The sequence below is a fragment of the Trichocoleus desertorum AS-A10 genome (genome assembly GCF_039962155.1).
Taxonomy (GTDB): Bacteria; Cyanobacteriota; Cyanobacteriia; order FACHB-46; family FACHB-46; genus Trichocoleus.
The window spans coordinates 1-115,343 of record NZ_JAMPKN010000009.1 but is presented as its reverse complement, the minus strand read 5'-3'; the positions used below and the strand labels follow the sequence as shown (position 1 = coordinate 115,343).

Here is a 115,343-nt window from a genome sequence, read left to right as displayed (position 1 = left end):
TTACCGTCAACCCGAAAGATCCGCTGTCTCATGTGCTGTACTTGCTCAACAGCTACAAAATCAGCCGTTTGCCTGTGACGGAAGGCCGCAAGCTGGTGGGCATTATTACGCGAGCCGATATCATTCGGGCACAATCGGATCAACTGAGTGGTAAGACGGAGCAGTTGGGGCCGCAACCGGAAGCGTCCTATGTGGTGTACCAAACGCGATCGCCCGCTTTGGGTCGGGGTCGCTTATTGTTACCCTTGAGCAATCCTCAAACCGCAGCTTCTTTGATTCGCCTGGCTACTGCCATTGCCCGCGATCGCAACTTAGAAATTGAATGCCTGCAAGTAGTACTCATTCCACGCAGTAATTCTCCGGCAGAAACTGCTGTCAGCACTGCTAAGAGTCGGCGATTGTTACGGCAGGCAGAAAACTTGGGCCGAGCTTGGCAGATTCCAGTCCATACGCAAATTCGTGTGGCCCATGATGTATCGCAAGCAATTCTGGAAACTATTAAAGACCGTCATATTGACCTAATCTTAATGGGCTGGAAAGGCACAACTGCGACTCCGGGGAGAGTGTTTGGGGGAGCTGTCGATACCGTAATCCGCCAAGCCTCTTGCGATGTCGTCCTAGCCAGACTGCGTGGCACCGAAACTTTTAATCGCTGGCTCGTGCCGATCGCGGGTGGACCGAATGCTCAATATGCGGTGCAACTGCTACCCGCTCTTACGTCTCTTGGAGAAACACCGCTGGTCAAACTTTGTCAGGTGTTTGAGCCAAACCAGCAAGAACCAAATACCGCCATCCTCGACCAAGCGGCGCGATCGCTGGATCGTCGCCTGGCGACTCCCGTTATCGTGACCCCGGTTTGGGGCGCTTCGGTGTCCGAGGCGGTGGTGAAGTTGGCCCAGAAAGAACGCTGCGATGTCATTGCCTTAGGAGCTAGTCGGGAAGGGATGCTGCAACAAGCAATTAAAGGTAACATTCCCGAAGCGATCGCCCGCAATAGTCAATGCACCGTGATCCTGGTGCGCCGTGCGATCGCCTAAATTTAGCCCAGCAGGCTCATGCTCATAGGTGAAGCGGCATGGTTAAAAAATTGACTTACTTAAGTAGATGAAGTCTTTTGCCGATTAAGCCATTGGGGCATGGTTGTTTCAGCGGACTCTGGGTTTACTAAACTATCAGAGTCAGCAGCTCGGGGATGGGTGCAGGTTGTAGCTTGTAGTGTATCAATACCAATGAGTTGACTTGATTAACTAGCTGAGAACTTCTGTGATCCTCAAATTTCCTCCTGCGCTTCGGATTGAGTGGTCAGATTTAACGGGTGTGCCAGTCGTGGCGATCGCCAGTCTTGTCGTGACTGGATTAGTGCTGAGTGTGCGCCCTATGAGAGGGTTGCAATCTCTAGAACTCGTGGCGTTCGATCGCATGGTACAGCTTCGTCCCCAAGCTACCCCTGATCATCGATTTCTAGTGGTTGCCATTACCGAAACAGACTTAAAGAAGCAGCAGAGATGGCCGATCTCCGATCAAGTGCTGGCGCAGGCTTTAGCGAATTTGCAAAAAGCCAAACCCCGAGTCATTGGCTTAGATCTGTACCGCAATTTTCCGCAAGAACCTGGTTGGAAATTGCTGACTCAGCAGTTTAAAGCGCCCAATCTGATTGCGATCACCAATATTGGTGATACAGAGAGTGGCGGTACGCCGCCTCCGATGGTGGTACCGAGCGATCGCGTGGGCTTCAACGATGTAGTGACTGATGCTGATGGCGTCATTCGCCGCAACTTCATGTTTGGCAATACAGAAACCACAGAGCTATACTCCTTTTCCCTCCGGGTGGCTCAGCATTACTTGGCATCCCAAAAACAGTGGCCCCAAGCAGGTTGGAAAGACTATGGCGAGGTTCGCTGGGGCCAAGCTATATTCACACCTTTGCAAACGAATGCAGGCGGTTATCAAAATGTGGATGCAGATGCGTATCAAATTCTGTTGAATTATCGTGCTGCTCGTGATGTATCACCACAGGTAACGTTGACGCAGATCCTCGACCAGCAAGTTGATCCCGCCTTAATTAAAGACAAGATTGTTCTAATTGGCACCACCGCGCCTAGCCTTAAAGACGAATTTTTCACGCCTTATAGTTCAGCGGCTTGGGTAAATAATCCCAACATGCCAGGGGTACTAATTCACGCGCAAATGGTAAGCCAGATTTTGGATGCTGTCTCCGGCGATCGCCCGCTGTTTTGGTTTTGGCCAGAGTGGGCAGAGATTTTGTGGATTGCCAGTTGGTCGGTAATCGGCGGTGCGGTTGCTTGGATTATGCGCCAACCGTTTACTTTAGCTCTGAGCGGCATTCTGCTGCTGGGCGTGCTGGCTGGCAGCACCTTTGGCATCTTCCTCCACCAAGGCTGGGTGCCTGTGATGACCCCAGCGATCGCAGCTGTCATGACGGTGGGCCTGGTAGTCAGTTACCGCGCGCAGCAAGCCCAACGCCAACAGAAAACAGTGATGACCTTGCTCGGCCAGAACACTTCCCCAGAGATTGCCGCAGCGTTGTGGAGTAGCCGCGATCGCCTGCTTAAGTCGGGCAAACTCCCTGGACAACGGCTGACCGCGACCGTATTGTTCACTGATATCAAAGACTTCAGCACCGTCTCTGAGCAGATGTCTCCTGAGGCTTTGTTGAACTGGTTGAACGAATATCTATCTGTGATGACCCAGGAGGTGCAAACCCACCACGGCATTATTAATAAGTTCACTGGGGATGGGCTGATGGCAGTCTTTGGCGTTCCGGTACCGCGTACTAGCGCAGTCGAAATTGCGGAAGATGCCAAGCAAGCAGTGGCTTGTGCTTTGGCTTTTGGCGATCGCCTACGAGAACTAAATCCGGGTTGGCAAGCGCGCGGTTTACCCGTTGTGCAGATGCGAGCAGGCATCTTTACAGGTCCGGTGGTCGTCGGCAGCTTAGGTGGCAAGAACCGTCTAGAGTACGGCGTGATTGGCGATAGTGTCAATATTGCATCCCGCTTAGAAAGCTGTGAAAAAGATCGCCATGTGGATTTTTGCCGTGTCTTGATTGCCCAGGAAACTTTAGAACATTTGAATCAGCAATTTGCGGTTGAAGCTTGGGGACCACTGGCTCTCAAAGGTAAACAACAAATGGTCGATGTCTATCGAGTCATTGGTTGGCAGACTCCAGATGCTGAGGCGATCGCCCCTGCTTTGAACAGCCCTACCTTGGCCACTATTGAGATGCCTCAGGAACCCTTTGTCGCCAAAGTAGACATAGAAACCAAAACGGTAGATTCTCATTGAGGTAGCGGATTAGGGCAGACGAACTTGCGGATGCCGTATCTTTGCTGGTGAATCTTAAGTTATGCGACCTACGGGTGATCAGTATGCGTCAAAAACAATCTCGGACAACTTTGCTAAAAAATTGCCTAGCTTTCTCTCTAGGGTTATTTGTTTGCAGCTGGCCCACCCTCACTCTGGCCCAGAGCCAGCAGCCATCTACTACTGTCAAGCGTCGTCTGCCAGGTCGTCGGGTCGGTGCGGGTACTCGTGGGCCTTGCACGAATCCGAAGCAGCCTTTAGTCGCCTTGATCCCCGATACTAATCTGGGGCTAACTGCTGAGAAATATCCCACTTTCTTCTGGTTCATTCCGCCCACACCAGCTCGCACGGCTGAATTTGTGTTGAACAATGAGAAGAAACAGGAGATCTACAAGACAACTTTTGCGATTACTGGGTCGCCAGGAGTCATCAACGTCACCCTGCCCGCAAATGCGACCTTACCGCCGCTAGAAGTGAACAAGAATTACTCTTGGACGTTTTCTTTAATCTGCAATCCGTCTGATCCTTCAGCCGTTGATTTTGTCCAAGGATGGGTGCAACGGGTTGGCCTCAGCCGCGATCTAGGAAATCAACTAACCAAAGCTGCTCCACGCGATCGCCCTGCCATTTATGCCAAAGAGGGCATCTGGAACGATACGCTCAAGAGCCTGAGCGAGTTACGCCGTGCTAACCCTCGCGATCGCGCCTTGACGACAGATTGGGAAACTTTGTTGAAGTCGGTGGGGTTAGACACTGTCGCCAAGGCTCCTTTGGTGCAGTGTTGCTCTCAAAACAATTCTCCAGCAACCGATTCTCGTTCTACCAGTCCCACTCCTCGTTCCCGAACTTCTAACTCTCCCAGCGGCACGCGCTAGGATTCTAGTTGCCCAATCCCCCACTTAGGTATGAAGCTGGTTGTAGATATTGTTGGTGCGTAGATACCCAGCGCCTCGATCAGCTTCTTTATTATTTTTGATACAAACTTAACTATCAATACATAGAAGCGCGATAATTTAGTTCTGTGTAAGTTATCCGCTACAACCAAAACAATCAGGGGATCTCAGCGACACCTGGGCAGTATTCATCGTGACTTGATGGCGCTGAATTTTAGATTTATCTCTTCGACTTGTTCTTTATTACAAATTGGTAGGACGCTGATGCTTCAGTCAGCTCTAAAAAGCGGTCATTGGCCGCTGCTAGCTGCTCTTTTGCTAAATTTGCTGCTCCCTGATGCGGTTCCAGCCCAATTGTTGCCTGCGACCGATGGCACCAATACCCAGGTAATACAGAACGGCAATCAGTTGAATATTACGGGTGGACAGCTATCTGGCGATCGCAGCAATCTCTTCCATAGCTTTACCCAGTTCAACCTGGATGCCAATCAGATTGCGAACTTTCTGTCTAGTCCCAATCTTCAAAATATTCTGGCTCGGATTAATGGCGGTGATGCTTCAGCAATTAATGGAGTGTTGCAGGTCAGTGGAGGCAACTCTAACCTGTTTCTGCTCAATCCCTCTGGCATTATTTTTGGCCCGAATGCTAGCTTAAATTTGCCTGCCTCTTTTACCGCAACTACAGCCAGTGGCATTGGTTTCGGTAACGATTGGTTGAATGCAGTTGGGACTAACGACTATGCTGCGCTCAACAGTAGCCCTAACACGTTTGCCTTTACGCAGAGCCAGCCAGGAGCGATCGCCAATGCTGGCAACTTAGCAGTGACTTCAGGCAGCAATCTCACACTTCTTGGTGGAACGGTGCTCAGTATGGGGCAACTAGCAGCTCCAAATGGGCAGATTGCGATCGCTACTGTACCCGGTCAGAACTTAGTACGGCTCAGCCAGACAGGGAGTCCTCTAAGCTTAGAAATCCAGCCTCTCACGCCTAGCACCTCCGCTTCTAGCGACACTCAACCAACGACCCCAAACTTACCAACTACGATTTCGCTACCAGACCTCCTAACCGGAGGCGAATGGAGTAGCGCGACTGGAGTCAGCGTGAACGAGCAAGGTCAAGTGGCGCTAATAGGCTCAGGACTGGGAGTCGAGCTAGGAGATGTCGTGGTTCAAGGTGGTGTCACAGCCCAAGCAACGTCCTTATCTGCTACGAACAATCTCACCCTCGTAGAAAGCGAACTACGAACTACGGCAGACTTGCACCTACTAGCCCAAAATACAGTCCGGGGGCGGGATAGTGCGACTACACCGTTTTTGGCTCAAGCGGGTGGCAACCTATTGATTCGTGGCAATCAAGGGATTGATATTTTGGTCTTGCAGCATCCAGGCGCACCGTTCCAAAGTGGTCAAGATTTGACTTTAGCCAGTAACGGTGTAATTTCAGCAGATGCTCGCTTTGCTAGTCAGGGCCAGTTCTCGATCTTGACTTTAGACAATACCCCAGGAAACTTTATCAGCTTATACGACCCCATTATTAGTGCTGATGGTGATGTGGTTTTAGGGGACTATACAGGAGCTGCGCTCAAGATTGAGGCAACTGGCAGTATTACAGCAGGTAATATCACCATTACGTCACCCGACTTTACCTTTGGTTTGGCCCCTGCCAATGCAGACCAAGCTTTGCTAGCATCCTCTTTAGCCTTAATTCTGCGGGCTGGCGTCACAACTCTGAAAGAAACAACCTCTGCTACACCCCCTCCCTTTGCCCTGACTGCTGCTTCATCTCCAGCAACGATTACGGTTGGTAACATTGCAACCTTTAGTCCGCCTATTGCAACCTTTTTCCAGGATAGTGGGCCTGTAGTTCTAAGTGCTCCAGGAGATATTACGACGGGTAATATCGACACCTACTCACTTAACTCGACACAGGTAGGCAATGGGGGTGATGTGCAAATCACTTCGACGGCTGGTAGTGTGACCACCGAGCTGATTAATACTTTCGTGCAGAAGTTGGGTGGAGGAGGTTTTGTTGGTACAGCAGGAGATGTCAACATCAGTGCTGCAACTGGTATTAACACAAATGCCATCAATGCCTCGGCGAGTGCAACGGAGGTCGATGGATCGGCGATCGCAACGGGAGGGCAAGTAACCCTCCAAACCCTAAACCCTGACAGCAATGTCAGCTTTACCAACATTGATACACAAGGGATCACAGATGCCTTTGATAGCAATCTGGGTCAAGGGGGAGAGGTGCAGGTATTAGCGAAAGGAGTCGTGCAAGGAATTGGCACCTTAGCGAGTACAGGAGATACGATTAATAGCCAAGGTAGTACGGGTGCTGGTTTGATTACAATTCAGCACAATGGTGGGCCAGATAATGTGCCCTTTGTGGTGGGCGATCCAGGACTCAACGGTACCGCTGGAGCGATCAGTGCTGGAGCCATTACAGAAATTCCGCTCGGTACTAGCTTGCCTGTGCTACCTGGAGATGGGGTCGCTAGTGGAACCCCTAGTGAGATTCAAATCATTTCTATTAACACTGCACCAACGATCGCAGTTGCTCCAATGCTGTCGGGAGCGCAACAAGATCAGCCTTTTGAGTTCATTTTCAATCCAACCATGGAAGACGTGAACAGCGACGGGACCAGCGACAATACAACCGTTTTGCTTGATTCAGTTTTGGTTGGGACGCTGCAAAGAGGTGAAACAGTTTTGAACCCTGGGGATCTCTTGGTACCTGGGGAAACTTTGGTTTATACTCCTCCCGCTGGTTCTAGCGGCTCATTGGATGCACTGAGGGTTAGAAGTAGCGATCGCGTCTCCTCTTCACCCCTAGCTGCGATCTCAATTGATATTCAAGCACCATTGCCGCCCCCACCGGAGCCAATCCCAGATCCAGAGCCAATCCCAGATCCAGAGCCAGAACCGGAACCAACGCCCGAAGACCCAACTTGCGCTTTGCAATGTCAGCCTACTGCTGGTGTTCCAACGAATCAGGTGGCTGCGGGAAGTATTTTGATCAACACCCCAGAAGCTGGCTTTACTCGGCAGTTTCAGGAATATTTTGGCTGGTCAGTCATTACCTTGCGCACTGTTAACGAACAACAAGAATTAGCGCGTGAAATTGAACGGGCGACGGGGGCAAAACCTGCTTTTATCTATGTCAGCTTTGTGCCCGCACAACTAGGACAGAGCGAGCAACTGGGAAATGAAGCGCAAGACGGAGATCAACTGGAATTACTAGTCATTACGGCTCAAGGTAACCCAATTCGGCACCGCATTCCCACCGCTACGCGATCGCAAGTTCTGGCAGTTGCTAATGCCTTTCGGGGTGCGGTGGGTGATCCACGACAAACGGATAACACCAACTACCTAGAGCCTGCTCAGCAACTGTATCGCTGGATTATGGCACCTCTTGAAACAGAGCTGAAAGCGAGAGGCATTAATAATTTGGTGTTTCTGATGGATACAGGGCTGCGATCGCTGCCAGTGGCCGCATTGCATGACGGTCAACAGTTCCTGGTGGAGCAATATAGTGTGGGTTTAATGCCGAGCTTGAGCTTAATGGATACTCGTTATACCAACATCCGAGATTCCCAAGTTTTAGCGATGGGAGTGTCGGAAAGTACCCAAGATCAATCTCCATTACCTGCGGTACCAGTTGAGCTAACGACGCTGGTGCTGAAATTGTGGCCGGGAAGGTTGCTCCTTAACACCCAAGCCACGCTCAATAATCTCAAAGTGAGCGAACAGCAACCTTTTGGCATTGTGCATCTGGCGACCCATGCGAGCTTTAACTCGGGGGCTCCCAGCAATTCCTACATTCAGTTGTGGAATGACAAGCTGCGGCTGGATCAAATGCGGCAACTAGGTTTTAATGCGCCACAGGTGGAAATGTTGGTACTGAGTGCTTGCCAAACTGCTTTGGGTGATGCAGAAGCAGAACTGGGCTTTGCTGGATTGGCTGTGCAGGCGGGTGTGAAAACTTCGCTAGCTAGCCTCTGGTATGTCAGTGATGCCGCGACCACGGGGTTAATGACCGAGTTTTATCAAGCTTTGCGAACTGCACCCATTAAGGCAGAAGCTCTACGGCAAGCTCAGGTGGCAATGGCTAAAGGCCAAATCTACCTAGAAGACGACCAGCTTAGAGGATTGAGCGGTGTGAATAGCTTGGTGCTACCACCCGAAAGTGCAGGTCTGGGCGATCGCGAACTCTCCCATCCTTACTATTGGGCTGCCTTCACGATGGTCGGCAACCCTTGGTGAAGCGGATCAGTTAGGGACGAATCACCACACTGAAGTAAAACGCTTCATCTTGGGCGTTCTGGCCGCGATCGCTCAAGTCTACTAGGGGAAAGGCATAATCTAGGCGAATGTTCAGACCTGCGACAGGTCGCCACAATAGTCCTACCCCTGCGCCCGCTAGAAATCGCTCATCGTTGATTTCGTTGGGATTTCTGGAATCGTTCCACACCGCTCCTAAGTCAAAGAAAGGTGCTAGCTGGAGAATCGGCAATCCTGCTTCATTCCGTTGCAAAGCAATCCGATCTTCGAGGGAGAAGCGCACCCCGTTATCTCCAGAGCGGGCATTCTGGCGGAACCCTCGCACCGACTGCCCGCCGCCAATTACAAACTGTTGTGAGGGCAAGAGACTATCGGGTGTGAGTTGCAAATCTAGTTGAGCAATCAGCAAATTATCCGTGCCGAGAGCTTGAACCCGCTGAGCCTGACCTAACCAGCTAAAGAACCGCCCATCAGGAATCGGATCGGGATTGGTGGTGGCGTCAAACACATCTACCCCCACATTAAACTGCGATCGCAAGGCCCAAGCACCCGTTGGATCACGTTTGACGTAATCTTGACCAAACTTGATCACACTGGTACGGCTAACACCATTAGGGCCAGTCCCGATCACAAACGGATTAGGAATGTCGTTGAACAGAAAAGTTTGCCCGTCTTGAAAGGTAAAGCCCAAAGAGAGGGCCAATTCTTCGCGGGGCGATCGCACTAAAGGTTGACGATAGCTAATCTCGTACAACTCCGAGCTGCCGCGAATGCCCAGTTCCGAAAACTCTGGATCGGTAATCTTGTAGTCATTGGGAGCAGCCCGCAACTGAATTGTGCCGTTCATGGCATTAATCGGGACTCGGTAACTGAAGTCATACAACTCAGCACCCCCCGTGGTAGACACATAGTAAGCCCCCGCGAGTTGATCGCCGAGTCCAGTTAAGTTGCGATGCACGGCACTCACGCCTAGACGCTCAGACCCCACACTCGGTGGGGAATAGTTGTCGGCGCTGAGGTAAAAATCAAACGGGTTTGCTTCCGTAACCCGAACGGTCAAAATGCTTTGGCCGAGCTGTTCACCCGCCCGTAAACTCGCTTCTACATTTTTAAACAGAGGATCAGTTTTGAGCAGGCGCAATTGGTCTTCTAAATCGTCTTTCTTCAGCGGCGTTTTGGCTCCCAACTGAATGCGATCGCGAATGTAACCTGTATTAACTCGGCGATTGCCTTCGACTTCAATCCGCTCCAAGCTACCTTCAATCACACGAATCCTAACGACGCCATCTGTAATTGTTTGATCGACCAGGATGGCACGAGAGGTGATGTAGCCTCGGTTGAGATAAAGCTGCGTAATGGCATCCGCTACTGTCCGCAGTTCCTCCAGCGTTAAAGAGCGCCCTTCGTAAGGCTGCACGATCGAGTCCAGTTCCCGTGGCCCGAAAATCGTACTGCCAATCACTTCAATCTCTTTAACTGGAATGGTGACATCAGGCTGGGCGGGAGGCGTTTCTGGGGTAGGCGTGGGTAGGATTGGCTGTTCTTCTTCCGTAGGAGCAGGAGCTGGCAGGGTTGGTTGGGGTTGCAGGAAGCGGTCCTGATTTGGGTCAGGCTGCGGATTACTAGGCGGCGTAGGCACAGCTTGAGCAACTTGATGATTCAGCCCTGGATCAACAGGGAGTGTAGTGACACTAGCCCAAGCTGAATTGGGGTTGAGCTGAATCGGTACTGCCAAGGCCGAGACTAACAGCCCTAAAATCTGGGTTTTAGAGGCGATCGCTTGTCCCTGCTCAAAAAACTGCCAAAAAATTTTTCTCACACTCTACCCCAATCGTTGCTGCTGCCGCACAATTTGCTGCCCTCTATTCTACGGTCCAAATTTTATTGATCAGTATCATTAAGGCCAGCGAAAAGATTGTATGTCAGCTGCGTTTAATCTTGAATCTTGAGCGAGAGACTTACAATTGGGGCAACCCTCGTCATCAATGAGTGGCAGTTTTGCCGTGTCTCTCGGTGTGGCTTTAAGCCTGCGGGATGCTACTGCTGAATCGATCCACAAGAGTTTTTCTATGCTTCAAGTTAATATTTCCAAAACTTTTATCGCTGCTGGCCTAATGATCGGTTTGTTTGGCTGGATGGAAAGCAGCTTCCAGTCAGCCTCAGCACTGCAATTTAGAGCCACTGGTCGCAAACTACCAGGTCGGCGAGTGGGAGCGGGGACCAGAGCATTTGTGTCACCCCGGTTGGAAGCTCCTAGAACGCGTGGAACTTTACCCGCGCCTAGGCTACCAGGCCGACGGCAGGGTGCAGGTTCTAGAGGCCCAAGTTCAACAGAATGCTTGCCAGCGAATTCCGGCCCGTTAGTGGCTTTACTACCCGCTACCAACTTGGGCTTGACGACCGCAGCTTATCCCCAATTTTTCTGGTCTCTGCCAGCAAGCAATGCGTTTTTAGTAGAGTTTGCTCTTTATGACGTAGATGCCAAACAAGTGAACCGCAACCTGATATACAAAACCACCTTTAGCATTACGGGCGAAGCAGGAATTGCCAGCCTCAACTTACCAACAGATGTAAATCTGCCTCCCTTAAAGTCGGGTCAAGACTATCGTTGGTCTGTGTCTCTCATTTGCAATCCGGGCGATCGCACCCAAGATGTAACAGTGAATGGCTGGGTGCAGCGTGTGACTCTTAGCTCAACTGTGAACCAACAATTAAAGCAGGCCGACCCACGCGATCGCCCTGCTGTCTATGCCCAAAATGGCATTTGGTTTAATACAATTGAAACCCTGCTAGACCAACGCTGTGATCGTCCCAGAGATGCTGCTTTAGCTGCTAGTTGGAGCGAGCTAATGAAGTCAGTGGAACTGGAGGCCATCGCTAATCGACCACTCATCTGTGTAAAGGATAAGGGATGAACGCGCTCCTAATTGGGTTAGAGAGGGCGATCGCTCCCTAGTAATCTGAGTTTAGCCTTTGACGCAAACCACTTGTTTCAGCGTGGCTACCACTTCAACCAAGTCTGACTGGTTAGCCATGATTTGCTCGATAGATTTGTAAGCGGCGGGAATTTCATCTAGCACGCCTGCGTCTTTGCGGCACTCGACGCCATCCGTTTGCTGGATTAGGTCATCCAAGGAAAACTGCAACTTAGCTTTATTGCGAGACATGGTTCGTCCTGCACCGTGGCTGCAAGAGCAGTAGCTTTCGGCATTGCCTTTGCCTTTGACAATGAAGGACTTGGCTCCCATAGAACCTGGGATAATGCCGTAGTCCTCACTCCGGGCGCGCACGGCTCCCTTGCGAGTGACGTAGACTTCTTCGCCGAAGTGCACTTCTTTCTCGGCATAGTTGTGGTGGCAATTCACGGATAGCAGCGCCTTAGTGGGTTTGCCCCCAGCCAAATGCTTTTCCACCACTCGCTTGAACCGTGCCATCATTACATCTCGGTTGAAGCGGGCGTAACCTTGAGCCCACTGCAAATCGTGCCAATAAGCCGCAAACTCAGGTGTACCAGCGACAAAGTAGGCCAAATCAGGATCAGGCAAGCGATTGTCTGCTAGTTTGGCAAGTTCTTTCGCAGTACCAATGTGGTTTTGGGCCAGCATGTTGCCGATGTTGCGAGAGCCAGAGTGTAGCATCAGCCATACTTGCTCCTCAGCATCCACACAAACTTCCAGAAAGTGATTACCGCCACCAAGAGAACCCATTTGTTTCATGGCTTTGGTTTCTAGGCGTTGCACCCCAGCATGCAAGTCTTTGAACTCACGCCAGCCTTGCCAATTGAGCACGGATTTATCAGTTTCTTTGTTTTCATGAAAGCCAACCGGAATTGCAGCTTCAATGTCTAGCCGAATTTGCTTCAGCTTGCCTTCTAGCTGGCTGGCAGTAAAGGGAGTTTTGATGGCACACATACCACAGCCGACATCTACGCCCACTGCCGCTGGAACAATCGCCTCTTTAGTTGCAACCACAGACCCCACTAAGGCTCCTTTGCCCAAATGCACATCAGGCATCAGAGCAACATGCTTGAACACAAATGGCAAAGACGCAACGTTCTTGGCCATTTTGGTTTCATCGGCTCCTAAGGAATGGTTAGCCCAAGACAAAACAGGCTTAGGGGTAGAAATTTCTAATTTTTCGTAAGGCATAAACGTTTGCCTCCTGAAGCAAATAGGGCTAACTCCCAAAGCAAAGCCGGAGTATCTGTATTATTTATACTACAAGCGTAATACAAGATGTCAAGTGTTAGTGACTGGCACTTTGCAAATCCTGAATCTTCTCGCTCTAAAGATGGGTGACTAGAGATGAGCGGCGATCGCGCTGTTTCAACGACGGCGGGCTTTACTCACCATCTTGCGAGATAAGCGCAGATTCAATTCTTCCTTTTCTGCCCAGTCTTGGAAAATTCGGTAAAACGTATGGCGATCTTCTGCTTGTAGTACAGCGGTTTGGTCAGCAGTTTCAATCACATAAGGGTAGCCGTTGCCAATGACGACTTCACCCCGTACCCAGTCCAAAACGCGATCGACAATGCCTGCTTCGTACATCCAAACGGGCATTTCTAAGCGAGCGGGATAGCCATCGTGAGTGGTTTTGAGGTAGGTGAAAGCAATCTTGTCAGCATGGGCTTGATATTGACCCAAAATCCCCGATCGCTGACAGAGAAACAGGGGAGTGCGATCGCCCCAACTCATGAACTTGCTGAGCAACTGGGCATCGTGAATTGCATTCGCTTCCGGTAACTTAAAGCCCTGCTGCAACATCACCGTCAAGTCGCGAGCGTAGGAAGTGTCGATGTAAGCGACCAGCGGCACTCGATAATCTTCGCTAGTTTGCAGCAGTTCCAGAAGGCAATCCACATAGAAGGCGCGGGTGTCTGGGTCGAAGGCTTCGGCGAACGTCGCAATTAGAGAACCGTCAAAAAAGACTAAACAGTCATTGCAGTTTTTGTGTTCCTGCATGTACTGGATCAGTCGCTGCGTCTCCATCTCAAACCGTCGCATATTCACGCGGCGATCGACAGGCTCTCCACTATGGTTCACCTTGAGTTCAGCCGGAGTCATTACATCCAGAGCTACATCCTTCTCGTAGGTGCCGCTGGGCAGATGTAAATTCTCGAACCAACCAATCTGCACAAGAGCAACTGGAATCGAAAAATCCTTAGTGGGAAAAATTTGGGAACCATCCACAGCAAAGGTGGCAATCCCAATCAAGCGATCGCGCACCCAACTCAAACTTTGCTCGCGGTTCTGCCAGACTAAATTTGAGGGAATCACCCAATTCAGGAAATTCCCTACAGGTTCGAGTGGTCTAGCTCCTACTGCGCGAGCAGCACCTAACATCTGCTCAAGTTCCACTGCTGTTTTCTGAGATGCCTCTGCTAGAGCAGCACGATACTTTTGTAAGGCATGCAAGGCTGTTTGGTCGAAGGTTTTGAAGTCAGCTTGCTTGGCTTGCAGAAGGGCAAGGACTTGAGCAGATTTGAGAGCCATGATTGTCAGTCAGTAGTATCAGAGACAGGCCACAGAAAGAGTAGGAAGTTGGGTTACCGAGTGATCAATTCGCTTAATTCACTTAGGTTGCGAATCGCTCGTGGTTGGGGGACAGGCGTAAGCATGGCAGGTGAAGGGGAGGGATAACTACGAATTGGAACTGACTTGTCAGTACGGTTTAGCCAAATGCCTTGCAGCCCAACGGCTTGCGCTGCTTCATAGTCTTCTTGATAGCTGTCGCCAATATGCCAAGCGGCGATCGCTTTACAGTGATGTTTTTCCAAACCCGCCGCAAAAATAGCGGGGCTAGGTTTAGCAGCACCCACCTCCGTAGAGATGGTAATTGAGGTAAAAAATTTTGCTAGATCGAGTGCGCCTAATACAGAATACAACCGAGAGTCAAAATTAGACAGTATCCCCAACTCAATCTCTTGCGATCGCCATCCTTCTAGAACCAGCGGCACTTCTGGATACACAAACCACGGGCTAGGCGTCTCAAAGTAGGCATAAAGTTCCTTAAAAAAGGTGGCAAAATCTGAGAATTGTTGCAGAACGCCAGCTTGGGCAAAGGTTTCTTGGGCGATCGCCTGCCACCATTCAAACTCTAGAACTGGAATTTCACTCGGCTCGGCATTCGGAAAAGCCGCTGGCTCACTCCGTCGAAAACTCTGACCAAAGGCGAGATTCAAATCAGCCTCAGATACTTCCACACCAAATTGCCGGGCGAGTTGGCTGTAAATAGTTCCAACGCTCCCCTGGATGCCAAATAAAGTCCCCACGGCATCCAAAAAAATTACTCTAGGTCGCTCCATCACAGACAAATTAGGGTGTTAGTAACCAATACGCTGCTGAAGACCTTAACGCATTGGTTTTACATTCATCAACTATGAATGGTGTTGTTGGGCATGATCGCGCCCCGTAAATCCGTACCCATCAGGTTAGCGGTACTCAAATCTGTTTCACTGAGGTTTGTGCCGCGTAGGTTAGCGCCACTGAGTACTGCTCCCGTCAAGTTGGTTTTAATCAGCTTGGCCATGGCAAGATCGGCTTTGCTGAGATTCACCTCAGTTAGATCCGCATGTCCTAAATCAGCCCTGCCTAAGTCTGCACCCCGCAGCTTAGCTCCTCTCAAATTCGCTCCCCACAGGTTAGCACTGCTCAAAATGGCTTCGCTTAAAATTGCATCTGCTAAGTTAGCACCCGACAGCACTGCTCCGTTTAAGTTAGCGCCACTCAAGTTAGCGCAACTCAAATCACCACTGACGGTAGCACCACAAAGATAGGCACCTCTGAGGTTGGCACCGCTGAGGTCAATTTCCTGCAAGAGTGCTTCACACAAGTTGGCCCCCCAAAGATTCGCCTCATTGAGGTTCGCCCCATTCAAATTGACACCATTTAAGTTGGCTTTACTCAAAATTGCCTTGCTCAGGTTGCAGCCGCTCAGGTTAGCTCGATTGAGTAAGGCCCAGCGGAGATTAGCGCTACTGAGGTTAGCGCGACTTAAATTAATTCCTTGCAGGTTGGCACCGCTTAAGTCAACCTCATCTAAATTCGCCCCGCTCAGATCTGACTGGGTCAGGTTAAGCCCTTGCAGATTGGCCCCACTCAAATCTGATTTGCTAAAGTTAATGCCGCTAAGGCTGGCCTTGCTTAAATTAATACCCCACAGGTCGGTTTTGCTAAAATCCCGTTCCCCTGCCGCATAACGCCTCAGAAGCTCAGCAGCATTCATATTCGTCTACCTCTCGATACCGTTAGCCATTAAATTCAGCTGGGGCGCTTCAGCAAAAGACCCTGTGTGGGTCAGGGAAACAATTCCTGATTCTGATATTGGCCAGGGAGCACGCCTGATACTAGTCCTAATGTTCCCAAGCTCTAGGACAATTTGCTATCCGTGCGATCTCGCAATAACAGGCACCTTGGGTTGAACTACCTATGAGGATGGGGTTAACCACTCCAAAATTGGACTCGCGATCCAGTTCATACCCACTTTCAACTGGTGCTCTAGGGTGGGTAAACGGTAGAGGTAAGCTAAGCGACGAGCTAGATGAGCGAAACTTCCTTCTAGTTTAAGGCCCATGCCGGTGAAGGTGGCGTTGTCAGTTCCTAGGGTCATCACTTCGCCCAACTGCTGGTACCGGAAGGGTAGAAGCGGTCGTCCGGTAATCGAGGCCCAAAGATTCCAACTAGTATAATCAGCTTGCTGAAAAGCAGCTTGAGCCGTGGCAGGAACTTGCTTGCCCTCGGCATCTCGGCAATCGGCTAAATCACCCAGAGCAAAAATGTTGGCATGATCAACCACTTGCAGCGTCGGAGTTGTGACAAGCTGGCCCCGCTGATTTTGCTTCAGAGGTAGAGAGCGCACCACAGGATTAATGCGAGTGCCGACCGTCCACAACACCAACTCGACGGGAAGGGTATCAACTTGCCCTTTGTACTCCAGCGAAATTGTTTCTGGTCCCAATGACTCGACTTTGGTATCTAAATCTAACCAAACGCCTCGTTCTTCCAAAGCTTTCTGAGCAGCTTCTCGGTTGAACTCTGGCGAAGTTCGGAGAATTTGGTCAGCTTGTTCTACAAGGCGCAACCGACCGCGATCGCCTAAGCGATCAGCCAATTTGCAAGCCAATTCCACACCGCTATAGCCTGCGCCAACGATCGCGATCCGAATCCTATCGGCTTCTGAGGCTTCTAAGAGGCGTAATCTTTCTTCGAGTGTGTAAGCATCTGCGAGGGCGCGAAATGGCAAGGCATACTCACCGGCACCAGGTACTAGATCCAACGGAGTTTCACCCCCTAAGGCTACAACTAGATAGTCGTAGCTAAGGGTTGGGCCGTCTTGTAGTTGCACCCGCTGCGCTTGTGTATCGATCTCAGCGATCGCGTTTTGGCAGAAGCGAATGTCTGTGTTAGCGAGCAGTTCGGTAAAGGGGGGGGCAATTTCCCAGGTTTGTAGTTCCCCTGTCACGAGTTCGTAGAGGAGGGGAGAAAACAAGAAGCGATCGCGCTGGTCTACCAGAACAATTTCAGGCTTCTCCAGCTTCGTCCAAGGCAACTGACTGAGCTTGAGGGCGGTGTAAAGCCCCCCAAAGCCGCCACCGAGAATACAAATACGGGTTGGTTGTTGGGTCATAGCTGGGAGCGCAGACGATTCTAGCAGAGCAACTGTCTACAGGATAGCAAGCCCAGCCTCTCAAGTAAGTCTGACGCGAGAGAGAGTGATTTGCCCACGGGAGTTTTTACAGTGTGATTGGTTTGCCCCTATTCACCTCAGGAGAATAACGCTGTGCCTTATCCCTCTGCGCCTTGGACACTGCGAGGCCACGCTTTGCAGACATTACATTTAGTAGATAGTGCTTCTGTGCGATCGCTGCTGCCGTCGGGTTTGGAAGTGCTGGAGCCGTGGCCTGGCAAAGCAGTCGCCAGTGTGTATCTCAGTGCTTATCAGGCGGGGTCAGTCTTGGAGTACAACGAATTGATTGTGGCGACGCTGATCCGTCAGGCTGGCAATATTGGCGGTTGGGTGACTCATATCTATGTCGATCACCCAGATTCGGTCGCAGGAGGGCGAGAAATTTGGGGATTGCCTAAAGAACTAGCAGAGTTTACTTGGGAGGCGGGGCAAACTCAGCAAGTCACGGTGCGCCAAGGCGATCGCCTGCTTTGCTCATTACGTTATGAACCACCGTTCTCTCTCTGGCGGCAACCTTTTTCGGCTACTAGTTTTAGCCTGTTGGACTCAGCTTTACTCTCTTTTGCAGCCCATTTAGACACACGTTTGGGTGTGGTTAAAGGACATTTGGAAGTGCCTGTAAACAGCCCGCTGGCCCAGATTTATTTCGGGCAACCTTGGCTCACAGTGAGTCATGCAGAAATGGAGTTGCGAGTGGATGCGCCCCAAAAACGGGTGGCTAACTTTACCAAGTGACGTAAGGCTCTAAGCGATCGAGGAGTTTGGGGCCAACACCAGACACGCGATCGAGATCGGTAAGCGAAGTAAAGGGTTTTTGCTGACGAGCTTGAATAATGCGCTGGGCTAGCGCAGGACCGACACCGGGCAACGTCTCCAGGTCTTGCAGACTAGCAGTATTGAGGTTCACCACTGAGTTAGGTGGGGTCTGGGGCTGCGAGGTTGTAGGGGTTGATGGAGCGGGCGATCGCTGGCTTTTGAGCTTTGAGGTTGGCTTAGGCTGAGTCTGACTTGACTGGCACTGTTTCGCTTGGGCAGCCATTTTGCGTTGTACTGCTGGAGGCACCCCCAAGATGGCATTGCTATATAGCCGCTCAAATTCTCGCTCGTAGTGAGCCGCAACTATTGGGCTTTCAACCACGACTAATGTTTCGTCATTGCCTGTATTGGCAGCATCAGTCCAGTTATGAGACCCCGTAATCACAGTGGCTTGATCAACAACGCCAAACTTGTTGTGCAATAAATCTCCAGGTGGCAGGCGTGGTGCCCCCACTGTACTAATAGGGTTTTGCCAGGGATGGTTGTTGGGTTCGGTTCGGCACTTGTCTTTAAGTTCAACGCCCAGCATGTCTAAGGCTTCGCTATAGGAACGGTAGGCAAAACTAGGATCGATGACAGCCTGTACCTGTACGCCTCGTTCATGATTAGTTTCTAAGACATTCGCTAAACGCTGCTCGGAAAATACAAACAACGCCAAATTCACCGATCGCTGAGCTGTACTCAAGGTTTTGCCAATTAGTCCGCTCCCACTTTGACTCCAGGGACGGGAGGGACTGGTAGGCGAGAACTGCACTGTAATTGAAGTGCTGCCAAGCACAACTGTTTGGGGAGAACGATAGGGTTTTTGTAGGCCAAACTTGCTATCGGACTTGCCTCCAGGGCCATCGCCCCACATAGTGTTGAACTCTTGGGTGAATAAGCTAGCTAATTCGGCGCTGGGAATCCGCAACATGTTGTTAGCGTTGCCTTGACTGGCAGGGCGAGAGAAATCGCCATGAATATCACTAGTAGTGAAATTGGCCGAAGTGATGATTAGGCGTTGTCCATCCACCACGACAAATTTATGGTGCATCAAGTCACTGCCAGCAGAGCCGTTGGCGGTATCATCAATCCAAGGGACCTGCGCTTGCCGCAGCATGACTAAAGTGTCGCCTTGGTTGATTTCCTCTGGGGTAAGTTTGCTGTCCTGGTCGAGGTCTGCGAGTTTCTGGTATTCCTCATAGCGGCTGCGCTCTCGTTCGGGTAGCTTCTCTAATTCAGCCTCGGTGATCGCGCTCCAAGGTTGGCTATAGGTGTTTTCTAAAATTACCCGTACTTTTACGCCTGCTTTTTGGCGATCGATCAAGGCTTGAGCAATCTTGGGCAACCGCAGTTCTTGAACAGCAACATCTACGGTAGATTGCGCTGAGGCGATCGCGTCAATAATTTGCTGCTCTAGATTATCGCCAGGGCGAGTTTGTTGGCGGTAAGGCTCAGTGTATTTGGTAGCAGGTTCGTGATTGAAGTAAGCCTGAACTAACGGATCTTGGGGCAGTGGTGCAGGTGCAGATTGCTGTGGCTGAGATTGCACTTGTTGGCAAGCAGTTAGGCTCAAAATCAGCAGTAGACTGAGGCAAAAACGCGATCGAAGGGAAACCGGAAAAAGCAAAATAACGCTCCTAACGGCAATGAGGGATGCATGTCTAGAGGTTGCCCTAGCCCATAGCATCATTACCATTAGCCGCTAATGAGGTTTCTTCGCGGCTTCCTGTAACGTCATAATGGCGTCTTCCAGCTCGCTGGCGACTCGTTCGTGATTGCCTGCGTTCAGCCAGCGCACTGCTTCGTAAAGCTGAAAAATTGCTTTGACGGTAGAGTCTTGCCTCCGCTCCATGTCTTCCAGTTTCAGGAGCAAATTCTGTACACGGATTTCTAGGATCGCGTCGGTTTCCATTATCTCGGCTCCACCTGCAACTTGAGTGGTAATGTCTCGAAATCAATCGTCTTAGTCTCAGACAAGAATCAAAAATAACCCCAACACTTTTTGTGAGGGGTTAAGGTAAGCTGGGATGAGTTTAACTACGCTTTTTGTAGTCACTCCAGAGCCGCAATTGCCACACTTTTTAGTTACCGCTGACGACCGTTGACTTGTATCTGTGTTCGTCCTCGGGCTTGCGCTGCCACTTACCGTCGCTGCCTTGAACGTAATCATGCTTGACTGTGGTCCAAGCGACATTCATCGCTCCCTCTTGAGACAGACCATCAGACTGAGCACTTCGCATTGCAGCTTGGAAGATCTTTTGGGCTGATTCGGGGAGTTGCTGAGCTTCTTGAGGTAGGTTTTGCTCTTGCTGTTGTTCTGGTGCCATTTGCTTAATAAGCTCCGTTTTCATACTGAGACTTGCGATCATCCTATGCAGCAATAGTTGGAAGTTCCTCAGCCTAGAAGCGAATTAGATACGCTGGTTCGTTCTACCCCAAGAGGCAGCTAACTTTAATTCTTTCTGTCGTTAGGGATACAATTAATTGCTTCAAAGGGCTCCCAATCCTAAACCAAAAGCGGGACATCTTGACTGAATCGGTACGTTTGGGATTGAAAGGTATGCTGGAAGAAAGCAACGCCTTGATTTAAAGCTTTAGAACGCGACTACTCATGCAAATCTATCTGGATTACAGTGCGACAACTCCCCCTCGTGCCGAAGCGATCGCTGCCATGCAGCAGGCTTTGGCGGCGCAGTGGGGTAATCCTTCCAGCTTGCATGAGTGGGGCAGTCGGGCCGCAACGTTGGTAGAACGGGCTCGCATTCAGGTGGCTAGCTTGCTCAACGCTCCACCTGAAGCGATCGCGTTTACGTCCGGTGGCACCGAATCGGATAACTTGGCGATTTTGGGAGTAGCGCGGCAGTACACCACACCTCAACATGTGATTATTTCTAGCGTGGAGCACTCGGCGATCGCAGAGCCTGTGCGCTTGTTGGAGCAGTGGGGATGGGAAGTAACTCGCTTACCTGTGGATGCTCAGGGGCGGGTGAATCCTCAGGATTTACGCCATGCCTTGCAAAGTAATACGGTTTTAGTTTCAGTGATCTACGGGCAGAGCGAAATTGGTACCTTGCAGCCCATCCAGGTGCTCGGTGAAATTGCTCGTAATCATGGCGCATTGTTTCATACTGATGCCGTGCAGGTCGCAGGCCGTTTGCAGCTAGATGTGCAGCAGCTTCCGGTAGATTTGCTCTCGTTGTCTAGCCACAAGTTGTATGGACCGCAAGGATCTGGGGCTTTGTATGTGCGACCTGGAGTGGCGTTGGTGCCGCTGATCGGTGGTGGTGGGCAAGAGTTTAAGCTGCGTTCTGGGACTCAGGCCGTACCTGCGATCGCAGGGTTTGGCATAGCGGCAGAACTGGCGATCGCGGAACTAGCCACCGAAACGCCCCGCTTAATTCGGCTGCGCGATCGCTTGTTTGATCAATTACTAGCGATTCCAGGCGTAACTGTCACGGGCGATCGCTGGAACCGCTTACCGCACCATGTCAGCGTTTGTCTCCAGGCTACCGATAGCGAAACCCTAAATGGCAAAACCTTGGTGCGCCAAATGAATCTGGCGGGGATTGCGATTAGTGCAGGTTCTGCCTGTCATAGTGGCAAAACAACTCCCAGTCCGATTTTGCTGGCAATGGGATATAGCGATCGCTTGGCGAAAGGCGGCATTCGCTTCACCTTAGGCCGAGATACTACAATCGCAGATATTGATTGGACAGCCACCGTATTCCAGCAGGTTCTAGAGCGACTCATGCCCGTACAATTAGTAGGGAGCCGCTCATAGCAGGCTAGTGATCTTCCTCGGCACCCATAAGCCCTCAAGAACCTGACTGAACAATGGCTGAACTTCCCAAAAACCTTGAAGACGCGATCGAGCAAGCCAAAACTGCAACCCAGGCAGCCCTAGAAGCTGGTGTTTGCCGGATCCAGGTGGAACTCAATTTCCCCGAACTCAAACCTATGCCGATCGCTGAGCAGTTTTTGAGTATTTTTGAAGATGTGGGAGCCAACTTCAAAGTTTTTTTTCCTGATGCTGGTGCGGCGGCTCTGGCGCGGCGGGACTGGGGAGAGAAACCTTTTGAGATTCGAGGGATTGGTGAGCTGAAAGGCAAGATGCTACCAGAAGACCAAGCCTTTCTCATGGTTGCCCCGACTTCAGTAGAAGTGGCTGAGGTGCAAAAAATGGCTGATGAAGCCGGAGAACGCCCCTTTATTCTCTTAAATCCGGTTCTGGAAGACATTGCCACCGTTGGCTTAGGCTATGCGGGGCGGCAGCTACGCACTCGGTTCCTTAGCACTTTCGAGGTTTGTTATTATCTCCGCCCTCTCGAAAATGGAGCCTTGCTGCGTTGCTATCCCGGCCCTTGGCAGGTTTGGCTAGAATTAGAGGACGACTACAAACTAATTGCCGAAGTTGACACCAAGCCCGCTGGTGACGAAATCGACCGAATTTTAGCCCAATCTACTGGAAATCCTGAAGATCCTACCCCAGCTCCTAAAACAGGCTTTATGACAGAACTTCAGCGTTTTCTCAGAGCCTTAACCCAGTAACGCTGGCTTTAGGAGAGGTACCATTGGATACAATTACGGTGCGATCGCCAAGGTGAGTCAGGGCATACTATAAGAAGAGTTCAGTGCTTCCCATAGCTCCTCTTTTGCAATCTCAATTTATTGCAAGTTGCAGCTATTTAGGCTAGCTCTGAAGCCTTGCTCAAGTTTTTGCATGAGAGGACCGGATGAGCGAATCTACCCGCCGTCGCATTTTCATCGGGGATGTGCATGGTCATTATGATGGCTTGATGATTTTGCTGGAGGCGATCGCTCCTGATGGGGACGACCAAGTTTATTTCCTGGGCGACCTGATTGACCGAGGCCCTCGCAGCGCCCAAGTAGTTGACTTTGTTCAGAAAAGTAACTTTCATTGCTTGCTCGGAAATCATGAGCAACTGATGATTGATGCCTTTCCCAAGGGCCGAGCTTTTGGCCCAGGCTTGCAAGCTTGGCTGTATAGCGGTGGCCAAGCGACGGTAGCCAGCTATAAGAATATGGACTTGCTGGCCGAGCACTTGGAATGGATCAAGACGCTACCAATGTATATGGACTTGGGAGATGTTTGGTTGGTGCATGCGGGCGTGCATCCAGAGATGCCCATTGAAGACCAAAGCTCTCATGAATTTTGCTGGATTCGAGAAGAATTTCACAGCATTGCCAAGCCTTATTTCCCAAACAAATTGATTGTGACGGGACATACGATCACCTTTACGTTGCCAGGGGTGTCTCCTGGGGAAGTGGCTCAAGGCAAGGGATGGCTGGATATTGATACGGGAGCCTATCACCAAAAGAGCGGCTGGCTTACCGGAGTAGATATTACCAATCGTCGGGTTTATCAGGTCAATGTTTGGCACCAAGAAGTCCGAACCTTACCTTTAGATGAAGCGATCGCCCAAGTGGAGCCTTCCCAAATTATTGCTCGCCACCAAATGCTTCGTTCTTAGGCATTGCGTTGAGACGCAACCCTAGCCCCTTCCTTGCTAGGGAAGGGGAGACAAATTCAAGAACGACTTAGCAAAGGCTGAATCTTGGCTTTGTATGCCGCACTATCTAAGCCATTTCCAGGGTTAGTATTGCTGCCACTAGTGCTGGTGGAGTTGATACTGCGCTTGAGCGCCTCGATGCGGTCTTTGGTGTTAGGGTGAGTGCTCAGGAATGTAGGAAGTGAGCCGCCTTTAAGCAGCTTCTCCATAAAAGCAACCATTGCTGATGGAGCATAACCTGCCCTGCTTAAAATTCGTAGGCCTCTTTCGTCAGCCTCAAATTCATCCTGGCGACTATTGGGGCGTCTGAGGGCCAGTTCTACACCGATCCCCGCTAAGGTACTGCGATCGAGCCCTGCTGCTGTAGCCACACCACGGGCGATCGCCGTTTGGCGCATTTGCTGCAAGAGATGACGGCCTTCCACATGACCCGTTTCATGGCCTAAGACGCTCGCCAGTTGAGCTTCATTATCGGCAATTTTCATCAAACCTGTGGTGACATAGACGTAACCACCTGCTGTGGCAAAGGCGTTGACACGGTTATCTTCTACCACTTGAAATGTATAGGGGATCCGGGGGCGATCGCTTTTAGCCGCCAGTTGCTGACCAATTTGATCAACATACTCATTGATGGAGCGGTTACGGTATAGCCGAAACTCACTGTTTATAAGTTGCTGATTGATTTGACGACCGATCGCTACTTCTTCGCGATCAGATACTTTCGAGAGTTGAATAATTTGTACTCCCCGGAAGATCAAATCAGCCCAAGGTAAAGCTGGGCTAGGGCTGGGAGACCCTACTACCAGTCCAATGGCGATCGCCAAAGAGATAAAAGGATAGAGCCAACGGCGGACGGAACGGCGAGACAAAGTAGAAAAGCGGTTAAGCATGATCACTGATGTGCGAGGAGAACGCAAAAAAGCTGAACTTTAAGGGAACTAGAAGTGGCGGACCTAGTCTGAGAGGTTTGTAAGTGCTAGAACCTCATCTGTCCTCATAGATGATTCTAGACGTACAGCCCAGACTCAAAGTTGCCACAGCGAAAGCAACAAATTTCATTGCGAGAGTTACAGGGAACGGTTGAAACAGTTGCCCGTTGTTCCCTAAAAATTGCACCTTGCCCAGTGCACTTAACACTGCCAGCCGTCTAAATCTTTGGCGTGCAAGTTATGGTAATCTGACCAGAGTTGCGGCAGCTTTCTGAGGGATTGTCAGAGCCAATTCCCAATCATTTCTTTTATTCGTTTCTTAAGATATCAGCAAGGTAAGCTTGTATGGCTATTTTGGACTCTCAAGGTCGTCTATTCGGCAAAGTTAGCATTCTCGACGTGGGAGCCGCCCTCGTGATCTTGCTGGTGATCATTGGCGTCTTTTTGGTACCTGGGACAGGAACGGTGGCTCAGATCAACAACGCAACCAAACCAATCGAGGTTGACTTAATTGCCAAGGGCTTGAGTGTCAGCAATCCCCAAAGATTTATCCAAGACTTTCAAAGTGCCAAGAAGACCAGCCTTGTGATCCGCAATCAGCCATACGGTGAGGTGGATCTCAAGTCGGTTCAAGTGCTACCTCGCAATGTTCTGATTACCCAACCGGACGGCTCTGTTAAAGTGATCCCGGACCCTCGCTCAGAGCTGTCTTACAGCACCGATTTGCTGATTACGGTTGGTGGTAGAGCCCAAGTTAACAAGGATGGTCCTGTTTTGGGAAATAGCAAGATCAAGATTGGCAGTGTTGTGCAGCTACAAGGTACTTTGTACGACTTCAATGCCAGTGTGGTTGACATCAGACTGAATGACAAGTAGCTATTTAAGGTCAGGATTCTGAAGAAATTGCCGAATTAACCCCACCGTAACGGCGGGTAGCTCTAGTTGTGGCGTTAATCCCACCTCATCTAACTGCTGGAACACCCGAATGGCTTGAGGATTCAAGTCTGCTAAGCGCCGACCAATTTCTGGTCCGGTAAATTGTGACTGGCGACCCCAAATAATTGCGGTGGGCACAGTCAGTTGGGTGATGTATTGGGATAGATCGAAACATAAGTCGCCGCGCACGAAAGCCAGTGCTGCATATTCAGCGTTCGCTTGGCCTGCGGATTCTAAGTAGGCTGCGACAATTTCTGGGTAAACTCGCTCTGGGCGAGCAAATTGGCGTTGCTCCAGAAAGCTGCGAATCCCCCCACTAGTAGCAACTCCAGCGTTGTAAATTAAGCGATCGATGATGGGAGTGGTGACCAGTTGGGCAAAAAAGCTGCGGGTATAGTCTTCGCCAAAATCGGAAAGCCCCGCAGGGGTTGTTAGAATCAGCGACTTGAATAGTTCTGGGCGAGCGATCGCTACCCGAATCGTAAAAGCTGCCGTGAGTGACGAAGCAATGACAGTCGTAGGGCCAGAACAAGTTTGCTCCAAAAACTCAGTGATGGTGCTGAGATAGTCCTCAATTCGGTAGTTTCGGGCTGGATGCTCTGAACGACCCCAGCCAATCAGGTCTGGAGCCAAAATTTGGTAGTCGCTGGCAAAGGCTGGATAGACTTTGGACCACTCATAGGCGGAAGAACCACCGCCGAAACCATGCAGGAATACTAAGGTGTCGCGATCGCTAGATAGTTCTGCCGCGGCAGTGACCCAAGGTTTTGCTGCCGCAGTGTAGTAAACCATACGGCCTAGCTTGGTCAGAATGGATTGTTGGCGAAAGCCAGGGGGTAGAAACATAACTCAATTAACCTCGTCTTAGAGATGATGTAAATATGAAGATTTTGTCAAGTTCCGACAAAGTTTGTTTATATTTGAGCAAATCTCGGCTCAGACTGCTACGAACCAGCGAAATAGTAGAAACGTACTTTGGGAAACAGCAGATTGGTTAAAGATGAGAGAAATTAAAAGGCGTAAACGTCCTTTACTCCTTGAATTTCTCGCTTTTCTGAGAAGGTTGCGTTACATTTCTTAATAAGGGTGCTTCTAAGTTTCAGATCAGGGTGTGTGGCGTTTTCAGAAGACTGAATAAGTTGATTGGTCTGAACGCAAAAATCAAATAGGGTGCATTGTAAGAATTCGAGTTAGGGTCCAGCTACCAGAAACTGTAAATGTAAGCTGAGCCATCCTAATATCACTGGAACTTGAGTAGGCTAGGAGCTGCTTTAGGGGCGGATTTCCCAAGAACCTGAAAAAGTCTTCTAAGTATCTCTCAAGGTTTACCCAGTCGAGTGACGTCGAAATAAGTATTTTTTGGGAACTTGATACCAGTGCGTCTGCTATCGTCCCGTGAACTTCGTCTTCTCGCTCTTAATCGGAGTGGCAGCTTGAGGCAGGTCTTGTTTTGACTTGTGTAGCATGCATCGCATCGTCCGATACATCAGGCAAGCCAAGAGGTGTTATGGCAGAATCATTGAGTCTTCGAACTGAAAAAAGTAATTCTGGTAGAAATTACCAACGGTTTAATTCTGATCTAGAGGCGACGCCCTTGGTGTCGGAGTTGCTGGATCGCCCCCCCGTGGCAGCGTCCCTGCCGATTCAGCCTTGGTCCGAATCAAGTTTGGCAGTGGCTCGCCCCTGGCAGGTACAGCTTGATTTGGGAAATTTAGCTTGCTTTGAAGTGGTCAACCACCAATTTCAGCATCAGGGAGTGATTTTTGACAACGCGATCGCCCTATGGCCTTCCAATCCCGCCTTTCCTCCCCGCTCTGGCACCACTGTTTTAATGGGAGCGCCCAAGACTGGTCTGATAGAAGCTAAATTTCTCCATCCGGTATCTTCTGTAAGTGGGTTTGTCACGAGTCCTCGCTGCACGGTCTTGTCAGCCTACGACCACAATGATCAACTGATTGCTGTGGCGGAACTAACAGAAGGTAATTTAGCGAATTCTAACTCTAGTCTTCCGGCAAACGCTGAACTATTTTTGACTGCTAGTAATATTTATCGGGTTGTTTTCTCTACATTCGGCAGTCACCTGACTTTAGATGACATTAGTTTTAGCCGCTGAATGGTAACGAAAGGCGTAGTTATCCGAAATAGCACCAACGAACATCAGAAAAAATTTAAGTTTTGTAAAAGAACTGACAGACATCTTATTCAATTGATAACGGTTTTAACTTTAACTTTGTGATTTCAATTCACATTCTGTGTGATTCAGATCCTTGACTAAAGACTACGCAGGAAAAACTCTCTGGTCTCAGCTTGATAGACTGCGATCGCTACAGTTTCTATTTTCAGTATTTCTACGGGAGCCGTTTTTGGGTGAGGTTTTTCTCTCCACGAAGCCACCAGTTTGCCTCCGTAGTTTCACTCTAATAACCAAAACTACCTATCTTTTCTAGGCACAATTCAAACTGTAAGAAATTAGCGATTTCAGAGGATTGTGCTCTCTCATTTTTGGCTGCCAGCTTTTTTGAGTCAGGCTTCCTTCTTAACTTCAAGTAGTCTGAACTAGGGGTTATCACCCCCTTTTACAAGAACTGTATATTCCGATATTTTGACAGTATTGAAATTTAATAAACGTCTCAAGCTAGTTTTAAGATGAATGAAAAACTGGAAATCTTAACTAGAGAACTCTTCAGTTTTGACTAGTTGGTAGTGTTGGTTTTTTAACTGTAAGCCCTGTTGGAAAAACAACATTTCATTCTCTCTATTCAGTCAGCAATGCGCAAGCTTGCAAAAAATTCAACTGAATTTTAGTTGCTTTTAGTTTGTTTTAGTAGTTAAAAACTCGACATTAAATTTACAGATTTCCTGCGAATTTATATTTCAATTTTGGTAAGAAACTTTCCATTAAGTTGGGAGAGTTAAGCCAGTTTCTTACCTTTGTATCAAGGTGTTGCCAGGAATAGTAGATCATGTCACGGGATGCCTTAGTTGTTGGAATTAATGCGTATCAATCCTTGCCCAGCCTTAATGCTCCAGCCCGAGATGCTGAGGCGATCGCTCAACAATTGCAAACCTATGGTGAATTCCGAGTTACCCGCTTACCAGAGATCGTGGCGACTGATAATGCGGCTGGTACAGTACAGACCAGAGTGGGTCTCAAAACTCAAGTAACCCTGCGAGAGCTAGAAGCAGCCTTGATTCGGCTCTTTAAGCCCAAAGGAAACAATATCCCCCATACGGCGCTGTTCTACTTTTCTGGACATGGACTACAAAAAGATGCAGGGATTCAGGAAGGTTACTTAGCTCTAAGTGACTCCAAGCCAGACGTAGGATTCTACGGTTTGTCTCTCTTTTGGCTGCGGCGACTACTTCAAGAAAGCCCCGTGCGCCAGCGCATCATTTGGTTAGACTGCTGTCACAGTGGTGAACTGTTCAATATGCTGGAAGCTGATCCCGGTGCCCATGCGGGTACCGATCGCTTGTTTATGGCAGCTTCGAGAGAATATGAAACAGCCTATGAGTCGTTAGATAGTGCCTACAGTGTATTTACACAAGCTGTTCTAAATGGCCTTGATCCTAAAAGCAATGAAAACGGGGTTGTTACCAATTATTCGCTAACTCATTGGGTAAGTAGTGCGCTAAAAACAGAAGTTCAACAGCCGCTGTTTGAAAACTCTGGCAGCGAAATTATTCTGACTCGTTGCACCCAGCCCCCCTCAACTGTGCTGAGTGTCAAATCTCAGACAATCTGCCCCTACCGAGGACTGGAATTTTTTGATGAATCCCATGCAGAGTATTTCTTTGGTCGGGAAGATTTAACCGATCAACTGATTGACAAGCTACGGCATGGCAAGTTTGTCGCCGTAGTGGGGGCATCAGGTAGTGGTAAATCATCTTTGCTACGAGCGGGCTTAATTCATGAACTCCGCAAGGGCAATAAGTTTTCAGGTAGCGATCGCTGGCAAATTAAGCTGATTACCCCTGGGGATCATCCGCTCCGTAGCCTGGCTCACGCATTTATCGATCCGCAAGCGACAGGCCTAGAGCGGGCCGAACAGTTGCGCCGCGCTGAAGCATTTCTCAAAGATGGTGGTTCTGGTTTAGCTCAATTAGCTCAAGCAAGTGCGATCGCCAGTCAAAAGACCACAGATGGGCAGAGCACTGCGGGATCGCGCTTAGTGCTGGTGATTGACCAATTTGAGGAAGTCTTTACCCTCTGTCAGGGACAGCAATCCGAACAAGAACGTTACCGATTTTTCAACTGTCTAGTCGGGGCATTACAGGAAGCGGGCCACTACCTCAGCATTGTGATCGGCTTAAGGGCCGACTTTTTTGGCAAATGCTCGCTCTACAACCAACTCGCTCAAAAGATTGAACAAAATTTAGTGACCGTCACACCACTGACCTACGAGCAAATCAAGGCTACGATTGTGCGTCCAGCCCAGAGAGTAGGGCTAGTTTGCGAACCTAACTTGATTTACACCATGTTGTTGGATGTGGTAGGCGCGCCGGGGGAGTTGCCGCTGCTTCAATATACGCTGCTAGAACTTTGGGAGCGGCGGCAGGAAAGCGAAAACGGAGAGCCACCTCGCTTGACCCTGAACGCCTACACCGAGTTAGGGGGCGTGCGAGGCACCTTACAAAAGCGAGCGACAGAAATCTTCTACAGTTTGGCTTCGGAAGAGCAGCGGGTAGCTCAGCGGATTTTTCTGGCTCTGACGCAATTGGGAGAAGGCACAGAAGATACCCGCCGCCGCATTCTAAAAGCAGAATTGGTCAGTCGCCGCTTTCCAGCTGCTTTAGTGGAAAAGGTTTTAGAGAAGTTAGTAGTTGCCAAGCTGGTCGTGACGAATCAAGTCCCTGCTAGTAGCTCTCGCGCTGATGAAACTGACACACCCGTAACGACGCTTCAGCCACCTATCTCGACTGCTCTACACTTTGCCCAAGCGAATCAAGACTTGTCTGGTTCGGTTTGGACTTGGAACTCAAGCACGTCGGCTAGTTCTATCAAGTCATCCTATGGCTTAGGAACTGGGAGAACGAATTTACCTTTGGATCTGGATTTGACCTCAGCTAACGCTTGGTCATCACCCGGTAGCTTGCTCCCCGCTCTCTATTATGAGACGGTCGATGTGGCTCACGAGGCGTTGATTCGTAATTGGTCTTTGTTGCGGAGCTGGCTCGACGAAAACCGCGAAATGCTGCGGCGACAGCGACGCATTGAACAGGCAACACGAGAATGGCAACGTGCTGAACAACCTCTAGAAGCAGAATATCTCCTTCGAGGCGGTCGTTTAGTTGATGCGGAAGACTTTTTACAGAATTATCCAGATGAGCTTTCAGCTTTGGCTCAGCAGTATGTAGCAGTCAGCCAAGAGGAGAGCCGCAAGGCCCACAAGGAGTCCAGGGTGCTGCAAATTGCCGTTCCCTGTGCATTGTTGGTAGCGTTAACGGTTTCGTTTAACCAATACCGCACTGCTGTGAGTAATCAAGCGGAGAAAGACTACCAAATCCAGGTGGCAACATCGCGGCAGCGAGCCGCGATCGCCCAAACTGTTTTGCAAGAATCAGGCGGAGATCCGACTACGGCACTGCTGATTAGCCGCTTAGCTGCGGAAGCAGGAAAACCCACCTATGAGGCGGAAGCAAGCTTAAGAGCAGCTTTGCAAAAACTGCAATTGCAGGTTGAACTAAGAGGCCATCAAGGTGCTGTGCATCAAGTTGCCTTTAGCCCTAGCCAAAACCGACTTGCCACGGCAGGCGCAGACGGAACAATTCGCATTTGGTCCTTGCAATCTCAAACCACCGAACGAGTGCTGCAATGGGATGCCCCAACTCCTGCTCGTTCCAAACAAGCTAAGCAGACTGAAGCTGCACCAGCTTCTCCCCCGTCAGCGATTACAGCGCTCGCTTTTAGTCCAGATGGCAAACAATTAGCAGCGATCGCTAAGGGAACTCGACAAGTCAAGATTTGGGCTGTTGAGTCTGGGGCTCCGGTTTTTCAGCTAGCGGGCTTTACGGGAGAAGCAGTCCAAATTGCCTTTAGCCCTCAAGGGCAATGGTTTGCGGCAGCGAGCGCTGATCACACGGTGCGAATTTGGCAACTAAAAACTGGGCAACTACAAGCCCAAGCAAGCCATCAAGGCCCGATTAACAGCATCCAGTTTAGTCTGAATGGGCGATCGCTCTTGACGGCCAGTACCGATGGTAAAGCTCGAATCTGGCAAGTTGCAACTGGGCGGATTCAGCAGGTGCTACAGCATCCAGGATCGGTGAACCAAGCTACCTTTAGTCGCAGTGGTCAATGGATTGCCACTGCCTGTGATGATGGTCAAGCTCGCCTGTGGAATGCCCAAACTGGACAACTTCAACAACTTTTTTCTCATGCAGGTGAAATTGCACGAAGCTTAGATCACGAAAATCCATCGCTAGGAAACCCTTTGGTTAACTCGACTTCGGGTGCTACAGGTCAAAGCGATCGCTTGCTATATCACCGCTCCAAATTGCCCCATCAAACTAAGTCGGCTCCCATCATTCAGGTGATTTTCAGTCCAGACGAGAAGTTGATTGCTACGGCTGATCCCAGCCAGCGAGTCCGACTGTGGAATCTGCGCTCTGGACAATTGTGGACGCAACTGAGTGCTCCCAGAGATGTACCTACCATGATTCGCTACGCAGGACCAGAACCCATTGCCTTTAGTCCTGATGGAGATTACATCCTCACGACTACCCGCAATCAGGTTGGCGATCGCAGCACTGCCTACACTGCTCACCTATGGGAGGTCTATACCGGACGCGAAGTCAGTGTGTTACGGGGGCATCAAGGCGCGATCGAGGCGGCTCAGTTTAGCCCTGACGGTGCTTATATTGCGACTGCGAGTGATGATAGCGTGGTGCGCTTGTGGGCCACGCAACCCGGTGGTGAACTCCCAACCTTGGCTATGGCAAAAGCACCGATTCAATGGGCTACATTTTTGCAACCTACTGGGTCGCGATCGCTCAAGAACAGCGCTTTGACAGCTCAAGTAGCCCCAAAGGGGTTGGAAGTACTACTATCCCTGCCTTCACGCTTAAATTCTCGCTTCACAAAGGCGGCTTTTTCAGCTAATTCCTCGTCTCCCTCGGATAGTATGGCTTCCAGTCCCGAATCGGTCGCTTCCAATCTACTGAGCCGCATGGTGACTGCTACTACCGCTGGCAATCTGCAAGCTTGGCATCTCTCCGGCAACCCAGTCACGGAGAATTTTTCTCAATCAAAGGCTGGTGGGCGGTTTGGGGTGTCAATCACTCAACAAACAACTGAGGTAGATCTACAGTCGGCTGAGGCTATGTTAAGCCGCTCATCCAGTGGCAATCTCAGTGGTGTTGCTCTTAGCCCAGATGGTGCAACGCTAGCAATCGCTAAGACTGATGGCTCGATGGAGATTTTGCAACTACAGAATGAGCAGAAGCCGAAATTGTTGCGACGATTGCAAAATATACGCGACGTTAAGGCGAAAGCGCTGACCAAGCCCGCGATCGCTACGCCGGTTGTTGTCCGCCAACTGAGTTTTAGCCCGGATGGCCAGAAACTACTAGGGCTAGGGGACGACTTGACAGTGCGGCTTTGGCATGTAGCTTCAGGGCAACTATTACAGAGTTTGCATGGTCATCATGCCACAATCGAGCAGGCGCACTTTAGCCCCAACAATCAGCAGGTGATCACAGCCAGTTGGGATCGAACCGCTCGGATTTGGGATGTGGCATCCGGGAAGTTAGTCCGCTTACTAGCGCATCAGGATGTCGTGAGTAGCGCCTTTTTTAGCCCAGACAGTCAACTTGTAGTAACCGCAAGCTGGGATGGTGCCGCTAGAGTATTTGACCCAACGACCGGGGGTTTGCGGGTGGTCTTGGCTGGTCATCGGGGGCCTGTGTTAGATGCTGAGTTTAGTCCAAATGGGCGATCGCTGGTGACGGCTAGCGCAGATGGTACAGCTCGTCTCTGGGATGCTCAAACAGGCACCGAACAAGCGCAATTGCGGCCTTCTAGTCCTAGTAATGCATCGAATCGGGTACGGCGAGCTTTCTTTAGCCCCGATGGTCAATACATCGCTACTCTGGGTGACGATGGCAAAGTGCGTCTTTGGGCTGCCACTTGGGAGGTTCTGCTCAAGTTGGCTCGCGATCGCACCTTACGACAATTGACGACCGAAGAATGCATCCGCTACCTGCGCCTTGCACCTAATGATTGCCCAGCGCTACCCACTCAAGGGGCCGAGGCTCAAGATGCTAAGGAGTCCTCTGTAATGGAGGCGATCGCAGTTCAGCAACCTACAAATTAAATTAGGTGTTTCACTTACTATTAAGGCTCGGGCATTCCAGTAGCAAATTGAGTATCCTAGTAGTAAAAATTAGGATCACAATAGATCTGAATTTTTGATTTAATTTGAAGTTTGAATGCCTCAATCGTGGATTGATCAAACTTCATGCTTCAATTTTGCGTATGGCGGGTAGATAGGTAGGGAACGTGGCACAGGCTTCATCTCGGCGGCGGCAACTCATCAACGAAGTGCAGGCATCTCTGCCAGAGTTTCCAGTTGCAGCATTGAAGCAACTGTTCTGGCTAAGTTCTGGAGATCAAGGGTCTAGAACTTGGTTCTGGGGCATGGCAGTCATGGCAGTGCTGCTAATTTGGCACTGGAAGCTACTGTTTGCTCTAGGGATCGGTGTTCTGATTTTGTTGCTGACTCATTCATTGCAGACAGGAACCTGGCAGATTCCTTGGGCAGACTTGCGCCGCCACTTAAGAGGAACTAAGCAGCGCTTTGGCCTAGCAGTGGTCAGTGGAGCGATCGCAGCCCTTAGCACCTATATTTCCCTGGTAATTTGGAGTGAGACTGAGAGCTTTTGGAGCGCTACAGGAGCTATCCTTCAGGGTTTTGGCACATTAGCTGTCCTGGTCCTATTCATTGGGCATCTTTTGGAGCATCAGGATGAACAGCCGACCGCCCGTTTTGATCAACTCGTGCGCGATTTAACCCATGCAGATGCCTTAAAGCGCCTGATTGCCGTCCATCAGCTCACTCAAGCCGTGACTGTCCCAACTGCCGATCGTGGTCAGCGGCGCTCAGTGGTGGATTATCTTCGGTTGCTGCTGAGCCAAGAGTCAGAACCCGTAGTTCGTAACGCTGTGCTTCAAAGTCTACAATCTTTAGAAAAGGCCCATCGAATCACCCAAGCTCAACTGCCTCCGGCTTCTGCGCCAGTGGTGAAGTATACAGCAACGCGAGTGCGGCGGCCTGTGGCTACAGTACCCCTGACTAAAGTAAAGTTGTAGTGAGTTTGTGTTAGCTCAGATTTAACTTATAATAGAGAAGGAAAATAGTAAGCCAATCTCAGTACTGGCTATTCACCCATCCCTTGGCTCACAGATTTGACGATCGCGATCGCCAATTTTGATTTGGGGTGCTAGATTCGAATAGAATTACTCCGCCTCTTGACAGCGATTGCACATTGAGTACTTGAGGTCGTGAGTAAGCTCAACGAGGGATAGCTGAGTGAGCATCAGATAGGTTAAGGGCATTAAGTATGCAAAATGAAGTGACAGTCTCGAAACCCATCCGCTCCCTAGACGATGCCTTAAACCGTTGCCAGGTTTTGGGGATGCGTCTGAGTCGTCAGCGTCGCTTCATTTTGGAGTTGCTGTGGCAAGCTCATGAGCACTTGTCAGCTAGAGAAATTTATGACCGCCTGAATCGTCAGGGTAAGGCGATCGGACATACCTCGGTGTACCAAAATCTAGAAGCCCTCTCCGCGCAAGGCATTATTGAATGTATTGAGCGATCGGACGGTCGTCTCTACGGCAATATCAGCGACTCTCACAGCCATGTAAATTGCCTTGACACGAACCAGATTTTAGATATTCATATCGAATTGCCGGAAGACATTATTCGGCAGATTGAAGCGCAAGTCGGAGTCAAAATCACCGATTATCGGATTGACTTTTTTGGCTACCGGGGCGCTGAAGTGGCAGCAACGCAAGCGTCGTAAGCCTAGTAGTCTTTTAGAAGGGCTGCAATTCAGCCCTTTGTCCCATCCAGGTCGTTTCATCACTGGATGAGTCATTAAACTTTGGTAGGTTTGGCTCTATTTGCATGTAGATATGCGATGGCCAAATTATTGAGTGGCTGCGGTAGAAAATTTTTGAACTGGAAAAAGCTTGTTCTATTTGGGGATCGCTCAGGCATTCAGTTCAGTAGGTTACAACAGGGTAGTTAGCGATCGCTCAGCCGCAACTGTGACCCTACGACCGCAGGAAGCTGGATCGTCCTAGCTAAGCTTGTCTTAGCCACTGTTGAGTCATCAGTACGCCTCTCACAACCTTACTCGGATGGCTATAGATAAATTAATGATTCGATTTTGGTCACTGTGAGTTTGCAGTGCTTAAAGTTAGAGTTGATAAAGCCTGTTGGATGACCTTCCTACAGCTCGCTCACCTTCAGGGCAGGAAAGCGCTAAAGTTCGTGTATCGTAATATTTCTATGGCTTGTTAGAGTTTTGACTGCAATGATCCGGATACCTGCTATACAACTAGGGTATTGGATTAGGCCAGTCTTGACGTCATTCTTCGCTCCCCACCAGCACTCTATCCTCGCCCCAGGCACCAATTGCACCTCTAGCAATCGTTAATGCTTGCTTTGCAAACGTTAACTCTCCAATTTCGGTCGGGCTAACTAAGCTGTACCTGTGAGTAGGGCTGCAAGTCTCTCTGACAGACACAACTCCCTTAAATTTTGGGAGAGGTCGATGGGTGCCATATGGGTTTCTCTAGGTAATCGCAACAGCCGCAATTATGGCGAGAAGACAATTCTACCGATTTCGTATTCATGCTGGGAACCAGTTTCGACCTTGGCAACTGGGGCGGCAATCTAACCCACCGCCAAAAACTGAGTTGGCAGAAATTTTGACTGAGCCGACTGAGGAGCTAGGGAATGGCACAGTCTCAAACAATGCTGAACAGGAAGCGATCGCTCAGTCGGCTGCTTTTGCCGATAGACCCAATGGCACCCGAAAGGTAGCCAAGGATGAGGTAGTTCAGCCAGCCGCTAATCTAGCTGATCCCCAAGGACCAGAGGCTATACCTACAGATTCACCAGTGCTAGAACCGCGCCGTAAGCGTGGCTGGAGCTGGTCACTAGTTTGGCTGAGCGTGGTGCTGGTCTGTGGTGGTACCGGAGCAATGGCGTTGGTTTGGCTGACCATGCTGCCACCGCCGCCCAACTGCCAGCAAATTTCGCCTTTAGCCGCTGATGCAGAACGGCTGTACTGTGCTCAACAAGCAGCTCAGTCCGGTGAACTCAAGCAACTGATTGCCAGCGTGGAGTTGGTGAAGCATTGGTCTACTGAGCACCCCTTGTATAGCAGTGCTCAAAGTTCTTTAGCTGAGTGGTCGCGGGGGCTGTTGGCGATTGCCAATCAAAAGATTGGGCAGAATCAGTTAGAAGCTGCTGTAGAGATCGCCCAAAAAATTCCACCCAGTAGTCCTCTCTATCAGGACGCACAAGCAGAGATCTCCGCTTGGCAGCAAGATTGGAATCAAGGTGAAAAGATCTATGGCCAAGCCCAAGCCGCGATCAAAGCTCAGAAATGGCAAGAAGCTTGGAAGCAATCTCAAGCATTGGCAGGGCTAACCAACGAGCATTGGCGGCAACGGGTGACAGCCCTCCGGCAGCAAATTGCGGTAGAGCGGTTGGCGTGGCAGCAATTGCAACGGGCTGAGAACTTGGCCCAAGCCAATACGCCAGAAGATTTAGCAGCGGCGATCGCTTTATTGCCAAAGATCACGCCTAAAACTCATGCCAAGACAATTGCAGAGACGAAAAAAGTCACCTGGAGCAAGGATTTACTGAAATTAGCGGCGGCTCAACTGAAACAACAACAGTGGGAGTCGGCGATCGCGATCGCTGAGAAAGTGCCCGCTGGAGTTTCGGTCCTGGCTGAAGCTCAAGACCTAATTCGCTTAAGTCGGGCTTACCAAGCGGCGGCGCTCGGCAAAGTTCCAGGCAAACCTTTACATGAGCAGCTTTGGAGCTTAGTCACAGCGTTAGAAGTCTTACGCCAAATCGAGCCAGGCCGACCCTTATATAAAACGGCGCAAGCCCAGAGAGAGCGTTGGGAAATGCAGCGCCAAGACTTAGTCAATTTGCAATTTGCTCATACCTTAGCCAACTTGGGACAAGTTCCGGCTTTACGCTTAGCGATTGACCAAGCGAAGTTGGTTGTGCCAGGTCGTCCTCAGCGACTGCAAGCGCAGACCTGGATTGCTCACTGGCAAAAAGAAATTCAGCGGGTGGAAGATCGGCCTTATCTAGCCCAGGCTCAACAGTTAGCTAAGGTAGGGACGGTGAGCAGCTTACGGCAGGCGATCGCGGCGGCTAGTCAAGTTGCTCAAGGTCGGGCTCTCCGGATTGACGCCCAAACCGCGATCGCGACTTGGAAGCGCCAGATTCAGGTAGTCGAAGACCAACCACTCTTAGACCAAGCGCGGACCTTGGCAAATCAAGGTAACTTAGGCAAAGCGATTGAAGTGGCAGGACAAATTCGCTCAGGTCGGGCTTTGTATCAGGAGGCTCAGGACGCAATTTATGATTGGGCGGCACAAATTCAAATTGCAGAAGATCGCCCTATTCTAAACGAAGCATATAGTTTGGCGAGCCAAGGGAACTTGAGTCAAGCCATTAATGTGGCAGCCCAAATTAGTTATGGTCGAGCACTCTATGGAGAAGCTCAAGGCGCGATCGCGAATTGGTCTGCCGAGCGGGATGCAATTTTAGCGGCCCGTGAAGCCGAAGCTCGACAAGCTGCCCAAGACCAGCAAGCCGCCCCCGCAGAAACCCCTGCAGAAACGCCCGCAGAAGCTCCAGCGACCGATGACTCTGAGCCTGATTTTGATCCCTCAGGTGCAGCAGAACCAACGGATTCAGGAGAGCCAGAACCGCCAACGGACTCAGAGCCTAGTGAATGAAGCTAGGTGATTAAGCGAATTAGAAGGCTTAAGTATGCTAGCGTCAATCTTGGATTCAACCTGAGCTGCAAGCTGAAGCAGTTAGCAACCTGAATCATTGCTAGGCTCAGGGAAACTTGATTGCCAGTTATGGAACATTGGGCATTCGAAGCGCAATGACAGAACCGCTAGTAAAGCTGCTATTAATTGATGATGACTTGGTGTTCCGGCTAGGATTGCGAACTTGGCTGGAGCAGTTTCCTGACTTACAAGTCATTGGGGAAGCCGAGACAGAAGCCACTGTGCTACAGATTTTGGCAGCTTCTCCCGCAACGCTGATCATTCTGAATTTAGATTTGGGCAGGGCAGTTTCAACCTGGACAAGCCGGGATCAGGAAGCGGGGCTACAACTGTGTCAGTTACTGAAGCGGCAATATCCCCAAATTCCGATTTTGCTCTTGAGTGCATCCCCACTTCCAGAGGCGATCGCGGCTGCCCGTCAAGCAGGAGCGGAGGGATATTGCGCCAAAGGCACCAGAGCTGCAGAGCTATTGACAGCCATTCGGCAGGTGGCTACAGGGCAAAGTTATTGGCCTGCAAACGCTCCTGCGACGATCGCTCCATCGACTCAGCTAGGTGCAGCTTTGCCAGTCAGCGATCGCCCCCTTGCCGTCTCCCAGCGCCACCCATTGCTTGCTTTGTGGCAAAAGCAACGACTCTCAGGCTTACAGCAAATTGATGCTGCTTTGGCAGCGATTACGGCTCAACTACGACAACCAGGGTTGCCAGTCCTCGATCGCGCTGTGTTGGCGGGTCGGTGGCGAGAACTGCGGGCAGCTCGCTGGGTGGTGAATCAATTGTTAGCTCCGCCTGAGCCTGATGCAGAAGCACTGCGCGATCGCTCGTCCACCCTTTCAGACATCAGTCGATGGGAAGAAAGCGGCTGGGAAGAGAGTGCATGGGAAGAGAGCGATCGCCGCATCCCAGCTTCAGAGTCTAGCTTGCGCACATCTATAGGCTCAGAACTGGCGGCTAGCGTCCCTATAACTACGCCAGAGCTAGCAGGGCGGCCTTTGCAATCTCGCTTATTTGACCGGACAGTGAGTAAGCTGCAATCTCCCCTGCAGAATCTCACCAACACCCCTCTAGAAATCGATATTCTGCGCGAAGAAAAAAAGCGAGAATTACTCTATATTATTTTGCGTAAGTTAGAAGAAACGCTGGATGAGTTGCGATTTGCACAAGTCCAACCTGCTCAGTTGTCGGAAAAACAACCTGCTGTGATTCGAGATTTGTGGGTCGCAACTACCACAGATTTTTTTGGTAAATACTACACGTTGCAGTTGGGAGCGATGAACTTAGAAGTCGTGAAAGTTTTGCTGCAAGATACCCCAACTGTAGAGAGCGAAATTCTCAATAAAACTCCCCTTAGCTGGGATCTGTTTGCTTACCTCTTATTTCAAATCCCCCTCGTTGTAGACAATGTACCTTATGCTGCTCATACCCCAGAGGCGATCGAGCGAGCAGAATGTTTATTGCAAAACTTACTGCTGCAAGTGGCCAACGCTGTTATCCAACCTCTACTTAATCACTTTGCTGATGTGGAAGTGATTAAGCAAACTTTTTACGATCGCCGTCTGATCTCTACTCGTGAAATTGAGCGATTTAGAAATAGTTTGTCTTGGAAATATCGGCTTGAACGTTATGTGGGTGAGCCCAAAGCGATTTTTGAAAGTCAATATGAATTATTGGTTTTAGATAGTCGAGGCATCGCCAAAACCTCAATTTATTCTCCTCGCAACCAAGAACTGAGAGAATTAGCGGGTCTGCAACTCGCCGTTACTTTGGTATTAGAAACTAGGGATGCGATCGCACCTCGGTTTCGCTCAGCGATCGCGTTTTTGGGCAGTGGTTTCGTTTATGTCTTAACTGAAGTGCTGGGGCGAGGCATTGGCTTAATCGGGCGCGGCATTTTACAGGGGATTGGCAGTGCTTGGCAAGACACCAAGATTGGTAAAAACGGTGAGCGTCCTAAACAGTAACTTTAGGATTTCAGCGGCGTTTAGCGTAGCGAGCCACTAATTCTGCTGCCGCTAAGATATGTCCGTTCATTGCTGCTTCCAATTGCGCTTTGGTCGCACCTGATTGCAAAGATAAGGCGCGATCGAGTGCGTAGAGCTTGAAGACATAGTGGTGGGTGCCATTGGGAGGACAAGGACCACCGTACCCTAGATTTCCGAAGTCATTTTTACCGTGGGTGCCACCTTTAAGGAGCGTGGCTTGGGGAGCGATGCCTTCAGGTAGGTGGAGCGTTTCCGGCGGCAAGTCGTAAACCACCCAATGTACAAAAATGCCGACCGGGGCATCTGGGTCATCTACAATCAGCGCCAAGCTTTCCGTTTCGGCTGGGGGTGCGTCCCAACTTAAAGGTGGCGAAATATTGGCCCCATCACAGGTGTACTGAGATGGAATTAAACTGTCAGCTTCAAACGCAGAGCTTTCAAGTTTCATGGTTTTCACCCAGTGCCTTTTTCCTGGATGATAAGTCGCGATCGCTAAAGCGGCTGATAGAAGATAAAAAGCTTAGCGATCGCGTTTGCTGGTGCCGACCTAGACGCTGAGTTTAAGCACTAAAGTATTTTGCTTCTGGGTGATAGGCAATCATGGCCGTGGTGGATTGCTCTGGGTAGAGTTGTTCGCTTTCGTCCATGTGTAAGTGGATGCGATCGCTGCCTAACAAGTCCAGCAATTTGTATTGGTCCTGCATGTTGGGGCAGGCGGGGTAGCCGAAGCTGTACCGAGAACCGCGATAGCGCTGCGCCAAGATATCCCGGATGTTTTCGGGGTCTTCATTGCCAAAGCCCAGTTCACGACGAATCCGGGCATGAAGCCACTCGGCCAGAGCTTCCGCCATCTGCACCGCTAACCCGTGGAAGTAGAGGTAGTCGGTGTAGTTGTGGGCATCAAACAGCTTTTTGGCATATTCCGTGGCAATCTCGCCCATTGTTACCGCTTGCATCGGGAACACATCGACCTGGCCTGACTCCTTGGGAGCAAAAAAGTCAGCAATACAGAAGCGACGGAGCGATCGCTGACGCGGGAACTTAAAGGTCGCGATCGGATCTCCCAAAGATGAACCATTCGTGGCTACAGCAGGATTATAGAGATAAAGAGAATTTCCTTCTGCCTGACAAGGGAAATATCCGTAGATCGCTTGAGGATGTAACAGCTTCTCCTCAACAATCTTCTGTTTCCACTGCTCCAGAACTGGATATACCTTCTCTTGCAAGAAGGCATCATACTCTTCCCGCGATTGCTCTCTGGGCTTACGGAACTGCCACTGTCCCGCGATCAATGCTTGCAGATCGAGATATCCAAATAGCTCCTCCACAGGGATATCCTCGGACTGCAAAACTTGTGTACCCCAGAAAGGAGGGATGGGTCGAGGAATATCAATGGCGATCGCTTCTGAGCGCTGGGTGTTTTCGGTGAGGGGTGAGGAGTCAGGGGTGAGGAGTGATCCGGATTCATTACTGGCGATCGCGTTATCTCCTTGAGAGCTAAATTCTTGTTCCGGCTCCTCTCTTTTCTCTTCTCTCCCCTCACCTAAAAATCCCACGCGATCGTCCCATTCACCCGCAGTCTTAGCAGGCATGAGTTTGTCCATGAAGTGCAGATCGGAGAAGGCATCTTTGCCGTAGATTACCTGGCCTTTGTAAGCACGACGGCAATCTTCGTTAACGAATTTGGGTGTTAGAGCTGCACCACCAAGAATCACGGGTACTGTAATTCCTCGCTCGTTAAATATCTCCAAGTTCTCTTTCATGAACGCAGTAGACTTCACCAGCAGACCGCTCATGGCAATACAGTCTGCTTGGTGTTTCTCGTAAGCTTCAATGATGTTGTCTACAGGCTGCTTAATACCGATGTTGACAACTTTGTAGCCGTTGTTGGTGAGGATAATATCTACTAGGTTTTTGCCGATGTCATGCACATCTCCTTTTACCGTGGCAATCACCACCGTTCCCTTGGCCTGCCCGGATTCCTCCTTTTCCATGAATGGTTCTAAATGGGCAACGGCGGCTTTCATAGTTTCTGCTGATTGCAACACGAAAGGAAGTTGCATTTGCCCTGAGCCAAATAGTTCCCCTACGACTTTCATGCCGTCGAGCAAGAAGGTGTTGACGATTTCTAAGGGAGGATACTTCTCTAGAGCTTTGGTGAGTTGTTCTTCTAATCCAATCCGCTCACCGTCGATGATGTGCCGCTTCAGGCGTTCTTCAACAGGGAGCTTGTCATCTTCCGAGCGATCGCGTTTGGTAGTCTTGCCTTCAAACAGGGTAGTGAGTTCGCCGAGCGGATCATAAACACAGACATCTCCCTCAAATTGCCGCTCATCGTAAATCAGCTTGCGACAGACTTCTTGGTGTTCTGGCTCGATCTTCGCCAACGGCAAAATCTTGTTGGGGCTGACGATCGCCGCATCCATCCCTGCCTCCATCGCCTCATGCAAGAACATGGAGTTCAGCACAACGCGAGCTGCAGGATTGAGGCCAAAGGAGACGTTGGAGACACCGAGGATCATGTGACAACCAGGCAACTCAGCCCGAATCCGGCGAATCGCTTCAATCGTGGCTTTGCCGTTGGCGCGGTCTTCCTCAATCCCGGTCGAGATCGGTAGCGCTAGCGGGTCAAAAAAGATTTCGTGAGCGGGGATGCCGTATTCCACAGCGGCTCGGTAGGCGCGTTGGGCGATCGCGAATTTCCTCTCAGCGGTGCGGGCCATCCCCTCTTCATCGATGGTGCCGACAACCACACCAGCCCCATATTCTTTCGCTAGCTCTAGCACTTTGTAGAATCGATCTTCACCGTCTTCGTAGTTAGTGGAGTTTAGCAAGCACTTTCCGCCCGCAACTTTCAGCCCTGCCTCCATTTTTTCCCACTCAGTAGAGTCGAGCATCAGCGGCAGCGTCACGTTGGTTACGAGGCGCGACACCAGTTCCCGCATATCCCGCACGCCGTCGCGTCCCACATAATCGACGTTGACATCGAGGATATGAGCACCTTCCCGCACCTGAGCTTTGGCTAGCGACACCAACCCGTCCCAATCTTCGGCATTGAGCAAGTCGCGGCACTTTTTAGAACCGCTGGCGTTGAGGCGTTCTCCGACAATCAAGAAAGAATTGTCTTGCTCGTAGGGTTGAGCGCTGTAAATCGAGGACGCTGAAGGCACGTAATGGATCGGTGCCCGACCCGTAGCCTCAGTGGAAGGCCGCACCTCGCGAGTCTTAGGCGTGAGGGTTTGGGCGACCTCGGCCAACTGCTGAATATGGTCAGGCCGAGTCCCGCAACAACCACCAATTACTTGCACACCCCAATCTTCGATAAACCGCAGCAGCGACATCCGCAGTTCCATCGGGGTTAGCTTGTAGTGAGCATGACCACCAATGTTTTCGGGCAGACCTGCGTTGGGGATACAGGAGACCACAAACGGTGAATATTCGCACAAATACTTGATGTGTTCGGCCATGCGATCAGGGCCAGTGGCGCAGTTGAGGCCCAGAATATCGATCGGGTATGGCTCCAGGATCGACAATACGGCACTAATATCAGAACCAACCAGCATCGTGCCCTGGACTTCCATCGTCACCGATACCATCAACGCGCGGCGATCGCCCTTCTTCTGGAACACCGACTCTACCGCATTCAGCGCTGCCTTAATTTGCAGCACATCTTGGCAAGTTTCGATAATGAACAAATCCACCCCACCATCAAACAACCCTTCGGCTTGCTCAGCAAACGCAGCTTTGAGGGTATCGTAGTCGATGTTGCCCAGCGTTGGTAGCTTGGTGCCTGGTCCCATTGAACCCGCCACGAATCGGGGTTTTTCGGGGGTAGAAAACTCAGCCGCCACCCCTTTCGCCAGCTCAGCCGCAGCTTTGTTGAGGTAATAAGCCTTGTCTGCCAAGTCGTACTCGGCCAACACGAACGAGCTAGCGCCAAACGTATCAGTTTCAATCACATCGGCTCCTGCAATTAGGAAGTCGCGATGCACCTTGGCGACGGCTTCTGGCTTGGTATGGATTAGATACTCGTTACACCCTTCGTACTGCGGGCCACCAAAGTCTTCAGCAGTTAGGTTCTGGGTTTGCAGCGAGGTACCCATTGCCCCATCAAACACAAGAACAGGGCGAGCGGGACTGTGAAGACGCGCGAGGAAGGGGCTAGTCATAGCGATACTGAGCGAAGTTCTTAAATAATCATGATCCAGTAAGCTCTAGATTACCAATCCTGCTCGGTATCTGGGGACTTTTTATAAATTGAGGGGTGCGATCGCATTCTTCAATCTCAATTGCTACGTGAAGACAGTAAGCACATCTAGCTAAATTTTGTTAGTTATAGCTCGCTGTATCTAGCCACATAACTCTAGAATAAACGCACTGCCTAAAGGGGTATAGGGGTGTATATGCTGCGTTTCCCCCGTCGCTGAAGCAGCCGTAAGACGTTAGTTATATTCAGCAGTTCTTTAAACTTTTTATCAATTCATCGATATCGGTTTTATCTTCAACACTTCGGTAGTAAGTCGGAAGAAAACCTTTCGGTGGGTTGGAACAGTGTTCTTGGAAATCAAGCAGCTCTAATAAATCTTGATCTTCACGAGTATAAGCAAGAGCTAGAAATTTAAACAAACCTGTACTAGAAACTATTTGTGCCCAATTATGCAAAGCTTGGGCAATTAATAAATGAAAATTCTGTTCAGGCGTATTCAGCATTATTCCAGATATATACCAGGTTTTACATTTGAAGGCCTCGGCTTGCGAAAAGATATCATGAGCACGAATATTTTTTTCTTTCTTCCGAAATTCCTTGATTTCTTCAAAGCACTCTTCAGTAAGCGGCCATATTCCTATCGAGCCCAAGATTTTTGATCCACGTGTCATGAGTAGAATTCCGGGTGGGTATTGTGTCCACCATTCCATAAAAACTTCAATATCAATGTTGTAGTCCCCATAGGCTTGTTGATCAAGCCTCCATAAACGTTTTAATGTCTCTTTATCTGAAATAGTTCTAAACCTTAGCTCCTTATCTTGCCTCATCATTGACTGAATTTTTCTTATATGGCTTCTTGTTGGTTTTGGTGGTTTGAATGTGAGATAGCAGTATAAAACGTAAAACCATATCAGTAGATTAGGTATTCCAACTAATCCCTTTATTAGCCAAGATTCGATAGAAACTACTTGGCCCAAAGTAGTTGATATTGAGAATACAGATCCAGCAAGAATAAGAGCTTTAGTACGCTTGTCGCACATCATTGAGTACCATTAAGTAAATGAATGTTCGAGTGTCTACAAAAGCTTGCAGAAGCGATCGCTAATCTGAAAAAGTATTGGAGCGATCGCGCTTGACCAAAACTTAGGAGGAGCGATCGCTGCTAGATACTAACGATAGAGCTAACCAATAGAGTTACATCTGGAAAGGCGACAGGGGCGATTGTTCCTTGGGTGAGAGTTGATTTTGATGTGTACTCCCCATCTTGAGGATCGCGGAATACAACCAGTTGTCTCTTTTTAAGGTTGGCTACCCAATACTCTGGGATTACAGCTTCAGCATAGACCTTGCTTTTGAACTCCAGATCTTTTTCTAAAGTGGAGTCTGAGTATTCAATCAACCAAAAAACGTTTTCTGGGTAAGGGTGATGCTGTAAGTACTCTCGCCCTAACCGTTGCACAACTGCAATATCTGGTTCTGGCTCGGAGTTGTTGGGTAATGTAATAGGTTTAGCTGCACGAATAAGAGCGCGATCGCCCAGTAACCGACTGAGATAGTCTCCTGCTTCACTGCTGAAATAAGCATGAGCTTCTCCCTCCGGTGCCATCTCAACAATTTCTCCCTTCAGCAATTCCACCCGGCGATGATCCAAAATACCTGCTGCGATTATGCGATGGTATTCATCTATCGTCCACTTAGCAACAGTGACGCTCATAGGCGATCGCTTGATTCTCAACTTATCTCACATCGTAGCTCAGCCAGAAACGTGTATCCGAAATAGTATGATCGCGCTTGACCAAAGTTTGAAGGGGCGATCGCTTTATGTTTTGTCGTCTTTTACCCATTCATAAGGCTGGAGTTTAAAGTCCAACACTTTTTTGAAGTCATGAATAATCGATCGCATACTCTCAATACTGGTGATGAGGGTCTGTTGTCCTTTTTTCCAGTCTGTGCGATCGACGGTGCCAATGACGAGGTAATCATTACCAATCAAATTTGGTTTGCCCTGGTGCATACACATTGCTGCTAATAGTTCCTCCAATTCATCTTGATGAAGAATTAGTAGCTCGCAGGAAGGGCAATAACGACAGGTCTTATTGAGTATGAGAGGTTGTATTGGTTCTAAGAACACGAAGAGGGGAAACTTCCGTAGTTTGGTTTTAGCCTCGCATTTGGGGCAGGAAGTAAACCGTACATCTTTGTAAGGATTTAAAAAAATTTGTGGCGGGGTGTTTGCTTGCCGAAATGTTTCATTTTCCTCTCCTGTTCAGCATTTTAACGTTAGGCTAGCCGATCGCGATCGCCTGATGCCGTTTTTGATGTTTTTTAACTGAACTTACTGATTACTCCGGTTTAAGCTGACGTTATAGGGAGTTATGTCACGAGAGAGTGCCTTATGTCTGACACAAAAACTCTACCTCGCCTCAGCGAAGCGCAGGTTCGTCAACTTGCGACCAAGCAGAGTTTTGAACGGGGCGATCGCTATTACCGCGATGGTGCAATGATCAATCCAACACTTCAAGGATTGGAATTGCGGGCGGATTGTCAAGGTTCAGGGCTCTATGTTCTCTGGGTGCACGTAGATAACATAGCCAAAGCTACTGCCAAAGGCACCTAATACCAATATTGAACTAGATAGTCCAGAGCGATCGCCCTTGTATTCCAATTGCAAAGGCGATCGCTTTTTGTAGTTTTATGGCCTGAACATCATTATCTAGTTAGGCAGACATCACCCAACTCTGGAGATTAGAACTGAATTGAGTGAGGTCTACGTTTTTCACAATGGCAACAGTTTGGGCAGAACTAGTCTGGAACAGAATATCTGCGCCTTGAGGAATCGCTACACTAATGCTGCTACCAGAAGTCACAATCGAGTCGGTGCCAATCTGGAAATCTGTAATGACGTGAGGAGTGCCAGGGATGACGGACTCGTTAATCCAGAACTGGTCTCGACCTGCTCCTCCTGTCATGGTGCTGCCTCTGCTGCCACCAAATAACAAGTCATCACCATCACCACCTAACAGTTGGTCTGCGCCACCGAGTGCGCCTACTCTGCCCTCTGACTTGCCATACTGCATATAGTGAGAAAATCCACTGGTGAAAACTCCCTGAACTACTGCTGTTGCGACATCTGAGTTGCTTCCTAGATAGTAGCTTTCGCTGTAGAAACTACTGGGATTACGACCTTCTTTGTGACCGTGCTGACTGAAGTGGTCAAATCCACTGGCGAAGGCTCCTTGAGCTACCGCTGCCGCGACATCTGAGTTGGTAGAGAGGTAGTATCTCTCATTAAACAGTAAGTCATCGCTACGACCTTCAAATTGTCCGTGACTTAGGAAGTGTTCTAATCCGCTGCTGATGACACCTTGGGCCACAGCAACAGCTACATCTGGATTCTCACCCAGATAGATTGTTTCATCGAAGGAGTGACTAGCGACTCGACCTTCATACAGACCGTGGTTCACAAAGTGAACAAGACCACTGCTGAAGGCACCCTGATCAACAGCAGCAGCCACATCTGGATTCTGCTCTAAGTAGAGAGCTTCATCATAGAACTCGCTGGGGTTACGGCCCTCATAGAGACCATGTTGGGTAAAATGGTCAAAGCCGTTGCGAAATCTGCCCAGAGCTACTGCCATTGCGACATCTGAATTCTGCTCTAGATAGAAGGATTCATCAAACAGCCGAGTCAGGATGCCTCCATCAGGTGCTCCAGTGAAACGAGCTTGCTGAGCGAGGGTGAGAATACCTTCAGAGGTAGACTCAGCGATGAGGGTATCATTCCCTGCTCCTCCAGAGAGGATGTTGCTGCCGCGATTGCCAATGATGATGTTATCGAGGGTATTCCCTGTACCATTCGTGTTTTGATGGCCTGTGAGAGTCAAGTTTTCTAAGTCAGGACCCAAAGTCCAAGCAACACTCGATCGCACAGTAGACACACTTGGTATTTGATTGTTGTAGTCCCACTCTCGAACACCATCGCCAACGCTATCGACGATGTAGATATGATTGCCTACACCACCATACATAAAGTCGTCTCCAACCCCACCGTTGAGGACGAAGCTGATACCACTCGTATCCGTTACTGATGGAGCATCAGCCAGAATAAAGTCGTCGCCTGCGCCACCAAACAGAAAACCGCTCCCGCCATAAATTTCTATGTTGTCATTTCCTTCACCTCCATCTACGATATTGAAACCGTCAGAGGGATATATGAGATCGTTGCCTGCGCCGCCGAAGATGAGGTTATCGCCAGCTGTATATATCTCATCATTTCCACCTTGTCCATCCAAAATATCAAAGGAATCTTCACTTCCGGAATCATTCAAATAGTTGTCCTGCTCGTCGCCAGCAATGTAAGCCATGTGAGATATCCCTAGAATTCGTGAAATTTGTGAGTGTTGAATCTTGTTAGCAAGGCAATTCCCACTGTCTGCGATCGCGGTAGGAAGCCTCGGATTTAAATCTGGTATTTTTGGGGTGTAGATACCAGATGCTATCTGAATGCAGAATGTAGAAGATTTGGAAAGCGCTTGAGAGACGATCGCTTCCGTAAGAGAATCTAAGAGACTAGAAAAACATGGATTACATTACTACCGCAGCTGCTATCTGGAGCGTTGTCTACCGTTAACCGAATAGCCGTCGTCGCTCTTACCAAAAATGATGTCATGCTTGATTCCTCCTAGATGCAGCGGGTGTCTATGTATCACCTTGTAGAATTAATGGTAAATTTTGTAACCTTATTTCAGCTTCCTCCAGTAGATTCACCCAGAAGCAGGATTTGGTGGATTTACGGAGGATTTTTCCCCAGGTTCCTCAAACCCAGTGATTGTCCTATATTGAGCTGCCCTTTAGGTGGCTGAAACCCAACTTTACTGGGTAGGGCGATCGCACCCAGACGCGCAACATTAGGCTCTAAACGACATTAGACAAGCGGCAAACTGGAGGCTGGAGGCGTTAAGTTCAGCGGATTTTTCATCTTCCATCGTCATTAATTCACGCTCTTTAGATGATCACAGTACGATCAAGCTGAGGGGTATTAAAGGCTTGGGTTTTGAAACTTGGTGGATAAAAGCTAAGCTACCTCTCTGGATCAGCTTGCAACTTCTTTGGGTTCTATGTTTTTCCCTTCTGCACTCTGGCTTAGTTCAGCGATCGCTCATGATCACTTGAGTGTTTCGCCTGACCTACCTATGACTGAAGTTGTGAAGCTGATGAGCCAGGCTCATAAAAGCTATGTGTTAGTCGTAGATGCAGATCAGCTAGTTGGCATTTTTACTGAACGAGATGTGGTGAGGCTGACAGCAGCCAAAACTTCCTGGTTAGAGGAGGCGATCGCTACGGTGATGACAACTCCCGTTATCACATTGCAGGAATCTGAAGCTACGGATGTTTTGGTTTTGTTATCGCGCTTATGGAGACATCGGATTCGTCATTTGCCGATTTTAGATCAGCGAGAACGCATTATCGGTGTCGTGACTCGCCAAAGTATCCGCGAAGCCCTCAAGCCCGCAGCGCTACTCAAGGCGCGGCAGATTCATGAAGTCATGGTTAGCCCCGTGGTGGCTGCCCCCATCACGACCTCTGTGCTGCAACTCAGCCAACTCATGCACCAGCACCAGATTAGTTGCGTGGTTCTGGTACAGCCTGAGGCGACAAATCCAGCGATCGCAAAGCCAATTGGTATCTTGACGGAGCGGGATGTAGTGCGGTTACAGGCGCAAAATTTAGACTTGGCCCAAACCTCCGTAGTGGCAGTAATAAATCGGCCATTGCATGCCATCCAACCGCAAGCTTCTCTTTGGAGCGCCCACGAGCAGATGCAACAACATCAAATCCGGCGACTAGTGGTGGTGGGAGAAACGGGGGAGCTGCTAGGTTTGGTAACTCAAAGTAGCATCCTGCAATCGCTTGATCCGTTGGAGTTACATCCAACATTAGATGCGCTGCAACAGGAGGTAGAGGCTCGGACGCAAGAAATGCAGCAGACCAATGAGCAATTGCAGCGAGAAATTGTGGAACGGGTGAAAGTAGAGCAAACGCTGCAAAGTCAAATTGCCAAAGAGCAATTGATGAGTGCGATCGCCAATCACATGCGGCAGTCGTTGCATCTAGACACCATCTTGAACACAACCGTGGAGGAAGTGAGGCAGTTTCTGCAAGTCGATCGGGTGCTGATTTACCGCTTTGAATCGAATGGGAACAGTACCGTTGCTGTAGAGTCGGTAGCAACCGATCGGATGTCGATCGTGGGGAAGGTGATGGAGGCTGCTTATTTTACCAAGCGTTGCCGACAGTCTTATCAGATGGGGCAGATGCAAGCGATCGCCGACGTGACTCAAGCCAATTTGCCATCGCGTTACCTGCATTTACTGGCTCTGCTTCAAGCTCGTGCGGCTTTAACTGTGCCCATTCTTCGAGGCGACGAACTTTGGGGGCTACTCAGTGCCTATCAATGTGCCCAACCGCGACAGTGGCAACCCATAGAAATTGAACTGCTGCAACAGTTATCGACTCAGGTCGGCATTGCGATTCAACAAGCCCAGCTTTACCAGCAACTAGAAGTAGCGAACCAAGAACTACGGCGGTTAGCAAATTCGGACGGGCTAACCCAGTTAGCCAACCGTCGCTCTTTTGACGAATATTTAGATAAAGAGTGGCGACGTGCCTTGCGACACCGGACGCCCCTAGCGCTGATCATGGGCGATGTCGATTTCTTTAAACGCTATAACGATTGTTATGGGCATCTTAGGGGCGATCGCTGTTTGCAACAAGTGGCGGCGGTGCTGCGTCAAACAGCAAAGCGACCAGCAGACCTAGCGGCTCGCTATGGGGGTGAGGAGTTCGCCATTCTACTACCCAATACAGAAGATCGAGGTGCGACGTTGGTGGCCACAGAAATTCAAACCCGGATTCAGACTTTGCGAATTCCTCATGCTCAGTCCTCGATTGCGGATTATGTCACCTTAAGCTTAGGGATTGCTTGCTTAGTTCCTCGAACTGGCATTGCTCCCACGTTCTTAATTGCGGCGGCTGACAAAGCTTTATATCAAGCAAAAATGGCAGGACGCGATCGCTACTTGATCTATCAGGAGTCAACTCAAGGCTGAAGTTTCTAATTTATTGGCATTTCTGCACCGAATCTGTCAAAGTAATTCTCAAAGTGCTGTTGCCCCAAGCCCATGCTATCAGCTCGTTTTTTCCGCTTTTTTCAGCACCTAAACTGGACAACGATTAAAGAGGTCATTGACTCTGCTGGTAAGCAGCGGCTACCAGGGCTCTCCGCAGAAATGGCTTACAACGCCATGTTGGGGCTGTTTCCGGCAATTCTGGCTGTTTTGACGGCGATCGGGCTATTTGAATCCCTGCAAGGAACGCTGCAAAGGCTAGCGTCTCAACTCAGTCAAGTCGCCCCTGAGGAAGTGCAGATTCTCATTCAAAACTTTGTCAGAGGCATCAGCCAAACTCGGAACCGTAGTTTGTTCTCCCTCAGTTTCATTGCAGCAATTTGGGCATCTTCCGGCGCGTTGAGTGCGGCAATGACGGCTTTTGACCACATCCAGCAAGTTCCACCAGAGCAAACCCGTCCGTTTTGGAAAGCTAAATTGGTTTCTGTCGCACTTACGGTCGGCACGATTTTGCTGTTACTGATGGCATCGTTTCTGATGTTTATTAGTGACTTGATCGTCAAACATGTAGCCAGCCAAAGCGGTTTTTTAGGATCAGGGTTGCTGTCAACTTGGCGGCTACTGAGTTGGCCTTTGGCTCTGGGAATTGTCTCAGCAGCGTTTGCCTTTATTTATCGCTATGGTCCTAGCCAATGGAAGATTGGCACGCCCATCATGCCGGGAGCAGTACTAGCAGCAGTATTTTGGGCGATTCTCTCAAGTTTGTTTCGATACTATGTCTCCCATTTTGGCGACTTTAACCGAGCTTATGGTGCCATTGGTGCGGTGATTGTCTTGTTGCTCTGGCTTTACCTCAGCTCCTTGGTGCTCCTGATTGGCAATCAGTTGAATGTCACGGTGGGTGCAGCGATGCGGCAACAACACCGACAAAACGTGATTCAGGCAATCAAGCTATCGCGCTCGTTGCAGCCCAGCGACAATCCCACTACCGATAGTCAGAAATAAGAGAAACCAGAGGATGGCGCTGGAAAGAAACGATAAAACACCAAACCCCCTCAAAATCCAAATCACCACGGTAATGCCCAAGCAGATGAAAAAAAACTTGGTAGTAGGGTGAGAAAATTTCCGAGAGAAGTTATGCATTGCTCTTTACGTCCTCAACTCAGCAAAACGCTGTCAGCGATCGCCCTCATTGTGGCATGAGAAATAGAGCGAGTTAAAGCAGTAGGGGCGGCTGAGAAATGTTTAATTAAGTAGGAATTGGTTTACAGATTCTTACAAAATTTTGCGGAATCTTTATTTAGAATCAACCCCTTTTCCTGGAGATCTAGGTAAGGTGGTGAATAAATCAAGTAGAACCTCGGTAGCCAAAATTTCCTAATGCCTGAAAGGGCGAGGTTTTAATCCAGGCTGACTGAGGGTTCTATTGGCTTATCAGGAGTTCCTGAGTCTACATGACTGCTGACCTATTTAATGACGATTGTCTGGCATCGATCCCCAACCGCAGTCAGAGCGAACACGAAGCTCTGCTACGAGGCGAGATTTTACTTAGTACAAGAGCCTATTCTGCTTGGGGAGGGGCGGTTACAGCTTCGATGTATTTGCCCCTGTCGCGATCGCTGACTTGGCAGCAGCTAACCGACTACCCCCGTTGGGTACAGTACTTTCCTGATCTGGTGCGCAGTGAGGTGCTGCAACGAGGCGATAGTCTAGGGTCAGGGGGAAAACGGCTCTATCAGGTGGCAAACAAGGCATTTCTCTTTTTTACTGCTCAAGTTGAGGTTTACCTGCGGGTGGTAGAGACTGTGCATCAAAAAATTCAGTTTCGCCAAGAGCAAGGCAGCTTTACTGATTTTGCCGCTGAATTGACTCTGCAAGATTACCGCACAGGAACGCTTCTGGCCTACTCGGTGCAAGCAACTCCTGCGATTCCGGTTCCGACGCTGTTTGTGCAGCAAGCAATCCAGCTAGACTTGCCAACTAACATGCGGCAGATGCGCCAAGTGCTTTGTGTTAAGTAGATTGAAACTTGGCTTGAGCTAGATTGTGATTGATTGTCCACCCTCATTGACTGAGGTTTTTATGACTGCTTGCTTCCAGCTTCAACCGCGCCCTCAAGATGATGCTTTAGCTCCAAAATATGCTCCTTTGGCTCGTCGGAGCAAAATTGGTTGGACAAAAGTGGCGATCGCGGCTTTGAGTTCGGTGATATCGGTCGGTTTGATGGATGCTGCGACAGCGGCAACACCTGCTTCTTTGGCTGACTCTCCCGCAGCCCAGAAACTCAATAAGATGTTTTCCCCCAAGATCCAGCAAGTCCTCAACTCTTGCGCTCAGCAGGGTAGCGTTAACTTGAGCGCGGGCGCTGACAAAGATGGCTCGGTCATTTGCGCTAACGGGACTCGGAACTCCCCGGTGCAATTTAATGAATATGTCAGTACAGTGTCCGATTTTCTCTCAGCTAGTTTCTTAGTCGGGGTGCGTGCCGCTCTACAGTCTTATCCAGGGGCACAAATGGATATGGTAACCAGTTACCTAGCCACCCCAGATGGCAAAGCTTCCTTGCAAGATGCGCTGACCAATGCCATTACCACCAGTGGCCTAGTGCCGCAAAGTTCTCAGAAGTCTGTCAGTTTTCTAGTGAATCGGGTGATGCAGCGATCGCTACCGATTTTACAAAACACAAATAAATTCAGTAACTTGTTGGGCAGTACAGAGCAGTACCGCAAGGTGGCGAATAACTTCTGCAAACCCCCTGGCATGACGGTAGAGAAAGCTAGAACCTTAGTTCCGCAACTAGATGCGGTGCAAATCTACGCCATCTGTGTGCAGGAATCCGGCTTATCTGATGAAGTCCAAAAGGAGATCCAACAGCCAAACAAGTAGCCATGCAGGAAGAACGACGGCGTAATTGCCCAGCTTTGATTCAGTCTGTTAAGAGATGTTAGGAGATGTTAGGAGGGCGATCGCGCTGTTGTTGGCTCTACAGGAGTTTCCGGTGCGATCGCCTCTACGTCTGCTTGCACAATGCGTAAGATGCGAGCAATGTATGCCGCTCGCTGTTGCTCCCGTTCTACGGCAGCTTGAGGATCTGGCTGGTAAGCGTCAATTTCTGCGTGGGATAGTAAGCCTTTCGCTTGGGCGAGGCGTTCTACTGTGTCAAGGCGATCGCGTAATACAGAAACCTCTTCGGCGAGGGCAAGAACCATTGCCAGCAATTTATCGGTTTCTGGATTCTCGAAGTAAAGGGGTCGTTTGCCTTTGGCGATGGCCATCACTGCTCCTAGGCGATTGCGCCTTGGTTGTACTTGAGAGATCTATAGCAATCCAGAGCAACCCTCAACCTTGTGAATCATTCTGGACAGAACTGCTATCTTTATGGGCAGCTAAAAGAAACCAGTTGCCCCGACTGCCAAAGCCTCCATCTTTTAACTGGCCTGTTTTTAATTCCATTGCTGCCAGCGTTTGAGTGATGTTTTCGGCAGCAAAGCCAGCTTGTAGAGTGAGTGCTTCTAAGTCTAGCTGGCGCATCGCTCCCCACCAAGGTTCATTGTTATTTTGAGTTTCCCAGTCAAACATAAAGGCGCTGAAGGGGTCCATGTTGCGGTAGAGCGGCGCTTCTGCATGTACCATTAATCCACCTGGCTTGAGCAGGCGATTGCATTCACGCAGGATATTGGCGATCGCGTGGGGCGGAGCTTCGTGTAAAAGGATATGAGAAACGATGAGATCAAAGGAGGCATCAGGAAAATCTGTATGTTCAGCGTTCTGTTGGGAAAAATGCACCTGCTTCCCTAATGCTTCAGCCCGGACATGAGCATAGCGCAGCGTAGGAGCAGCGACATCAATGGCATGTACTTCTGCATCTGGATAGGCATCTACATAAGGTAGGGTGCTATGACCGACCGAACATCCTAGGTCTAAAATCTTCTCCGGTTGCCAATCAGGATATTGCAGCTTGAGATAGTTTTGAATGACTGCTTGGCCTATTGCATCATTCAACGGGCCAAGCCGACCCATCGCATAGAGATAGACACCGCGATCGTAGGTGACTCCTGCTGCAATATCCTCGTCGCGATATTCGCTGTGATACCCCCCTGGCATACAGTGGATATCCACCGCTGTATGATAAGCCGGAACTTCTAATGTGGGATTCAGAGTTAACGAACCGATCGCCTGAGTCTGGAGTTGTTGCGATCGCGCCATCAGTTCTGGAAGTTGTCGCTCAACACTGAGGTTGACGGATTCCCACAGCATCTCCTGAGCGTTACGCCGTAATGCTCCCCACATACAGTAGTAGGATTCTTGCTGCATTAATTGGCGAATTTCATGCTGCGTTTCGGGCGATCGCTGTTGTTCTTGCTCAAATTTCGGTTTGAGTCGTTTCTCGTAAATGGTGCGGTTATTTGGTGAGATCTGTGTCGCAATATGTTGTTTTAGACTATGAACAAATTGCTGGCGGGCCAACTCATCATGGCTGGGTTGCGGTAACATCGCATGTTGTACTTGCTCATCCATGACGGCACCTCCTAGCTCTAAAACTTTTGATTCATGAGCCTACGTGGTGTAGATCCAATCACCTTCGAGGCAGAGACTCACCCACTAATCTATCGGCTGGAGCTGCATCTGCCGCGATCGCGTTGTAAAAATTTGTACGCTGGGGAGCCAGATGGTTTGAGTTTCAATGGAGTGCTAGACACGCTTTTGGGCGTGGCCGATATTTAGTGCAGTAATTACTAAAACAAAGCCCTCTGAAAGTTTACTTTCAGAGGGCTTTTAGTTTCATCTGGTATGCCAGGAACGAGACTTGAACTCGTGACACGAGGATTTTCAGTCCTCTGCTCTACCAACTGAGCTATCCCGGCGAGGGGCGCTTTGTTTTCGGCGCTTTATTAAATTAACAAATCTATCTAACTGTGGCAAGAGGTAAAGTCAAAAATTTTCGGATAAGCTCCTCAAGGGATTTGTTGAGCGGGTGAGCGAGTCACTTGGAGTTGGAAAGAGCCGCCTGTAGTTTGCCCAAAATTTTGTACTCGGATTGTATAGCGATCGCTCTGGGGAATCGTAACTGCAAGAGCAGCGTTGGTCGTGCCATCTTCAGCATCATCGTTCTCAGCCAGTGTAAAGCCATCGGGTGAAATCACAGCCAGCATGGGGTCGAAGGTGGTTGAAGTTACGGTGATGGTAATTTGCTCTCCCGCTTTACAGGTGATCACATAATCTCTGGCAAAACCCCCTTGCCCTGTAGGAATATCCCGGTTGGAGAGTTGATCCGAGATCGAGCGATTGAACTGCAAGGCTGGCGGTTTATAGAGCTGACTCCGGGCCTCAACGGCAATGGGAGCGAAAGTACTAGCGAGGACTGCCGAGGTTAGGGATAGGATAAATTTAGGCCAGCAAGCAGCAGGACGATTCAACACAAAGAAGTCTAGCGATCGCATGAGACAGGGATGAGAGTAAAGAAAAAGCAACCGAGTTAACCTAAGTAAGCTTGCTTGACGCGATCATCTTGCAGCAGGTCTTGAGCAGGTCCGGTGAGAGTGATTTGGCCTGCCTCTAAGACATAGCCGCGATCGGCAGCTTGCAGGGCGAGGTGAGCGTTTTGCTCCACGAGCAGAATTGTGACACCAGTATTACGCAGATTCTTGATGATATTGAAGATTTCCCGCACGATCGCAGGGGCTAAGCCTAAACTAGGTTCGTCTAACAGTAACAACTTGGGGCGGCTCATCAACGCGCGGGCGATCGCTAGCATTTGTTGCTCCCCACCACTGAGGGTGCCTGCGAGTTGGTAGCGCCGTTCTGCCAAGCGGGGAAACAGTTGAAATTGCTGCTCGATGTCTTGCTTGACGGCAGCGGCATGGGAGCGGACATAAGCACCTAGCTCTAAATTGTCCAGAATAGTTTGCTTGGCTAAAACTCGGCGGCCTTCCGGGGAGTGAGCCATGCCTAGGGCCACTACTTCATGCGCTTTGCGACGGGTAATGTCACGTCCAGCGTAGACAATTTGGCCGTGGCGCGGATTCAAAATGCGAGAGATGGTGCGGAGTGTGGTAGTTTTGCCCGCACCGTTCGCGCCGATCAGCGTCACCACTTCGCCCTGATTCACCACTAAGTTGATTTCTTGCAGGGCTTGAATGCCGCCATAGTTGACACTGAGACCGCGCACTTCTAGCAGGGCTAAGTCAGTTGCAGGATGCCTTTGCGGTTCCATTTGCTCTTGGGTTGTACTCATACATCGCCCCCTAAGTAAGCTTCGATCACGGCAGGGTTGGCTTTCACCTCAGCAGGCTGACCAAGGGCAATCAGTTTGCCAAAATTGAGTACTGCAATGCGATCGCACAGCCCCATCACCAAGGGCACATGATGTTCGATCAGCAGTACCGTCAGATTAAATTGGGTGCGAATATCGCGGATAAACTCACTCAGTTGTTGTTTTTCGTTGGGGTTCATGCCTGCCGCAGGTTCATCCAGGAGCAGAACTTGCGGTTCCAAGGCTAAAGCACGGGCAATTTCCAGACGGCGTTGGTCTCCGTAGGGAAAGTTGCAAGCTTTTTCCGTAGCGCGATCGCTCAACCCTACCAGTTTGAGCAGTTCTAAAGCTTTTGCTTGGGTTTGGCGTTCCTCTTGGGGAGCAGGCGGCAAGCCAAACACACCTGTAAACAGGCCACTTTTAGTATGAATATGCTGCGCGATCATGACGTTTTCTAGCGCCGACAAGTCAGCAAACAGACGAATATTCTGGAATGTTCGAGCAATGCCCTTGGCCGCAATTCGGTGCGGTCGTTGCCGCGAGATGTCGGTACCTTGATGGAGCAACTGGCCGCTAGAGGGGGGAATCAGCCCCGTGATCAAGTTGAATAAGGTGGTTTTGCCTGCGCCATTTGGACCAATCAAGCCAAAAATCTCACCCGGATGAACGGTAAAAGAAACTGTATCCACCGCACACAGCCCCCCAAAGCTACGAGTTAACGCCTTGGCTTCCAAGAGAGGCTGACGCGGTACAGCAGAGCTACTTTCCAGAACAGGCGATTCAGTCATGGGTGCAGAGCTAAGATTGGAGAAACTGGCATAGACGCACTCTAAATCATTTATAGTGGTGCTGAAAATGGGAGGCTGAACAGGGCCGCGATCGCTCTAGCACCTGCATACAATCACTTCCGCACTCCCGTTGGCATCATCTTTTTAGTGCGATCGCGCCGTTTGAACAAATCGGGTGTGACTAAACCCTGAGGAAAAAAGATCGTGCCGATGACGATCAGCAAGCCGAAGATAATCAAGCGACCATCCCGCAAGAAGCTAGCCAACCAGAGCGGCAGATTAGGCGTATCCGCGATCGCCCGCAGCACTTCCGGTAAAGCGGTGAAGACCATGCCCCCCAAGACAGGTCCAGCCACGGTTCTAGAACCACCAATCAAGACAAACGTGAGATAGATAATGCTGGCATCAAAGGTGCCTTGCCGAGCATTCCAGGTGTTGATGAAGTGGGCACTCACCGCGCCGACGACCCCTGCGAGAATGGCTCCCAGCGTAAAGGCTAAGACTTTGTAGTATGTGGGATTAATCCCCATCGCATCGGCTGCGAGTTCATCTTCCCGGATGGCAATTAGAGCGCGACCAATGCGGATGTTCTCCAGACGGTAGACAAAGAACATACTCAGGAGCAGCAGCGGCACCACAATCCACAGATATCCCAGTGGGGTCTGAAACGGTTGCGGGATGCCAAAGATCCCGACTGCACCTCCGGTAATTTCCAGGTTGAGGGCAAGGACACGCAGAATTTCTACGAAGGCAATGGTAGCGATCGCCAGATAGATGCCGCGTAACCGTAGAGCTGGCACACCAACCAAGACTCCGAGCGCTCCAGACACCGCTCCCGCAATCACCATTTCTAGTAACAACAGCGGGATAGAAAAGGTAGCACCCGTAGAAGGGAACACCTTGGTAGACAAGATTGCCGCAATATATCCCCCTAAAGCGTAGAACCCAGGGCTGGCAAGAGATAGCTGCCCTGCCATTAGCGGCAAATAGAGAGACAGCCCCAACATCGCCCCCAGCAACATAGAGACAATTAGAAAGCCGTAGGTCGCTAGGAAGTCAAAACCATAATCAGACATGATTAAACCTTTTGCACGAAGGTACGACCTAACAAACCTTGCGGTCGCACCAATAGCATCAGAAATAGAATGCCAAAGGCGGCTGCATCTTTGTAAGCCGAGTAGTCAGAGGGGACAAACGCTTCCACTAAGCCAATAACTACCCCCCCTAACACAGCTCCAGGGATACTGCCTAATCCACCCAGCACAATCACTGCTAATCCTTTGAGGCCAAAGCCAATACCAAAGTAAGGCCCCGCAATACCAACGCTAGAGCCAACTAACGTTCCTGCCAAACCACCTAGAAAGCTACTGACGAAAAAGGTCAAGACAATAAAGCGATCGGTATTGATGCCGAGCAGACTGGCAGTTGTGGGGTCTTCTGCCACAGCTTTCATCGCTTTGCCGAACTTAGTGCGGTTAATCAAAAAGGTTAAAATCCCCAAGATCACCACAGAAACAGCAAAAATGATCACCTGTACGGTGCGAATCATGATCGGTTGGGTGGCAGTGCCAAAGTTGATGGCTGCTGGCAAATCGCCATAGGTATTGTTGGGGAAGGTATAAATCTCTGCCCCAACGAGATACTGAATCAAGTTCACAATCACCACTGCCACACCCAAGCTGGAAACGACGGTGAGTAGCGGATCAGCGCGGCGTTGGCGCAACGGTTGAAAGGCAATTCGCTCGACCGCTACACCGACCAAACCTGCTAAACCACTGCCCAATACCAAGGCTAAAGCAAACGGCAGTTGCACCGGGAGAGAGGCATTCGCCAGCAAGCCGTTAAAGCCAAATGCTCCGCCCATGAGCGTGTACGTGAAGTAAGCTCCGAGGGTGAAAATAGCGCCGTGGGCAAAGTTGATAATGCCTAAGATCGAGAAGACCAGGGTATAGCCCAAAGCAAAAATGGCATAAACACTGCCGATCGATAAGCCATTCAAGAACTGCTGAAAAAACAGAGTAAAACTCATCAATTTCTCTGCGAGCTAAGCCTACTTGAGAAACACAAACTTGCCACTATCACGATCGCCTTCCATTTTGATCTGGGCGACATAGAACTCCTTCTGCACCACTTCACCTTCTGGGGTGAACGCAATCTCGCCTAAGGGAGTCGCATATTGCCCCCGCAAAATCTCCTGATTTAACGCTGTCCGCAGCTCAGCGATCGCCCCTGGATTGGGTTTAGCTTTGTCTCCCATTTTTTGTAAGGCTTCGACAAAAACCTGCACTCCCGCAAAAGCTTGAGCGCTGAATTGAGGTGGCTCCTTCTTGTATTGAGCTTGATAAGCCTTGCGGAAAGCCGCATTCACTTCACCAGGATGCTCTGGGCTATACGCTTGAGCAATTAAAATGCCATCACAGAGCGCCTTGCAAACCGGAAAGATATTAGAGGTGTTCAGGCCATTGCCGCCAATAATTGCGCCTTTGTAACCCAGCTCCCGCAACTGCCGCACCAAGTTGCCACCATCGGCAGCCAACCCAGAAATAATTACCAATTCCGGTTTGAGATTGAGCGTATTCGTGACTTGGGTTTGAAAGTCGGTATCTGTGGTTTGAAACTTCTGGACTGTAATCAGATCGAGGTTTTGGTCTTTTACCGTCTGCTGAAAGGTTTCAGTTTCCGATTTACTAAAGGCATCGTTTTGAGCATAAAAAACCGCTACCTTCTTGATGCCAGGATTCAGTTTTAGCGCCGCTTTGACTGCGTTTGGAGCTACCACCGCCACCGGAGCGGAAACTCTGGCAACGTACTCTCCAATCTGCGGCACACCTTTCGCAGTATTAGAAGGGCCAAGGACAGGAACTTTCGCTCGGTCTGCGACTGGATCGGCTCCAAAGGCTTGCTGAGACAAAGTTGGCCCAACAATGCCGACTACTTTGTCTCTAGTAATCAAAGTTTGAAACGCATTAATCGCCCCTGCTTCATCTCCAGCGGTGTCCTGAAACACGAGTTTGATTGGGGTACCGTTGATACCACCTTTTTCATTGAAATATTTCTCGGCAATCTTAGCTCCTGCCACTTGCTCTTGCCCTAACAAAGCCACGTTGCTAGTTTGGGCTACGGCAATGCCAATGGAAATCGGTGTACCTGTACTGGATGTGGTGGTATTAGTTGTATTGTTGGTGGCTGTGTTGTTGGAATTGGGACTACAAGCTCCCAGAAATAAAGCCCCAGTAACTAATAAAGAAGATGTATAAGCGGAAAACTTTTTCATGGCTGACGGCGTGGGAATTTAGCGCTGATTCAAGAGCCAGTTGGGTGAATTGCTTAACTGCAGGCTCGGTATGGACCCAAAGGGTTGGTCATTTCTTTATCATCCCATGAGCGTGTGATCAAGCGGTATCGACCTAGATGCTCGGCGAAAACCTCACCACATCTTGCTCTGCCAACCGAAACTTGCTTGACTCTGCATTCGCGATCGCCCAGGTGCAGCCGCTTAAATTAATCTGAAAAGAATTAGAATTATTTTTATAAATTAAACCGTGCTTGGTAAAATCTTTGAAATTATCAATTACTTATTAGTTAAGGATTAATTTTAGACAGTGATTCAGAAGAATTTCAACGCTAAAGTCTAGCTGAGGTCTAGATGAATATTTCGGAACAACTCAGCCATCAACGAGTTAAGCATATCGTCAATAGTTATCAATTGCATTTTGAGCCAAGCGACTTGATTGATGACTTTGAAGATTACTTAGCGGATCTCCTAAGAGTTTATCCAGCACCTCTGATTGAATTAGCGCTGGTGGAGACGTTAGTAGACAGTTGGTTAACTGTCCCTCTCGTTAGAGGATTTCAATTCCTATTGCAGGCGCATCAGAAGCTTAAGACTTGGGAACAGCAGCCCATTGTGAGCACGATTACACCAGAGCAATTTCAACAAATTGCTGGCCTAGATCCTAGCCCGATCTTTGGGCCCACTCGGCCCACACGGATGCAACCTACTGTATATCCTTCTTAAAGCGCTTTAGATTCGCAATCTCATCAAACTTAATTTCCTCAAACGCGCCTTAGTATTGCGCCTGAGCGATCGCGATGATGCCACAAACCTTAATCCCTTGCGATCGCAGGATTTGGGCGGCTGACTGTACTGTTGCTCCAGTCGTGTAAATGTCATCGAGTAGCAACACAGGGCGATCGCGAGGGCCTCGCCATACAGACTGATTCAGCGCAAAAGCCGCTGCCAAGTTCTGCTCTCTAGCGATTTGCGACAAACCAAATTGAGCTTCTGTGGCTCGAATTCGCACTAAACCTTGCCGCTGCAAGGGCAAACCTGTTTGCTCACAAAAGCTCTGGGCTAAGAGTTCGGCTTGGTTATACCCACGTTGTTTTAGTTTGGCGGTGTGGAGTGGAATGGGCACCACGACGGGTAAGGGTGCTGCCGAAGTGGGATGAATGAGATGTTTTGGCCCTTGCTTGAGCCAAGCTTGCCCTAACCATTGCCCTAGAGGCTGCGCGACTTGGGGTTGGTAGTCGTACTTCAAGCCCGCTAGCACCCGTTTGAGCGTGCCGCCATATTTGCCCCAAGCAAACACCGGGAGTTGCCCCTGCCACTGCGCCGCTGGAGCTGGCAAAGCACAGCGTTGGAGTTGGCGATCGCAGTCGAGGCAAAAGGTGGCGGCAGTCGATCGCTGACATAACGCGCAAGGAGACTCCAGGATTACATTCAGCCAAGCTTTCAACGGATGAGTCCAGTGGCGCATCAACAAACCCAGTGCGGTTATGGAGTAGATCAGTTTGTTCAGTTCTCTCTAGCCAGTTTGCTCTATTCAATTTGTAGAGAAACCTTGCTTCCTTAGACTACACAGCTCGCCTCAAGATCTATCTGTAGACAGAGCGGGATCAAGTGGAAAAGGTTCTTGGAGTCGTTGCTGAATTTAGCTCAATCAGTCTTGATAGAAAGGCTATGTCCTTGAACCCAGAATTGGGTTTTGGGCACCCTGCTCTGTGCTGGGTATGCAGGTCTGTTGACGCTGATCTATTTGATTGATCTATTTAGAGTGAAGGCTGGTTGATGACGGTGAGGTACACGGCTCTACAACATTACGGTATCGCTGCATTTACGGTGGCGATCGCCTTGGTCCTCACCTGCTTACTGCAACCCTTACTGAGTCATACCCCAGCCCTACTATTTTTTATTGCGATTGTTGTCAACACTTGGTACAGCGGGGTAGGCCCAGGGTTTGCGGCTGGTTTTCTATCGGCATTGGCCTTTGAGTTTTTCATCAATCTCCCCTTGTTCCAGTTCAACTTTACTGAAACAGATCTGCTGCGCCTTGGTGCTGGGATTGCCGCAGTGGTGGTGACAAACTTGCTCCACCACAGGCTTTGGGTGGCAAAGCGACAAGCTCATTTGCGAGGTCTGAAGCTCTGGGAAAGCCGAGAACAACTCAGTTTGGCGATCGAAGCCGCCCAAATGGGCAACTGGGATTGGGACATCCGTACCGGTAAAGTTAGCTGGTCACGCCAACAAGAGCGGTTATTTGGCCTGCCCGAGGACTCTTTTTCGGGTACCGTGAGCGCCTTTTTAGCTTGTGTGCACCCAGACGATCGCGATCGCCTCGCCCAATCTTTTAAAGTAGCGCAAGCCTCTAGAGCCGACTATAGCGAAGAGTTTCGGATTATTTGGCCCGATGGCACGCTGCATTGGATCGTCAGTCGGGGGCGGTTTCTGCAAAATGAGATTAGTCAACCGATCCGAATGTTCGGGACCGTTCTAGATATTACGGAACGTAAGCAAGCAGAGGAGGTGCTACGCCAATCTCACGACGAATTGGAACGGTTGGTGGAAGAACGCACTTTAGCGCTCACCCAAGCCAATGTGATTTTGCAGCAGGAGATTGCAGAACGCCAGCAGGCGCAGGAAGCTTTGTATCGGCGGGAGCAAGAATCTAAGGCACTCTTGGATAACACCCCGGATGTAATTATTCGCTGCGATCGCGCCTTTCGCTATGTCTATGTCAATCCAGCCGTAGAGCGCATCACCGGATTCCCTGCCGCTTTCTTCTTGGGCCACACGAGTCAAGAACATGGTTTGCCAGAGTCATTCTGTCAAGCTTGGGACAGCAGCATGGAGCAAATGTTTGCCACGGGAAAAGAGCAGACGGTGGAATTCAAAGCTCCTAGCCTGCAAGGATGGCGCACTTATCAATCACGGGTGGTACCCGAGTTGGATGCTGAAGGAAACGTGCAATATGCCTTGATCGTCAGCCGCGACATCACCGCCCTCAAGCAAGCGGAAGCCGAACGGGTGCAGTTGATCCAGGCCCAAGCTGCACGGGCGGAAGCGGAAGCCGCCCAACAACGCGCCGCTTTTTTAGCTCAAGTGAGTGCTCAACTCGCGACTTCCTTGGAGTCTGAGGTGGCCTTGCAAGCGCTCGCTCAGGTTATCGTGCCCAACTTGGCAGACTACTGCCTGATTTATGTCCGAGATGAAAGTTCAGACCTAATTCGTCGCGTGGCTGCGGCTCATGTTGATCCGACGCAGACCGAGCAATTACTAGCCTTCAATCAAAACTATCCTCTGCATCTGCAAGCCCAGGTGCCCGTGGCTGAGGCGATCCGGACCGGAAAAGCGTTTTGTCAGGCGGAGATCGCGGAGACATTTTTCCGAGAATTTCCCACCAGTTCCGGGCATATCACTGCCATCGAAAATTTAGCCACGCGGTCTTTTACGATTCAGCCGCTCCGGGGTAGCGATCGCATTTTGGGCGCTATTTTACTGGCTACAACTGTCTCGGATCGGCGATATGGACCCGACGAAAGAGTGTTGGTGGAAGAAGTCGCGCACCGAGCCGCGATCGCGCTGGACAACGTGCGCTTATACCAGAAAGCGCAGCAAGCCAGAGCCGCCAGTGAAGCTGCCCGTCGCACCGCCGAAGCCGCCAATCGCATGAAAGATGAGTTTTTGGCTACCCTGTCCCACGAGCTTCGCACTCCCCTCAATTCGATTTTGGGCTGGTCCCGCTTGCTCACACAGCGTCAGATGGATGCCGCTACCACCACACGCGCCTTAGAAACCATTGAGCGCAACGCTAAGTTGCAAGCCCAACTCATAGAAGACATTTTGGATGTTTCGCGGATTATTCGGGGCCAGTTGCGGCTCAATCTCTGCCCTACCGATTTAGTGACCGTGATTCAAGCGGCGATCGATGCAGCGCGCCCGGCGGCTGAAGCTAAGTCACTCCAAGTCACCTGTGCTTGTACTTCTCCCCGGTATCGAGTCACGGTTGATCCAGACCGGATTCAGCAAGTGGTATGGAATTTGCTCTCCAATGCCGTCAAGTTTACGCCGTCTGGAGGGCGAGTCGAGGTGCAGATGGAGCAGGTCCAGGCTTTGGGCAACTCCAACCTAGATTGCAATGGATCCCTGGGTGAGGCTCAAGTAGAAATTCGGGTCAGTGATACGGGCTTAGGCGTGGCACCGGAATTTCTGCCCCATGTCTTTGAGCGCTTCCGCCAAGCCGACAGCACCACGACGCGATCGCAAGGCGGGTTAGGGCTTGGTTTGGCGATCGTGCGTCACTTGGTTGAGTTGCATGGAGGTACAGTCCAAGCTACAAGTCCGGGGGAAGGCCAAGGCGCTACTTTTAGTGTGCGGCTCCCGCTCGTTACTAGGGCAGAACCCACTCAAGTACACAGTGTTGCGGAGTTGGGTGCCGTGGCTACAGACCCAGGGCCAACCCTAGAGGGGATGCAGATTTTGTTGGTGGATGATGAAGTAGATATTAGAGAGTTATTCACGGTTGTTTTAGAAGCCCAAGGCGCTAAAGTCACTGCCGTGGCTGCGGTCGCAGAAGCCCTGGCTGTACTGCAACATTGCCAACCCGATGTGCTCGTCAGTGATATTGCGATGCCAGAGCGTGACGGCCATGAGTTGATTCAACAGGTGCGGGCCGATGACAGGATTTGTCATATTCCGGCGATCGCCTTAACAGCCTACGCTGGTGAAGCAGAACAACAACGCTCTCTCACGGCTGGATTTCAGGTGCATTTGTCCAAGCCTGTAGAACCGATAGCCCTGACTCACGCGATCGCAACCTTAGTGAAATCTAGCCCTAAGGTCAGCCTCTGACAGTAACCTATGTCCAAGATTTTGCATCGTCGCCTCACGGTCTACTTCGTCTTTGGCCTTGCTGTTTTGGCGATCAATGTGGGAGTGTCATACTACCATATCCTGCAACTGATCCGAAACAATGCCTCGGTCACTCATTCCCAAGAAGTGATTATCACCTTGGAGAGAATGCTTTCGACCTTGAAAGATGCCGAAACTGGACAACGAGGCTATCTCTTAACCGGGGCAACCCGCTATTTGCAGCCTTATAACAGTGCGATCGCTCAAATAAATCAGCGAGTGGAGCAGTTGCAAGCCTTGACTAGGGACAACGCGAACCAGCAAGGTCGCCTCGCCTTCTTAAAACCCGTAATCAACCAGAAGTTAAGCGAACTCGACCAAACGATTCAATTGGGCCAGCAGAACAAGCTGGAAGCGGCTCGGCGCATTGTGTTGTCCAATCGAGGCAAACAACTGATGGATCAAATCCGCCTCACGGTTGCTGATATGCAGCAAGAGGAAGCAGACCTGTTAGCGCTGCGATCGCAGCAGTCCCGCGACAGCATCCGCCAGACCACGCTCGCCCTATCGCTAATTGCCATTCTGACCTTGCTGCTACTGGTGGGGTTTTATGCACTCATCACTCGTGACCTAACACGGCGCAAACGCGCAGAAGCCGCTCTGCAACGCTCGGCTCAACGCTTAGCCATCCTGCATGATATTGATCGCGCCATTCTAGAAGCACACTCATCGCTAGAAATTGCTCAATCGGCGATCGCTCGTCTGTGCTACCTAGTACCTTGCCGACAAGCCTTGCTGTTGCGCTACGACTTTGAAGCGGGCGAAGCGCAGATTTTAGGGAATAGCAGCAACGGAAAAGTTTCTCGGTTGGCAGTTGGCACCCGCCTACCCCTGGCATCCGTTTTACCTAATATCGAGCCATCTTCACCCTTGACTTTATCTAATCAGCCTCATGCCGCTGAGGCGCTAGAAGCAACTTGCCCTACCAATCTCTTGCCTGAGCCTACGGACGAACATGAAACCTGTTTGACGTTGCGGCTCAAAAGCGAAAGCACCTTGGTGGGAGAGCTGAGGTTGCTGGGCGCTCATGTGGCCACACTAACCCCTGAGCAGCGAGAAATCAGTCAGGAAGTCGCCAATCAACTGGCGATCGCGCTGGAGCAAGCCCAATTGCGAGAACAACTCCAGCAAAATGCCACCGAGTTAGAGAATCGGGTTTTAGAGCGCACCGCCCAACTCCAAGCAGCCAACACCGAGTTAGAGGCGTTTGGGTACTCGGTTTCTCATGACCTACGGGCACCCCTGAGAGCCATGCAAGGTTTTACCCAAGCCTTGCTGGAAGATTATCAGGAAGCTCTAGATGAAGTTGGCCAGGACTACGCGCATCGCATCAGCAAAGCCGCTCAACGCATGGACACGTTGATTGAAGATTTGCTGGCGTACAGTCGCTTGAGCCGCGCTGAGTTGCAGCTACAACCGATCGATTTAACTGCTTTAGTCAGTGAGATTTTGGCGCAGCTAGACTTAGAAATTCGGCAACGCCACGCCCAAATTACGGTTGTGCCCCCGCTCCTCAGCGTCATGGGTCATCGCGTTACCCTGGTGCAAGTCCTGACCAACTTGCTGATGAATGCATTGAAGTTTGTGGGGGCGGGAGTGCAACCCCAAATTAAAATTTGGGCAGAGACGCAACCCAATGGCGTACGGCTGTGGGTGCAAGATAACGGCATTAGCATCGCTCCGCAACATCAAGAACGCATTTTTCGGGTCTTTGAGCGTTTGCACGGCACCGAAGCATATCCTGGCACTGGCATTGGTTTAGCGATCGTGCGTAAGGGGGTAGAACGCATGGGTGGTCGAGTCGGAGTTGAGTCTTGCCCTACCCAAGGCAGTCAGTTTTGGCTAGAGTTACCACAAGCCCAGAGCTAGACCAAGCTAGAGTTACAAGAGACAGAGACGGAGAGAGCGCTATGATTTCAAGCACGTCAGGATCAGTTTTATTGGTGGAAGATGATCCAAATGACGTTTTACTCATTCAACGAGCCTTTACTAAAGCGAACCTCCCGGCTCCGATGCAGGTGCTAGACAATGGCGAAGCCGCTGTACTGTATTTGTCTGGCCAAGACCCTTATCGCGATCGCCATCAGCATCCCTTACCCAGTCTCGTGTTGCTCGACTTAAAACTTCCCTGCCGTTCTGGGCATGAAGTGCTAGCGTGGTTACGACAACAGCCTGAGCTAAAGCGTCTCCCCGTAATCGTGCTGACTTCCTCTCAAGAAATGGGTGATGTGAATCGGGCCTACGATTTGGGCGCAAATTCTTACTTGGTCAAGCCAGTGGCCTTCAACGCTTTATTAGACATTGTGAAAATGCTCGATCTCTATTGGATGAATCTCAATCAAGCTCCCACGCTGGCCCACGATTGAGCCTTGATGCCATCCCAGATGCGGTTTAGGATGCAAGTTAAAGCGATCGCGGCAATTGTATCCAGACCCGACTTGCAGTAACTTTTCTCTGGCGCAGCTTAAAGTGGATATTCAGTTGGCAATCCTATGGCAAGGATTTTGATTATCGATGACAACCCTGATGATCGCCTCCTAGTAAAGCGGGAGTTACACCGGGAGTTCCAAGACGTAGAGTTTCAGGAAGTTGCTACTGCGGCACAATTGAGCCAAGCTCTGGCTACAGATACGTTTGACTTAGTCGTCACTGACTATCAGCTAGGTTGGAACAATGGGGTGGCGATCGCCCAAGCTATTAAAGCCCGTTATCCTGACTGTCCGGTGATTATGTTCACCAACAGCGGTAACGAAGAAGTGGCGGTGGCAGCGATGAAGGCTGGGGTAGAAGACTACATTCTCAAGTCTCCCAAACACACCTTTCGCTTAGCGATCGCCGTCCGCTCTGCCCTAGAACATGCGATCGAGCGCCGCAAATCGGCCCAGCTACAACAACAACTCCAATCTTTGCTGGTGCGGCTGAATGTAGGTGTGTTTCGAGCGAGTGCAGATGGGCATTTGCTGGAAAGCAATAGCGCCTTTCAAAAGATCCTGAAATTACCGCACACTACCGCTGCCCTAACGCTGAATTGGGAAGAACTGTTTTGCCACCATGCTGACTACTTAGAATTTCAACAGTGGTTACAAGCCAGTAGCCGCTACTACGAGCGCGAAGTCCAGCTCTGTAGCCAGGGTAGTCGCATTTGGGCTTTGCTCAGCGCCACCTTGAGCCAATCAGCCGATGGTAAAACTTTTATTGATGGCTTGTTAGAAGACATTACTCCCTACAAACAAGCCGCGATCGTTTTAGAAGAAACGAATCAAACCTTACAAGCGCTGATCCAAGCCTCTCCGCTCGGCATCACCATGCTGGACCCCGAAGGCCGAGTCCAGCTTTGGAACCCTGCCGCTGAAAAGATTTTTGGTTGGTCTGCGTCAGAAGTACTGGGTCAACCTCTCCCTAGTATTCCTGTCGATAAACAGGCAGAATTTTTGCAAAATTTGCAGACGACTTTAGCGGGCCAACTGCTCAGCGGATTTGAAACTTATCGCCAGCGCAAAGATGGAACGTCGATCTTTATTGACTTATGGACGGCGGTGCTACGAGACGACAAGGGGCAGCCCAACAGCGTTGTGTCGCTGATGTCAGATGTATCCGAGCGTAAGCGTGCCGAGGTGGAGCGGCTGAAGCTGCTAGAGCGAGAACAAACGGCTCGAGCGGCGGCGGAAGCTGCGGAACAGCGATTTCGCGATTTGGTGAATGGACTCGACGCGATCGTGTGGGAAGCCGAAGCTAAAACTTGGCAGTTTACCTTTGTCAGCCAGCAAGCAGAAACGATGCTGGGCTACCCCATCGATCGCTGGCTGGAAGACGCAACTTTCTGGCCCAGCTTAATTCACCCAGACGATCGCGATCGCGTCCGCCAGATCTGCCAAACAGCAACGACCACCCGCCAAAACCAAGATTTTGAGTATCGGGCGATCGCAGCGGATGGCCGAGTTATTTGGTTACGGGACATTGTTTACGTCGTCACCGATGCTTCCGGTCAAGCTCAGCAACTCCGAGGTGTGATGGTAGAAACCACTGAGCGCAGGCGGGCGGTGAGCGCTTTGCAGTTTTTGGCCGAAGCCAGCACTGTATTAGTGTCTTCGCTCGACTACGAAGCCACGCTGACCAGTATGGCGCAGCTCACCATCCCTACCCTGGCCGACTTCTGTACCATTGATATGGTGGAGGAGGGAGAAACGCTGCGGCGCTTAGCGATCGCTCACAGAGACCCGGCGCAAGCTCAAATGATGCAAGAGCAGTTGCAGCAGTACCCGCCCAATTTGACCAAGCCGCACCCTGCTTTCACTGCTTTACGCACTGGCAAGTCTGTGCTGATTCCGGAAATTTCCCCTGGGTTTTTGGCTGAAATTGCCCAGGATGCCAAGCACTTAGCTGTGTTACAGCGCTTAGCAGGCCGCTCTCTCATGTGCGTCCCTCTCGTAGCCCGCGAAAGAGTGTTGGGGGTTATTTCTTTAATTCGAGTGGACTCTACGCGACCTTACCAATCAGCCGACTTGGACTTAGCAGAAGATTTAGCCCGTCGGGCGAGCGCCGCTGTAGACAATGCCCAACTCTACCAGGCAACCCAAACGGCTAATCGCATGAAGGACGAATTTCTCGCCATCGTATCTCACGAGTTGCGATCGCCCCTCAATGCCATTCTGGGCTGGTCCCGCCTGTTGCGAAATCGCAATTTTGATCCTGCTACCACCGAGCGCGCCCTAGAAACCATTGAGCGCAATGCCAAGCTGCAAACCCAATTAATTGAAGATTTGCTCGATGTCTCCCGAGTGATGCGGGGCCAGATAAAGCTGCAAATGCGGCAACTTGACTTGGTGCCAGTGGTTGAAGCGGCCTTCGACGCTGCCCGCCCTTTACTCGAAGCCAAATCGATGCAACTGCAACTCATTTTTGACCAACCCAATAGCTTTATCTTGGGTGATAGCGATCGCTTGCAGCAGGTGATTTGGAATTTACTGTCCAATGCGATCAAGTTCACGCCTCCAGCAGGGCACATCACGATGCATCTGCGTCACTGCGAAACCACTGTAGAAATTGAAATCGCTGATACGGGGCAAGGCATTAGTCCGATGTTTCTCCCCCATGTCTTTGACCATTTTCGTCAAGCCGACAGTACGACAACTCGCTCTTTCGGCGGTTTGGGTCTAGGACTCGCGATCGTGCGACATTTAGTCGAGCTACACGGAGGCCAAGTGAAAGCAGCCAGCCCAGGTATAGGCCAAGGCGCTACTTTTACCGTCCGCTTACCTCGGAGCTTGGGTCCTATCCCAGAGACTGTTCTACCTTCAGTCACGTTGGCAGGACCCGCCATAACCCTCCCATCTACGTCCAATCTGAATAACTTACGCATTTTGGTGGTGGATGACGATGCCGATACCAGAGAATTTCTCACGACTGCTTTAATGCAGCAAGGGGCTGAGGTAAAAGCCGTTGGCTCCAGCCCAGCGGCCTTAGCCATGCGGCAACAGTGGCAACCTCAAGTGTTAGTCAGCGACATTGGCATGCCTGGTGAAGATGGCTACGTTTTAATCCGACAGTGGCGCGCGGCAGAAGCAACCCAAGGTCGCAATATCCCAGCGATCGCCTTGACTGCCTATGCCCAAGCAGAAGATCGCCAACAAGCTCTAGCCGCCGGATTTCAGCATCACTTATCCAAGCCTGTAAACTTGGCCGAATTAATTAATTTGATTGTTAGCTTAGTCAGCTAACTGAATGAGTCGGCTAAGTCGGTTAAATAGCAGTCAGGTCTTTAATCATTGCAAGGAAGATTCAGGGAAAGACAGCCACTAGATTAAGATTGAAAGATTATTTTCAGACCAGCGCTGCCTGTGCCTAGCCTGTACTGGTTGAATCAAATTCAACATACGAATCCTTTGTGGTTTGGAAATCAAGCCTTTTATCTCGGTCATCTGCTTCAGAGTGGCTACCCTGTGCTATCCGGTTTAGTGGTACCAGCCCAAACCTTTCAAGAATTTATTGAGTCTATTCAGTGGCGAGAGCCATTTGCTGATCTTCCGAGTTCTTCGTTGCATCTGAACGTCGATCATCCTCAACAATTGCAGGCGATCGCTCAGCACATCCGTCATGAGATTACGACCACTCCATTACCAGAGCTGTGGCTAGAAAACTTAAGCGAAGCGGCCTCCCAACTGCAAGCCACCACCCTGATTTTGCAACCTTCGTTGGCCCTGAAGCCACCCGCCGACAATCTCTTGGCCCTAGAAGCTGCCGAGATCTTTGAGCCGCAAATTTGCTCTGCTAAACCAGAAGCCTTAGCAGTCGGCTTAAAAAAAGTTTGGGCAGAGTTGTTTCGAGCCAAAAGTTTGCTGTACTGGCAGCGAGCCGAAATTCCTTTAGAGCAAATTTGCTTAGCCGTGTTGATTCACCCAGTCTTGCCCGCGATCGCCGCAGGAGTAGTGAAGGTTGAGGATAATCTTGTTGCGATTCAGTCTACTTGGGGTCTAGAAACCGCGATCGCTTGGGGTGAAGTGACTCCAGACTCTTACGAGATAGATGCGCTCCAAGGCATTGTGCAAGCTCAAACCTTGGGCAGCAAAACCTGCGCCCATACCTTGCCCCAAGCCCCCGATTTCTTACCGTTCTTAAAGGACATTAGCCAGCCTGCTTTTCAACATCCCGATGGCTGCTTGCAGGTTCACCTACTCACAGAAGCGCAGCAAAACCGATACGCCCTGCCTCCAGCCACGCTGCAACAACTGATTCGGATCGCGCAACAACTCAAAACTGACTTTAGCGCTACCTTCACCTTCAAGTGGATGTGGATGCAGGCAGATATAGAGTCTCCCCCGGAGCTGTATCTCACCCAAGTTAACTTACCAATTTCGGAACTCCAGCAACCAGACCAGATCGCTCCATCATGGCTGCGGAAGACTGTGCCGACAGAACCCCAATTGATTCTAAAAGGATTGGCGGCGGCTAGTGGCCAAGCGATCGCCGAAGCAGTCGTGATTACTGATGCCCACTTACCTGAGCACATCCCACCCGGTCGAATTTTAGTCACCACCACGCTCACACCAGATTGGTTTTCATGCTTGCAGCAAGCCGCTGGTTTGGTGGCTGAGCAAGGCGGCATGACCAGTCACGGCGCTATTTTGGCGCGGGAGTTAGGATTACCAGCGATTGTGGGTGCGGCGCAGGCGACTCGCATTATTCAGGCGGGGGAAACAGTGCTATTGGATGGCACGCAGGGAGAGATTTATCGGATTGCTGATTTCAGAACCACTCATTACCAACGACAACCACCTCCAACCCAGCCTAAGCCAAAAACCACACTGCCTGCCGATGGGCACTCGATCAATCGCTCTGGTCAAGATAGCCCTGTTTCATCTCCTAGTTCGTCTCCTAATTCTCGCTGGAGCGATCGCCCCCTACCCGCGATCGCCACGCAACTGTTGGTCAACCTGAGCCAACTTCGTTTCATCGACCAAGTTAAAACTTTGCCCATAGATGGCATTGGGTTAATTCGCTCAGAACTGATGCTGCTAGAGGTTCTAGAACACCAACATCCTAATCTATGGTTGCAGCAGGGGCGGCAGCAAGAGTTTGTAGATCGAATTGCCAGTCAGGTGAGCCAGTTTGCGAAAGCCTTCGCTCCGCGTCCAGTGTTTTACCGGGCACTCGATTTGCGCTCTCATGAATTCCAAGCGCTAGAAGGCGGCAGATTGCTACCCGCCGAAACCAACCCCATGTTGGGACTGCGGGGCACATTTAGCTATCTTCTCGACTCCGCCTTATTCGAGCTAGAACTCACAGCCCTGGCGGAGGTGCAACAAGCGGGTTACAGCAATGTGCATTTATTGCTGCCTTTTGTTCGCACAGTAGAAGAGTTTAGCTTTTGTCGGCAGCGGGTAGAGCAAGCTGGGTTGATACAGCAAGCAGAGTTTCAACTTTGGATCATGGCAGAGGTGCCATCGGTACTATTTTTGCTGCCAGATTATGTGAAAGCTGGGGTCCAAGGCATTTCGATTGGCACCAATGATTTAACCCAACTTTTGCTAGGAGCCGATCGCGACCAACCAGAACTCGCTGCCGCCTTTAATGAACGCCATCCAGCCGTGTTACGAGCGATCGCTCAACTGATTCAGCTAGCTCAAGCCGCCGGGATTTCTTGCTCTATTTGTGGCCAAGCGCCTGCCCAATCTCCAGAATTGATTGATCACTTAGTTCGTTGGGGCATCAACTCGATCTCTGTCGATGCCGAGGCAGTTGAGCGCACTTATCACGCGATCGCCCGTGCAGAACACAAGCTCCTGTTAGCAGCAGCACGGCGACAACTTGACTTGGCTCCTTAAATAGGGTGACTAGGCCTAAGACTATAGTTTGATGACAGTATCCTAGACTACAAGCTAAAGTGTTTTAACCAAAATTTAATCTCAGCTTAAAGTAGTCAATGTCTGAGCTGATTCTGCGATTTTTTATCGGGGGACTCTTCGTCTCTGGTTTTGCTGTTATTAGCGATGTGCTGCGACCTAAAAGCTTCGCTGGGCTATTTGGTGCGGCTCCTTCTGTAGCTTTAGCAACCTTAAGTATCGCCTTTGCCAACAATGGCATGACTTATGTACAGACAGCAGCGCAAGCCATGATCGCCGGGGCGATCGCCCTGTTCTTCTACAGTCTGTTAGTCACATGGTTGCTATTGAGCCAAAGAATTAAAGCTTGGGTGGCGGCTGTGGCAGCTTGGCTATTGTGGCTAACCGTTGCTTATGGATTGTGGACAGTCAGCTTTACTTAGGATGACTGAGGAAAAGTATGGGTATCAAGGTTGATCTTTCTAAGCTGAAACAAATGCGTTGGTCAGACTATGCTATCCGGTTTGTGTTTGGCGGGCTAGTCACTATGCTCACCGGAGTTTTGGCCTATCGCTATGGTCCCAGTATTGGCGGATTGTTTATGGCCTTTCCTGCCGTTTTACCTGCGAGCATCACCCTCATTGAAAAGCACGAAAACATAGATGCTGCTGGAGCCGATACCGCAGGTGCAGCTCTAGGCAGCATTGGTCTGGTTACCTTCGCGATCGCCGTTTGGTACTTTGTTGATCGCTGGGCAGCATCGGTAGTTTTGATCGCTGCAACACTCATCTGGTTGGTCGTAGCAATTACTCTCTGGCTGGTGTCTACAGCAATTTCTAAATCGTTAAAACCTAAGACTGATCAGCGCTAAAAATTATTTAAAGTGATTGGCTGTAGGGGGAACGGCCGTTCGCCCCTACGAATATTTGGTAAATAGAATTTAGAGAATTGGTATTACTTAACCAAATATAAAAAACTCCCTACTCGGCAAATGTTGCTAGCTAGGGAGATATTAGTAATTCATCTTATCCAACATTTCCTAGGTCCAGGAATTGTTTTAGCGAACCTCAGTTCCCTGATTCGGGCCACCAATCACTTCCACCGGAGCGCCTGGATCTTCGGGTTCGGCACCGGAGCTAGGATCAGAATCAGAGCGCTGACTAGTCATCCGATACCGCTCATCTAAGGGTGTATCTCCCTCGTCTGTGGTGGGTACATGAGTTTGGGTGCCCGGATTATCTTCAGGATCAAAGCGATCGTTTTCTGGTCTGTTATCACGAGGATCAGTTGTCATATTTACACTCTCTTAAATAAAGACCTTATGTCACAAGATTAGTCCTTAGCTTTGCAAAGGTTTTCTATCATTGGGTATGAGTGCCCCTATGACTAATTCGAGAGGAAATCTGAACTAAAAATAATCTGTTTCGGTATAACTGATTACAATTCGGCTTCACGGTCAAGATTAGCGGGGTTTACCCGAAATATAGCCAGTTTGCCGCAGAAAACGACGTAATTCGGTAAAGTACTGCTGGCGATCGGGCCCTTTGTAAGCTTTTTGGACTTTTTGCCAGCCATCTTGTTCTTGGCCGAGCAAGTATTTATCAGCTAAGTAGGCAGCCAGCGCCCCTTTCCCATACTCCACATCATCATTCTGTCGTTCGACAAAGGTTTGCCACCAGAAATAGGCATCGTTATGAATGAGCTTGGGGTACTGGCGAGTTACATCCACCATTTTGCCTTGCCGATATTGCCAAATCTGGAGTGGGTAGCCAGAGGCAGCGTAGCTACCAAAAGCATAAGCAAAGGCATCATTGCGCCCGTTAAACTCTGGTACTCCGTTCTTGTCCAAGTCTTGCAGTTGGTACCCCCCATTGCCCCACTCAAAGCGATCGTAACTGTACTTTCGAGAGTTGGGGTTGTAACGGTAGATCAGCGAGTAGGTGCAACAGTGCGCTCCACCTGTAAACAGATCGATTAACACTTCTGGCTCTTGGTTGCCATCTAAGTCGCGCACTTGAAAGGCAGCCTGAGCGTTTTCTTTGGCCCAATCTGTCCCTAAAGCCACTAGAGGCCAATTCCCTTCACTATCTGGCAAGGGTTGATCAAGCAGTGTTTTTCCACCACGGGTGATTTTTAGGCGTAGGTCATTAAACTGAGTAAATTCCGTGTTGGCTTTTTGGTAAGCAAGTTCTGCTTTCACGTTGCCTGCTTGAGCCGTTTTGCTGGTAGCCGTGGCGGGAGCTGGCAGCAAGATAATGCTGAGTAGAGCTAACCAGACTAATCCTGGACTCACACCAGCATTGAGCAAGTTCTTCATCGTTTTAGTTTTGCCGCCTAATTTGAGTAATCTGCTAGAAGTAGGTAAAATTCTTCACCCTATAGGATTCCCAGGATTCACAGCTATAGCAATGGACAGCAACTGCCAGCCTCTGCCAGCCTTAGGAGTTTTGTACTTAGCCGGGAATATCGGGAATATAGAGAGGGCGATCGCTCCCACAACTTCAATGACCGCAGATTCAATTCCGCATCTAAACCCATGCCACAATCTGACTTCATTGCCTTGCCAGCCACCTCCTCACCACCCATCATCGGATTACTTCCTGCGGGCGGTCAGGCAACGCGGATTTCACCGCTTCCGCTCAGCAAAGAGTTATATCCGATTGGATTTCAAGCGGTAGCATCCGGAAGAAGTGTGCGGCCCAAAGTGGTGAGCCAATATTTGCTAGAGCGGTTGCAGCAAGCGGGGATTGCTCAGGCTTATTTCATTCTGCGGTCGGGCAAGTGGGACATTCCCGCTTATTTTGGTGATGGCTCAATGCTACAGATGCACTTGGGCTACTTACTCATGGGGTTGCCCTATGGAGTACCTTATACCCTGGACCAAGCTTATCCGTTTGTCCAAAACGCGATCGTGGCACTGGGGTTTCCAGATATTCTGTTTTGGCCCGAAGATGCGTTTACTCATTTGTTACGACGGCAGGCCCAAACTGAAGCTGATGTAGTTTTGGGCTTGTTTCCTACCGACCAACCCCAGAAGGCAGGCATGGTTGATTTTGACTCATCCGGGCAAGTGCAGCTGATTATTGAGAAACCGAGTCAAACTACTTTGCAATATATGTGGGCGATCGCGGTCTGGAATCCAACGTTCACTCAGTTTCTCCATGACTACCTCAAGGAAATCGAAGCAGCCAAGGCCCAAAATTTAGGACCCCGATCGCCCCAAGAACTCGCGATCGGGGATGTGATTCAAGCGGGAATTACAGCAGGGTTGCGAGTCGAAGCAGAGGTGTTTGAGGCAGGGGTATACCTCGACATTGGCACCCCCGAAAATCTGGTTAAAGCGGTGCAGGATTACGCACGCTTAGATCCTGAGATTGGTTTAGCTCCGGAAGTTTGAACTAGCTGGACCCAGGATCAGCTTCAGAGGTCGATTCAAAGGTTCTACGATAGCGCTTCCGCAAAATCAGGCCCAACGTCACCTCCTTCATCAGCCAGTACAAGCCAGTAATAACGATGAATGTGACGAACATTACGAGGGCAGGACGCTTAGCTACTAAATCATCTACGACTTTGTCTGCTACGGAGTCTAGGCGTGTGACTAAATCCCAACTGTTAAAACGCAAGAATCGCCCTAGGTAGATGCCGAGCGCACTCAACGCATGCAGAACCAATTCTGCCCAAAGCACATAGCGATGCCGTTGTCGTTGGTTGAGGTAATGGCCCAAGTTGATCAGCGATAGGACATAAGCTTGAAATCCCGCCAGAATAAACAACATATACTGCGGTACTAGGACGAGAGTGACAATCCACTCGGAAAATCCTTCGCGAATGTCGTAAATTAGATGAATGATGTCAGTCAGAACGTAGGGAGCGTTGGGTAGAAAGGCGACAAATACCAACAAACCCAACCACCAAAGAATGGAGGGCTGCCGACTTCTACGAAATAGCCAAACGCTCAATCCTAACGGGATAAGAGCTAGGAATAAGTTCCAAGCCATCCAATCACTGTTACGGTGTAAAACCTTGCCAGCAAACAGAATCCAGTTGAGCAGTTCTGCTTTCATAAGCATTCAATCAAGAACGAATCAGCAGCGATAACTTGCCCTGAAATGCGCAATTAGGGGCGATCGCTTCTTCATACTAGCCGCAGGTTTTCACTCACCGTCAAGATAAAGCCTAAAATGGAAGTAGGTTTGCGTCATCCAACTCAGCTTCAGGGGCAAACGCTTTTAGAACCCGGTCCAAATTAAGTCGCATCGGATAAATTTCAGGTATTGGGGAACTAAAAACCTAAAGTTTAACGTCAAGCAAGAAAGCTCCTGATAACGCTACGTAATCGGTGGATGAAGTATTAAGCAAATCCTACGTGTGGTGTCGGGGAGCGGTTGATTTCTAACTCCTAAAAAAATCCCTCAAAAATCGCCCAATTAACGGGTTGGATTCTTGAGGGATTTTCTTTAGCAAGCTTGAAGGGTAACTCTTGAGCAATGAAATACTAAAGCAGGCGGGCCAGCAAATCGAAGCATAGTTTAGGCGATCGCTGGCCTTGCAATCAATATCCAATCCCTAACCTAATGAGTGAATGATTAGCGGAGGTAGTTGGCTTCGGCTTCCAACATGCGAACTAGATTTTCGTCTCCGTTGGCTCTAGCAACTTCTAGGCGGTGTTGCAGGCTTCTCTGGATGTTTTCCCGATGAGCTTGTACGGTTCTGGTTGCGGCTTCTCGATGATTTTTGTTCATGACGGACTGTTTTTTCTGCTTGATTATGCTTTTAACTGATCTCTAAGTTAACATTCCCAGCTCGCAGTCTGTAACGTCCATTACCAAAAATTTAAGATCGCCTTGTGAAATTATGCCCATGTCTCTGCCTCAGCGACCCTCGATTGCTCGCGATCGCTATGCCCAATTGCCCCGACAAGATTTGGTGGTTTGTGCCAGTTTGGTGCAGAATCCCGCTAACCTAGGTGGGCTGTGTCGCACTGCGGAGGCGTTTCGAGTGGGGTCGGTGGTGGTGGCAGATTTAGCCCTGACCCAGAATTTGGCGTTTAGGAATTTGGCTGTTTCAGCTCACCATTGGCAACCTTTAGAAGCTTGTTCGATCTCAGCTTTGCCTGCTTGGATTGCAGCTCAACAGCAGGCGGGTTATTCTGCGATCGCGCTGGATTTAAGGGCTGATGCGGTGCCTTTGTCTGAGTTCAGTTTTCCTAGGCGAGCGGTGTTGGTGTTGGGGCGTGAGCTGACGGGGATTCCAGCGGAGATTGCAAATCTTTGTGATGTGGCGATCGCGATTCCTCAGTTTGGCATGGTTGAGTCTTTGAATGTGCAGACTGCGGCGGCGATCGCGATTTATGAGTATGGGCGGCAGTATCCTTTATCTGAGTTGAGTTAATGAACCGAGCCATCGGGGGCACTCGCCCCGAACCCCCGCTGGAGGACGCAGCCGTCCTCCAGACCTCCTCCAGAAGGTAATTTTTATGCCACAACCTCATTTAATTACTCTGTTAACTGATTTTGGTTTGAGTGATGTTTATGTGGGGGTGATGAAGGGGGCGATCGCTCAGGTTAATCCTGAGGTGCGAGTGATTGATTTGACGCATCAGGTTCCGCCTCAGGATGTAGTGGCGGCTCGGTTTTGTTTGATGAATGCTTATCCTTACTTTCCGCCTGGAACGGTGCATGTGGCGGTGGTTGATCCGGGGGTGGGAAGTACAAGGCGGGCGATCGCGATTGAGTTGGAGGATGGGTTTTTGGTGGGGCCAGATAATGGGTTGTTTAGTGGGGTTTTGAGTCAGCAGCGGGCGATCGCGGCAGTGGAGTTAACGAATGCTCGATTCTGGCGATCGGGGCAACTGAGTGCGACGTTTCATGGTCGTGATATTTTTGCGCCTGTGGGGGCTCATTTGGCGAGTGGGGTGGCGTTGCGGGAGTTGGGGCCAGTGGTTGATCTGCAAAGTTTGGTGCAGTTGCCGATTCTGAGTTATCAGTCTGAGGGTGACAGGATTGGGGGTTCGGTGCAGTATTGCGATCGCTTTGGTAATTTAATTACGAATATTCCTGAAAGTGCGGTGGTAGAGCAGGTTTGGACGGTTGTGATTGGTGAGACGGAAATTATGGGGGTGTCTAGCTACAGCGATCGCCCTGCTGGGACGTTGTTAGCATTAGTAGGAAGTCATGGATGGGTTGAAGTTGCGGTGAATGGGGGAAGTGCTGAGGCTAGTTTGAAATTGCATGTTGGAGATGCAGTTGAGGTGCTGCTAAAACCAAATGCTTGGGGGCGCTTGCCCCCAAACCCCCGCTGAGGGACGGTTGCGTCCCCCAGACCCCCTCCAAAAGGGTGGCTCTTGTTGGTGTTTTAAGGTTTTTGATAGAGGGAGGAGAGGAAATGACGACTTCGCAGTTGGAACCGGAAGTTTATCAGGGGCAGTTTGGGGAATTTACGATTACAGAGGGCGATCGCCAGGGTGTGATAATTTATCGCGCGGGGCTGGCGGTGGCGGCTGGTTGTTTCGCCCTTGGGGCTGGTTTGGTGTTGCGTTTTGGCAATGAGCCAGGTGTGATGTCGTGGTTGACTGTGCTGTATGCTGGCTTTTCACTGGCCTTGGGCGTTAGTTTACTCACGATTCATATCTATCTAGCGCCGCTGCATCGAGCTTTGCAAGCGTTCTGGGCGATCGGGAGCCTCAGTGCGATCGCGTTTGCTCTACAAGCAGATGAACCGCTAGCGAGTTTCGTTTACAATCATCCCTTAAGTTTGTTGGGTGTTGGCTTCACTTTTGCAGCTTTGACGGGGATCTTTTTCAAGGAAGCTTTTTGCTTTAATCGAGCTGAGACGAAGATTTTGACTCCGCTACTTCCTATTTTGCTGCTAGGGCATATGGTAGGCATTCTGCCGCCTCAGGGAGAACAGGTACTACTAGCTCTGTGGACAGCACTGTTTCTCGTGTTTGCTTGCCGCAAAGTGATCCAAGCGATTCCACCTGACATCGGGGATAAGTCTGTGTTTGACTATCTTCATCAAGAGCGGTTGGCGAAAGCTGGAAATTAGGATCACTGGTTAAACTTGTTCTTTGCTCTCTGCATCTGCGTCTCTTCGCTGCCCTGGCATCTCTGGCATGACGGCTGGGCTGTTGAGGAGACGTTCGTTATAAACAACGTTGTCATCAGTGATCTGTAAATCATCTAGATCAGCGTCGCTACCATCGTCCATCTGCTTGGTGTTGAGGTTGACCGCTTGATCAGGTGTATCACTGGAATTTTGGTGATTGTCTGCGGAGTTCATCGGGGTAGCTTCTCAAGCAACAACTGATGTGCTCAGCATAATCAGCAGATGGTAATCTACCCCCTATCTGAAGACTTATTCGATTATTGAGTGACACCGTGACGGATGTAGTGGATGTAGTTGTAATTGGGAGTGGCATTGGGGGGTTGAGCTGTGCGGCGCTCCTAGCTCGCTATGGCTTTGAGGTGGCGGTTTGTGAAAGCCATGCGATTCCGGGTGGTGCGGCTCACGGGTTTGAGTATCAAGGGTTCAAGTTTGACTCTGGCCCCTCGCTCTACTCTGGTTTGTCCTACAGTCCTTCTGCTAACCCTCTCCGTCAAGTGTTGGATGCCATTGGTGAAGAGCTGCCCTGTGCTACCTACAATACGTGGGGTTGCTGTCTCCCTGAGGGCGATTTTGATACTACTGTTGGTGCGGATCAGTTCTGTGAGGTTTTAGCTAAACTTCGAGGGGAAACTGCGGTATCCGAATGGCGAGAATTACAGCGGGTCATGGCTCCTCTAGGGAGAGCGGCGATCGCAATTCCTCCAGCCGCCGTCCGTCTTGATTTCGGTGCTGCCTTGACTATGGGGTGTTTTGCTCCCTCCCTTTTGCAACATGTTGGTCATATCCCGAAGCTGACTGGCTCGTTTAGTCGAGTCATGGAGGGTGTGGTCACAGATCCGTTTGTCCGCAATTGGCTCGATCTGTTATGTTTTCTCCTCTCTGGGTTACCTGCCAGTGGAACCAGTGCAGCGGAGATGGCGTTTATGTTTGCCGATTGGTATCGACCAGAAGTAACGCTCGACTATCCCATCGGAGGCAGCGGAGCCTTGGTAGATGCCTTAGTGCGAGGATTGCAGAAACAGAGAGGAAAGTTGCTGTTAAATGCTCATGTAGAGCAAGTTTTAGTAGCGGGCGATCGCGCAGTCGGAGTGCGTTTGCGAGGTGGTAAGGAGATTCGTGCTAAACGAGCGGTGATCTCGAATGCTTCTATTTGGGATACGCTCAAGTTACTACCCGCAGGAGCTTTGCCTCAGCGTTTTCAAGCTCAGCGGCAATCTACGCCAGCTTGCGATAGTTTTATGCATCTCCATCTGGGTATTGATGCTACTGAACTTCGCTCGGATTTGGCTTGTCACTACATTGTGGTGAATGATTGGGAGATGGGAGTCACCGCTCCTCAAAATGTAGTTCTTGTTTCCATTCCCTCTCTGCTTGATCCTTCCCTGGCCCCTACCGGAAAACATACGATTCATGTCTATACTCCTGGGAATGAACCTTATGATTTGTGGCAAGGCTTGGATCGGCGCAGTGAAGCCTATGCCCAACAAAAGGAGCAACGAGCAGAGGTGATGTGGCAAGCGTTGGAACGTATCATTCCTGATATCCGCTCCCGCTGCCAAGTCTCCTTGGTGGGCACCCCGCTCACTCACGAGCGCTATCTGCGGCGTTATCGAGGTTCTTATGGTCCCGCCATCTCCGCCGGAGACAGCTTATTTCCAGGACCGAGTACACCTTTGCCAAGACTATTGTGCTGTGGAGATTCTACTTTTCCTGGCATTGGCTTACCCGCCGTTGCAGCCAGTGGCATGATCGCTGCTAATACGCTCGCTCCTGTCCAGCAGCAGTTAGCCATGTTGAAGGATATTGGTTGTCTAAAGTAGTGAGCGATCGCCCTAGCAAGAATTAGTTTCTAATGCAGCCAAAAAAAAGATTGAAGTTCAGAATTCAGTTAATCCAGCGGCGAGAAGTGTGGCTGCCAACTCTGCAAGGTTGGGCTGTTATCTTCTTGAGCTTGCTGATGATGCTTGGTTGGGCGATCGCTAATATCCATCCTTTCCTTGCGGTCACCGCTCCAATCCCAGCCAATATTCTAGTTGTAGAAGGTTGGTTGCCAGACTATGCCGTAGAAGAGGCGATCGCGGAATATCAGCGCGGCTCCTACGAAAAACTCATTACCACAGGCACCCCGTTATCCAGAGGTTACTATCTGGCGGAATATAAAAACTTTGCAGAGCTGACAGCCGCCACATTTCTAGCTTTAGGATTCGATCCCAAGCAATTGGTTGCTGTCCCAACTCCCAAAGTTGAGAAGGACCGCACCTACACCTCAGCCGTTACCTTGCGGAAGTGGTTGTCCGCATCGGGTTTACGGATCACAGACGTGAATCTCTTCACTTTGGGCACTCATACTCGTCGTAGTTGGCTGGTTTTTCGGCAAGCATTGGCCCCAACGGTGCATGTGGGTGCGATCGCCGTTGAGCCACGAGCTTATGATGTAGAACATTGGTGGCGATCGAGCGAGGGAGTTCGCACTGTTATTTCTGAAGTCATCGCCTATTTGTATGCTCGGTTTGTGAGCTGGAAAACTTAGAACGTAGACTCAGCTTGAAATTGAGCGGATTGGCGCTAGGCAGAGTCAGCATTAAGCCAAAATTGGGGCATACTGAGATCCGCCGACTTGAGGGTGAATGATTGTTTTCAGAACGCGCACTGTGGTTAGCTTGGTCCCGCATTCCAGGTATTGGTCCCATTTTGCTTAAACGGCTCCAACAGCACTTCCAAACTTTAGAAGCTGCTTGGGAAGCAAGCCCAAAAGAGCTGGGGGCTGTGGACGGCATTGGACCCCAAACCCTCGAAGTGATGGTGGCAGCGCGAGCCAAAATTCATCCAGAGCAGTTGCTAGAAACCCATGAGCGGGAAAATCCTTGCTTCTGGACCCCAGCCGATCCGGGCTATCCTCAGTTGCTGCTAGAAATCCCAGATCCTCCGCCTGCCCTGTATTACAAAGGTCAAGTTCAGCCTCAGGAGCAACAAGCAACCACCCCGGCGATCGCGATCGTGGGTACCCGTGACCCTTCGGACTATGGGCGGCGTTGGGCACGCAAACTCAGCTCCTCTTTAGCTCACCAAAACTTCACAGTGGTTTCGGGCTTGGCTTACGGCATCGACACTGAAGCCCATCAAAGTTGTCTAGATGTAAGCGGCTACACGATCGCGGTCCTAGGGACTGGGGTAGATATGGTCTATCCCTGGAAGAACCAAAAGCTTTACGACCAAATTGCCGAGCAGGGTTTGCTAGTGAGCGAATATCCCGCTGGGACACAACCCGATCGCAGCCATTTTCCCCGGCGCAATCGTATCATTGCAGGGTTGAGTCGTGCAGTTTTGGTAATGGAAGCACCCGGTAAATCCGGCGCTTTAATTACGGCTCATCTGGCGAATGATTATGGCCGCGATGTCTACGTGCTGCCTGGTTCGCTAGACAATCCTCGCTCGATGGGTTGCTTGAAACTGCTAAGCGTGGGAGCCCAAGCAATTTTGAGCGAAATCCATCTGCTAGAGATGCTCGGTACAATGCCACGTCTACAGGTGGTAGCGTCAGCAGCCCCAAGCGCCAAGGCTGCTCCTAGCCATTCGAGCCATGCCTTAATTCCAAATTTAGCGCCAGAGTTGCAAACCGTTTTGCAGGCGTTAACGGCTGAGCCTACAGCTTTTGATCTGATTGTGCAGCAGGTAGGGCTAGCAGCAGCAGCAGTTTCCAGTGCGCTGCTTCAGTTGGAATTACTGGGTTTGGTGTCGCAAGCACCTGGGATGCGTTACCAGCTTTCCTAAGGTAAACCCAAGCTTAACTTGCTAAGAATTGCTCTAAATCGGGCACTTCTACCCAAGTTCCTGTGGTGTGGGATTGATGGGTTAAGTCCATCAGCAATTGTGAGTAAACACCTTCGCGCAAGGAAGGGGCGATCGCGGCTCGTTGATCAATCCCTTGTACCCAGCGATCGACCACTCCCATAAACGGCGCAATTCGACCATCCAGGTAAGTTTTAGGAAACTCTAGGCGCTTGGGAATCTCTACCAAGCTTAGGGGTTGTCCGCCTTGGCTGGCCCAGAGTTGGAATCCATGCACGTAATCTTTTTGGTTGTTGCTGCCTAAAACCAAAGTGCCGCGATCGCCATACACTTCTACACAGTGCCCACGACCTTGATAGGTGACGGAGCTGAGGCATACCTGGCAAGGTGTACCGTTGGCTAGCTCTAGCATCAGCATGCAGGTGTCGTCGGCATCGACCGTTTTCTGCTCTCCGGTACTAGGATCAGGACGTGCCGGGATAGAAGTACTAAGCCGAGCCGATAGGCGTTGGATGGGACCGAACAGCCAAGCAATGTAATCAAAGGCATGGGAACCGATCGCGCCTAAAGCACCGCCTCCTTTTTCTCGCTGGGCATACCAATTCCAGGGGCGGGTGGCATCGGCTCGACTGGAAACCAGCCAGTCAATTTTGATCAAGCGAGGTTCACCGACATAACCTTCGGCTAGCAGCTCAGCCAAGCGTTGCCAAGCGGGGACACAGCGAAATTCAAAATCGAGGGCTGCGATCGCTTGCTTGCTGGCTGCTAGATGATATAGGTGTTTGGCTTCTGTGGCGGAGAGGGTCGTCGGCTTTTCTAGCAGGATGTGTTTGCCTGCTTGCAATACGGTTTGAGCCATGTCGTAGTGCAAAAATGGGGGTGTAGAAATGCTGACGGCTTGCACTTCTGGCAAAGCGGCAATTTCTTCGACGCTGCTACAAGCATGGGGAATTTGGTGGGCTTCGGCGATCGCTCTGGCTTGGGCTAGATCCCGGTGATACACTGCCACGACTTGGGTGCGATCGTGGGCTTGAAACCCTGGAATGTGAACTTTCTGCCCAAAACCTGTGCCAATAATTGCAACACCAATTTGCGATCGCGAGCGAGGTTTTGCGGAGGTGGGGTTCACGTTGGCGGAAACCATAGACAAGTAGGTGCTGAAGGTAGTGGCTAAAGGGGGAGGTGTTTTTTGTAGGAATGTAGGGTGTGTTCGGCGCGCACTAACAGCTAATACTCATGATTCAATGTGCGTTTAGCGCCGCGCGCATCGATTACCAACCGACCATCTTATCAGAACCAAACCCTTGGGGGCGCTTGCCCCAAACCCCCGCTGAAGGATGGCTGCGTCCTCCAGACCTCCTCCAGACGAGTTTAATTGTATGAGGCTCGAAGTGATTGCTAGAAGTTGGTGCTGGAAGTGAATCGATTTTTGATTCAATCGACTTGCATGACGAGTATTTCTGTGCCTGTGGCGATCGCGGTTTGACCTACAGGTAACATCGCTAAGCCATTGGTTTGGGCCAGGTTGATCAGGTTGCCAGAGCTATGGCTGCCTCCTGCTAGACGAAATTCGTAGTCACCATCCACCAATTGCAGATATCCCCAGAGATAGCTCTCTCGCTTGCCATCGGAGCGTAAATCTTGCTGGGTGCGGGCTTTAATAAACGTCGGTTCCCAGCCTTGAGCTAATCCTGATAGTTTGCGGATAGCGGGTTGAACGAAGCGCCAGAAAGTAACTAAAGCCGAAACGGGATTACCAGGTAGCCCGAAGTACAAAACCGAGCGTGCTTGGGGTGCTTGGGGTGCAGCAAAAGTTGCCACTGTCAAAGGTTTGCCTGGTTTGATGGCTACGGCTCGAATGTGGATTTCGGCTCCCAGTGTTGCCAAGATCTCATCGACGTAGTCATAGTCACCGACGGAAACACCGCCGGAGGAAAGCACGACATCGGCAGTGGCCGTGGCTTGAGCGATCGCTGACTTTAAAGCTTCCGGTTCATCTGGAATCACCCCTAGCAGCAATGGTTCTGCTCCTAGCTGCTGCACCAACGCGGCTAAAGCGTACTGGTTCGAGTCCACAATTTGCCCAGGTTGCAAAGGTTGGTCTGGGGCAACCAATTCACTACCAGTCGAGAGGATAGCAACCCGGGGACGGCGGTAAACGCTGACTTGAGCACACTGAGCTGCTGCTAACACCGCAATTTCGGGCGCATTCAGCTGAATACCTGGTTGCAGAAGGAGGGTGCCCGCTTGGTAAAAAGTGGCTCGCTGCCGTACAAAAGCTTGAAATTCTGGAGCTTCCAAAATCGTGACGCGATCGCCTTGACGCTGGGTGCGCTCTTGCATCACAACAGTATCGGCTCCCGCTGGCATCATGGCTCCAGTCAGAATCCGGGCGGCTTGCCCAGGCTGAATCGTTTGCTGCGGTTGATACCCTGCAGGAATTTCTTCCACAATATCTAGCGTTGCAGGTTGCTCAGCCTTGCAGGACTGCACATCGGCAAAGCGCACTGCATAGCCATCCATCGCTGAATTGTCCCAGTGAGGAAAATCAAGCGCACTCGTAACCGCTGCTGCCAAAATCCGCTGGGACGCAGACAGTAAGTCTAAAACTTCTGTATCTTGGGCGGGCGATAAGGGGTTAACTAAGCTGAGAATTAGCGCTTCTGCTTGCTTAACGGGCAGCATGGTCCGGATTTTCTCTTGGAACTTGTTTGTTAGTTTACCGCTCGTTAGCAATCAGCAGAATGATACGTTTTAAGTAGCTGCGCCCAGCTGAATATCACCCCTATAGGACGGTGAGGTTTCAGCAGTTCGTACTCATGATTTAGACAGAATCCGCCCAACTTCACGCTTTATCCCGGAACGCTCACAATATATGCGCAGTGACCTTGTAGCAGCTCGCCTTCCTAAAGCGCCAATTTGGCGACGTGCCGTGGCTTTCACGTTGGACTTTTTCTGTGCTTGGTTCGCTGGTTCTTTGGTGCTTGGCAGTGGTGGCATGGTGCAATTACTGCGATCGCTGCTTTTCTTAATCGCCTGGTTGGCCCTCCGAGTTTTCCTTCCCTATCGCAACCAGGGTCAAAGTCTGGGGCGATGGGTTTTCGATATTAAGGTGATTGATCCCAAAGCGCTGCGCTCGGCTGATTTATTAGCCTTGCTGAAACGAGAAGCTTATTTGGGGGCTAGTGCTCTATTTGTCGCCCTGGGGTTGAGTAGCTGGCGCTTGATTCGAGAAGGGTGGATTGTGTTGCTAGTCCTGCCCTTGGCCTTGGACTTGGGGCTGGCGATCGCCGACTCCCTCAACCAACAATCTCTGCACGATCGCTTGGCAAAGACTAGCGTGATCCAAACCAGCCGAGGTTACTCTTTAGACTTAAAGGTGAAGCGATTACTTGCCGAAGTGAGTCGTCGTGTGAAAAAATAAGAGATTGTGTCTAATTCGCATTTTTGAACGGCTGGAACTATGGCTAAGGGCGTCCGTATTATCATTACGCTGGAGTGCACTGAGTGCCGTACCAACGCTGCAAAGCGTTCGGCAGGAGTCTCTCGGTACACCACCACCAAGAACCGTCGCAACACCACTGCTCGGTTGGAACTCAACAAGTTCTGCACCCACTGCAACAAGCACACGTCTCATAAAGAAATCAAATAGATTGCTGTCTGGAAATCCTCGAAAGATTATTTTTCTGGATTCAAGGCTCTATTAGTTTCTGGTCCGCTGTTTTTCTGAAGATTTTTGACTCACAAACAATTGCTATGACTTACTTCCGCCGTCGCGTTTCCCCCATCAAGCCCGAAGAACCCATTGATTACAAAGATGTGGATTTGCTCCGCAAGTTCATCACTGAGCGTGGCAAGATTCTGCCTCGGCGGATCACTGGTTTGACTGCAAAGCAACAGCGCGATCTAACCGTGGCGATCAAACGAGCTCGCCTCATCGCTTTGCTGCCTTTTGTGAATCAAGAAGGTTAAATTTACCTCTCCCCTCGGAGGGGTTTTTCGATAAAATTGGGTCTAAAGTTTCTGTCAGGTGATACCAACCCGCCTTACTATAGACGTGGGTGCAATTTCGCATGGGCAGGACAAAGACACTCCGACTCAATCGGCTAAGGCTCCATAGTTAGCTGAATAGAGCGCGCTGATCAGTAAACCGCAAAAGCCATACTGGGGTTAGCAAAAGCTGGTGGAGAAGGGAACTCTCGTTGAATTTCGACTGCATAGCGATCGTCGGCTGGCAGTTCTAGAACGTCCAGAGGGTAAAAAGCACTGGATCGTGTTGGATGAACGTGGCCAGTCTTACACCCTTCATCCTCGGCAAGTCACCTACACCGTTACAGGCCAAAGTTACAAGCCGTCGGAAATCCCTCAATTTCTGAAGGAAGTGGAGGCTTATCTTGACCCCTCTAGTCTAGAGGTGGCTTGGGAACTGTTGGTGGAAGACAGTGAGGCGGTTGATCCCGCTGGCATGGCTTTGTTACTGTTCTCAGACCAGAGTCCGCCTCTGTGCTATGCCGCTCATTATTTACTCTCAGAAGACAAGCTCTACTTTAAGCAGAAGGGAGACCACTACGAGCCTCGCTCAGCGACTCAGGTTGCGGAGTTGAAGCACCAGCTAACAGTGGCGGGTCAAAAGCAGCGGGAATGGCAAGAATTTTTGACTCGAATCCAGCAAGCCTTAACGGATCAAGCCGTAGAATGGCAGAACAGCGATCGCGGTCGCCTCGAAGCCCTAGAGCGGTTTGCTACCTTAGGAGAAGAAGCTTCTCACCGGATGCCAGCCCTAGAAACTTTGGCTGCTCTCGGAAGACCTGAAACTCCTCAAGCTGGTTTCCAACTCTTGGTGGATTTAGGGTTGTGGAGCGTCCACGAAAATCTGTTTGTACGCCGCAGTCAAATCCCCACTCAATTTTCTACCAAAGTGCTGGAAGTCGCAAAACGTTGCTTAGAGTCTCCACCCCCCGATCTCGATGTCGAGGGACGGCTTGATCTGTCGGGTCTAAAAGTCTACACCATTGACGATGAGAGTACGCGAGAGATTGACGATGGCGTCAGCTTGGAATACTTGGAAGATGGCCGTCAAAAGCTCTGGATTCACATTGCTGATCCAACGCGCTGGATTGTGCCTGGAGACGATCTAGATCTAGAAGCACGCCGACGTAGCACCACCATTTATCTGCCAACTGGCATCATCCCGATGTTTCCGCCGGAACTGGCAACAGGCCCCATGAGCTTGATTCAGGGGAAAATCTGTTACGCCCTGAGTTTTGGAGTGATTCTGGATGAATCCGGGGCGATCGCAGACTACCAAATTCAAACTAGCTTGATTAAGCCCACTTATCGCCTCACCTACGAAGATGTCGATGAGATGTTGGAGTTGGGAGTTCTAGGTGAATCTGAACTCCAGGCGATCGCAAGCTGGGCCAAGCGGCGGCAGACCTGGCGGCACTCTCAAGGTGCTATCAGCATCAACATGCCAGAATCTTCCATCAAGGTCCACGATGACGAGATTACGATTGAAGTCTTAGAAGTTTCTCAGTCGCGGCAACTCGTGGCTGAAATGATGATTTTGGCTGGAGAAGTGGCGGCCCGCTACGGTCAGGCGCATAACTTAGCAATTCCCTTCCGCAACCAAACTCAGCCAGAGCTACCGCCCGAAGAAGAGTTATTGCAACTGCCTGCTGGCCCTGTGCGCTCCTGCGCGATTCGTCGCTGTATGCCCCGCAGTGAAATGAGCATTACCCCAGCCCGACATGCCAGCCTGGGCCTAGACACTTATACTCAGGTCACTTCACCGATTCGGCGCTATACAGATTTGCTGGCGCATTTCCAGATCAAGGCTCATCTACGAGGCACACCGCTACCATTCTCGGCAGATGAGATGAAAGAGTTGTTGATGAGCGTGGGTGCTGTAGCTCAAGAAGCAACTGCGGTAGAGCGGCAAACCAACCGCTATTGGGGCTTGGAATACCTGCGTCGTCATACCCATGAAGTATGGCAAGCTTTGGTGTTGCGCTGGCTGCGAGAGCACGAAAACTTAGCGCTGATTTTGCTAGAAGACTTAGGGCTGGAATTGGCGATTCGGCTGACCAAAGCAGCATCTCCAGGCGATCGCATGGAAGTTAAGGTCACTTACGCTGATCCGCGCCAAGACACAATCCAGTTTCAACAACTGCTCGATCGCGAAGCACAGCCTGCGGCTTCCTAGCTTTTCCTGAGCTGAGCACTTGCAAGGTTGATCAAACCCGATGAGACAACTCTCCTTTTAGTTCAAGCTTGTTCCGTTGGGCAGGCCCAATGAAAAACCCTCCTTTCAATTCAGAAGAGGAGGGCGTGATGGAGTTGGAAACGTATCTCAAGAAAAACAGGTAGACCCGGTTGGCTAAACAAAGCTTAATCCGAATCTTTAATGATGGGTAGCTGTGGCTTCATTGCCTTCAGGTGCTAAGCGATCGCCCGTAGCTACAAAAAACTCTACACAAAGAGAGCCTAGCTGAATCAAGTCGCCATCTTGCAACAGGTGGCGCTCTAGATGGGCTAAGCGACGACGATTTACCCAAGTGCCGTTACTACTGCCCACATCCGCAATATAAAAATCGCGGCTGGGATAGTAGCCAATCACGGCATGACAACGGGAGACTGAGCGATGAGCAACTGTAATGGCACAGGTAGCATTGCGCCCAATCAACCAATTAGCAGCCTTTTCAGTCACCTGAAGTTCTTGGGGGGAACCAAGATTTGTCGCCAAAATGGTGGTTTCCGCAGTCGCGATCGCCTGAATGTATAGCGGAGTAATACTACAACGTTGGGGAGCTTGCAGAATAGGTTCAATAATCGTTGCCATCTGCTCCGCACTCGTGGGTTGAGTCGTAAACATCAAACGAGAGAGAGCAGGGTTTTGTTTCAAAGCATTCAGGGTTACATAACCAGAACTGCTATTTGGCTTCAGGTTCGACATGATACCTATTAGAAAAACGACTGTTGGTTTGCGCTAGACACAATCAGCTGAATCGCTAGATCTCCGAGCCACAGTCACTCAACTGTCAGCGTCCTACCGTTATCTGTTTAGAGGCGCTGCATTCAGAACGAATCAACGGCTATATTCTAAACACCAACTTCTCAACTATTTCTAGAGCACCCTATTCTGAGTAGCTGGACCGCTACCCAACCATTGCTTCCTGTAGCTTGTTTAAGTATTTGTACGGGAATAAAACTTTAGCAAAGTCTCGATTTAGTAAATCCTACAGATGGAATGATTGACAATCGTATAAGTAAGAAAGTTTGCTTGAACTTTACGAAGCTGTGGCTATTCATCCCTTATATAAATTTTCGCTAAAGCTTTGTCTGATTTCACTCCTTTACGCTTACGCACCTATACAGGCAGAATCGCTATAAGCTGTGAAGAAACCTGTAGAACCTTTAGAGAGAGCCGTATGACTCGTAAGCGCCTAGTGATTGAGATGGGAATGGGAGTAGACCAGCACGGGCAAGAGCCAACCGTTGCAGCCGCTAGAGCTGTACGCAATGCGATCGCTCACAATGCGTTACCGGGAGTGTGGGAAGTGGCAGGACTGAGCGACCCAAACGAGATGATTGTTGAGGTACAAGTGGCGGTTCCCTATCCAGAGCAAGTGCGGGAAGCGGAAGTGCTGGCAGTGCTACCCTTTGGCCGCAAAAGCCTAAAAGTTGAGTCCGGCGGTATGGTAGTGCAAGGTCGCGCCATTCCTCAATTCAATGACAAAAATGACGATATGTTTGTCGCGATCGCTGCCGTGACTGTTTTGATTGAAACCCAGTAGAACTAGGTCTAAATAGATACATCACTATATAACTATTGTTTCTCACTCCGTCTACTGAAGTTTGCTCAACGGCTGCTAGCAAGTTCAGCAAAATGACAAAGAACGATCGCTAGGCTCCAACTCTAGGCGATCGCTCTCTTCACTAATATTCCACAGTTAAATTGATGCTCTGTGATAGAATCCGCCCATACCTAAAGCAGACGCTATTTCAAGAGATAAATGATGGGTGAACATGAGCCGCTTGCAGACCATAGTGTTTTAAGCTGGGCCAGTCACCGCAGCATTCTCAGCATTGCCAGTAGCGGTAGCATCTTGAGCATTGGCAGTGCGGGCAGCATTTTAAGTATTGGCAGCACTGGCAGTATTTTGAGTGTCGGGAGTGTGGGCAGTATTCTGAGCTGCTTCAGCGCCGGAAGCATTCTCTCGGTTCTCAGCGTCACCAGCATTTTGGGTGTGTTGCAATTTAACTTTGGTACGCTGTTTAAGTAATTGAAGGTAAGGGCGATCGCAACTTGCTGGATTACCTAGGATAAACTGAGAGCAAATAGCTCTGAGCAACGCTAACTAATCATGACTGTTGCGAAGCCGACATCAATCACGCTGGAAGAGTTTTTGGTTTTGCCAGAAACAAACCCTGCCAGTCAATATATTGATGGCGAAATTATTCAGAAGCCAATGCCGAAGACGCGCCATTCTCGACTTCAGGGAAAACTGACCGATGCCATTAATCGAGTCACTGAAGAATTGCGAATTGCTTATGCCTTTCCGGAATTACGCTGTACTTTTGCAGGTAGATCGATTGTCCCGGATATAGCGGTTTTACGTTGGGAGCAAATCAAGTTTGATGAGAATGGAGAACCTGTTGATGATGTTTTAGTAGCTCCCGCTTGGACGATTGAAGTTCTTTCCCCTGAGCAAAGCTCTAACCGAGTGACAGGGAACATTTTGCACTGTTTGAAGCAAGGTTGCGAGTTGGGATGGTTGGTCGATCCAGGCGATCGCTCGATTCTGGTCTTTCTACCCAATCAACAACCAGAACTACACCACGGTCATGATGCTTTAACTGTTTTGGATGGAATTGAGTTGCAATTGACTGCCGAGCAAGTATTTAGTTGGTTAAAGATGGGATAGGGCGATCGCCAACTAACTTTGAACGCTAACAAGTAAGCTTGCTAGGCCATCTCTATTAAAACTCTATTGAGATGCTGTGTCATAACGGCAAAAGCCAGCAGCGACAGACAACCTTTGCAACCTCGCGAACAACTGTCGCCCGTCCGCTGCGCTAAAGTGTTAACCTGTCACAACTGGTCTTAGTGTTTAGACTAAATACCACAACCTGAAGGGTTACAGTTTTTGAGCATCTAGCAACAAATTATTACCAGCACCTATAGCACCACGTATAACATCCTTGGCACTCTCCTCGTCAGGCGCTTCTACTTCCATCTCCATCATGGAGCCTTTTCGGACAACGCGAAACCCAAAAAGGCTAATTTTTTCCTCAAAGTCTGCACCTGTACAACGCACTTTAATCTTGTATTTACTCATGAGTTTGATTTTGCTTGCAACTCTTCACTCTAGAGTTCCCGCAACTCCGACCCGTGCAACAAAAATATATCAAGTGCTAATGAAAAAGCTAGATAGGTCAAAACTAGGGCTCTCTTTAACTTGGTGTGAGGATGAAGGCACTACTGTTAGAAAGTTGCCATAGTGCCATAGTTAGTTGCAAGAACCCTGTAGAAAGAATATTTCAGATTTTGCAAAAAACTCGCAACCCACTAAATACATGAGAGTCAAAGCTAGGATACACACTTGTAGAAATCCTAAAAAACTCAACGTGCTCAATCTAGAATAATAGCCTTAATTGCTATTGACGTTTCAGAAAAGGCTTTTAAGTCTCATCTCACAAATTAGCCCGCGGTAGCTAAGCTTTAAACACTTACAAACAACTTAAATGGGTTCCACCAAGGCCTTGAGGGTCAACTATTTATTAGCTGTACTCTTTCCACCTAATATCCTCTATGGGGTGATTATATAGACGTATAATTGGCTTCTTGAGCTGGAGGGGGGACAACCATAGCTTAGGCTCCGTCCGGGCAAACGTTCCAAGCAACTAGCTTGCAGGAAAACTGGAAGAAGACCTGGGATATCAGTAACGGAATCAGTAGAGATTTAGCTTTTAATTAGTTGAGAATGAAATCAAGAAGCTACGAAATTGGAATCAATCTCTTTAACTGTTGAGGGGTTAGAAGACTTAATGGCTTTAGCTTTTGGGTAACTTTGTCCCCCTCCCAGCTTCTTTAAACATTTAGGTGGACAGTTTTCCGCATAATAACTCTGGGCACCAGGTTTCGATAGGAGAACCCAGTCAATCTTTCGTCTTTTCACCCCCTTGAGTCAGCCTAAGATCCCAGAATGGCTAACTAAGCTGACTCAAGGGATATTTGTGGAGCAGCGATCGCAGAAATTACTAGACTAAGTACGAGACGCAGTTCGAGTTAAGCACTATTCTTACCGAACCGAGCAATCATACTTACGGAAGATACAGATTAAAAAATTTTCTAATGTCCAAAAGCTAGACTTAATAGTAGTGTACGCTTTCGGGATGGGGGGTCGTGGCGTGGATAGAACCACGATGAACGGACAGGGTATGGAAGGACAACCGATTGAGACAAGCAATCCGAAAGACTGGACATGGCGGTTTTGGCCTGCCGTACCACTCTACCCATTTGGCAGGCGGCGCACACTCCGCCAAGAGGTGGTGAAGGACACGATTTGGACCTTCGACCAGATCCAAGGCGTCTTTTATGTGATCGTGCCCATCCGCATGACTGTCGTAAGGCTAGAAGCGGGAGGACTGCTCGTTTATGCGCCAGTTGCACCCACTCCAGAATGTATCCGCCTAGTTGAGGAACTAGTGGCAGCACATGGTGAAGTGAAATACATCATCCTGCCCACGAGTTCTGGTCTAGAGCACAAAGTTTTTGTTGGGCCTTTCGCCAGACGCTTTCCCAATGCCCAAGTTTTCGTTGCGCCTCATCAGTGGAGCTTCCCGATCAATTTGCCGCTGAGTTGGCTAGGGTTCCCGATGAAGCGCACCCACGTCATTCCCGAAGACAGTAGCCAAGCACCTTTTGCCAAAGAGATAGATTATGCAGTTCTAGACATTGACCTGGGGGCTGGGTCATTTGGCGAAATTGCCTGCTTCCACAAGCGATCGCGCACCCTACTCGTCACTGATTCGGTGATGTCTGTCCCCGAAGAACCACCCGCGATCGTGCAGCTAGACCCCTATGCCTTACTCTTTCATGCTAAAGATAGCGGCTCCGAAGTAGTGGAGGACAATGCAGAGAATCGACGTAAAGGATGGAAGCGGATTGCCCTCTTCGCGTTCTATTTCCGTCCTAGTGCTTTAGAACCCGTGAAGCTAGGAGACGCATGGCGAGAAGCCCGCAACGCTCCCGATCGCTCAAAAAAGGCGTATTTTGGGTTATTTCCTTTTCAGTGGCAAGAAGATTGGCAGCGATCGTTTGAAGCTCTGCGAGGAGGAGGCCGTCTGTTTGTGGCTCCGGTGCTACAAACTTTGATTCTCAACCGTGCCCCTGAGATTACTCTTAAGTGGGCCGACCAAGTTGCAAAATGGGACTTTCATCAGGTTATCCCCTGCCACCTAGATGCCCCAGTCGCAGCAGGGCCGCGTCAGTTCCGCCAAGCCTTCTCCTTTTTAGAGAAATATCCTGCTATCGGTGAAAACTTTTCGGAAGGGCGGCCTTTACCCAAAGAAGATTTTGGCCTCTTGCGAGAAATCGATGAGTTGCTGAATCGGGGGAGCATCACACCACCACCCAAGGAAAAGGTATAAGGTTTGGAGCGTACCGCTCAGTAGAAAGACTTCCATGAGACAGCCCCAGACAGTTAAAGCTTTAGAAGAGTTGGGTCGAGTTCGGCTCTCTAAAAGTTTTTTTATGCGAGAGTTTCTTTACTCGGAAATCTCACAAATTGAGGGCATTCCCAATATCCCTAATGATCCAGAACTGGCGATCGCCGCTGGCAAGAATCTATGCGAGAAAGTGCTGGAGCCACTCCAGGATCAGCTAGGCAGAATTGGTATCCGCTCTGCTTACCGTTCCGCTGATGTCAATGCTAAAGGAGCCGAGAACAAGAACCAATACAGCTGCGCGAGTAATGAAAAAAACTATGCAGGTCATATTTGGGATGTCAGAGACAGCAAGGGGTATATGGGTGCGACCACCTGTATTGTCGTGACTTCTTTTATCCCTTACTACGAACGCACAGGAGATTGGACAGCTTTAGCGTGGTGGATACATGACCACATCCCAGCTTATGCTTCCATGACTTTTTTCCCAAAATACGCAGCTTTCAACATTAGCTGGCATGAGAATCCTAACTATACCAAATACATCTACAGTTATGTGAAAAATCCTCACACTGACAAAACAGGCTATTTGACCAATCAGGAGATGGATAATTTTTCAGGTTCTCATCTGCAGGCATATGAGGAGTTTATTCAAGATCTGCGGAGCTAGGGCAACTGATGTCTCTGTCCTTTGGGTATCTCTAGAGCCACATTACTGCGTGAGTAAATTGTGATGCGCGAATTGTGTTGCATGAACTGCATCTGAGATTCGGTTGTGCAATTTTGAGAGGCCACAGACAATTGGCGTGAATGGTTTCTCAAAGGCAGCAGCATTAGTCATGAGGCAGCTAACGATCTTCCGGAATTGGCGAACGAAGCGGCGATCGCAATCGCAACCCGTCGTACAGATCAAGATTCGAGACGGACAGTTTCACATCTTAGGCAACGGAGTTTGGCATTCTTACTGGCGAGAGCCTTACCATCTGCTGCTAACCATTCCTTGGACTGGCTTTTTAGCCCTGACGGTTCTCTGCTATGTGGTCACTAATGCCGTCTTTGCACTGCTGTATCTGGCTCAACCCGCTAGCATCGCTAACGCTAAACCTGGGTCTTTTCTGGATGCCTTTTTCTTTAGTGTGCAAACTCTCGCCTCCATTGGCTACGGAGCCCTGTATCCCCAGACAGTGTATGCCAACATATTAGTCACCATTGAGGCGATGGTCAGTTTAGTTGGGATTGCCCTCCTGACAGGGTTAGCGTTTGCTCGTTTTTCACGACCTACAGCGCGGGTTTCCTTTAGTCATGTTGCCGTGATTGGTCCCTACGAAGGAGTACCCACCTTCATATTTAGGGCTGCTAATCAACGACGCAACCAAATTTTGGAAGCCCAAATCCGACTGTACTTAATGCGGGATGAAACGAGCGCTGAGGGACACGCCATGCGCCGTTTTTACGAATTGAAGCTTCTGAGGAGTCGTACTCCCAGTTTTACCCTCAGTTGGACGGTGCTCCATCCCATTGATGAATACAGTCCTTTTTATGGAGCTACACCCGAGTCTCTAGCTCAAATGCGAGCCTCAGTGGTGGTTTCCCTCAGCGGCATTGATGAAACGGTATCTCAAGTCATCCATGCGCGTCACACCTACAGCGCTCAAGAGATTTTATGGAATTACTGCTTTGTTGATATCTTTCATGAGACAGCCGATGGGCATCGCTACATCGACTACAACCACTTTCATGATGTACTGCCTTTACCGTAATGGCCTTTACCGTAACGGCTTGACCACAACTCGGCCATTTTCGACCACGGTGCAACGCTGAGACAAATTTTTGCAGCGATCGCCTGTCGCTTCTTCAGCACACTGTTCTGCCTGTTGGATTTGTTGCTGTTGCTGATCTAAAGCAGCGGCACAACTACTAGAAGGGACGACGGACATATTTAGCCTTACTTAGCTCTACTTCTATTATTACTTCGCCTGGGGCAACTCAATCTACGGATTACCCGCTCGCCAAGGTGTAGCTTTCCTCAGGGCATCAGTGCAACTTACTGTTGCCTAAACCACCTCTAGGCTATCAGTTCTCCAGCTCCCTCCTCGACAAAGATTGCAAAGGATTCATATTTGTAAAATTTGATATCCTACTTAGCAACTCTAGTATTTTTTGATACTTCGGCAGGGCATGATAAAGCTGGAATCTAGAGTCGCTAAAACGTTTTATAGAGAAAGCAAATGCGGGCTGAGGTCAGAACCAAACAGCTACAGAATTTCCTACAGGCTCAGCAGAGCCAAGGGTTTACTCTGTGGGAAGGATTGGTAATCTTGGTGATCTTAGGGGCAATGGCTGCGATCGCCTTACCTAGCGTTATCAGCTGCGGTGGTAAAGCAGTGAATGCAGAAGCCAAACAATTCGTCGGTGCGTTGAACCGCGCTCAACAAGCTTACTATCTGGACAATAATCGTTTTTCGAGAGATGTGCCCACGCTAGGGCTAGGGATGTCTCAACAGACCAACAATTTTACATACTCCACTTTGGCTACGAGCAAAGTTGTATTTAATTATGGTTTAGCTCGACGTAACTACGTTTACCGACAACAACAGTTTGGTCCCTTCCGTTGGGAGCAACGTACGAGGAATAGACCCAAAAGCTACGTAGGTGCTGTACTTCTAGCTCCTTTGCCTGCCAGAGCGACTCCTAAAGAGACAAAATTTGTTGCCATTGTTTGCGAAGCCACTGTCCCTGGCATGATTCGCCCTACTCAACCCACTTACCAAGCAGGTGTCTTGGCATGTGGCAACGACACCAGAGAAATTTTCAATAGCCAAAAGGAGCCTCAATAGTGCGAACTCCACAAGTTTTGCTGCTGCAATTTCTGATTGCCCAAAGTAAAGATAGGGGCTTTAGTGGTTGGAGCCTGCTGGGATTGTTGGTGTTAGTAGGAGCTTTAGGCGCGATCGCCTTACCTAGTTTTCAACCGCCGAAAGGTGGCTGCGGTATCTCACCTGAATCCGAAGCGAGGTTGTATATTAACCGAATAAATGGGGCGCAGCAAGCCTACTACTTAGAGAACCAGACTTTTGCCTCTAAAACTGCTGATCTGGGCTTAGGAACCGACAACCAGACTTCCAAAAGATTCTTCTTCTTTAGCAACAGGAAGCAAAATGCTATCTTGACTTACGCGATCGCTGATCGCAGTCCAGAAAAGCCTAGCAATCAGAGCCTCAATAACTATGTGGGTGCTGTATATGTTACCCCCAAAAAGAAAAATGGTGAGGCTGCCACGGTTGGAATTCTATGCGAGTCTAATTCTCCAAATAGAGGGCGTCTCGCTCTACCGACCTATCAGAAAGGAGTTTTGGCTTGTGGCAAGGGTACAAAAGATATTTCTGGCCCCAAGTATTAGGAAAAGCTGATCATCATGAATACTGCCCCAACTCAATCTCCCAATCATCGCCAACTTTCTAATATCAGTTTTCTACTCAAAATAGGGCTTTGGACAAGTGCGATCGCCGTTAGTCTTCTGGCTTATATAATTTATCATCCAGATGCCTTAAAACCACTGATTCAGGCAGGCCTACCACTAGGTTCGCTCTCCCATCTTCCTTTAATTGGGGACTCGATTCGAGCGGCTGAAGCACCACAAGTTAGCGTCCAAGCACTAAAGCAGTTAATTGACAGCAAGGCCAAAAACTTTGTCTTGATCGATGTGCGGACTCCTGAGGAATATGGCGATGTCCACCTTCCGGGGGCTGTCTCTATTCCGATCGCTGAGATTGAGCAAGGTAGTGGCATTGCTAAAATCAAAGCTCTAGCCATAGGACATCAGGTGATTACTTATTGCACCGCTGGGCAACGATCCAATAAAGCTTTAGAACTTTTACGAAAGGCAGAAATTCAGGGCAGTAGTGTGAAGGGGGGTATTAGGGCTTGGCGCAAGCAGATCGACCCAAGTATGTCAGAGATATAAACCAACATCCTCAGCGAACCATCATTTCAACAGTTTTATGATTAATTCAAAACTGACTCAATTTTCTAAAGCTTTCTCTTTTTTTGATCTATTTTCAACCCAAATCAGTGCTAAAGAACTGCATGATTTTATTCAAAACCACAGTGATTATTTTTTGCTGATTGATGTTCGTAACCCGCTAGAGTACGAACAAGACCATATCCCTCATGCAATTCTGATGCCCTTAAGCGAGATTGAACAGGGAAAAGGAATTGAGCAAATTCAACTTGTTCTGAAGGAGCGGCACCTCATTGCTTACTGCACCGTGGGAAAGCGATCGCAAAAAGCCTTGCATGCTTTAAAGTCAGCGGGAATCTCTGGTCTGAATCTGCGGGGTGGCATCCGCGCTTGGCATCACTTCGCTCAGTCAACTTACGCTCAAGCAGAGTCAGGCATCTCTCCATGAATTGGAAGCTGTTGGTAATCCTTGGCAGTTTATTTATATTTGGCAGTTTAGAAAATCTATTTCCTTTTTTTCAATTTAAACAAGCATTTCTCCGCCGAGTCACCATCAACTTAGCGCTGGGATTACTCAACACAGGATTAACTAGTTTGACGGTAATCGCGGGATTGAGCTGGATTTGGCAGCAAACGGCTTGGCAAGGCTATTTGCCAGCAATTCCTTGGCCTTGGCTCCGGTTTATTCTCTCCTTTCTGCTGCTAGACGCCTATATGTATGCTTGGCATCGTTTGATGCACAACTCCGCCTGGGGATGGCGGTTACACCAAGTTCATCACAGCGATCGCGCCATGAACACTTCCACCGCGTATCGTTTTCACGCGCTCGAAGTACTGTTATCCAATATGCCAAAACTATGCCTAATTTGGCTATTTGGCATTACGCCAACCCATCTGTTGATTTACGAAGTGAGCTTTGCGGCTGAGCTAATTTTCCATCACAGCAATTGGGCTTTGCCTTTGCCCTTAGACCGCGCTTTAAGCTATGTAATTGTGACTCCCAACTATCATCGCGCACATCACGCTCGTTTGCTGAGTGGGATGCATTCTAACTATGCCAGTTTGTTGGCTATCTGGGATATCCTTTTTTGCTCGGTTCAATATCCAGCGGTGCCAGAGGCAATCAAGCTAGGAATACCTGGGGTTAATCAAGAATTCACGCTCTTGCGGTTGTTAGTCTTGCCCTTTTGATTATCTAAAGAAAAGCGATCGCTCTCTGTTTTGTATAGAGCGATCGCCTCGTTTCATTTGCTTCTAATTGCAGTAGGCAAAACCTACCTCAACTTATCGAGTCTAATTAACGGTTGGCAGGGCAATTAGCTAAGTTATTGGTTGTGCCTGTACCACCAGAAATCCAACCGAGACGCTCGCGACCAGACACGCTGGTGTAGAAGACTCGAATCCACTTGCCATTGGTTTGGCTGGGTTTGGTGAGGAAGATTCTGGCTCCCTTGGCAGGCCCGTCAGAGCTGCCTTGATAAGTTTGAGGCGTAGTGCCGGGGTTGTCATATGCTCTTAAACCGAAGCGTAGAGACTCATATCCTGCACCATCCACATCTGGATCGCGCAATCTGCGGCATTCTCCCCGCTGGACGTTGCCAGGATTGTCACCTGGATTGCCGCCTGTACAGTTGGTGACGAGGTTGGTGGTTTGAATCCAGCCAACGCTAGGGGTTCTGATTTGAGCAATGCCATTACCCAGTATTCCTGTGAGGGTGACGCTGCTTCTAGCCGCTACAGTCCCTACTCTGCGAGTAAGTTGGGTATCTTCATAGATATTGACCGCTGCGGTGGTGCCACGACAGGTACCAATGTAATCAGTTCTTTCGCTGAGAGTGGTGGTTGCGGCTGGAGCAGCAGGAGCGGGGCTAGGAGCGGGACTCTGAGCTTGGGCTAGAAGTTGAGCAGTCTGCTGGTCTGGATTTTGGTCTGCGATCGCCGAGCTGGCAGCCGCTCCCAGTCCTGTCCCGGTGTTGACGGTAGCGGCAAACAGTAGGGCACAGCTGATTCTTTTTAGGTTTTTGTAATTCATTTTTTATGCTAGACAAAATACTCCTCATGGGAAAGTCTACCAAGAAAAATTTTTCTAGGGCTTAGCTTGAAACACAAGTCATCAAACCTTAACTATTAGTAGACGTCAAGGCTTAGTGCTTTAGTGGGCTTCTGAAGCGCTGCGCCCCTTACGCCAGTTGCAAATAAAGTCTAGCTTTTCTGATGTAAAGGGAATATTAGCTTAGTCCCAGTAGGAAACGTGCTTATGAATGGCTTAGTTGTTTTGATTCCCTATACAACTGGTCAGGATTTTTATGGGGAATGGGATGACGGCTGTGAGGCTACAACTTCATATCTTCCTATTTTCATTGAAACTCTTGAGAAAGACTCAGCCTTAATGACTGCTGCTTATGCAGCTTGTGTTGATTATAGATATGTAGCGTTTCCTTCTTCCAATAAAACGTCGCAAGAATGGGAAATTCAAGGTTATTCAGGGACGCTCGAAGAACCCGCGGTAGAACTACCCAATAGTGAGGAAGCATTCGAAATTCTTGATCCAGGTGACTGTTTTTGTTGTGCCAGCTTAGAGGACTACTTAGTCATCAGCATTGAGGAAATGTTAGAACAAGTTCAGAATTCTCCTTATGACTTCATTTCCTCTCAGATTTTTCCATCGGAGGAAGATAGACGGAGAATGTGGATAGAGTTCAACGATTGGTCAATTCGAAAGTTGAGTGATTCTATATTCGATGAAGAATAATTACTTGCCAGGTGATCTTGCTCAGTTAAGCTTAAGTATTCTTCCATCCAAACCTTTAGTCGCTCAGCAGTGCTTTCTTAAATTTGAGCAACTCTCTTTTCCACTACACCTTAGATACATAAAGCCAGTGTTCCTTGCCTGACCAGTTTTTCTTGCCTGATTAAAAGGGCGATCGCCCCTCTTCCTATATCCAAAGAGCGATCATAAATTGAGCTGGGAACTCAGAAGTTAATTATGCTTCTAAGTAAGTGGATGGGTCGCGATCGCTACTAGATGATGGGCGATTGAATGAGCATTCCTGCTGAGAAGGTCAATATTACTCCATCGGATAGTAACGTCTGAGGCGAGAAAAAAGATAACCTTCAGGCAGACATAGCAAAAAAGAATTCATGAGGTGGATGGTGATGACTGGTTTCTCTCGCTGGACTGCAAAAAGTACAGCACTACTGGCTTTGGGATTAACAACGGTTGTAGCTGCGCCTGTAGTGGCACCCATTGTCATGACAGCCCCGGCGAGTGCGGCTGAACTCTCCGATGTACGCGATCATTGGGCACGTCCCTTTATTGAAAAACTCGCAGATGAAAACATCATTACTGGATTCCCTGATGGCACCTACAAGCCAAACCAGGCAGTAACCCGCGCCCAATTTGCTGCGATCGTCCGGAAGGCGTTTAACAAGGATCGAATTCGTAGCTCTCGTGGCTTTGCCGATGTCTCCAGTAACTATTGGGCAGCTAGCGCGATCGATGCAGCATACGAAACAGGTTTTCTCTCCGGTTATCCCAACAACCAGTTCCGTCCTGACGAGCAGATTCCACGGGTGCAGGTGTTAGTCTCCTTATCCAGCGGCCTCACCCTGAAAGCAGACCAAGCTACGGCTAGTACTCTCGGTGTGTATGCAGATGCGCGGCAAATTCCGACCTATGCTACAGAAGGAGTTGCAGCAGCCACCGAAGACAACATTGTGGTCAACTATCCTAATGTCAGTTACCTCAATCCGAATGATGTAGCAACCAGAGCCGAAGTTGCCGCCTTTGTTTATCAGGCTTTAGTTAAATCAGGCCGACTCCAACCATTGGCGACTCAGATCGATGTGAATCGCTATATCGTCAAGAGCAACACCTCTGGTACCAATGCTAACACTGGCGGCCAACCTCCTAGCACTGGCACCCAAACTACCCAAAACCCAGAGTTACGCATCGCTCAAGGCACTAAAGTCAACGTCAAGTATGAAGCCTCAGACAAAGTGGTGGTGGCTCCAGGCGAAAGCATCAATATGACAGTAACCACCGCTAGTGATATTAAAAACTCTCAGGGTAAGGTGCTCGTTCCAGCGAACAGTCGTCTGGAAGGTCAGCTAATTCCTCGTTATAGCGGCTCTACATTCCTAGGTACGCAGTTTGTGGCGCAGCGTTTGTTGGTCGGTACCCAAACCTACAACAATCTCAATGTCACCTCTCCTTTAGTGACCGCTAAAGCACCTGAGGAGGCGAAGCGCCAAAGCTTAGAGGATACCGCAATTACCGCAGCTGCTCGGACGATCGCCGATACCGTTTTAGGAAGATCGGTGAAACCAGCAGATATCCTCACGACGATTTTGACGGGGAGAACTCCTGGCACCACCCCAACAACTAACACTCAAAATCAGTTGGTGATTATTGATCCAGAAACGGATCTACCACTCACGTTTGGCTCTGATTTTTATCTAAGCGCGATCGCGAGTTAGACCTAACCCCCTACCCCTTCCCTACTAGGGAAGGGGAGAGGTTCTTACATCTCCTTTAGATACTGTTGATAACCTATTTGATCCAACTTGGCTTGTTTCTCCATTACCATATCCTTGAGAGATTGACGATATTGTTGGACTTGCTCTAGCAGCGTGGGATTGGAAGTGGCGAGGATTTGGACTGCCAATAATCCCGCATTTTTGGCATTACCGATCGCAACAGTGGCAACGGGGATTCCAGCGGGCATTTGCACAATTGAGTAGAGCGAATCTACGCCTTGGAGATTTCGGGTAGCCACAGGAACCCCGATTACAGGTAAGGGAGTGAGTGAGGCGACCATTCCTGGTAAGTGAGCCGCTCCTCCCGCTCCAGCGATGATCACTTTGATGCCGCGTGTATGGGCTTGCTGGGCATATTCCACCATGCGTTCTGGGGTGCGGTGAGCAGAGACAATGCCGACTTCGCAGGGCACACCAAATTCTTCACAAGTGGCGATCGCGGCTTGCATGGTGGGCAAATCGGAATCACTGCCCATGATGATGCCAACTAAAGGTTGAGTCATTGAGATTTTGGATTTGAGATTTAGGATTTTGGATTAAGTTAGAACTTGCGGTTTCAGTATTGCAACTCTCAATCCAGCACATGGATATTATCAAGGCGCGGGTGCCTGGTCACCTAGGAATCCAACATATTCACATCGAAGACGGCATTATTCAACGGGTCGAACCAATGGGGCAGTCCGTAGCAGGCATCATCCTCATTCACGAACCCTTGCTAGATGTGGGCGCAGACTGGATTTCTCTCGGTGGGGTTGACCTGCAAATTAACGGAGCCTTGGGGTTAGCCTTTCCAGACCTCGCCCCAGAGCATTTCGACAAACTCGCTGAAATTTGCCAGTTTCTTTGGCAGCAGGGCGTAGACGGTTTTCTCCCCACCATCGTTACGACTTCTGTGGAGAATATTCAGCGATCGCTCGCCACCATCGCCCAATTCGTCGAGCAGATCCAACCTTCTCAAACGAAAGCCGCCCAAATCCTGGGAGTTCATTTAGAAGGCCCATTCCTCAACCCTGAAAAACGTGGTGCCCATCCCGCTGAGTACCTACTGCCCCTCACCGTCGAGCAAATCAAACGAGTATTAGGTGACTACACCCATATCGTCAAAGTCATCACCCTCGCCCCCGAACTCGACCCCACCGGAGCCGCGATCGCCTACCTGCGCTCCCTCGGCATCACCATCAGCCTCGGCCACTCCCAAGCCACCGTTGCCCAAGCCCAACAAGCCTTCGCCCAGGGAGCCACAATGGTCACCCACGCCTTCAACGCCATGCCCAGCCTGCACCACCGCGAACCCGGACTGCTAGGAGCTGCGATCGCTGACCTCAAGGTGCAATGTGGCTTCATTGCCGATGGCCAACATGTCTCCCCGATCATGCTCGACCTCTTGCTAAGAGCCAGCCACTACGACCAAGGCTTATTCCTGGTCAGTGATGCCTTGGCTCCACTGGGTCTACCGGATGGCATTTACCCTTGGGACACCCGCAAAATTGAGGTAAAACACGGCACCGCAAGACTTCTCAACGGGACCCTATCTGGAACAACCTTGCCCTTGTTAGTTGGCGTACAAAATTTGGTGAAATGGGGCATTTGCAGTGTAGAACAAGCGATCGCCCTAGCCACCACCGCACCCAGACGCGCGATCGGATTGTGGAACCAGTCAGCAGAGGCTCATGGTCTCTACCAAGGTCAGCCCGCTAGCAACTTACTGCGCTGGTCGATCGATTCTGAATCTCAAACTCTTTCGTGGCAGAGACTGGAAATGACCTAACCCCCAGCCCCTTCCCTGCTGTAACTTGCTTCCCCGAAGGGATGGGAAGGGGAGAATTAGAGAGGAGAGCAACCTCAATCTCGAAACTCTAACAGTTCAACTCGTCTGGAGGGGGTCTGGGGGACGCAGCCGTCCCTCAGCGGGAGTTTGTGGGCTGGTGCCCTCAAGGCTCGGATTCTCAAAGATTCTCAAACCCACCGCTAAAGATGCGATCGCCCCACCAAAACTATCGCGCTAAGAACAAATCATCATAGGATTGAGAACTGTAGTCTGTTGAAACCCAGTAAATAGAACCAAATTTATGAACGTGGTGGATGATAAAACCGTAGTCCGGGAGTACTTCAACGCAACCGGATTTGACCGCTGGCGACGCATTTACGGCGATGGAGAAGTTAACAAAGTCCAGCTCGACATTCGCATTGGGCATCAACAGACCATTGATCACGTCTTGGGCTGGCTTAAAGCCGACGACAACCTTTCCCAAATTACCGTTTGCGACGCAGGCTGTGGTGTGGGTAGCCTCAGTATCCCTCTAGCTGAAGCAGGCGCTAAAGTCTTCAGCAGCGACATCTCCGAAAAAATGGTCGAAGAAGCCAAAGAGCGCGCTGCCACCGAACTTGGCCAAAACACCAACCCTACCTTTAGTGTTCAAGACCTCGAAAGCCTCACGGGTAGCTATCACACCGTCATTTGCCTCGACGTGTTGATCCACTATCCACAAGACAAAGCCGCTGATATGATCGCGCATCTCAGTTCCCTGGCAGAATCGCGGTTGATTCTCAGCTTTGCCCCCAAGACCCTCGCCTACAGCCTACTCAAGAAAATTGGCGACTTTTTTCCTGGTCCCAGCAAAGCCACTCGCGCCTACCTGCACCGAGAAGCAGACGTAGTGAAAATCCTGGAAGCCAATGGCTGGAAAATTGAGCGCAACGCCATGACCAAAACCCGCTTCTACTTTTCCCGCCTCCTCGAAGCTGTGAAAAAATAAGCTTCAAAATTCGATAAAGTCACAGGCAAGGGCGATCGCAACAGGCTAGAATCTCGGCTAGCTCGATCGCCCAATCAAAACTATGAAGCTGGTTAAAAAAATTGCTGCTGGTATTTTGCTGCCCTTTGGTTTAGCAATCGTCATTCTGACAACTGCCGATCTCCTCAACAAAAATTCTCCTACCAAGGAAGGCTCAGCCACTATCCTAGTTCTCTTTGGCCTTCCCAGCTTGGGCCTGGGGAGTTGGTTTATCTGGGATTTGACCCAAAAGAGCCAAGCCGAAAAGCTCGATCGCTTGCAAGACGCTTTCTATCAGCTCGTAGAAGCCAATGGTGGCAAAATTACAGTTCTGCGATTTGCCAAAGAAGCAGATTTATCGGGTGCTGAAGCCAAGCAATATTTGGAAGAAAAAGCTAAAGAATTTAACGCCAGTTATGATGTCAACGAACAGGGAGACATTACCTATCGCTTCACGTTTTAGCCGATCACCTATAGTTTTGATGCATGGGATGAGGGCAGCGCATTGACATGAAACTGTTCAGGAAACTAGCTTCAGGGTTTCTGCTCACTTGGGGATTTTTGTTTCTGATCGTCCCTGTCTCGGTGCTGCCTGACCAAAACGCTTCTCAGGAAGACAGAGATCAGGCGATCGGTTGTTTGGTAGGTGGCATCCCCGTCACTGCCTGGGGCGTTTGGTTAGCTTACGGTCTTTATCGCCAACAAGAAAAAGAACAGCGCGATCGCTTGCAAGCCATCTTTTATCATCTGCTCAAGCAAGGCAATGGCGCTGTCACCGTTCTAGAGTTAGCAATGGAAGCCAAACTCTCTGGAGCGGATGCGAAACAGTATTTAGATGCCAAAGCGAGAGAATTTGGCGCTACGTTTGATGTCACCGATCGCGGCAGTATTGCTTATGAGTTTGACCTGAAAGCCGTGAATTTGTTCGAGCCTGCCTCAGCTCCACTCAACTCCGAGAACTAGCGATCGCTTCAGTGAGCTAGGCTCGCTAGCATGAAGCGTAGATGTGTTTTGAGGGATGGGCATGGTTCGCATTTTTTTGGCGATCGCGGCAATTTTAGCAGGTTTAGCGGTGGCGGCTGGGGCGTTTGCTTCTCATGCTTTGCGGGATAAGTTGAGCGATCGGGCTTTAGAGATTTTTGAAACGGCTTCACGCTACCAGATGTACCACGCTCTGGCTTTGTTGCTGGTGGCGGTGTTGCTGACTCAGGTGGCGATTCCCTCCGCTTTGTTAAACACAGCAGGATATGCGTTTTTGGCAGGGATTGTGCTGTTTTCGGGCAGTTTGTATGCGTTGAGTCTTTCAGGAATAAAGTGGCTGGGCGCGATTACTCCCCTTGGGGGTGTGGCGTTTTTGATTGGTTGGGGTTGTGTGGCAGCGGCAGCTAGGAGTTCTAAGTTTTAGATGGAAACCAAGACTTGAGGGCACCTGCCCTCAAACTCCCGCTGAGGGACGGTTGCGTCCCCCAGACCCCCTCCAAACGAATTTAAGTGTGAGGGCTTCGAGATTGCCTTATCTCCCCTCTCCTACAAGGCAAGGGCTGGGGGAGAGGTCTCAAGCCATTGTCAGTGACATCAGATCCTCTGCCATCTCGAAGTTGGCGGTGACGTTTTGGACATCGTCGGAGTCTTCCAGGGCATCCATGAGTTTCAGGAGCGATCGCGCTTGGTCAGGGTCGGTGACTTCCATTGTGTTGTTGGGAATCCAGCGCAGTTCGGCTTGTTGAACGTGGTAGCCCTTGTCTTTGAGGACTTGACTGAGGTTTTCCAAGTTGGCGACTTCAGTGAATACTTCTGCCCCTTCAGCTTCATCCACTTGGGTTAGCTCGTAGAATTCGGCTCCACCTTCGAGAGACGCTTCTAGCAAGGCATCTTCATCAATTTGGCTACTGGTGGCGTTGCGATTACGTTTCCGTCCTTCCTCAGCGGGGGCAGCAGTAATGGTGACTACCCCTTTTTGGTCAAACATCCAACTGACGCATCCGGTTTCACCCAGGTTGCCGCCGTTTTTGCTGAAGGCTTCGCGCATGTCGGCAGCGGTGCGGTTGCGGTTATCGGTCAGAGCTTCGATCAGCACTGCCACACCTCCAGGGCCATAGCCTTCATAGCGAATTGACTCTAAGGCGGCGTTGTCGGGGCCAAGTTTGCCTGCTCCTTTGGCGATCGCCCGGTCAATGTTGTCGTTGGGGATTCCGGCGGCTTTGGCTTTCTCGATCGCGGTACGGAGCTGGAAATTGCCGTTGGGGTCAGGCACGCCGCTTCGGGCTGCTACAATAATCTCTCGCGAGATTTTAGTGAAGACTTTGCCTTTCACTGCATCGACTCTGGCTTTTTGGCGCTTGATATTGGCCCACTTACTATGTCCTGCCATAAAGGTGAGGTCAGACTGAAACCGTTAAAACTGCAATTGAATTGACTAGCATCGATGTTAGCAGAGGCTTCGCATCCACTACATTAGTTAGGTTGAGCGATCGCAACATCAAAAAGCTATGGGTAGAGTGTGGAGGCAGTGCTTACGGGGATGCTGGCAATTGGCATGGATGAGAAATGCCGCCGTGATTGTGCTCCTACTTCTGAGTGTATTGGGGTGGTTTGACTGGAAACCTACACCTGCGATCGCCGCTCCTAACTCTCCTCAGGTGACACATCTGACATTGTGGCAAGGGGTGAATCCACCGCCAAATCGTGATGTGTTGCAGAAATTACTCGATCGCTTTAATCAAACTCACATGGATATCCAGGTTGACTCAATTTACGTCGGGCAACCGGATGAGCAGATGCCCAAGATTCTCGCGGCTGTGGTGGGGAATTCTGCGCCTGACATGCTCTGGTTTGCACCGATGATTACCGGGCAGTTGGTAGAGTTGGGAGCGGTGCGGCCTCTAGAGCAGTGGTTGGATCAGTCTCCTCTGCGTGAGCAAATTGCGCCTACTTTATTTGAAACGATGGAGTTGGAAAACCATCTTTGGTCGATTCCCTTTGGCACCAACAATGTCGGCATCTTTTATCGACCCAGTTTGTTTCAAGCCGCTGGCATTACCCAACTGCCTCAAACATGGGAAGAGTTACGGCAGGTAGCGCAGACTTTAACCCGTGATACCGATGGCGATCGCCGGATTGACCAACACGGGATTCTTCTCCCTCTGGGCAAAGGTGAGTGGACGGTGTTTAACTGGTTGCCGTTTATGTGGAGTGGTGGGGGAGAACTTACGGATGCGGGTGAAGCCAATCCTGCTGCGGTGAATCTGGCAAACTCAGGGGCGATCGCGGCTTTGCAACTCTGGAGAGACTTGCTAGACGATGGCTCAGCAGTCTTATCCCTACCGGAACGCGGCTATGAACTCGATGGTTTTCTTGCGGGCAAAGTCGCGATGCAACTCTCTGGCCCTTGGACTCTAGGCCAACTGCAAGCAACCGGAGTTGATTTTGGCGTAATTCCCATTCCCACGGAGGCTGGACGGGCTACGGCGAGTGGTGGGGAGAATCTGTTTTTCTTCAAAAGCACCCCAGAGCGAGAACAAGCTGCGTTGACGTTTGCGGAATATGTGTTGAGCGAGGAATTTCAAACGCAATGGGCTTTAGGAACAGGCTATTTACCCACCAATCTCAAGGCTCGTCAGGATCCTACCTATCAGCAGTTTATCTCGCAACAGCCTGCGGTCAGAGTATTCTTAGAACAAGCTCCCTACGGGCGATCGCGACCAATTTTTTTCGGGTACAATCGCGTTTCTGAACAGTTGGGACGGGCGATCGAAGCGGTTTTACTAGGGAAGGGTACCCCCGAAACAGCCTTAACCGAAGCTCAGCGTCGTCTCAGTTTAATTTTTCACTAAATCTAACTATTCCAACCCGCCAACATGCCGCCACGGAGTTTTAAATCCCGTCTCGATCGCTTTATCCACGCTCCCCAAACGGAAATCGGCTTGGCGTTGCTGATTTTGCTCTCCGTGCTGTTGGTAGTGACTGGGATTGTCGTAGAAGATCCAGGATCTAAATACCATCTAGTGCGTTATTTAGAAGAGCTGCTCACGCTGGTTTTTATTGTTGAGCTGGCGATTCGCTACTACATTGCCCGCAACAAACAGCGCTTCTGGCGCAACTACTGGCTCGACATCATTGCGGTAATTCCCTTTCCGCCAACTCTGCAAATTTTACGCCTCCTACGGCTGCTACGTTTGCTACGAGTTGGCATTCTCATAAACCGCAACTTGCACCGCGTCTCAGCTAGATCAAACGTGAGCTTAGGGGCACAACTCGGTCTGCTGAGCATCGTAGGGCTAATTGTGCTGGTCGGGGCACTGGCGATCTATCTGCTGGAGGGGAGCCAAAACCCAGCCTTTAATTCCTTGGAAGATGCACTTTGGTGGAGTTTCTTCACCTTGGTTTCGGGAGAACCGATTGGCGGAGAACCAACCACTAATGCTGGGCGTTTGGTGACTCTAATCGTGATGATTGGCGGGTTAACACTGTTTGCGGTGCTTACAGGTGTAATCTCAGCCGTTATGGTGCAGCGCTTGAGAAACGTGATAGAGGCAAAATACTTGGAACTCGATGAACTGCGAAAGCATATCGTGATTTGTGGCTGGAATCGTAGCGGTTCTTTGCTGATTGAGGAACTGCAAGCTGATCCAGCCATGCGCCACCGACCAATCGTAGTGGTGGCGGAATTCGGTGAAACACCAGAACGAGATCTCAAACGCATCGATCGCTCCCTCATTCATTTTTATAGGGGTGACTACACCACCATTGATGTCTTGGAAAATGTGGGGATTTATCATGCCTCCCGCGCCATCCTCCTGGCCGATGCCACCCATCCCCGTAGTGACCAAGACCGAGATGCCCGGACGGTATTGGCAGCATTGACAATCGAGAAATTGCAACCAGGGATCTACACCTGTGCTCAACTGCTCGATCGCAAAAACAGTGTGCAACTGCGAGTTGCAGGCGTGGAAGATGTGATTGTAGCCGATGAACTGGCGAGTCACCTGATCGCTACATCCGCCCGTAACAAAGGCTCGGTGGATATGATGTCTGAGCTGTTAACCGTACAGATCGGCAACCAAATCTATAAAATCTCAGCTCCAGAATCCTGGCGAGGAATGACCTTTTGGGCCGCATCAGAACGATTAAAAGATGAGTTTGATGCCATTCTAGTGGCAGTAGAACAAAAGGTAGAGGGACGACGCAAGACTTTGGTAAATCCTCCCAAAACCGAACCGCTCAAACTCGGAGACAACTTAATTGTGATTGCGCGATCGCAACCCCAACTAGACTAATCCAAAACGTAGACCTCATTTCCTGAGCCAACCATTCTATTCTTGAAGGCTCTGTCTTGTATAAATTGTTGGAATTGCGATCGCCATCAACATCACCAGGTTGGCAGTCCAAAACAGGGCAATGCTACCGAAGCCAACCCACGCCAAATGAGATAAGGATAGCTGGGTGAATCCATCTAATAACTGCCACAACCGAAAAGCGGTGTAACAAAAGCCAATAGGCACCACAACACTCGGAACTAACCATTGGCTAAACACGCGCTCAGAGATTAGCTGCACCGCAACGACCAGTAAATAACTCCCCCAGAACATCAAGGAGGCAGCTTGTCCCCAAGACTGAACACATAAGGCGATCGGCAATAAAACCCCAACCACTAAGGCTAACTTGACCCACCACCTCAGAAATGACACTTGCTGTTCACTAAATCCAATTTCTGCTGAGAAGGGAAGACGTTGAGTCTTAACACCAAAGCCATAGGCGATCGCTAAACTGGTTGTAATTAGAATAAAAAGCGTAATAACTAGTCCGGTATTAACTGCCATAGCTCTCTCTGTACTAATCCTCAGCATGACCTCTTTAGATGTCGAGCTTCAATATCTAAGTAAGCCAAGATAGCTTTCTGAGGGGACATGTTTTAATTAACCAAAGGGAGATATTTAACGGCAAAACACAGCGGCGGCAGAAAACCTTGAACTTAGCACTAACGATCTCTTAGCGTCCGCTGCCGTGACATGTTAGGTGTCTAGACTATTAAAAAACAAATCTGGTTCTGCTTCATTTCTTGGCGTTGCTGAAAAAGTAATGCTGACTTTGGCACAATGAAGGTATGAAATGTCCTCAATGTCACTCCACTCACACGGCTAAAAACGGTCACCGTCGCGGCAGACAGTGCTATCAGTGCAAGCAGTGTGGTCGCCAATTTC

Annotated in this window: 103 protein-coding genes and 1 tRNA gene (1 of these 104 running past the window's edge); 63 read left to right on the top strand and 41 right to left on the bottom strand. The window is 49.9% G+C overall.

Annotation, left to right across the window (positions count from 1 at the left end; translation table 11 throughout):
* The 4 genes from NDA01_RS14350 to NDA01_RS14335 form a co-directional block, all read left to right on the top strand.
* On the top strand, positions 1–1,037 hold the final stretch of the coding sequence (locus NDA01_RS14350; RefSeq protein ID WP_348228466.1) for a chloride channel protein. 1,582 nt of this gene lie to the left of the window's left edge; 1,037 of the gene's 2,619 nt are visible here — the last part of the coding sequence; the start codon falls outside the window, past its left edge; its stop codon occupies positions 1,035–1,037.
* A 226-nt stretch (positions 1,038–1,263) separates the two neighbouring features.
* A complete protein-coding gene (locus tag NDA01_RS14345) occupies positions 1,264–3,306 on the top strand; it encodes a CHASE2 domain-containing protein (RefSeq protein ID WP_348228465.1) in 2,043 nt (680 codons plus the stop codon).
* 83 nt (positions 3,307–3,389) lie between these two features.
* Positions 3,390–4,199: a DUF928 domain-containing protein gene (locus NDA01_RS14340; RefSeq protein WP_348228464.1), complete on the top strand. Its 810-nt coding sequence runs from the start codon at positions 3,390–3,392 to the stop codon at positions 4,197–4,199.
* Positions 4,200–4,481: 282 nt separating this feature from the next.
* Positions 4,482–8,483 carry a CHAT domain-containing protein gene (locus NDA01_RS14335; protein WP_348228463.1) on the top strand — a complete coding sequence of 1,334 codons (4,002 nt, stop codon included), beginning with the start codon at positions 4,482–4,484 and terminating at the stop codon, positions 8,481–8,483.
* A gap of 10 nt (positions 8,484–8,493) precedes the next feature.
* Here NDA01_RS14335 and NDA01_RS14330 read toward each other — a convergent pair whose 3' ends face one another.
* Complete coding sequence (locus tag NDA01_RS14330) at positions 8,494–10,320, bottom strand: ShlB/FhaC/HecB family hemolysin secretion/activation protein (RefSeq protein ID WP_348228462.1); 1,827 nt, start codon at positions 10,318–10,320, stop codon at positions 8,494–8,496.
* 166 nt (positions 10,321–10,486) lie between these two features.
* On the opposite strand from NDA01_RS14330, the gene NDA01_RS14325 reads away from it, so the two are divergent.
* Entirely contained in the window at positions 10,487–11,416 is a 930-nt protein-coding gene (locus tag NDA01_RS14325) for a DUF928 domain-containing protein (RefSeq protein ID WP_348228461.1), read from the top strand.
* Between the two features lie 51 nt (positions 11,417–11,467).
* Here the strand turns inward: NDA01_RS14325 and NDA01_RS14320 are convergent, their stop codons facing one another.
* The 5 genes from NDA01_RS14320 to NDA01_RS14300 all read right to left on the bottom strand — a co-directional run bounded on the left by NDA01_RS14320 (position 11,468) and on the right by NDA01_RS14300 (position 17,126).
* Positions 11,468–12,649 (bottom strand): RtcB family protein, encoded by a 1,182-nt coding sequence (locus NDA01_RS14320; RefSeq protein ID WP_348228460.1) that lies wholly within the window; start codon positions 12,647–12,649, stop codon positions 11,468–11,470.
* Positions 12,650–12,826: 177 nt separating this feature from the next.
* Positions 12,827–13,993 (bottom strand): DNA double-strand break repair nuclease NurA, encoded by a 1,167-nt coding sequence (locus NDA01_RS14315; protein WP_348228459.1) that lies wholly within the window; start codon positions 13,991–13,993, stop codon positions 12,827–12,829.
* A gap of 53 nt (positions 13,994–14,046) precedes the next feature.
* Positions 14,047–14,805: an HAD-IA family hydrolase gene (locus tag NDA01_RS14310; RefSeq protein ID WP_348228458.1), complete on the bottom strand. Its 759-nt coding sequence runs from the start codon at positions 14,803–14,805 to the stop codon at positions 14,047–14,049.
* A 68-nt stretch (positions 14,806–14,873) separates the two neighbouring features.
* The gene (locus NDA01_RS14305; RefSeq protein ID WP_190431838.1) at positions 14,874–15,725 is read right to left on the bottom strand and encodes a pentapeptide repeat-containing protein; all 852 of its coding nucleotides are present in this window, start codon (positions 15,723–15,725) and stop codon (positions 14,874–14,876) included.
* A gap of 201 nt (positions 15,726–15,926) precedes the next feature.
* Positions 15,927–17,126, bottom strand: coding sequence for an NAD(P)/FAD-dependent oxidoreductase (locus tag NDA01_RS14300; RefSeq protein WP_348228457.1), 1,200 nt, complete (start codon positions 17,124–17,126; stop codon positions 15,927–15,929).
* 117 nt (positions 17,127–17,243) lie between these two features.
* Between NDA01_RS14300 and NDA01_RS14295 the strand changes: the two genes are divergently transcribed.
* The gene (locus NDA01_RS14295; RefSeq protein WP_348228456.1) at positions 17,244–17,921 is read left to right on the top strand and encodes an acetoacetate decarboxylase family protein; all 678 of its coding nucleotides are present in this window, start codon (positions 17,244–17,246) and stop codon (positions 17,919–17,921) included.
* Here NDA01_RS14295 and NDA01_RS14290 read toward each other — a convergent pair.
* From NDA01_RS14290 to NDA01_RS14280, 3 genes are all read right to left on the bottom strand, one after another.
* Positions 17,911–19,611: a phospholipase D-like domain-containing protein gene (locus tag NDA01_RS14290; protein ID WP_431193403.1), complete on the bottom strand. Its 1,701-nt coding sequence runs from the start codon at positions 19,609–19,611 to the stop codon at positions 17,911–17,913. The genes NDA01_RS14295 and NDA01_RS14290 overlap by 11 nt on opposite strands.
* Before the next feature lie 75 nt (positions 19,612–19,686).
* On the bottom strand, positions 19,687–19,896 hold the full coding sequence (locus tag NDA01_RS14285; protein ID WP_348228455.1) for a hypothetical protein: 210 nt from the start codon (positions 19,894–19,896) through the stop codon (positions 19,687–19,689).
* 169 nt (positions 19,897–20,065) lie between these two features.
* Positions 20,066–20,335 (bottom strand): ChaB family protein, encoded by a 270-nt coding sequence (locus tag NDA01_RS14280; protein ID WP_348228454.1) that lies wholly within the window; start codon positions 20,333–20,335, stop codon positions 20,066–20,068.
* A 260-nt stretch (positions 20,336–20,595) separates the two neighbouring features.
* Between NDA01_RS14280 and NDA01_RS14275 the strand changes: the two genes are divergently transcribed.
* The 3 genes from NDA01_RS14275 to NDA01_RS14265 all read left to right on the top strand — a co-directional run bounded on the left by NDA01_RS14275 (position 20,596) and on the right by NDA01_RS14265 (position 23,476).
* Positions 20,596–21,765 carry a cysteine desulfurase family protein gene (locus NDA01_RS14275; protein WP_348228453.1) on the top strand — a complete coding sequence of 390 codons (1,170 nt, stop codon included), beginning with the start codon at positions 20,596–20,598 and terminating at the stop codon, positions 21,763–21,765.
* Between the two features lie 53 nt (positions 21,766–21,818).
* On the top strand, positions 21,819–22,532 hold the full coding sequence (locus NDA01_RS14270) for a DUF1995 family protein (protein WP_348228452.1): 714 nt from the start codon (positions 21,819–21,821) through the stop codon (positions 22,530–22,532).
* Positions 22,533–22,717: 185 nt separating this feature from the next.
* Entirely contained in the window at positions 22,718–23,476 is a 759-nt protein-coding gene (locus tag NDA01_RS14265; RefSeq protein ID WP_190431849.1) for a metallophosphoesterase family protein, read from the top strand.
* A 56-nt stretch (positions 23,477–23,532) separates the two neighbouring features.
* Here the strand turns inward: NDA01_RS14265 and NDA01_RS14260 are convergent, their stop codons facing one another.
* Positions 23,533–24,405: a M48 family metallopeptidase gene (locus NDA01_RS14260; RefSeq protein WP_190431851.1), complete on the bottom strand. Its 873-nt coding sequence runs from the start codon at positions 24,403–24,405 to the stop codon at positions 23,533–23,535.
* A gap of 384 nt (positions 24,406–24,789) precedes the next feature.
* Here NDA01_RS14260 and NDA01_RS14255 point away from each other — a divergent pair, with 384 nt between their 5' ends.
* Complete coding sequence (locus NDA01_RS14255; RefSeq protein ID WP_190431853.1) at positions 24,790–25,320, top strand: DUF4330 domain-containing protein; 531 nt, start codon at positions 24,790–24,792, stop codon at positions 25,318–25,320.
* Here the strand turns inward: NDA01_RS14255 and NDA01_RS14250 are convergent, their stop codons facing one another.
* Positions 25,321–26,226, bottom strand: a complete 906-nt coding sequence (locus tag NDA01_RS14250) for an alpha/beta fold hydrolase (RefSeq protein ID WP_190554497.1) — start codon at positions 26,224–26,226, stop codon at positions 25,321–25,323. It abuts the gene before it with no gap.
* 661 nt (positions 26,227–26,887) lie between these two features.
* Between NDA01_RS14250 and NDA01_RS14245 the strand changes: the two genes are divergently transcribed.
* From NDA01_RS14245 to NDA01_RS14220, 6 genes are all read left to right on the top strand, one after another.
* Positions 26,888–27,493 (top strand): hypothetical protein, encoded by a 606-nt coding sequence (locus NDA01_RS14245; protein ID WP_348228451.1) that lies wholly within the window; start codon positions 26,888–26,890, stop codon positions 27,491–27,493.
* A gap of 850 nt (positions 27,494–28,343) precedes the next feature.
* Complete coding sequence (locus NDA01_RS14240; protein WP_348228450.1) at positions 28,344–33,695, top strand: nSTAND1 domain-containing NTPase; 5,352 nt, start codon at positions 28,344–28,346, stop codon at positions 33,693–33,695.
* Between the two features lie 185 nt (positions 33,696–33,880).
* Positions 33,881–34,690 carry a hypothetical protein gene (locus NDA01_RS14235; protein WP_348228449.1) on the top strand — a complete coding sequence of 270 codons (810 nt, stop codon included), beginning with the start codon at positions 33,881–33,883 and terminating at the stop codon, positions 34,688–34,690.
* A 251-nt stretch (positions 34,691–34,941) separates the two neighbouring features.
* Positions 34,942–35,403, top strand: coding sequence for a Fur family transcriptional regulator (locus tag NDA01_RS14230; RefSeq protein ID WP_190431861.1), 462 nt, complete (start codon positions 34,942–34,944; stop codon positions 35,401–35,403).
* 802 nt (positions 35,404–36,205) lie between these two features.
* On the top strand, positions 36,206–38,377 hold the full coding sequence (locus NDA01_RS14225; RefSeq protein WP_348228448.1) for a coiled-coil domain-containing protein: 2,172 nt from the start codon (positions 36,206–36,208) through the stop codon (positions 38,375–38,377).
* 155 nt (positions 38,378–38,532) lie between these two features.
* Complete coding sequence (locus NDA01_RS14220) at positions 38,533–40,398, top strand: DUF3685 domain-containing protein (protein WP_348228447.1); 1,866 nt, start codon at positions 38,533–38,535, stop codon at positions 40,396–40,398.
* 10 nt (positions 40,399–40,408) lie between these two features.
* Here NDA01_RS14220 and NDA01_RS14215 read toward each other — a convergent pair whose 3' ends face one another.
* The 5 genes from NDA01_RS14215 to NDA01_RS14195 all read right to left on the bottom strand — a co-directional run bounded on the left by NDA01_RS14215 (position 40,409) and on the right by NDA01_RS14195 (position 46,640).
* A complete protein-coding gene (locus tag NDA01_RS14215; protein WP_348228446.1) occupies positions 40,409–40,867 on the bottom strand; it encodes a YbhB/YbcL family Raf kinase inhibitor-like protein in 459 nt (152 codons plus the stop codon).
* Positions 40,868–40,979: 112 nt separating this feature from the next.
* A complete protein-coding gene (metH, locus tag NDA01_RS14210; protein ID WP_348228445.1) occupies positions 40,980–44,588 on the bottom strand; it encodes a methionine synthase in 3,609 nt (1,202 codons plus the stop codon).
* 283 nt (positions 44,589–44,871) lie between these two features.
* Positions 44,872–45,456 carry a hypothetical protein gene (locus tag NDA01_RS14205; protein ID WP_348228444.1) on the bottom strand — a complete coding sequence of 195 codons (585 nt, stop codon included), beginning with the start codon at positions 45,454–45,456 and terminating at the stop codon, positions 44,872–44,874.
* A gap of 332 nt (positions 45,457–45,788) precedes the next feature.
* Positions 45,789–46,340: a Uma2 family endonuclease gene (locus NDA01_RS14200; RefSeq protein ID WP_190554487.1), complete on the bottom strand. Its 552-nt coding sequence runs from the start codon at positions 46,338–46,340 to the stop codon at positions 45,789–45,791.
* Positions 46,341–46,445: 105 nt separating this feature from the next.
* The gene (locus tag NDA01_RS14195) at positions 46,446–46,640 is read right to left on the bottom strand and encodes a hypothetical protein (protein WP_348228443.1); all 195 of its coding nucleotides are present in this window, start codon (positions 46,638–46,640) and stop codon (positions 46,446–46,448) included.
* 381 nt (positions 46,641–47,021) lie between these two features.
* On the opposite strand from NDA01_RS14195, the gene NDA01_RS14190 reads away from it, so the two are divergent.
* On the top strand, positions 47,022–47,243 hold the full coding sequence (locus NDA01_RS14190; protein WP_348228442.1) for a hypothetical protein: 222 nt from the start codon (positions 47,022–47,024) through the stop codon (positions 47,241–47,243).
* Positions 47,244–47,343: 100 nt separating this feature from the next.
* Here the strand turns inward: NDA01_RS14190 and NDA01_RS14185 are convergent, their stop codons facing one another.
* Positions 47,344–48,990 carry a calcium-binding protein gene (locus tag NDA01_RS14185; RefSeq protein ID WP_348228441.1) on the bottom strand — a complete coding sequence of 549 codons (1,647 nt, stop codon included), beginning with the start codon at positions 48,988–48,990 and terminating at the stop codon, positions 47,344–47,346.
* A 753-nt stretch (positions 48,991–49,743) separates the two neighbouring features.
* Between NDA01_RS14185 and NDA01_RS14180 the strand changes: the two genes are divergently transcribed.
* From NDA01_RS14180 to NDA01_RS14165, 4 genes are all read left to right on the top strand, one after another.
* Positions 49,744–51,735 carry a diguanylate cyclase domain-containing protein gene (locus tag NDA01_RS14180; protein WP_348228440.1) on the top strand — a complete coding sequence of 664 codons (1,992 nt, stop codon included), beginning with the start codon at positions 49,744–49,746 and terminating at the stop codon, positions 51,733–51,735.
* A 72-nt stretch (positions 51,736–51,807) separates the two neighbouring features.
* A complete protein-coding gene (locus tag NDA01_RS14175) occupies positions 51,808–52,758 on the top strand; it encodes a YihY/virulence factor BrkB family protein (protein WP_348228439.1) in 951 nt (316 codons plus the stop codon).
* A 449-nt stretch (positions 52,759–53,207) separates the two neighbouring features.
* Positions 53,208–53,774, top strand: coding sequence for an SRPBCC family protein (locus NDA01_RS14170; protein WP_348228438.1), 567 nt, complete (start codon positions 53,208–53,210; stop codon positions 53,772–53,774).
* A gap of 61 nt (positions 53,775–53,835) precedes the next feature.
* The gene (locus tag NDA01_RS14165) at positions 53,836–54,639 is read left to right on the top strand and encodes a hypothetical protein (RefSeq protein ID WP_348228437.1); all 804 of its coding nucleotides are present in this window, start codon (positions 53,836–53,838) and stop codon (positions 54,637–54,639) included.
* 68 nt (positions 54,640–54,707) lie between these two features.
* Here NDA01_RS14165 and NDA01_RS14160 read toward each other — a convergent pair whose 3' ends face one another.
* Both NDA01_RS14160 and NDA01_RS14155 read right to left on the bottom strand, forming a co-directional pair.
* Positions 54,708–55,028 carry a hypothetical protein gene (locus NDA01_RS14160; protein ID WP_348228436.1) on the bottom strand — a complete coding sequence of 107 codons (321 nt, stop codon included), beginning with the start codon at positions 55,026–55,028 and terminating at the stop codon, positions 54,708–54,710.
* 64 nt (positions 55,029–55,092) lie between these two features.
* Positions 55,093–56,271 (bottom strand): class I SAM-dependent methyltransferase, encoded by a 1,179-nt coding sequence (locus NDA01_RS14155; protein WP_348228435.1) that lies wholly within the window; start codon positions 56,269–56,271, stop codon positions 55,093–55,095.
* Positions 56,272–56,304: 33 nt separating this feature from the next.
* Here NDA01_RS14155 and NDA01_RS14150 point away from each other — a divergent pair, with 33 nt between their 5' ends.
* Positions 56,305–56,478, top strand: a complete 174-nt coding sequence (locus NDA01_RS14150; protein ID WP_348228434.1) for a hypothetical protein — start codon at positions 56,305–56,307, stop codon at positions 56,476–56,478.
* Between the two features lie 67 nt (positions 56,479–56,545).
* Here NDA01_RS14150 and NDA01_RS14145 read toward each other — a convergent pair.
* The 7 genes from NDA01_RS14145 to NDA01_RS14115 form a co-directional block, all read right to left on the bottom strand.
* A tRNA-Phe gene (locus NDA01_RS14145) sits at positions 56,546–56,618 on the bottom strand.
* Positions 56,619–56,708: 90 nt separating this feature from the next.
* Complete coding sequence (locus tag NDA01_RS14140) at positions 56,709–57,224, bottom strand: PPC domain-containing protein (protein ID WP_348228433.1); 516 nt, start codon at positions 57,222–57,224, stop codon at positions 56,709–56,711.
* Between the two features lie 5 nt (positions 57,225–57,229).
* Complete coding sequence (locus NDA01_RS14135; RefSeq protein WP_348228432.1) at positions 57,230–57,988, bottom strand: ABC transporter ATP-binding protein; 759 nt, start codon at positions 57,986–57,988, stop codon at positions 57,230–57,232.
* The gene (locus NDA01_RS14130; protein ID WP_348228431.1) at positions 57,985–58,794 is read right to left on the bottom strand and encodes an ABC transporter ATP-binding protein; all 810 of its coding nucleotides are present in this window, start codon (positions 58,792–58,794) and stop codon (positions 57,985–57,987) included. The genes NDA01_RS14135 and NDA01_RS14130 overlap by 4 nt, the downstream gene beginning before the upstream one ends.
* Before the next feature lie 113 nt (positions 58,795–58,907).
* Positions 58,908–59,870: a branched-chain amino acid ABC transporter permease gene (locus NDA01_RS14125; protein ID WP_348228430.1), complete on the bottom strand. Its 963-nt coding sequence runs from the start codon at positions 59,868–59,870 to the stop codon at positions 58,908–58,910.
* A gap of 2 nt (positions 59,871–59,872) precedes the next feature.
* Positions 59,873–60,823, bottom strand: coding sequence for a branched-chain amino acid ABC transporter permease (locus tag NDA01_RS14120; RefSeq protein ID WP_348228429.1), 951 nt, complete (start codon positions 60,821–60,823; stop codon positions 59,873–59,875).
* A 21-nt stretch (positions 60,824–60,844) separates the two neighbouring features.
* Positions 60,845–62,068: an ABC transporter substrate-binding protein gene (locus NDA01_RS14115; protein WP_348228428.1), complete on the bottom strand. Its 1,224-nt coding sequence runs from the start codon at positions 62,066–62,068 to the stop codon at positions 60,845–60,847.
* Between the two features lie 372 nt (positions 62,069–62,440).
* On the opposite strand from NDA01_RS14115, the gene NDA01_RS14110 reads away from it, so the two are divergent.
* A complete protein-coding gene (locus NDA01_RS14110) occupies positions 62,441–62,812 on the top strand; it encodes a hypothetical protein (protein ID WP_348228427.1) in 372 nt (123 codons plus the stop codon).
* A gap of 49 nt (positions 62,813–62,861) precedes the next feature.
* On the opposite strand, the gene NDA01_RS14105 is transcribed toward NDA01_RS14110, so the two are convergent.
* On the bottom strand, positions 62,862–63,554 hold the full coding sequence (locus tag NDA01_RS14105; RefSeq protein WP_348228426.1) for a ComF family protein: 693 nt from the start codon (positions 63,552–63,554) through the stop codon (positions 62,862–62,864).
* Between the two features lie 311 nt (positions 63,555–63,865).
* On the opposite strand from NDA01_RS14105, the gene NDA01_RS14100 reads away from it, so the two are divergent.
* The 7 genes from NDA01_RS14100 (at position 63,866) to NDA01_RS14070 (ending at position 76,174) form a co-directional block, all read left to right on the top strand.
* Positions 63,866–66,925, top strand: a complete 3,060-nt coding sequence (locus NDA01_RS14100; protein WP_348228425.1) for an ATP-binding protein — start codon at positions 63,866–63,868, stop codon at positions 66,923–66,925.
* Positions 66,926–66,934: 9 nt separating this feature from the next.
* Entirely contained in the window at positions 66,935–68,854 is a 1,920-nt protein-coding gene (locus tag NDA01_RS14095; RefSeq protein ID WP_348228424.1) for a sensor histidine kinase, read from the top strand.
* A 41-nt stretch (positions 68,855–68,895) separates the two neighbouring features.
* Positions 68,896–69,351, top strand: a complete 456-nt coding sequence (locus tag NDA01_RS14090) for a response regulator (protein WP_190554473.1) — start codon at positions 68,896–68,898, stop codon at positions 69,349–69,351.
* Positions 69,352–69,477: 126 nt separating this feature from the next.
* Positions 69,478–72,702 (top strand): response regulator, encoded by a 3,225-nt coding sequence (locus NDA01_RS14085; RefSeq protein WP_348228423.1) that lies wholly within the window; start codon positions 69,478–69,480, stop codon positions 72,700–72,702.
* A gap of 120 nt (positions 72,703–72,822) precedes the next feature.
* Positions 72,823–75,306, top strand: coding sequence for a putative PEP-binding protein (locus NDA01_RS14080; protein ID WP_348228422.1), 2,484 nt, complete (start codon positions 72,823–72,825; stop codon positions 75,304–75,306).
* A 98-nt stretch (positions 75,307–75,404) separates the two neighbouring features.
* Entirely contained in the window at positions 75,405–75,746 is a 342-nt protein-coding gene (locus NDA01_RS14075; protein ID WP_190431928.1) for a DUF3147 family protein, read from the top strand.
* A gap of 17 nt (positions 75,747–75,763) precedes the next feature.
* Positions 75,764–76,174, top strand: coding sequence for a DUF3147 family protein (locus NDA01_RS14070; RefSeq protein WP_348228421.1), 411 nt, complete (start codon positions 75,764–75,766; stop codon positions 76,172–76,174).
* Positions 76,175–76,360: 186 nt separating this feature from the next.
* Here NDA01_RS14070 and NDA01_RS14065 read toward each other — a convergent pair whose 3' ends face one another.
* Together NDA01_RS14065 and NDA01_RS14060 are read right to left on the bottom strand one after the other, a co-directional pair.
* Positions 76,361–76,597 carry a hypothetical protein gene (locus NDA01_RS14065; protein ID WP_190431930.1) on the bottom strand — a complete coding sequence of 79 codons (237 nt, stop codon included), beginning with the start codon at positions 76,595–76,597 and terminating at the stop codon, positions 76,361–76,363.
* A 168-nt stretch (positions 76,598–76,765) separates the two neighbouring features.
* The gene (locus tag NDA01_RS14060; RefSeq protein WP_348228420.1) at positions 76,766–77,620 is read right to left on the bottom strand and encodes a hypothetical protein; all 855 of its coding nucleotides are present in this window, start codon (positions 77,618–77,620) and stop codon (positions 76,766–76,768) included.
* Positions 77,621–77,839: 219 nt separating this feature from the next.
* Between NDA01_RS14060 and NDA01_RS14055 the strand changes: the two genes are divergently transcribed.
* The gene (locus tag NDA01_RS14055; RefSeq protein ID WP_348228419.1) at positions 77,840–78,700 is read left to right on the top strand and encodes a sugar phosphate nucleotidyltransferase; all 861 of its coding nucleotides are present in this window, start codon (positions 77,840–77,842) and stop codon (positions 78,698–78,700) included.
* 1 nt (position 78,701) lies between these two features.
* Here the strand turns inward: NDA01_RS14055 and NDA01_RS14050 are convergent, their stop codons facing one another.
* Both NDA01_RS14050 and pirA read right to left on the bottom strand, forming a co-directional pair.
* Complete coding sequence (locus tag NDA01_RS14050; RefSeq protein WP_190431932.1) at positions 78,702–79,367, bottom strand: DUF1361 domain-containing protein; 666 nt, start codon at positions 79,365–79,367, stop codon at positions 78,702–78,704.
* Between the two features lie 522 nt (positions 79,368–79,889).
* The gene (pirA, locus tag NDA01_RS14045) at positions 79,890–80,045 is read right to left on the bottom strand and encodes an arginine synthesis PII-interacting regulator PirA (RefSeq protein ID WP_190441166.1); all 156 of its coding nucleotides are present in this window, start codon (positions 80,043–80,045) and stop codon (positions 79,890–79,892) included.
* A gap of 118 nt (positions 80,046–80,163) precedes the next feature.
* Between pirA and NDA01_RS14040 the strand changes: the two genes are divergently transcribed.
* The 3 genes from NDA01_RS14040 to NDA01_RS14030 all read left to right on the top strand — a co-directional run bounded on the left by NDA01_RS14040 (position 80,164) and on the right by NDA01_RS14030 (position 82,350).
* Positions 80,164–80,694: a TrmH family RNA methyltransferase gene (locus NDA01_RS14040; RefSeq protein ID WP_348228418.1), complete on the top strand. Its 531-nt coding sequence runs from the start codon at positions 80,164–80,166 to the stop codon at positions 80,692–80,694.
* An 85-nt stretch (positions 80,695–80,779) separates the two neighbouring features.
* Positions 80,780–81,604: an SAM hydrolase/SAM-dependent halogenase family protein gene (locus tag NDA01_RS14035; RefSeq protein ID WP_348228417.1), complete on the top strand. Its 825-nt coding sequence runs from the start codon at positions 80,780–80,782 to the stop codon at positions 81,602–81,604.
* A gap of 83 nt (positions 81,605–81,687) precedes the next feature.
* The gene (locus NDA01_RS14030; RefSeq protein WP_348228416.1) at positions 81,688–82,350 is read left to right on the top strand and encodes a DUF2301 domain-containing membrane protein; all 663 of its coding nucleotides are present in this window, start codon (positions 81,688–81,690) and stop codon (positions 82,348–82,350) included.
* Between the two features lie 9 nt (positions 82,351–82,359).
* Here NDA01_RS14030 and NDA01_RS14025 read toward each other — a convergent pair whose 3' ends face one another.
* Positions 82,360–82,584 (bottom strand): hypothetical protein, encoded by a 225-nt coding sequence (locus NDA01_RS14025; protein ID WP_190554461.1) that lies wholly within the window; start codon positions 82,582–82,584, stop codon positions 82,360–82,362.
* Positions 82,585–82,682: 98 nt separating this feature from the next.
* Between NDA01_RS14025 and NDA01_RS14020 the strand changes: the two genes are divergently transcribed.
* From NDA01_RS14020 to dprA, 3 genes are all read left to right on the top strand, one after another.
* Positions 82,683–84,230, top strand: a complete 1,548-nt coding sequence (locus NDA01_RS14020) for a phytoene desaturase family protein (RefSeq protein WP_348228415.1) — start codon at positions 82,683–82,685, stop codon at positions 84,228–84,230.
* Between the two features lie 32 nt (positions 84,231–84,262).
* Complete coding sequence (locus tag NDA01_RS14015; RefSeq protein WP_348228414.1) at positions 84,263–84,940, top strand: YdcF family protein; 678 nt, start codon at positions 84,263–84,265, stop codon at positions 84,938–84,940.
* 101 nt (positions 84,941–85,041) lie between these two features.
* Positions 85,042–86,181: a DNA-processing protein DprA gene (dprA, locus tag NDA01_RS14010; protein WP_348228413.1), complete on the top strand. Its 1,140-nt coding sequence runs from the start codon at positions 85,042–85,044 to the stop codon at positions 86,179–86,181.
* Positions 86,182–86,194: 13 nt separating this feature from the next.
* Here the strand turns inward: dprA and NDA01_RS14005 are convergent, their stop codons facing one another.
* Entirely contained in the window at positions 86,195–87,343 is a 1,149-nt protein-coding gene (locus NDA01_RS14005) for a Gfo/Idh/MocA family protein (RefSeq protein ID WP_190554457.1), read from the bottom strand.
* 92 nt (positions 87,344–87,435) lie between these two features.
* Here NDA01_RS14005 and NDA01_RS14000 point away from each other — a divergent pair, with 92 nt between their 5' ends.
* On the top strand, positions 87,436–87,582 hold the full coding sequence (locus NDA01_RS14000) for a hypothetical protein (RefSeq protein ID WP_190554456.1): 147 nt from the start codon (positions 87,436–87,438) through the stop codon (positions 87,580–87,582).
* A gap of 51 nt (positions 87,583–87,633) precedes the next feature.
* Here NDA01_RS14000 and NDA01_RS13995 read toward each other — a convergent pair whose 3' ends face one another.
* The gene (locus NDA01_RS13995; protein WP_348228412.1) at positions 87,634–88,884 is read right to left on the bottom strand and encodes a molybdopterin molybdotransferase MoeA; all 1,251 of its coding nucleotides are present in this window, start codon (positions 88,882–88,884) and stop codon (positions 87,634–87,636) included.
* 190 nt (positions 88,885–89,074) lie between these two features.
* Here NDA01_RS13995 and NDA01_RS13990 point away from each other — a divergent pair, with 190 nt between their 5' ends.
* The 4 genes from NDA01_RS13990 (at position 89,075) to NDA01_RS13975 (ending at position 92,404) form a co-directional block, all read left to right on the top strand.
* Positions 89,075–89,623 carry an RDD family protein gene (locus NDA01_RS13990; RefSeq protein ID WP_190554454.1) on the top strand — a complete coding sequence of 183 codons (549 nt, stop codon included), beginning with the start codon at positions 89,075–89,077 and terminating at the stop codon, positions 89,621–89,623.
* 39 nt (positions 89,624–89,662) lie between these two features.
* Positions 89,663–89,851 carry a 50S ribosomal protein L33 gene (gene rpmG / locus NDA01_RS13985; RefSeq protein ID WP_190441123.1) on the top strand — a complete coding sequence of 63 codons (189 nt, stop codon included), beginning with the start codon at positions 89,663–89,665 and terminating at the stop codon, positions 89,849–89,851.
* 104 nt (positions 89,852–89,955) lie between these two features.
* The gene (gene rpsR / locus NDA01_RS13980; protein ID WP_190441120.1) at positions 89,956–90,171 is read left to right on the top strand and encodes a 30S ribosomal protein S18; all 216 of its coding nucleotides are present in this window, start codon (positions 89,956–89,958) and stop codon (positions 90,169–90,171) included.
* Between the two features lie 211 nt (positions 90,172–90,382).
* Entirely contained in the window at positions 90,383–92,404 is a 2,022-nt protein-coding gene (locus NDA01_RS13975; RefSeq protein WP_348228411.1) for a ribonuclease catalytic domain-containing protein, read from the top strand.
* Between the two features lie 198 nt (positions 92,405–92,602).
* On the opposite strand, the gene NDA01_RS13970 is transcribed toward NDA01_RS13975, so the two are convergent.
* Positions 92,603–93,154, bottom strand: a complete 552-nt coding sequence (locus NDA01_RS13970; protein ID WP_190441114.1) for an FHA domain-containing protein — start codon at positions 93,152–93,154, stop codon at positions 92,603–92,605.
* A gap of 475 nt (positions 93,155–93,629) precedes the next feature.
* Here NDA01_RS13970 and NDA01_RS13965 point away from each other — a divergent pair, with 475 nt between their 5' ends.
* The 3 genes from NDA01_RS13965 (at position 93,630) to NDA01_RS13955 (ending at position 95,126) form a co-directional block, all read left to right on the top strand.
* On the top strand, positions 93,630–93,995 hold the full coding sequence (locus NDA01_RS13965) for a Lin0512 family protein (RefSeq protein WP_348228410.1): 366 nt from the start codon (positions 93,630–93,632) through the stop codon (positions 93,993–93,995).
* Between the two features lie 219 nt (positions 93,996–94,214).
* The gene (locus NDA01_RS13960; protein ID WP_348228409.1) at positions 94,215–94,484 is read left to right on the top strand and encodes a hypothetical protein; all 270 of its coding nucleotides are present in this window, start codon (positions 94,215–94,217) and stop codon (positions 94,482–94,484) included.
* An 81-nt stretch (positions 94,485–94,565) separates the two neighbouring features.
* Positions 94,566–95,126, top strand: a complete 561-nt coding sequence (locus tag NDA01_RS13955; RefSeq protein WP_348228408.1) for a Uma2 family endonuclease — start codon at positions 94,566–94,568, stop codon at positions 95,124–95,126.
* 213 nt (positions 95,127–95,339) lie between these two features.
* On the opposite strand, the gene NDA01_RS13950 is transcribed toward NDA01_RS13955, so the two are convergent.
* Positions 95,340–95,540, bottom strand: a complete 201-nt coding sequence (locus NDA01_RS13950; protein ID WP_348228407.1) for a hypothetical protein — start codon at positions 95,538–95,540, stop codon at positions 95,340–95,342.
* A gap of 1,087 nt (positions 95,541–96,627) precedes the next feature.
* Between NDA01_RS13950 and NDA01_RS13945 the strand changes: the two genes are divergently transcribed.
* The 3 genes from NDA01_RS13945 (at position 96,628) to NDA01_RS13935 (ending at position 99,629) form a co-directional block, all read left to right on the top strand.
* Complete coding sequence (locus NDA01_RS13945; RefSeq protein WP_348228406.1) at positions 96,628–97,854, top strand: DUF4336 domain-containing protein; 1,227 nt, start codon at positions 96,628–96,630, stop codon at positions 97,852–97,854.
* Between the two features lie 34 nt (positions 97,855–97,888).
* Positions 97,889–98,539, top strand: coding sequence for a peptidase M15 (locus NDA01_RS13940; RefSeq protein WP_348228405.1), 651 nt, complete (start codon positions 97,889–97,891; stop codon positions 98,537–98,539).
* A gap of 169 nt (positions 98,540–98,708) precedes the next feature.
* Complete coding sequence (locus NDA01_RS13935) at positions 98,709–99,629, top strand: ion channel (protein WP_348228404.1); 921 nt, start codon at positions 98,709–98,711, stop codon at positions 99,627–99,629.
* A 6-nt stretch (positions 99,630–99,635) separates the two neighbouring features.
* Here NDA01_RS13935 and NDA01_RS13930 read toward each other — a convergent pair whose 3' ends face one another.
* Entirely contained in the window at positions 99,636–99,806 is a 171-nt protein-coding gene (locus tag NDA01_RS13930) for a hypothetical protein (RefSeq protein ID WP_348228403.1), read from the bottom strand.
* Positions 99,807–100,097: 291 nt separating this feature from the next.
* On the opposite strand from NDA01_RS13930, the gene NDA01_RS13925 reads away from it, so the two are divergent.
* The 5 genes from NDA01_RS13925 to NDA01_RS13905 are packed head-to-tail and all read left to right on the top strand — an operon-like array spanning position 100,098 to position 103,021.
* Complete coding sequence (locus NDA01_RS13925) at positions 100,098–100,706, top strand: type IV pilin-like G/H family protein (RefSeq protein WP_348228402.1); 609 nt, start codon at positions 100,098–100,100, stop codon at positions 100,704–100,706.
* Positions 100,706–101,269 carry a type IV pilin-like G/H family protein gene (locus tag NDA01_RS13920; RefSeq protein ID WP_348228401.1) on the top strand — a complete coding sequence of 188 codons (564 nt, stop codon included), beginning with the start codon at positions 100,706–100,708 and terminating at the stop codon, positions 101,267–101,269. The genes NDA01_RS13925 and NDA01_RS13920 overlap by 1 nt, the downstream gene beginning before the upstream one ends.
* A gap of 15 nt (positions 101,270–101,284) precedes the next feature.
* Complete coding sequence (locus NDA01_RS13915; protein WP_348228400.1) at positions 101,285–101,833, top strand: rhodanese-like domain-containing protein; 549 nt, start codon at positions 101,285–101,287, stop codon at positions 101,831–101,833.
* A gap of 37 nt (positions 101,834–101,870) precedes the next feature.
* Positions 101,871–102,278 carry a rhodanese-like domain-containing protein gene (locus NDA01_RS13910; RefSeq protein ID WP_348228399.1) on the top strand — a complete coding sequence of 136 codons (408 nt, stop codon included), beginning with the start codon at positions 101,871–101,873 and terminating at the stop codon, positions 102,276–102,278.
* Positions 102,275–103,021 carry a sterol desaturase family protein gene (locus NDA01_RS13905; protein ID WP_348228398.1) on the top strand — a complete coding sequence of 249 codons (747 nt, stop codon included), beginning with the start codon at positions 102,275–102,277 and terminating at the stop codon, positions 103,019–103,021. Before NDA01_RS13910 ends, NDA01_RS13905 begins: the two co-directional genes overlap by 4 nt.
* Positions 103,022–103,127: 106 nt before the next feature.
* Here the strand turns inward: NDA01_RS13905 and NDA01_RS13900 are convergent, their stop codons facing one another.
* On the bottom strand, positions 103,128–103,862 hold the full coding sequence (locus NDA01_RS13900; protein ID WP_348228397.1) for a hypothetical protein: 735 nt from the start codon (positions 103,860–103,862) through the stop codon (positions 103,128–103,130).
* A 225-nt stretch (positions 103,863–104,087) separates the two neighbouring features.
* Here NDA01_RS13900 and NDA01_RS13895 point away from each other — a divergent pair, with 225 nt between their 5' ends.
* Both NDA01_RS13895 and NDA01_RS13890 read left to right on the top strand, forming a co-directional pair.
* On the top strand, positions 104,088–104,582 hold the full coding sequence (locus NDA01_RS13895) for a hypothetical protein (protein WP_348228396.1): 495 nt from the start codon (positions 104,088–104,090) through the stop codon (positions 104,580–104,582).
* 404 nt (positions 104,583–104,986) lie between these two features.
* Positions 104,987–106,309 carry an S-layer homology domain-containing protein gene (locus NDA01_RS13890; protein WP_190552831.1) on the top strand — a complete coding sequence of 441 codons (1,323 nt, stop codon included), beginning with the start codon at positions 104,987–104,989 and terminating at the stop codon, positions 106,307–106,309.
* Between the two features lie 44 nt (positions 106,310–106,353).
* Here NDA01_RS13890 and purE read toward each other — a convergent pair whose 3' ends face one another.
* Entirely contained in the window at positions 106,354–106,872 is a 519-nt protein-coding gene (gene purE, locus NDA01_RS13885; RefSeq protein WP_348228395.1) for a 5-(carboxyamino)imidazole ribonucleotide mutase, read from the bottom strand.
* Between the two features lie 80 nt (positions 106,873–106,952).
* Between purE and nagA the strand changes: the two genes are divergently transcribed.
* From nagA to NDA01_RS13860, 5 genes are all read left to right on the top strand, one after another.
* The gene (gene nagA / locus NDA01_RS13880) at positions 106,953–108,137 is read left to right on the top strand and encodes an N-acetylglucosamine-6-phosphate deacetylase (protein ID WP_348228394.1); all 1,185 of its coding nucleotides are present in this window, start codon (positions 106,953–106,955) and stop codon (positions 108,135–108,137) included.
* A gap of 301 nt (positions 108,138–108,438) precedes the next feature.
* Positions 108,439–109,125 carry a magnesium protoporphyrin IX methyltransferase gene (bchM, locus tag NDA01_RS13875; protein WP_348228393.1) on the top strand — a complete coding sequence of 229 codons (687 nt, stop codon included), beginning with the start codon at positions 108,439–108,441 and terminating at the stop codon, positions 109,123–109,125.
* Positions 109,126–109,207: 82 nt separating this feature from the next.
* Positions 109,208–109,606, top strand: a complete 399-nt coding sequence (locus NDA01_RS13870; RefSeq protein ID WP_348228392.1) for a hypothetical protein — start codon at positions 109,208–109,210, stop codon at positions 109,604–109,606.
* A 47-nt stretch (positions 109,607–109,653) separates the two neighbouring features.
* Complete coding sequence (locus NDA01_RS13865) at positions 109,654–110,106, top strand: hypothetical protein (RefSeq protein ID WP_348228391.1); 453 nt, start codon at positions 109,654–109,656, stop codon at positions 110,104–110,106.
* A gap of 61 nt (positions 110,107–110,167) precedes the next feature.
* A complete protein-coding gene (locus tag NDA01_RS13860) occupies positions 110,168–110,548 on the top strand; it encodes a DUF423 domain-containing protein (protein ID WP_348228390.1) in 381 nt (126 codons plus the stop codon).
* Between the two features lie 150 nt (positions 110,549–110,698).
* On the opposite strand, the gene NDA01_RS13855 is transcribed toward NDA01_RS13860, so the two are convergent.
* The gene (locus NDA01_RS13855) at positions 110,699–111,514 is read right to left on the bottom strand and encodes a YebC/PmpR family DNA-binding transcriptional regulator (RefSeq protein ID WP_348228389.1); all 816 of its coding nucleotides are present in this window, start codon (positions 111,512–111,514) and stop codon (positions 110,699–110,701) included.
* Between the two features lie 118 nt (positions 111,515–111,632).
* Between NDA01_RS13855 and NDA01_RS13850 the strand changes: the two genes are divergently transcribed.
* Together NDA01_RS13850 and NDA01_RS13845 are read left to right on the top strand one after the other, a co-directional pair.
* The gene (locus tag NDA01_RS13850; RefSeq protein WP_348228388.1) at positions 111,633–112,976 is read left to right on the top strand and encodes an ABC transporter substrate-binding protein; all 1,344 of its coding nucleotides are present in this window, start codon (positions 111,633–111,635) and stop codon (positions 112,974–112,976) included.
* A 24-nt stretch (positions 112,977–113,000) separates the two neighbouring features.
* Positions 113,001–114,419 (top strand): ion transporter, encoded by a 1,419-nt coding sequence (locus NDA01_RS13845; RefSeq protein WP_348228387.1) that lies wholly within the window; start codon positions 113,001–113,003, stop codon positions 114,417–114,419.
* Positions 114,420–114,455: 36 nt separating this feature from the next.
* On the opposite strand, the gene NDA01_RS13840 is transcribed toward NDA01_RS13845, so the two are convergent.
* Positions 114,456–114,962, bottom strand: a complete 507-nt coding sequence (locus NDA01_RS13840; RefSeq protein ID WP_348228386.1) for a hypothetical protein — start codon at positions 114,960–114,962, stop codon at positions 114,456–114,458.
* 284 nt (positions 114,963–115,246) lie between these two features.
* Here NDA01_RS13840 and NDA01_RS13835 point away from each other — a divergent pair.
* Positions 115,247–115,343: transposase-like zinc-binding domain-containing protein (locus tag NDA01_RS13835; RefSeq protein ID WP_431193408.1), on the top strand; the 97-nt coding region annotated here is incomplete at its 3' end.

What these genes read in the sequence shown, in the direction of transcription:
- NDA01_RS14340 (WP_348228464.1), top strand. Translation starts at nt 3,390, where the DNA reads ATGCGTCAAAAACAATCTCGGACAACTTTGCTAAAAAATTGCCTAGCT.
- NDA01_RS14335 (WP_348228463.1), top strand. Translation starts at nt 4,482, where the DNA reads ATGCTTCAGTCAGCTCTAAAAAGCGGTCATTGGCCGCTGCTAGCTGCT.
- NDA01_RS14325 (WP_348228461.1), top strand. Translation starts at nt 10,487, where the DNA reads ATGAGTGGCAGTTTTGCCGTGTCTCTCGGTGTGGCTTTAAGCCTGCGG.
- NDA01_RS14320 (WP_348228460.1), bottom strand. Translation starts at nt 12,649, where the DNA reads ATGCCTTACGAAAAATTAGAAATTTCTACCCCTAAGCCTGTTTTGTCT.
- NDA01_RS14315 (WP_348228459.1), bottom strand. Translation starts at nt 13,993, where the DNA reads ATGGCTCTCAAATCTGCTCAAGTCCTTGCCCTTCTGCAAGCCAAGCAA.
- NDA01_RS14310 (WP_348228458.1), bottom strand. Translation starts at nt 14,805, where the DNA reads ATGGAGCGACCTAGAGTAATTTTTTTGGATGCCGTGGGGACTTTATTT.
- NDA01_RS14305 (WP_190431838.1), bottom strand. Translation starts at nt 15,725, where the DNA reads ATGAATGCTGCTGAGCTTCTGAGGCGTTATGCGGCAGGGGAACGGGAT.
- NDA01_RS14300 (WP_348228457.1), bottom strand. Translation starts at nt 17,126, where the DNA reads ATGACCCAACAACCAACCCGTATTTGTATTCTCGGTGGCGGCTTTGGG.
- NDA01_RS14285 (WP_348228455.1), bottom strand. Translation starts at nt 19,896, where the DNA reads ATGGAAACCGACGCGATCCTAGAAATCCGTGTACAGAATTTGCTCCTG.
- NDA01_RS14280 (WP_348228454.1), bottom strand. Translation starts at nt 20,335, where the DNA reads ATGAAAACGGAGCTTATTAAGCAAATGGCACCAGAACAACAGCAAGAG.
- NDA01_RS14275 (WP_348228453.1), top strand. Translation starts at nt 20,596, where the DNA reads ATGCAAATCTATCTGGATTACAGTGCGACAACTCCCCCTCGTGCCGAA.
- NDA01_RS14270 (WP_348228452.1), top strand. Translation starts at nt 21,819, where the DNA reads ATGGCTGAACTTCCCAAAAACCTTGAAGACGCGATCGAGCAAGCCAAA.
- NDA01_RS14265 (WP_190431849.1), top strand. Translation starts at nt 22,718, where the DNA reads ATGAGCGAATCTACCCGCCGTCGCATTTTCATCGGGGATGTGCATGGT.
- NDA01_RS14260 (WP_190431851.1), bottom strand. Translation starts at nt 24,405, where the DNA reads ATGCTTAACCGCTTTTCTACTTTGTCTCGCCGTTCCGTCCGCCGTTGG.
- NDA01_RS14255 (WP_190431853.1), top strand. Translation starts at nt 24,790, where the DNA reads ATGGCTATTTTGGACTCTCAAGGTCGTCTATTCGGCAAAGTTAGCATT.
- NDA01_RS14250 (WP_190554497.1), bottom strand. Translation starts at nt 26,226, where the DNA reads ATGTTTCTACCCCCTGGCTTTCGCCAACAATCCATTCTGACCAAGCTA.
- NDA01_RS14245 (WP_348228451.1), top strand. Translation starts at nt 26,888, where the DNA reads ATGGCAGAATCATTGAGTCTTCGAACTGAAAAAAGTAATTCTGGTAGA.
- NDA01_RS14240 (WP_348228450.1), top strand. Translation starts at nt 28,344, where the DNA reads ATGTCACGGGATGCCTTAGTTGTTGGAATTAATGCGTATCAATCCTTG.
- NDA01_RS14230 (WP_190431861.1), top strand. Translation starts at nt 34,942, where the DNA reads ATGCAAAATGAAGTGACAGTCTCGAAACCCATCCGCTCCCTAGACGAT.
- NDA01_RS14225 (WP_348228448.1), top strand. Translation starts at nt 36,206, where the DNA reads ATGGCGAGAAGACAATTCTACCGATTTCGTATTCATGCTGGGAACCAG.
- NDA01_RS14220 (WP_348228447.1), top strand. Translation starts at nt 38,533, where the DNA reads ATGACAGAACCGCTAGTAAAGCTGCTATTAATTGATGATGACTTGGTG.
- NDA01_RS14215 (WP_348228446.1), bottom strand. Translation starts at nt 40,867, where the DNA reads ATGAAACTTGAAAGCTCTGCGTTTGAAGCTGACAGTTTAATTCCATCT.
- metH (WP_348228445.1), bottom strand. Translation starts at nt 44,588, where the DNA reads ATGACTAGCCCCTTCCTCGCGCGTCTTCACAGTCCCGCTCGCCCTGTT.
- NDA01_RS14205 (WP_348228444.1), bottom strand. Translation starts at nt 45,456, where the DNA reads ATGATGAGGCAAGATAAGGAGCTAAGGTTTAGAACTATTTCAGATAAA.
- NDA01_RS14200 (WP_190554487.1), bottom strand. Translation starts at nt 46,340, where the DNA reads ATGAGCGTCACTGTTGCTAAGTGGACGATAGATGAATACCATCGCATA.
- NDA01_RS14195 (WP_348228443.1), bottom strand. Translation starts at nt 46,640, where the DNA reads ATGCACCAGGGCAAACCAAATTTGATTGGTAATGATTACCTCGTCATT.
- NDA01_RS14190 (WP_348228442.1), top strand. Translation starts at nt 47,022, where the DNA reads ATGTCTGACACAAAAACTCTACCTCGCCTCAGCGAAGCGCAGGTTCGT.
- NDA01_RS14185 (WP_348228441.1), bottom strand. Translation starts at nt 48,990, where the DNA reads ATGGCTTACATTGCTGGCGACGAGCAGGACAACTATTTGAATGATTCC.
- NDA01_RS14180 (WP_348228440.1), top strand. Translation starts at nt 49,744, where the DNA reads ATGTTTTTCCCTTCTGCACTCTGGCTTAGTTCAGCGATCGCTCATGAT.
- NDA01_RS14175 (WP_348228439.1), top strand. Translation starts at nt 51,808, where the DNA reads ATGCTATCAGCTCGTTTTTTCCGCTTTTTTCAGCACCTAAACTGGACA.
- NDA01_RS14170 (WP_348228438.1), top strand. Translation starts at nt 53,208, where the DNA reads ATGACTGCTGACCTATTTAATGACGATTGTCTGGCATCGATCCCCAAC.
- NDA01_RS14165 (WP_348228437.1), top strand. Translation starts at nt 53,836, where the DNA reads ATGACTGCTTGCTTCCAGCTTCAACCGCGCCCTCAAGATGATGCTTTA.
- NDA01_RS14160 (WP_348228436.1), bottom strand. Translation starts at nt 55,028, where the DNA reads ATGGCCATCGCCAAAGGCAAACGACCCCTTTACTTCGAGAATCCAGAA.
- NDA01_RS14155 (WP_348228435.1), bottom strand. Translation starts at nt 56,271, where the DNA reads ATGGATGAGCAAGTACAACATGCGATGTTACCGCAACCCAGCCATGAT.
- NDA01_RS14150 (WP_348228434.1), top strand. Translation starts at nt 56,305, where the DNA reads ATGAGCCTACGTGGTGTAGATCCAATCACCTTCGAGGCAGAGACTCAC.
- NDA01_RS14135 (WP_348228432.1), bottom strand. Translation starts at nt 57,988, where the DNA reads ATGAGTACAACCCAAGAGCAAATGGAACCGCAAAGGCATCCTGCAACT.
- NDA01_RS14130 (WP_348228431.1), bottom strand. Translation starts at nt 58,794, where the DNA reads ATGACTGAATCGCCTGTTCTGGAAAGTAGCTCTGCTGTACCGCGTCAG.
- NDA01_RS14125 (WP_348228430.1), bottom strand. Translation starts at nt 59,870, where the DNA reads ATGTCTGATTATGGTTTTGACTTCCTAGCGACCTACGGCTTTCTAATT.
- NDA01_RS14120 (WP_348228429.1), bottom strand. Translation starts at nt 60,823, where the DNA reads ATGAGTTTTACTCTGTTTTTTCAGCAGTTCTTGAATGGCTTATCGATC.
- NDA01_RS14115 (WP_348228428.1), bottom strand. Translation starts at nt 62,068, where the DNA reads ATGAAAAAGTTTTCCGCTTATACATCTTCTTTATTAGTTACTGGGGCT.
- NDA01_RS14110 (WP_348228427.1), top strand. Translation starts at nt 62,441, where the DNA reads ATGAATATTTCGGAACAACTCAGCCATCAACGAGTTAAGCATATCGTC.
- NDA01_RS14105 (WP_348228426.1), bottom strand. Translation starts at nt 63,554, where the DNA reads ATGCGCCACTGGACTCATCCGTTGAAAGCTTGGCTGAATGTAATCCTG.
- NDA01_RS14100 (WP_348228425.1), top strand. Translation starts at nt 63,866, where the DNA reads ATGACGGTGAGGTACACGGCTCTACAACATTACGGTATCGCTGCATTT.
- NDA01_RS14095 (WP_348228424.1), top strand. Translation starts at nt 66,935, where the DNA reads ATGTCCAAGATTTTGCATCGTCGCCTCACGGTCTACTTCGTCTTTGGC.
- NDA01_RS14090 (WP_190554473.1), top strand. Translation starts at nt 68,896, where the DNA reads ATGATTTCAAGCACGTCAGGATCAGTTTTATTGGTGGAAGATGATCCA.
- NDA01_RS14085 (WP_348228423.1), top strand. Translation starts at nt 69,478, where the DNA reads ATGGCAAGGATTTTGATTATCGATGACAACCCTGATGATCGCCTCCTA.
- NDA01_RS14075 (WP_190431928.1), top strand. Translation starts at nt 75,405, where the DNA reads ATGTCTGAGCTGATTCTGCGATTTTTTATCGGGGGACTCTTCGTCTCT.
- NDA01_RS14070 (WP_348228421.1), top strand. Translation starts at nt 75,764, where the DNA reads ATGGGTATCAAGGTTGATCTTTCTAAGCTGAAACAAATGCGTTGGTCA.
- NDA01_RS14065 (WP_190431930.1), bottom strand. Translation starts at nt 76,597, where the DNA reads ATGACAACTGATCCTCGTGATAACAGACCAGAAAACGATCGCTTTGAT.
- NDA01_RS14060 (WP_348228420.1), bottom strand. Translation starts at nt 77,620, where the DNA reads ATGAAGAACTTGCTCAATGCTGGTGTGAGTCCAGGATTAGTCTGGTTA.
- NDA01_RS14055 (WP_348228419.1), top strand. Translation starts at nt 77,840, where the DNA reads ATGCCACAATCTGACTTCATTGCCTTGCCAGCCACCTCCTCACCACCC.
- NDA01_RS14050 (WP_190431932.1), bottom strand. Translation starts at nt 79,367, where the DNA reads ATGAAAGCAGAACTGCTCAACTGGATTCTGTTTGCTGGCAAGGTTTTA.
- pirA (WP_190441166.1), bottom strand. Translation starts at nt 80,045, where the DNA reads ATGAACAAAAATCATCGAGAAGCCGCAACCAGAACCGTACAAGCTCAT.
- NDA01_RS14040 (WP_348228418.1), top strand. Translation starts at nt 80,164, where the DNA reads ATGTCTCTGCCTCAGCGACCCTCGATTGCTCGCGATCGCTATGCCCAA.
- NDA01_RS14035 (WP_348228417.1), top strand. Translation starts at nt 80,780, where the DNA reads ATGCCACAACCTCATTTAATTACTCTGTTAACTGATTTTGGTTTGAGT.
- NDA01_RS14030 (WP_348228416.1), top strand. Translation starts at nt 81,688, where the DNA reads ATGACGACTTCGCAGTTGGAACCGGAAGTTTATCAGGGGCAGTTTGGG.
- NDA01_RS14025 (WP_190554461.1), bottom strand. Translation starts at nt 82,584, where the DNA reads ATGAACTCCGCAGACAATCACCAAAATTCCAGTGATACACCTGATCAA.
- NDA01_RS14015 (WP_348228414.1), top strand. Translation starts at nt 84,263, where the DNA reads ATGCAGCCAAAAAAAAGATTGAAGTTCAGAATTCAGTTAATCCAGCGG.
- NDA01_RS14005 (WP_190554457.1), bottom strand. Translation starts at nt 87,343, where the DNA reads ATGGTTTCCGCCAACGTGAACCCCACCTCCGCAAAACCTCGCTCGCGA.
- NDA01_RS14000 (WP_190554456.1), top strand. Translation starts at nt 87,436, where the DNA reads ATGATTCAATGTGCGTTTAGCGCCGCGCGCATCGATTACCAACCGACC.
- NDA01_RS13995 (WP_348228412.1), bottom strand. Translation starts at nt 88,884, where the DNA reads ATGCTGCCCGTTAAGCAAGCAGAAGCGCTAATTCTCAGCTTAGTTAAC.
- NDA01_RS13990 (WP_190554454.1), top strand. Translation starts at nt 89,075, where the DNA reads ATGCGCAGTGACCTTGTAGCAGCTCGCCTTCCTAAAGCGCCAATTTGG.
- rpmG (WP_190441123.1), top strand. Translation starts at nt 89,663, where the DNA reads ATGGCTAAGGGCGTCCGTATTATCATTACGCTGGAGTGCACTGAGTGC.
- rpsR (WP_190441120.1), top strand. Translation starts at nt 89,956, where the DNA reads ATGACTTACTTCCGCCGTCGCGTTTCCCCCATCAAGCCCGAAGAACCC.
- NDA01_RS13970 (WP_190441114.1), bottom strand. Translation starts at nt 93,154, where the DNA reads ATGTCGAACCTGAAGCCAAATAGCAGTTCTGGTTATGTAACCCTGAAT.
- NDA01_RS13965 (WP_348228410.1), top strand. Translation starts at nt 93,630, where the DNA reads ATGACTCGTAAGCGCCTAGTGATTGAGATGGGAATGGGAGTAGACCAG.
- NDA01_RS13960 (WP_348228409.1), top strand. Translation starts at nt 94,215, where the DNA reads ATGATGGGTGAACATGAGCCGCTTGCAGACCATAGTGTTTTAAGCTGG.
- NDA01_RS13955 (WP_348228408.1), top strand. Translation starts at nt 94,566, where the DNA reads ATGACTGTTGCGAAGCCGACATCAATCACGCTGGAAGAGTTTTTGGTT.
- NDA01_RS13950 (WP_348228407.1), bottom strand. Translation starts at nt 95,540, where the DNA reads ATGAGTAAATACAAGATTAAAGTGCGTTGTACAGGTGCAGACTTTGAG.
- NDA01_RS13945 (WP_348228406.1), top strand. Translation starts at nt 96,628, where the DNA reads ATGAACGGACAGGGTATGGAAGGACAACCGATTGAGACAAGCAATCCG.
- NDA01_RS13940 (WP_348228405.1), top strand. Translation starts at nt 97,889, where the DNA reads ATGAGACAGCCCCAGACAGTTAAAGCTTTAGAAGAGTTGGGTCGAGTT.
- NDA01_RS13935 (WP_348228404.1), top strand. Translation starts at nt 98,709, where the DNA reads ATGAGGCAGCTAACGATCTTCCGGAATTGGCGAACGAAGCGGCGATCG.
- NDA01_RS13930 (WP_348228403.1), bottom strand. Translation starts at nt 99,806, where the DNA reads ATGTCCGTCGTCCCTTCTAGTAGTTGTGCCGCTGCTTTAGATCAGCAA.
- NDA01_RS13925 (WP_348228402.1), top strand. Translation starts at nt 100,098, where the DNA reads ATGCGGGCTGAGGTCAGAACCAAACAGCTACAGAATTTCCTACAGGCT.
- NDA01_RS13915 (WP_348228400.1), top strand. Translation starts at nt 101,285, where the DNA reads ATGAATACTGCCCCAACTCAATCTCCCAATCATCGCCAACTTTCTAAT.
- NDA01_RS13910 (WP_348228399.1), top strand. Translation starts at nt 101,871, where the DNA reads ATGATTAATTCAAAACTGACTCAATTTTCTAAAGCTTTCTCTTTTTTT.
- NDA01_RS13905 (WP_348228398.1), top strand. Translation starts at nt 102,275, where the DNA reads ATGAATTGGAAGCTGTTGGTAATCCTTGGCAGTTTATTTATATTTGGC.
- NDA01_RS13900 (WP_348228397.1), bottom strand. Translation starts at nt 103,862, where the DNA reads ATGAATTACAAAAACCTAAAAAGAATCAGCTGTGCCCTACTGTTTGCC.
- NDA01_RS13895 (WP_348228396.1), top strand. Translation starts at nt 104,088, where the DNA reads ATGAATGGCTTAGTTGTTTTGATTCCCTATACAACTGGTCAGGATTTT.
- NDA01_RS13890 (WP_190552831.1), top strand. Translation starts at nt 104,987, where the DNA reads ATGACTGGTTTCTCTCGCTGGACTGCAAAAAGTACAGCACTACTGGCT.
- purE (WP_348228395.1), bottom strand. Translation starts at nt 106,872, where the DNA reads ATGACTCAACCTTTAGTTGGCATCATCATGGGCAGTGATTCCGATTTG.
- nagA (WP_348228394.1), top strand. Translation starts at nt 106,953, where the DNA reads ATGGATATTATCAAGGCGCGGGTGCCTGGTCACCTAGGAATCCAACAT.
- bchM (WP_348228393.1), top strand. Translation starts at nt 108,439, where the DNA reads ATGAACGTGGTGGATGATAAAACCGTAGTCCGGGAGTACTTCAACGCA.
- NDA01_RS13870 (WP_348228392.1), top strand. Translation starts at nt 109,208, where the DNA reads ATGAAGCTGGTTAAAAAAATTGCTGCTGGTATTTTGCTGCCCTTTGGT.
- NDA01_RS13865 (WP_348228391.1), top strand. Translation starts at nt 109,654, where the DNA reads ATGAAACTGTTCAGGAAACTAGCTTCAGGGTTTCTGCTCACTTGGGGA.
- NDA01_RS13860 (WP_348228390.1), top strand. Translation starts at nt 110,168, where the DNA reads ATGGTTCGCATTTTTTTGGCGATCGCGGCAATTTTAGCAGGTTTAGCG.
- NDA01_RS13855 (WP_348228389.1), bottom strand. Translation starts at nt 111,514, where the DNA reads ATGGCAGGACATAGTAAGTGGGCCAATATCAAGCGCCAAAAAGCCAGA.
- NDA01_RS13850 (WP_348228388.1), top strand. Translation starts at nt 111,633, where the DNA reads ATGGGTAGAGTGTGGAGGCAGTGCTTACGGGGATGCTGGCAATTGGCA.
- NDA01_RS13845 (WP_348228387.1), top strand. Translation starts at nt 113,001, where the DNA reads ATGCCGCCACGGAGTTTTAAATCCCGTCTCGATCGCTTTATCCACGCT.
- NDA01_RS13840 (WP_348228386.1), bottom strand. Translation starts at nt 114,962, where the DNA reads ATGGCAGTTAATACCGGACTAGTTATTACGCTTTTTATTCTAATTACA.